Below are 115,343 nucleotides of genomic sequence, written 5' to 3'. Positions count from 1 at the left end.
CTGCTGCCGCGATCACGGCATCACGAATTGCCGGATGATTGTGACCCAGCACCATCGGGCCCCACGATCCCACGTAATCAATGTACGCTTGCTCGTCAGCGTCGTAAAGGTAAGCGCCATCAGCCCGTTCGATGAACAGCGGGGTACCGCCGACGCCGTTAAAAGCACGAACGGGTGAGTTCACTCCGCCGGGAATAAGTTGCTGTGCCGCAGCATACAGGCTTTCAGATTTGTTCATTACGCGGTCCTGACTGGTCTTGATCGTAAAATGTAGGGGTATTCTAATGAACTGACCGCCGTTATGAAATCGCTGTGCGGGTTTTCACTTGAAAACGCGCCGCATCATACCCACTGAGAGTACTGGTTGTGTGGTAGATAATGCGGCGATTATTTCAACAGCAGCTGTCAAATCTTGAACGTTTTCGCATACTGCCGGATAATAAGCGTATGAATATGGGTCTATCACCTGATAAGCCCTGAGTTGGGAGTAAAAATATGAGCGATGATATAGCAGCACTGCCTCTGCAATTTACCGATGCGGCGGCAAGCAAGGTGAAAAACCTGATTGCTGATGAAGAAAACCCAGAGCTGAAACTGCGCGTGTATATCACGGGCGGCGGTTGTAGCGGTTTCCAGTATGGTTTTACCTTTGATGATCAAATCAACGACGGCGATATGACCATTGAGAAACAAGGTGTGGCGCTGGTGGTTGATCCGATGAGCCTGCAATATCTGGTTGGCGGTGCGGTGGACTATACCGAAGGGCTGGAAGGTTCTCGTTTCATCGTGACGAATCCGAATGCGAAATCCACCTGCGGCTGTGGTTCCTCTTTCAGCGTCTGATCCTGCATTGCGGTTATTCACCGACTAAAAAAACAAAAACCGTGTCTTGTTGCTGAGACACGGTTTTTTTATAGCAGACATTTTTTATCGCAGACAATAAGCCAATGATAGGAAGCGTTAAAAAACACGCCCCCTGTTTTTACTGTGACTACCATTCGACCGTAATCAGACGTGTTTCCGTACTCTGTGCGGTTTTTGCCGCAGAAGTCGAAAGTTTTGCCTGATCGACCTGAATACGTGACTCAGTAATCTTAGGTTGTGGTACAGAGGCTACGTTACAATTCATTTGGTATTGACCGGATTGAGGTGTTACGCCGCACGCCGGTAGTATCGTCAGTTGAGCGTTAATTTGCCCACTCTGACTCCCTGCATATGCCGTGCTACAGGCCGCCATGAGTAAGCCCGCGTAAAGCAACGCATTTTTCATATTTAAAGCTACCTGGTGTTAAAGGAACCGATATCGGTTCAAAATTTTCTCATTTCGCCTTGCTTTGGCTTTATCGCCAGATGGTAATCAAAACCATGAGTGCTGTTTATGATTCCACCGTTGCGTTCAGATTATCGGCAACTATTGGCGAAATAAAAGCCTGTTAGTGTTACAACTTGTATACTAATGAAGTTATTGTTAGCGGAATGGTTTCACTCTGTTAATTAACAATCACTTCGCTGACGAAAGCGTGGGTTTTAACTCTGCTAATTGAGAACAAATTTGCTGGGCTGCCAATAGTAAACGAGGGCCGCTGCGGCTAAACCAATCTTCATTGACGGTAATTACCGGAACCGTTAATTGCGGCTGCCAAAACGCCTGCACACTGGAAATCCTCTCTGGCGCACCGCCGACAATAATGGCCTGCGGTTGGCGTCTTAACACCTGTTCACGACTGACCTGCGGCCAGGGCACTGGACTGTCGCTAAAGACATTTTCGGCACCACACAGTGAAGCGATCTGGCTTTGCAGCGTTGCTTTCGATGAGGTAAACAGTGGCTGAGTGCCGAATTGAATGAATACCCGCAATGGCGTGGCGTTATGCCTCTCGTCAGCGTGCTGGAGTTCACCTATTTCCTGCTGAAAATTTGTTGCTGCTCGTTCGGCTTGTTCAGGATGGCGGCTATAGGCCGCCAGCTGTCGCAATGACGGGGGGATATCGTCTAACGTCTTCGCATCCAGATAAACGATGGGAATCGAGAAATTGGCGAGCTGTTCCAGCGGACGCTGCGGGTTACCCTCGCGCCAAGCCAGAATCAGATCGGGCTTGAGGGCGAGGATCCGCTCAAGGTTGATTCCCTGCCAGGAAGCCACCTGTTCCAGCTTTTCCGCTTCTGGTGGGTAATCTGACCAGGCGCTGACCGCAATCAACTGTTCGCCCATGCCTGCCGCATAGGCCATTTCCGTCGCGTGTGGTGCGAGACTGATCACACGCTGCGGAATGGCATAAGCGGCGGTGCAGAGCAGTAGCCCGGTCAGCCAGCAGAAGAACCTGAAAATCACGATTAGCGTGCGGCCAGCTTGGCCAGAATCGCTTCTACCATCCGCGTTGATTGCTGTGCCGCAACGCTCAGGAACTCATCGAAACTCAGGTGTGAGGCTTTATCGGCCACATCAGAAATCGCGCGCACAACTACAAACGGGACGGCGAACTGGTGGCAGACATGGGCGATCGCAATCGCTTCCATTTCTACGGCAATCGCCTTCGGGAACGTGGTGCGGATACGGGCTAACGGCTCTGCGCCGTTAATGAAGGCATCACCGCTGACAACCAGACCGCGCACGGCGTTCAGCTGTAACTCGGCAATCGCCTCCTGCGCCAGCGCGATGAGTTTTTCATCGGCAAGGAAAGCCGCAGGGCAGCCTGCCATCTGGCCGGGTTCATAGCCAAAGGCCGTGACGTCAGCATCGTGGTAGCGCACTTCATCGGAAACCACGATATCACCGACGTTTAATGTGGGCGCCAGTCCGCCAGCAGAACCGGTGTTAATCACCACGTCTGGCTTGCTGTGTTCCAGCAGCAGCGTGGTACCCAGCGCGGCGGAGACTTTACCGATGCCAGATTTCAGCAGCGCGACTTCTACGCCGTTGATTTGTCCGGTGTAGATTTCGCAACCCGCACGCTGGAAGGTCTGACGGTTTTCAATCCGATCGCGCAGCAGCGTTACTTCTTGTTCCATCGCACCGATAATACCGACTTTCATAAGGTTCCCCGCAAATTCTGTTATAAATGGAAGGCGTATACCTAATGCTGGTCACTGAAGTCCCATTTTAGGGGAAACACAGGGGGAGGTTCCCGCAGGGATGCCTCACCCCTGTGGTCGCACCGTGTATCTCGATCGTTAAATGACCAGCATTAGGTGTATATCGCGGACGTTAGTCTATCATGGCTAGCGGGATGAGATGGAGTGTCCATCATTGTGCTGTAGCGGGATGACATGGAGAACCGTATGTCTGGTATCGATTTCGCCAAAAAAATGAGCTTTCAGCGCCATTTCAGTCGGACTAAAACGGCTGAGGATGAATATACGATAGTGCGCCAGTTTGAGAGCGATCGGGGTCGTATTATTAACTCCGCTGCCATCCGCCGCTTACAGCAAAAAACTCAGGTCTTTCCGCTAGAACGTAATGCGGCCGTCCGCTCCCGTCTGACCCATTCGATGGAAGTTCAGCAGGTTGGCCGCTATATCGCCAAAGAGATTTTGCACCGCCTGCAAGTCGACGGGCGGCTGGCATCGCTAGGGCTGAACGACAGAGAAACGCCGTTTGAAAGCCTAGTTGAAATGGCGTGTCTGATGCATGACATCGGCAATCCGCCGTTTGGACATTTTGGCGAATCCGCGATTAATCAATGGTTCAGAAAATTGCTGGATAGCCACTATCTGGACAGTGAATCCTCGGAACGCGTCGATGACTGTAGAGTCCCTACGCTGCGGATGCAGCAAGATGGACTGGACGAATTACGCGGGCAGATCCGGCAGGATCTGAGCCATTTTGAAGGCAACGCACAGGCGATCCGTCTGGTGCATACGTTGCTGAAGCTTAATCTGACCTACGGGCAGGTCGCTTGTATCCTGAAATATACCCGCCCTGCGTATTGGCACGGCGAGCTTCCGGCGGATTACCATTATTTGATGAAGAAGCCGGGCTACTATCTGGCAGAGGAAGCGTTTGTCGCCACACTGCGTGAAGAGCTGGATATGGGCGAATTTCACCGTCATCCGCTGAGCTACATTATGGAAGCGGCCGATGATGTGTCTTACTGCATCGCCGATCTCGAGGATGCTGTCGAGAAAGATATTCTCACGATCGAAGAACTTTACGACCTTTTACGTGAAAATTGGGGTGAAGGAACAGAGAAAGACATTTTCGCTAAAACGATTGAACATGCCTACAAAGGACGTGAACGTTTAAAATGGCGCAGCCACGACGATCAGTTCTTCATGAATCTTCGCGTGAATACCGTGGCGCAGATGGTGCCGCATGCCGCGAAGCGTTTTATCGATAATCTGCCGGAGGTCTATGCTGGATCGTTTAATCAGGCATTGCTTGAGGACGACAGCCCGCAGAACCGCCTGTTAGGCATTTTCAAACGCGTCGCCTTAAAGCACGTTTTTAACCATCATGAAGTTGAACAGTTGGAGCTACAGGGTGACCGCGTGATTCGCGGCTTGCTGGATATTTATAGCCCGCTGCTCGAGATGCCCTATCAGGATTTCAGTCAGCTTGTTAGCGACGATACGCACAAGCGCTATCCGATTGAAACGCGGCTTTACCACAAGCTATCCAGCAAGCACTGTCTGGCCTATTGCGAAGCGGTTACCGAGTTGGAAGGATTACCCGAAACCGAGCGTGTCATCCGTGAATATTATTATCGGGCTCGCCTGATTCAGGATTACATCAGCGGTATGACGGATTTGTACGCCTACGACGAATACCGCAAGCTGATGGCGGCAGATTAGCGATGAACAGGCAGCAACGGAAATCACGACTTTTGTAAAGCCGTTCAATATTTCCTTACGCTTCACGATCTTCCCCTTTGGAACCTTGTTGGTCCATATTTATCTCATACAGCACGACCACTGAGTGTACCCGGTGTCGGGTACACGGGCCGTAAGACTCGCGTGTTGATTACTATGAGATAACGTCCTATGAAAAGAAAATCACTGGTTCTGAGTGCGCTGGCGTTAAGTCTGGCGATGGCGATGGGTTCTACCACGGCGAATGCCGCTGAGTCAGCGGCGTCTGCCGCGTCATCGGGTCAATTACCCAGCCTGGCCCCGATGCTGGAAAACGTCATGCCTTCTGTGGTGAGCATCTACGTGGAAGGGCATACCACCCATGCGGGCAATGAGGGAAAAGAAGGGATCCCACCGCAGCTTCAGCCATTTTTTGGTGAAAACTCGCCTTTCTGTCAGGAGGGATCGCCGTTCCAGTCATCGCCAATGTGTCAGGGAGAAGGTGACGACGACGGTCAGCCACCGCAGCAGGAAAATTTCCAGGCATTGGGCGCGGGCGTCGTGATTAATGCAGAGAAAGGCTATGTGGTGACCAACAGCCATGTGGTGGATAACGCCGACAAGATTCAGGTTCGACTCAGCGATGGCCGCAAGTATGACGGCAAAGTGTTAGGCAAAGACACACGTTCCGATATCGCGCTGGTGCAGTTGAAAGATTTTAAAAATCTGACGGCGATTAAGGTCGCGGATTCCGACCAGCTGCGGGTCGGTGATTATACGGTAGCGATTGGTAATCCGTACGGTCTGGGCGAGACGGCGACATCGGGCATTGTGTCCGCGCTGGGGCGTAGCGGGTTGAATATTGAAAACTACGAGAACTTTATTCAGACCGATGCAGCGATCAACCGGGGGAATTCCGGTGGTGCGCTGGTCAACCTGAACGGAGAGCTGGTTGGGTTGAATACCGCGATTCTTGCTCCAGATGGCGGCAATATCGGGATTGGTTTCGCTATCCCTAGCAATATGGTGAAAAGCGTCGTTGCACAGATTGTCGAATTTGGCGAAGTGAAGCGCGGCGAGCTGGGTATCACCGGGACGGAGCTGAACTCCGAACTGGCACAGGCGATGAAAGTTGATGCGCAGCGCGGTGCGTTTGTAAGCCAGGTGCGGCCGAAGTCGGCGGCAGATGAGGCGGGCATCAAGGCGGGCGATGTGATCGTCACGCTGAATGGTAAGGCGATCAGCAGCTTCTCTGCACTGCGTGCGCAGGTTGGATCGCTGCCGGTGGGCAGTAAAGTGGCACTGGGGCTGCTGCGTGAGGGTAAACCGCTGACGGTTGAAGTAACGCTGCAACAGAGCAATCAGGCTCAAGTGGCTTCCGGTAATCTCTACTCTGGCATTGAAGGTGCCGAGCTCAGCAATACTCAGGTGGACGACAAAAAAGGCGTCAAGGTGGATAACGTTAAACCCGGTTCCGCTGCGGCTAAAATTGGCCTGAAGAAGGGCGACATTATTCTGGGGGTTAACCAACAGACCGTACAAAATATTGGCGAGTTGCGTAAAATTCTGGACAGCAAACCGGCCGTATTGGCCTTGAATGTGCGTCGTGGTGACAGCACGATCTACCTGTTTGCTCAGTAATCGATCTGTTTAGCGCGTAAGTTAATAATTATCTTTTAAGACAGTTTGTTACGTTAGTCTTTTGGCTGGGCACGCGGGTGCCCGGCTACCTCTCGCTTCTCCCTGAAAGTACTTTTGTGAGTTCTTCCACAGATTTAACCTAATTCCCGTTTCTTTGTTAATTTGCACAATGTGTGGCGCACCGTGTGGCGGTATGCTGGTGCAATTGTCAATGTTCCTCTCAGAGGTAAAAATGGCGTCGTATCATCTCAATGCCAAGATGGCGCAGGATATTGTCGCGCGGACCATGCAGATCATTGATAGCAATATCAACGTGATGGATGCTCGCGGTAAGATTATCGGCAGTGGCGATCAGGAACGATTGGGGGAACTGCACGAAGGCGCGCTGCTGGCGCTTTCGCAGGGGCGAGTCGTCGATATTGATGATGCCGTCGCGCGTCACCTGCACGGTGTGCGTCCGGGTATCAATTTACCCCTGCGCATTGATGGCGAAATTGTTGGTGTCATTGGTCTGACGGGGAATCCCAGCCAGCTACGACAATACGGCGAGCTTGTCTGCATGACGGCGGAAATGATGCTGGAGCAGGCGAGGCTGCTGCATATGTTGGCGCAGGATAGCCGCCTGCGTGAAGAGCTGGTTCTGAACCTGATTCGCACCGACGATCTGTCTCCCGCTCTCATGGAGTGGGCGCAGCGCTTAGGCATCGATATGAATAAGCCCCGCGTCGCTGCGGTGATCGAAGTCGACAGCGGGCAGCTCGGTGTCGATTCCGCCATGGCAGAACTACAGCAGTTGCAGACGTTGCTGACCACGCCGGAGCGCGACAACCTGATCGCTATCGTTTCCCTGACGGAAATGGTGGTGCTAAAACCGGCGCTGAACAGCCACGGGCGCTGGGATGCAGAGGAACACCGGCGTCGCGTGGATACACTGATGTCGCGTATGGCGGAAAGCAGTCGGCTGCGGGTACGGCTGGCGCTGGGGAACTATTTTGCGGGCCCAGGCAGCATCGCGCGCTCTTACCGCACGGCACGAACGACCATGAGCGTAGGCAAACAGCGTATGCCCGCTCAGCGCTGTTATTACTATCAGGATTTGATGTTGCCTGTGCTGCTGGACAGCCTGCGCGGTGGCTGGCAGGCGAACGAGCTGGTGCGTCCGCTCTCGAAGCTTAAAGCAATGGACGGCAATGGTCTGCTGCGTCGGACGCTGGGTGCCTGGTTTCGTAACAACGTTCAACCTGGTGCGACGGCAAAAGCGCTGTTTATTCACCGCAATACGCTGGAATATCGCCTTAACCGCATCTCTGAACTGACGGGGTTAGATCTGGGGAATTTCGACGACCGCCTGCTGCTGTACGTGGCTTTGCAACTGGATGAAGAAGAGTAGGGCAGAAAGGTGCTTACCTACTTAAGCCGATACTTCTAAGCCTAGCCTCCACCGTATTCACCTGATGCCGTATGGCATCAGGGTTACCTCATATCCAGTCGTAAAAAGAGTTCCGCTGCAACAAAATTGCTTAGATTGAAAACTATTACATAACCATTAACAATATAACGCGATAGCATAAATTATCGCGAAACAATATTTTTGCCCCCTCCTTATATCCACTATTGTCACTCCCATATTGTCGTTGTCAGTTCGATAACCGCATAAACGGCCTAACCAGCCACATTCATCATTATTTTATCTAAATACTTTCAAGCATTAAGGTTAGGGAGTGATAAGAATGTCAATACGTCGTCTGGGGTTATCTGTTGCTACGGCAGCGCTGTTATTTTCTGGTGTGGCCTCGGCGGCTACCGAATTATTAAACGTGTCTTACGATCCGACGCGTGAACTGTATCAGCAATACAATGCGGCGTTTATCAAGCATTGGAAAGCGACCACGGGTGAAGATATCACCATCAAAAATTCGCACGGCGGTTCTGGAAAGCAGGCGCGTTCTGTAATTGACGGCTTGCAGGCTGACGTGGTGACGTTGGCACTGGCTGGTGATATTGATGCATTAAACCTGAACCAACAGCTGATCGACCCTAAGTGGCAGGCACGTCTGCCTGACAACAGCACACCTTATACTTCCACCATCGTTTTTCTGGTGCGTAAAGGTAATCCAAAGCAAATCAAAGACTGGAACGATTTGGTGAAGCCGGGCGTTGAAGTGATCACGCCAAACCCGAAAACCTCCGGCGGCGCGCGTTGGAACTTCCTGGCTGCATGGGCTTATGCCAAAGCGCAACCGGGTGGTAATGATGAAACCGCACTGAAATTTGTCACTGAATTGTATCGCCATGCGCCAGTACTGGATACCGGTGCACGTGGGGCAACGATTAGTTTTGTACAACGTCAGCTAGGCGATGTGCTGCTGGCATGGGAAAACGAAGCGTACCTGTCTCTGCAAGAGCAGGGCGGCGATCAGCTTGAGATCGTGACACCGTCTCTGTCGATCCTGGCTGAACCGCCGGTTGCCGTTGTGGACAAAGTCGTTGAGCGCAAGGGAACGCAGAAGCAGGCTGAAGCTTATCTGCAATACCTCTACAGCGATGAAGCACAGCGCATCATCGGTAAAAATTTCTACCGTCCGCGCAACGCCAAGATTGCCGAAGAGTTTAAGGATCAGTTTGCACCAGTGAATCTGGTGACAATTGATAAGGATTTCGGTGGCTGGAAAGCGGCACAGGACAAATTCTTTAACGACGGCGGTGTGTTCGACGCCATCTTTAAAGAGATTAATAAGTAAGTTTTTAATGTCTGACGGATTAAGGCCGCTATTACCATAGCGGCTTTTTTCAGGTTAAGAAGGCAGAGGATCTGCCGACTTAACCTTTCTGTCAGGTAGCGCGCGTCGGCAAGCAGTTGTTGGCTGGGTAGTGAGTATGAAAATTAAAGGCACGGTATGTCACAACGTTCTTCCTCAGTGATTCCCGGTTTCGGGCTAACGTTAGGGTTTAGCCTGAGCTATTTAGGATTAATTGTCCTCATTCCGTTGGCGGGGATGTTTTTGTATGCCAGCCAACTAACGTTTGGTCAGTTTTGGGATCTGATCACCAGCCGTCAGGTGCTTTTCTCCCTGCGGCTTTCGTTTGGTACGGCGCTGGCTGCGGCGTTTATTAACGGTATTCTCGGGACGCTGCTGGCCTGGGTACTCGTGCGTTATACCTTTCCCGGCCGTAAAGTGATCGATGCCATGATCGACATGCCCTTTGCGCTGCCAACCGCCGTGGCGGGGATTGCGCTGACGGCGTTGTATGCGCCGAATGGCCTGATCGGTTCTCTATTTCCGTTCAAAATTGCCTATACCAGCATTGGTATCACACTAGCGCTGATCTTCGTTACGCTGCCTTTCGTGGTCAGAACGCTGCAACCGGTATTGGCCGATATTCCCAAAGAAGTGGAAGAGGCCGCTGCCTGCCTTGGCGCGCGCCCGCTTCAGGTTTTCCGTCATGTGCTGCTTCCTGCGCTGTTACCCGCGTGGCTGACGGGCTTTGCGCTAGCCTTTGCCCGTGGCGTCGGGGAATACGGTTCCGTGGTGTTTATCGCGGGAAATATTCCGTTTAAAACCGAAATCCTGCCGCTGCTGATCGTCTCCAAGCTCGATCAGTATGACTACAAAGGCGCAACCGGGATCGGCGTGTTCATGTTGCTGGTTTCTTTCATTATGCTGCTGTTGATTAACGTGTTGCAGCGCCGCATTCAACCGAAACTGTAAGGGCTGGTCGTCATGGAACAGGTTATTTCCGCTCAGGCCAGCGCGGCTAAAAGAAAAAAACAGCCCGCAGCCTATTACATTCTGGTTTCACTAGCGTGGGTCGTCTTTTTCCTGATTCTGGTGCTGCCGCTGATGATGGTGGTGACTCAGGGGCTGGATAAAGGCATCGGCGCATTTTGGGATGCGATTACTGAACCGGATGCGATCTCTGCGCTTAAGCTGACACTACTCGCGACCGTTATTTCTGTGCCGTTAAATGTGGTGTTCGGGCTGGCGACAGCGTGGTGCGTGACGAAATTCGAATTTCGTGGCAAGAGCTTTCTGCTGGCGCTGATCGATTTGCCGTTCTCCGTTTCGCCCGTGGTTGCGGGGCTGGTGTATGTGCTGCTGTTTGGGGCACAAAGCTCGCTCCACCCCTTTCTGCTCGAACACGATCTGCAAATTGTTTACGCCGTGCCGGGCATCGTACTGGCGACAATTTTCGTCACGCTGCCCTATGTTGCGCGTGAGCTGATTCCGCTGATGGAAGAGCAGGGCTCGCAGGAAGAAGAAGCGGCGCGGTTGCTAGGGGCGAACGGCTGGCAAATGTTCTGGCACATTACGCTGCCGAATGTGAAATGGGCGTTGATCTACGGCGTGGTGCTGTGTACCGCGCGTGCGATGGGGGAATTCGGTGCCGTTTCCGTTATTTCCGGCCATATCCGCGGTCTGACTAACACGCTGCCGCTGCATATCGAAATTCTTTATAACGAGTACAACATCGTTGCGGCTTTCAGCGTGGCGATCCTGCTGCTAATTATGTCACTGGTCGTACTGCTGCTGCGCCAGTGGAGTGAGAGCCGATTGACGAAGCAAATAGAGAAACAACAGGAGTTGGCCAAAAATGAGCATTGAGATTCGCAATATTAATAAACAATTTGGTCAGTTCCGGGCGCTGAACGAGATTAATTTGTCGATCCACAGCGGCGAGCTGGTGGCGCTGCTGGGGCCATCGGGCTGCGGTAAGACCACGCTGCTGCGTATTATCGCCGGGCTGGAACAGCCGGATAGCGGCAGCATTATCTTTCACGGCCAGGATGTGTCCGTCCACGATGTGCGCAAGCGCAACGTGGGATTCGTATTCCAGCACTACGCGCTGTTCCGTCACATGACGGTGTTCGACAATGTCGCGTTTGGGCTGCGAATGAAGCCGAAAAATATCCGCCCGTCGAAGAGTGATATTGAAAAGAAAGTACATGAATTGCTGAATTTGGTGCAGTTGGACTGGCTGGGAGATCGCTATCCTGAACAGCTTTCCGGCGGTCAGCGTCAGCGTATTGCGCTGGCGCGTGCGTTGATCGTTGAACCGAGCATTTTGCTGCTGGATGAACCTTTTGGTGCGTTGGATGCCAAGGTGCGTAAAGAGCTGCGTCGCTGGCTGTCTCAGCTACATGAAGATATCGATCTGACGTCGGTATTTGTGACGCACGATCAGGAAGAAGCGATGGAAGTCGCCGACCGCATCGTGTTGATGAACAAAGGCGTGATTGAACAAATCGGCACACCGGCGGAGGTGTATAACAACCCAGCCAGCGAATTTGTTTACCATTTCCTTGGCGACAGTAACCGGTTGAAAGTGGCGCAAACGGAAGAGACGATTCTGTTCCGTCCGCATGAGGTGTCGCTATCCGTTCAGGCTCAGGACGGCTATCAGGCGGTAACGGTGCGAGATATTCGCCCACTCGGTGCCTTAACGCGTCTGTCGCTGAAACTGGGCGAGCAGTCGGAGCTGATTGAAGCAGAAGTCGCAAAAGATGATGCAAGCCTGCAGGGGCTACAGAAAGGTGATGTGATTCAGTTCAAACCTAAGCGTTACAGCCACGATTGGGAAATTTAATCGGCAGATCTCAGGCATGAAAAAACCCGCGAAATTCGCGGGTTTTTGCTTTTGTCGTCAATACCTGCCGGAAGCGGGGATTAGCGATAAGCGGGATTGGAAGCAACAGAGTAGCGACCGCTGCCAACCAGCATGATGATAATGCCTGCAAAGAAATAGAGTGCTTCAACTTCCAGCGCCCATGCACCCACGTTAGTCAGGGTGAAGAATTTACCAGTGCCAACCATCAGCGTGGCAACAACCAGCGTCAGTGCGGCAATCAGGCCAGAAACGCGGGTAAACACGCCCAAAATAATCAGGATTGGGGCAACGATTTCGCCTACATAAACGCCATAAGCGATAAAACCTGGCAGGCCTGCGCCTTGCAGTATCTGTACGATCCAGCCTACGCCGTGCTCAACTTTTGCTACGCCGTGAAACAGCAGCAGAATACCTACGGTTAAACGCAGTAAAAGTTTACCGGCATCAGGATGATCGGTTAAACGCGTGAACCACTGATTCAACTGAGAAATCATAATAGACAACCTCATAAGTGAGCAAAAATGCTGATTGGGAATGCTTGTTTATATAGTGCGGCAGTGTCGTCGATTTAGGGACAGAATAGAAAACCAATAAATTTGATATTTTCTGTCAAAAAATTACGTGAACAGGGCAAACGCAGATAAGCATAACACTGCAATTGCGGCGGTCTAATGATGGATGGGAATAATGCAATAACAAGATGTTATGAAAAAGGGGCTTAGCCTGAATGGATGATGATCAGAGGAATGAATGGCACAAAGGGGATATTGTTAAGAAAGGGGCGGTTTGGAGCCTATCTTGGATGCGATAGGCTCCTTCATTAACATGTTTATGCTTCGCCAAGCAGCGCTTTTTTGGCGGCGATAAGAAAGTCGTCCGACAAAGGATCGCCAGCCGTTGCGCGTGCTAACGTTAACGCGCCGGATAACAGGGCGAATTGCGCCAGAATATGCAGCCTGCGCTGTTCTTTATCTTCTATCGTGGATAGTGACTCCAGCCTGTCCAGCATGGCTCTGACACCGCTGAGATAAACCTCACGCACTGGTTTGTCCTCACTTTCTCTGGCGATGTCACTGGCTAACGCGGTGATCGCACAGCCATTTTTCGCGCCGTCACGATGGGTGGAGGAAAGGTAGTGTTCCACGATCGTTTGCAGGCCATGCTGATCTGGACGCTGGCTTATCTCTTGCCAGCGGGAACCGGAATCCTCAAACGCTTTTCGGCTGGCGATGGCAGCGAGCTCATCTTTAGAAGCAAAATGACCATAAAAGCCACCGTGGGTTAATCCGGCCGCGGCCATCAAGTCGCTCACGCTGACGCCGTTCAGGCCCCGTTCACGAAAGAGCTGTGAAGAAACCTGGATGATTTCCTCTCGGTTACGCTCCATCTGTTGTTTTGATACACGGGCCATGTTGTTCTCCTTTTTCTGTCAGGCATCATCTTAGGGTATGAAAAAACCAGACTCAATAGATGATGCCTTTCATCAATAGCCAGATTAGGCTCGTGGTGGCCACGGCGTAATGATATGAGCGCTGTTACCTCCCTGAGCCCGAGGCAATGTACCTGCGATCTGATCGTGTGGCGTTCCCAGCGAAATAGCACTGACTTCGTCCAGTCGCGCGACCTGATCGTCACTTAGCGTCACACCTAATGCAACCAGCGTATCGTCCAGCTGTGCCAGAGTTCGGGAACCCAGAATGGGGATCAGGCTGGTGCTAGTGCGGGCGGATTTATGTCGCAACCAGGCGATGGCAACCTGTATTGGCATCACGTTCAGGTCGTTTGCAACGCGAAATACTTCATCCAGCAAGGTTGTATCTTGCTCAGTGTGTACTAATCTTCCGCCAAAACCGATCAGACGACCTTCTTTACTTTTACGGTATTTCCCCGTCAGCAGGCCACCACCCAGCGGAGACCAAAGCGTTGCAGCCAGTCCCATTGCTTCTGCCATTGGCAGCAGTTCTCGCTCTGCGGTGCGCTGCACCAGACTGTATTCCACCTGAATACCAGCAATTCTCGACCAGCCGCGCAGTTCCGCTATAGTGTCCGCTCGGGCAATGCGCCAGGCGGGGAAATTAGAGAAACCTGCGTACTGGATTTTTCCTGATCGAATGAGATCGTCGAAAGCGCGAACAATCTCTTCAAGCGGGGTTAATTGGTCATCAAAGTGCGCCCACAGCACATCGATACGATCGGTATTCAGTCTCTTAAGGCTGTTTTCTACCGATGAGATCATATTCTTACGGCTATTGCCGGTTCGAGATATCCCAGCTTCCGGCATCGCGCTTAAGGTGTATTTTGTCGCCACGACGAAATGATCGCGGTCGGCGGCAATAAATTCTCCAACCATCTGCTCAGATTGACCGAATTGGTAAGCATCCGCCGTATCGATGAAGTTGCCGCCCGCGTTGGCATAACGATCAAATACCTGTTTAGCCTGTTCTTTTTCAGAACCATAGCCCCAACCAGTGCCAAAATTTCCTGTTCCGAGGGCCAGCTCGGAAACGCGTAAACCTGTGTTACGTCCAAAAGTGGTGTATTTCATACCGTTCCCCTTTCATTTAAATGTTGATTGACATTTATTATATATGTCATACATCATCTATAAGTGCAAGCAAAGTAGCATTCTCTTTACGAGAGGCAATGCTAACGGGGGTTGCTTAACTGCATGAATTGAGTTTTTAATCAATGTTCAACGCCACTATGGCGTTAAACCTTAAAAGGAAATATCCATGTCTGACGATATTCTGTTTAGTCCCTTCACGGTGAAAGGGTTAACCCTTCCCAATCGCATCGTTATGGCACCCATGACGCGAAGTATGGCGGAAGAGGGGATTCCCGGCCCAGCGAATGCGGAATATTACCGCCGCCGCGCAGAGGGAGGCGTAGGACTGATTCTGACGGAGGGGACGGTGGTCGATCGTCCTGCTTCGCGCAACACGCCAGGGATTCCGTTTTTCCATGGTGAGGCGGCGCTGACAGGTTGGGATGCGGTGGCTAAAGCGGTTCATGCCGCAGGAGGCCGTATTGGCCCACAAATTTGGCACACGGGCTCAACGCGCGGCCGCGGCTGGGAACCGGATGCCCCTGTTGAGAGCCCGTCGGGGTTGGTTGGCCCCGATGAGCCTCGTGGTTTAGTGATGACAGAAGAAGATATCGCCGATACCGTGGCCGCTTTTGCCCGTGCGGCAGCGGATGCCAAACGGTTGGGGTTTGACACGCTAGAGTTGCATGGTGCACATGGCTACCTGATCGATCAGTTTTTCTGGTCGGGTACAAATAAGCGTACAGATGCTTTTGGTGGAGCAACGATCCGTGAGCGTTCCCACTTTGCCGCAGAGATTATCCGCGCTGTCCGGGCCGCTATTGGTGAGGATTTCCCGCTGATCCTACGTGTGAGTCAGTGGAAACAGCAGGATTACAGCGCACGGCTTGCCACCTCCCCACAGGAAATGACGGACTGGCTGGCACCGCTGGTTGAGGCGGGTGTGGATATTCTTCACTGTTCGCAGCGCCGTTTCTGGGAGCCGGAGTTCCCAGAGATTGATGGGGCTGAAGGGCTGAACTTCGCCGGTTGGGCGAAGAAACTGACAGGTGCGGCGACAATCAGCGTTGGCTCAGTGGGGTTGACCTCGGATTTCTTTGCTGCGTTTGGCGGTGAAGGTTCAGGTACGGCAGCGCTGGACAATCTGTATGCGCGGATGGAGCGCGAAGAGTTTGATTTGATTGCTGTCGGTCGGGTACTGCTCTCTGATGCGCAATGGGTGCAAAAAGTGCGTTCTGGACAGACTGATAAATTACGCGGTTTTGACGCAGCAGATTTAGCCGTACTGGCGTGATATTTAGGTGCCGTAGCTGAGTAAGGCTGCGGTACTTTATCGAATATTGGGAAAGCTAATGCGGAAAAATCGAAGAGAATTTTATCTACACGACACGTACAATAGATAATGTTTGGTGAATTTACTTCAGAGAGGAATCACTTTGCGGAAGTGGTGGGTCGTGCAGGATGACTCGGCCTTTGGCCTCGCCCCTTCGGGGTCAACGCTAACGCGTTGCTGTCTCGCTTCGCTCGGCTCGAACCTGAACGCAGGTTCTCATCTACACGACACGTGCAATAGATAATTTTTGGTGGATTTACTTCAGAGAGGAATCACTTTGCGGAAGTGGTGGGTCGTGCAGGATGACTCGGCCTTTGGCCTCGCCCCTTCGGGGTCAACGCTGACGCGTTGCTGTCTCGCTTCGCTCGGCTCGAACCTGAACGCAGGTTCTCACCTACACGACACGTGCAATAGATAATTTTTTGTGGATTTACTTCAGAGAGGAATCACTTTGCGGAAGTGGTGGGTCGTGCAGGATTCGAACCTGCGACCAATTGATTAAAAGTCAACTGCTCTACCGACTGAGCTAACGACCCGCAGAAGTGGTGGGTGATGACGGGATCGAACCGCCGACCCCCTCCTTGTAAGGGAGGTGCTCTCCCAGCTGAGCTAATCACCCACTTCTGAACTACCTTTACTTCAACTTCTAATAAGAAGACCAGCTGGTATGAGATTGGTGGGTGATGACGGGATCGAACCGCCGACCCCCTCCTTGTAAGGGAGGTGCTCTCCCAGCTGAGCTAATCACCCAATCTCAAATCTTCTTACTCTACACAGCGAGACACTTTTACTTAAAATTCGTAAAGAGTGGTGGGTGATGACGGGATCGAACCGCCGACCCCCTCCTTGTAAGGGAGGTGCTCTCCCAGCTGAGCTAATCACCCCCGCTGTGTGGAGTCGCATTATAGGGATCCTTGAATGTGAGTCAACGCTTTTTAAAACTAAAATGATTGTTCGTTGCAAAATTAGTCAAGGCGTCGTATTTATCGCCGTTGGTGCTGCATCCTTGCGCAATTCGGCCTGTTATCTTGCTATCGCTAGCAGAATAAAAGCACGTGCGGCATGTTACGGCGTTGAGGAATCGAAGCAGAGTGATAGAATGTTGCCCACTTTTGTTCTCTGAGCTTATGTCGGTCTATGCCGACAGCCGTTGCGTAATAAGGCTGTAATCCCAAATGAAAATCAAAACCCGTTTCGCCCCTAGTCCTACTGGCTATCTTCACGTCGGCGGCGCTCGCACCGCACTGTACTCTTGGTTGTTTGCCCGTCATCATGACGGCGAGTTCGTGCTGCGTATTGAAGATACCGATCTGGAGCGTTCAACTCAGGACGCGATTGATGCCATTATGGATGGTATGAACTGGCTGAGCCTGAACTGGGATGAAGGCCCGTACTACCAGACTAAACGCTTTGACCGTTACAACGCCGTTATTGACCAGATGCTGGAAAACGGTACGGCATATAAGTGCTACTGTTCTAAAGAGCGTCTGGAAGCACTGCGTGAGCAGCAGATGGAAAAGGGTGATAAGCCACGTTACGACGGCTGTTGCCGTGGTTCTCACGCGCATCATGCTGATAATGAACCGCACGTTGTGCGTTTCCTCAACCCGCAGGAAGGCTCGGTCATCTTCAATGACCGCATTCGCGGGCCGATTGAATTCAGCAATCAGGAACTCGATGATCTGATTATTCGCCGTACTGACGGTTCACCGACCTACAATTTCTGTGTCGTTATCGATGACTGGGATATGGAAATCACGCACGTTATCCGCGGTGAAGACCATATCAACAACACGCCGCGCCAGATCAACATCCTGAAAGCGCTGGGCGCACCCGTGCCAGAATATGCGCATGTGTCGATGATTCTGGGCGATGACGGTAAGAAATTGTCCAAACGTCACGGCGCTGTTGGCGTAATGCAATACCGCGATGACGGCTATTTGCCAGAAGCACTGCTGAACTATCTGGTGCGTTTAGGCTGGTCTTCTGGCGATCAGGAAATCTTCTCTATTGATGAAATGAAATCGTTGTTCTCGCTGGATGCTGTGAACAAATCGGCGAGTGCTTTCAATACCGAGAAGCTGCAATGGTTGAACCATCACTATATTAACCATTTACCCGCAGAATACGTGGCGACACATCTGTCATGGCATATCGAACAGGCAGGGATTGATACCCGTACCGGGCCGCAGTTGAGCGAACTGGTTGGTTTACTGGGCGAGCGTTGCAAGACGCTGAAAGAAATGGCGGATTCTTGCCGTTATTTCTATGAAGATTTTGCTGAGTTTGACGCCGATGCCGCGAAGAAACACCTGCGCCCGGTTGCGCGTCAGCCGCTTGAACTGGTTCGCGAGAAGCTGGCTGCGATTACGAGCTGGACGCCAGAGAACATCCACCACGCCATTCAGGGCACGGCGGATGAGCTGGGTCAGGGCATGGGTAAAGTCGGTATGCCGCTGCGTGTTGCGGTAACGGGCGCGGGTCAGTCTCCAGGTGTTGACGTTACGGTACACGCGATTGGTCAACAGCGTTCGCTGGCGCGTATTGATAAAGCGTTGGCGTTCATTGCTGAGCGTGAAGCGCAGCAGTAATCCCTACTGCATGAATACACAAGAAGCCCCGGTCAAATGCTGGGGCTTCTTATTTTATGACTTAGGGGATTATTGACCGGCGATAGCAACTGCTTTACTGATGGCATCAGGGATCACGTCGCCGTGCCCTTTACCAGGGAACAGAATAAAGTCGGCTTTTGTGCCTTGTTCGTTGAGCTGTGCGACCAGTGCCGTTGCTCTTTCCACCATTTTTCTTTGGCTGAGCCGTTCTGCCCGCTTTTCATCAACGGGTTTACCCGCCTGTGTTTTGGCTGGCTCATCTTCATTTGCCCCTGCCGTGACGGTTATTGACAGCGGTGGTGTAGCGAGCAGCGGCGTTCTTGCCGGAATCACGACGCCATTTCCCCACCAGATAGACGGGCTCGCGGCAACATAACGCTGGAAAGATTCGGTGTGGTTAAACAGCGTATAGAGCGTAAACAGACCGCCGAAAGAGTGCCCGGCCAGCGTTTGTTTTTGCTTATTTACAGCGTAGTTCGTTTCAACCCAGGGCTTTACCGTGGATTGCAGGAATTGATAAAACGCTTCGGCTTCGCCGCCTGCGGCAAAATCTGGATCGGTGAGCGTTGTCGGCGGCGTGTAGTCGCGCGTTCTGGCGGGAACATCGTAAGGTTTATCGATTGGATAACCGATGGCGATAATCAGCGGTGCTGCGCCATTTTTTGCATTGTAGCTGTTTACGGCAACGGGAAACTGAGCGTTGCCATCCAGCATGTACAGAACCGGATAACCGCCTTCAGGTGCGGGTTGGCGGGGACGTGCGATGAAAAGCCGATAGACATGCTGTGCATCGCTTTTCATTTCAACGTGCTTGATCTCAAATTGAGCTTTTGCTTGTTCGGTCATATCAGGAATGGTTGGCTGTGCCCGAACAGGCAACATGCCAGAAGCAGATACCATCAGAGAAAATACAATCATAGGAAAATAGCGCATGTGATGAGGCTTATATAAGAGGCAGAAGCGTAACGTGAAATGATAATAAATCGCGTTATCGTTAGCAGCTTTTTTATTGTGCTTATGATGAGATGACATCGAAATCGCCGCCTGTTTTTTCTCACCTTTGGCGTCTTTTTCAGCGGTTAATCGGATAACCGGATTTAGCCGTTGACACTGCGAATCGGGTTTCATATTATGCGACGCGTTCGCACAGTACTTGCCTTCGCGGTGATGCTGTAAGATACGGGGCTATAGCTCAGCTGGGAGAGCGCTTGCATGGCATGCAAGAGGTCAGCGGTTCGATCCCGCTTAGCTCCACCAAACACTCCCTCTGTTTGGTTGATTATTAAGAACATTCCACACGTTGTGGGGCTATAGCTCAGCTGGGAGAGCGCTTGCATGGCATGCAAGAGGTCAGCGGTTCGATCCCGCTTAGCTCCACCAAATCATCGAATTAACGCTTATTTATCCCTTTCTCAATATATCTGCATTCATCAACGTTTTTTATTTGCTCAATACGTTAGTCGGCGATTTCTTGTAAACGATTCCTTGTAAACAATTCCTTGTAAACAAGAGTTGGCCGCCTTCATTTTTTGAAGACAACCAACCCGTTATCGCTTAAGCCTCTTCTGGAAGCCTTGGCGTCCAGTCTATTGGCGACAGCCCTTGCTGTTCCAAAAGCTGATTAGCCTGAGAAAAATGCTTACAGCCCAAGAAACCACGGTGTGCAGATAGTGGGGAAGGGTGCGGCGATTTCAGAATATGGTGGCGCTGCTGGTCAATGATGTTGCCTTTTTTCTGTGCATGAGAGCCCCACAGCAGAAAGACCAGGCCTTCCCGCTGTTCATTCAATGCCGCGATGACGCGGTCAGTAAACGTTTCCCAGCCCAAATTAGCATGCGAGTGCGCCTGTCCAGCTTCAACGGTTAATACCGTGTTGAGCAGTAAAACGCCTTGCTCTGCCCAGCTTTGCAGAAAACCGTGCCGTGGAATTTCAAATCCAGGGATGTCGCTCGCCAATTCTTTATAAATATTACCCAGAGAAGGTGGAGCGGGTACGCCCGGACGTACAGAAAATGACAGCCCGTGCGCCTGATTCGGGCCGTGATAGGGATCTTGCCCAAGAATGACGACTTTGACCTGATGCAGTTCAGTAAAGCGGAATGCGTTGAAAACATCCTTCTGCGGGGGATAGATAGTTTTACCCGCTGCACGTTCTTTCCCAACGAATTCAAGGGTATTAATGAAGTAAGGCTGCTGCTTTTCTTGTGCCAGCACGTCATGCCAGGTGAGAGAGGTCGCCATCATGCACTCTTTTTTTACAGGTTGAATGGTGTTGTTGGTAGCTTACCGATCTATCGTCCCGAGGTAAAACCGTAACCGCTATTGTCGGGATGAAAGGATTTTTTTTGAAAAAAAATTGAAAATTTACAAAAATATTTGCAATTCATTGTGTTGGTAAAATTGATATAAAACAATATATTGCCATTGGTCTGCCAAGTTGTGGACTTTTAAAATTGATTTAAGTCAAGGATGTCTGGTTATCAGACTGGTATATAAGAGGCAGATACAAACGGTTTTATACGATCGTTACGAAATTTAGCAGTTTTTTGCTGATAGCGATTTTTACTCAGTTAGTTTTTAACTAAGACAATAACACGCCGTTTTACGGAGGCAATTATGGTTACTGGTATTCAAATCACCAAGGCTAACGACAGCACGCTGATCAATTCCTTCTGGTTGCTGGATGAAGAAAAATCACAGGCGCGTTGCGTGTGTGCTAAATCGGGTTATAGCGAAGATCAAATCGTACCGATGAGCGATCTGGGTCAGATCGAGTATCGTGAAATCCCGTTGGAAATCAAACCTGAAGTGCGTGTGGAAGGTGGTCAACACCTGAACGTAAACGTTCTGCGACGTGAGACGCTGGAAGATGCCGTTAAGCATCCGGAAAACTATCCGCAGCTGACCATCCGCGTATCTGGCTACGCTGTGCGTTTCAACTCACTGACGCCAGAACAGCAGCGCGACGTTATCGCTCGTACTTTTACCGCAAGCCTGTGATTCAAGCCTTAGCAAAAAGGGAGCCGAGGCTCCCTTTTTTATATCTCTATTTTATATAAATTTTATTCGGCAGAGGGTTTGTCGGTTTTCTGCGTTGGTTGACGACGCTTACCCACATTTTTAGCATCACGCTGGCGAACCTTTACCTTAACCTTTTCTTTTTCCTTCTCTTTTTTCTCTTGTCGCTTAGCCAGTACTTTTTTCGACGGTTTCCCCGTCGTTTTGGCGCTTGGTGCTTTCGTCTCTGGACGGAGTTCTTCAATGACGCGCGGTTTTAGCGGTTCATTCAGGTAGCGACTGATTTTCCCCAGCAGCAGATGGTCGTGTGCTTCGACGAAAGAGATGGCACAGCCTTTACGACCGGCGCGACCAGTGCGACCGATACGGTGAAGATAGGTGTCCGAGGTGCGCGGCAAATCGAAGTTAAATACGTGGCTGACATCGTTAATATCAATACCGCGTGCCGCGATATCCGTTGCTACCAGCACGTTGACACGCCCGTCACTGAGACGTTTGATCGCCTCATTACGTTTGGCTTGCACCATTTCGCCTTCGAGATAGCAAGAGTTAATGCCCGCTTCACGCAGCCAGGCAACCAGCTCATGCACACGCTCACGCTTGCGTACAAAGACGATAGAACGCGTTACGTCAGGCTGTTTTAACTGGTGGCAGAGCAGCGCCGTTTTGTGTTTGAGATCGTCGGCGCGGTAATACCATTGCAGAATTTTTTTACGTTCCCGACGCGATGGGTCGGATTCGATTTCAACAGGTTCATTGAGCAGGCGCTCGGCGAAATCTTTGATCGCGTCCCCTTCCAGCGTCGCAGAAAACAGCAGCGTTTGCTTGCGCCAGCGGGTTTCTCCGGCGATGTGTTCAATATCCTGGGCGAAGCCCATATCCAGCATTCTGTCCGCTTCATCCAGAATTAGCGTTTCTACCGCGCGGCAATCGAAGTTTTCTTCTTTAATGTATTGCAGCAGACGGCCCGTCGTCGCGACGACGATATCCTGATTTTCACTGAAGACTTCTGCGTGGTTCATGTAGGCCACGCCGCCAGTGATCGTGGCGATATCCAGGTGCGTATGTGCAGCAAACGCTCGCGCCTGATCGGCTACCTGCATGGCGAGTTCACGGGTTGGCGTGAGGATCAGAATACGAGGTGGACCCGATTTTTTACGAGGGAAATCGATAAGATGCTGCAAAACCGGCAGCAGATAGGCGGCGGTTTTACCTGTTCCTGTTGGCGCGGAGCCTAGGACGTCGCGGCCTTCCATCGCCGGAGGGATCGCCTCTGCCTGAATCACGGTCGGGCGCTCGTAGCCCATGTCACGCAGGGCGTCTAACAGGCTTTCATCAAGATCGAGCTCGGAAAAATTGGTTACAGTCATGGTCTACCTCTATTTGGGGCGCCGATTATAGACGGATTGGCCGGTTTCTTCACCTGTTTAAGCAGACATCGGCACTTTTCCTGCATTGATGTTTCACCTATGCTACTGCGGTTTGCGTTTGGAATCTTATTTTCATGAGTCATCAGGCTGATAATAAACTGACATTGCGTCGGGATGGGTTTACCTTCAAGCAATTCTTTGTGGCGCACGATCGCTGTGCCATGAAGGTGGGGACCGATGGCATTTTGCTGGGAGCCTGGACGCCGGTGTCTTCAGCCACGCGGATCCTGGATATCGGTAGCGGTTCTGGTCTTCTCGCGCTGATGCTGGCGCAACGTTCTGAATCGCATGTTCGGATTGATGCCGTCGAACTGGATAGCGCCGCCAGCCAGCAGGCGAAGGAGAACATTGCCGCTTCACCATGGGCTGACAGAATCACGGTGTATGCTGAGGATATCGTCGGTTTTGCTGAGACGCGAGCCGCCGACTATTCGTTGATTATCAGTAACCCGCCTTATTTCCCGCCGGGGATCGCGTGCGGATCGGCTCAGCGCGATCAGGCTCGCTATACCACCTTGTTAACTCATGAAGCGCTGTTGCGCTGTGCTCATCAACTGTTGATGCCTGAAGGGCTTTTCTGCGTGGTGCTGCCGGTTCAGGTTGCTGAGTCTTTTATTCCGCTCGCGCAGCAGAATCATTGGTATGTTCACCAGCAGCTTCGCGTATCAGAGCATGAAGAGAAACCTGCACATCGCGTTTTGCTGGCGCTGTCTCGTCAGGAAAGAGAATGTGTGAATTCCTCACTGATAATTCGTGATGCAGAAAGGTGTTATTCGACGGATTTCCAGCAACTGACAAAAGATTTTTATCTCTTTATGTAGATGGCAGACGCCTTGTTGCTGCGCCTGCCTTTGCTGAGTGAACTATTTTTATGAGTTATTTTTTATGAACTATGGCACCAGAATGGTTGGCGTTGGAGCGTCGAACTGTTCTGGGTAGTCCAGTGTGTAATGTAGCCCACGGCTTTCTTTTCTTTCCAGCGCACAGCGGACGATGAGTTCGGCAACCTGCACCAGATTACGCAGTTCCAGCAAATTGTTGGAAATGCGGAAGTGGGCGTAGTACTCATTGATTTCCTGCTGAAGCAGTTGAATGCGGCGTTGTGCCCGCTCCAGTCGCTTAGTCGTCCGCACGATCCCAACGTAATCCCACATAAACAGACGCAGCTCGTGCCAGTTATGCTGAATCACTACTTGTTCATCTGAGTTATCGACCTGGCTTTCATCCCAATCTGGTAGTTTTTTCACCGCTTTGATTTGCGGTAAGCGCTGCAAAATATCCTCAGCGGCTGACCAGCCGTAAACCAGACACTCGAGTAATGAGTTGGATGCCATGCGGTTTGCGCCATGCAAACCGGTATAGCTGACTTCGCCAATCGCATACAGGCCGTCAAGATCGGTACGGCCATGCTGATCGACCAGCACGCCTCCGCAGGTGTAGTGTGCTGCGGGGACGATCGGTATTGGTTCACGCGTCAGATCGATGCCGAGAGACTGTAGCTTTTCATCGATAGTGGGGAAATGCTGTTTGATGAATGCTTCAGGCTTGTGGCTGATATCCAGATACATGCAGTCTGCGCCAAGCCGTTTCATCTCATGGTCAATCGCACGGGCGACCACGTCACGCGGTGCCAGTTCGCCTCTGGCATCGAAATCGGGCATAAAGCGTGTGCCGTCAGGACGTTTAAGGTACGCGCCTTCACCGCGCAGCGCTTCCGTCAGCAGGAAGTTTCGTGCCTGCGGGTGGAACAGGCAGGTCGGGTGAAACTGATTGAACTCCAGATTTGCCACGCGGCAACCCGCGCGCCAAGCCATGGCGATGCCATCGCCAGAGGAAATATCGGGATTCGTGGTGTATTGATAAACTTTGGATGCGCCGCCGGTCGCTAAAACTACCGTTTTCGCCCGGCAGGATTCTACGCGCTCCCGTTCACGGTTCCATATGTAAGCACCGACAATACGGCGTGTACCGGGTAAACCCAGCTTATTCGAGGTAATCAAATCGACGGCGTTACAGCGTTCCATAATCCGAATATTCGGGTGGGATAACGCTTTCTGCACCAGCGTGTTTTCCACTTCTTTTCCGGTTGCATCCGCCGCATGCAGAATTCGACGATGGCTGTGACCACCTTCGCGCGTGAGATGATAGCGTTCTTCGCCGCTGGTGCTGGTTTCGGTATCGAATAGCACGCCTTGTTCGATAAGCCATTGCACACAGTGTTTGGCATTGCTGGCGATAAACTCAACGGCTTCCCGTTCACACAGGCCATCACCAGCGATCAGGGTATCTTCGATATGGGAGTCAATCGTGTCGGTTTCATCGAAAACGGCGGCGATGCCACCTTGAGCATAAAACGTTGCGCCTTCGTTGAGCGGGCCTTTGCTTAATACCGTCACGTTGGCTTGTGAAGCCAGACGCAGCGCCAGTGAAAGCCCAGCAGCACCGCTGCCAATGATTAAAACATCACAGACGTATTCAGTGGTCGTTTGCATGGTCGTGTCGTGGATGCAAAAAGAAGAGGAAATCCGATGGTAGCACCCAATGGTTGATTGCTGTATTGGTTTTTATCCCCCTCTCTACGCTATAAATAAGCGAAGAGTAGGGCATGCTGAATCGTGCGAAGACCCCAGATTTATCGTATCATCCTCGGAGGAGCGTAGAGCCTCAGATGAAGAGAATGCGTCATAGGTACGCATCGCAAAGACGAGTAACGGCGCTAAGCAAAAGAAAAATGATGACCCGGAACTTTATTGAATGTCTTGGTTCTAATTAGGAGCTTGCTCTAAATATGACTTATATAGCTGGCAGTACTATTTTACGCGTGGAGAACGGTTTGAGTAGAGATTACCTCGGATGAGCGAGCAACTGGCAGATCAGGTTCTGGTCGAGCGAGTCCAAAAAGGCGATCAAAAATCGTTTAACTTGTTGGTCGTTCGTTATCAGCATAAGGTAGCGAGTCTGGTATCACGGTATGTTCCCCAAGGCGACGTGCCGGACGTGGTACAGGAATCGTTTATTAAAGCCTATCGCGCGTTAGAGTCATTCCGCGGCGATAGTGCGTTCTATACATGGTTGTATCGTATCGCAGTGAATACGGCCAAGAATTATCTGGTAGCTCAGGGCCGCCGTCCGCCGTCCAGCGACATTGATGCTAATGACGCGGAAAATTATGAAAATGCGGGCGCACTGAAAGAAATATCGAACCCTGAGAATTTAATGTTGTCAGAGGAATTACGAAGCATCGTTTTCCGAACTATCGAGTCTTTACCGGAGGATTTACGTTTAGCGATTACGCTGCGTGAGTTGGACGGTTTAAGCTACGAAGAGATTGCCGTGATTATGGATTGTCCCGTCGGCACTGTTCGTTCTCGTATTTTCCGGGCTAGGGAAGCGATTGATAATAAAGTACAACCGCTTATTCAGCGCTAGCGAGCGTTTTCAGCTATCCGCATGACTAATGATGGATTTGACAAGGTAAGGGTGTCGGTATGCAGAAAGAGAAACTTTCCGCTTTAATGGATGGCGAAGCAGTAGATTCCGAACTGTTAGGCGCACTGTCACGGGATGATGCGTTGCAGCAAAGTTGGCAAAGTTATCATCTGATTCGTGATGTGGTGCGTGGTGATGTGAGTGAAAACATGATTCACCTGGACATCGCTTCTCGTGTTGCCGCTGCAATCGAAAAAGAACCTGTTCGTCTGGTTCCACAAGTGCATCCTGAATCTCAGCCACAACCTGTTGAGTGGACGAAGATGCCTTTCTGGCACAAGATCCGCCCGTGGGGCAGCCAACTGACGCAAGTCGGTGTCGCAGCCTGCGTATCTTTAGCGGTGATTGTCGGCGTACAAAATTACCAGCAAGGTAATGCTTCTGAACATGTTGTGGAATCCGGCGTGTTCAGCACCTTACCTGCTATGGGCACTGCCTCTCCAGTGAGTCTAGGCGTGCCGTCAGAAAATGTTGCCCCTAACAGTGGTCAACAAAAATCCGATATGCAGCGCAATCGCCTTAACGCTATTTTGCAGGACTACGAATTACAGCGTCGGCTGCATGCCGAGCACGCTCTGCCGCAGGACGATCAGCAAGCGGCAATTCAGGTTCCCGGTACTCAATCATTAGGAACACAGCCCCGGTAATGAAGCGTGTTTGGTTCGCCGCCTGTTTTCTGATTGGCAGTCTGTTTTATTCTACTTTCGCCTCGGCTCAGAATGTTGAGCCGAGCGCGTTGCTGCAACAGATGAATGGCGCTACTCGTTCTCTGAATTACGAAATTTCCTTTATTAACATTACCCTGCAAGGCTTTGAGTCGGTACGGTATCGTCATGCTGTAGTCAACAACCGTGCCTTAGCGCAGTTGTTGTTTATGGACGGACCGCGACGCGAGATCGTGCAGCGTGGTAATGAAGTCAGCTATTTCGATCCTGGTTTTGAGCCGTTTACGCTCACCAGCGATCATATCGTTGATTCTCTCCCTTCGCTGGTCTTTGCTGATTTTCAGAAACTATCGCCCTATTATGATTTTGTTCCTGCTGATGGACGGGTACGCATTGCCGATCGTCTGGCATCAGGCATTCGGGTCATCTCACGCGATGGCACACGCTACAGCTATACGGTGTGGATTGACGCGGATTCGAAACTTCCACTGCGCATTGATTTACAGGACCGCAATGGTGACAAACGGTTGGAGCAATTCTTAACGACATCATTGATTGTTGACGATGATGTCGTGAGCGTGATGCGTCCGCTGGAAGGAATCAAACTTCCTCCTGCACTCCCCACGCCTGCTGCGGAAAAAGGTGATTTTATCTGGGTGCCAGAATGGCTGCCTGCGGGGATGAAAGAACTGTCGCACAACAAAAAAGTATTGCCAGGTTCATCCATTCCGATTGAAACACGTCTGTATAGCGATGGTTTATTCAGCTTTTCGATTAACATCAGCCCGTCTTCTGACGTGAGTGAGGAACAGTCTGTGCTCACGGGACGACGTTCCATCCACACTGTCATGAAAGGCAACCGAGAGATTACCGTTGTCGGCGATATTCCTCCTTCTACGGCTAAACGTGTGGCTGACAGCATTATTTTGAAGGCGCAACCGTGATCAAAGAGTGGGCGACAGTGGTTTCATGGCGGGATGGTATCGTGGAACTGCGGTGCGAGCCGAGCGCGGGCTGTGGCACCTGTAAATCCCGCTCGTCGTGTGGTACGGGTTTATTAAGTCAGCTTGGGCTCTCTGCCGAAAATACGCTGTATGTTCCTTACGATCGGCCTTTAGAAGTGGGACAAAAGGTGGAGTTGGGCATTTCTGAGGGGCGGCTGCTGTTTTCTGCTGCTCTGGTTTATTTCGTTCCGCTGGTTGGGCTACTGCTCGGCGCGGCGATCTGCCAAACGTTATTTGGCACCGATCTGGCCGCGGTTATTGGTGCACTGCTGGGGGGGGCGTGGCGTTTATCGGCGTGAAGCGCTGGGCGAAGCAGTTGGGTAAGAATAAGCGTTATGAGCCTGTTATCCTGCAAATCGCACTGCCGGGCACTCTGTTACAAAATTGACCTGTTCACCCGAGCGTAAACGGCGCGCGCTGCGGAAACATTGCTTACTTGTTTGTTATCTTTCGACACGATGTTTGCCACGTAATGACACTTTACTTCCTGCTTTCCTCTTGTTGTTCTGCTATTCCAAATAAAACCGTCATAATCAAGGGGAATGCACCGGACATGACTAGGTTTTCACGCCTCTCGCATGTAGAATGCTGCGATTCAGGTGGAATAACATCGCTGCTGTTTTCACCTATGCGCATGCCCATCGGCAAGAATTTCAGGAATATCAAGGTAGAAAAATTTTTATAATGAAGCATATACGAAATTTCTCCATTATTGCCCATATCGACCACGGTAAATCGACGTTATCTGACCGTATTATCCAGATTTGCGGCGGTTTAACCGAGCGTGAAATGGCTGCGCAGGTTCTGGATTCCATGGATCTGGAACGTGAACGCGGAATCACAATTAAAGCGCAAAGCGTAACGCTGGATTATAAAGCGCAGGACGGCCAAACCTACCAGTTAAACTTCATCGATACGCCTGGGCACGTTGACTTCTCTTATGAAGTTTCCCGTTCGCTCGCCGCCTGTGAAGGCGCGCTGCTTGTCGTTGACGCTGGGCAGGGTGTCGAAGCTCAAACGCTGGCTAACTGCTATACCGCGCTGGATATGAATCTGGAAGTGGTGCCGGTTCTGAATAAGATCGACCTGCCTGCTGCCGATCCGGATCGTGTTTCTCAGGAAATTGAAGATATTGTCGGCATTGATGCTACTGATGCGGTGCGCTGCTCTGCGAAAACGGGTATTGGTGTGCCGGATGTTCTGGAGCGTTTAGTGCGTGATATCCCGCCGCCGGAAGGCAGCCCAGATGCACCGTTGCAGGCGCTCATTATCGACTCTTGGTTTGATAACTACCTTGGCGTTGTGTCGCTGGTGCGTATCAAAAACGGCACGATGCGCAAAGGCGACAAAATTAAGGTGATGAGTACGGGTCAGGTTTATAACGCCGACCGTCTCGGTATTTTTACACCGAAGCAGATCGACCGCGATGTATTGAACTGCGGCGAGGTAGGCTGGTTAGTGTGCGCCATCAAAGATATTTTGGGGGCGCCAGTCGGGGATACCCTGACGCTGGCGCGTCAGCCAGCTGAAAAAGCGTTGCCGGGCTTTAAGAAAGTCAAACCTCAGGTCTATGCCGGTCTGTTCCCGATCAGTTCCGACGACTACGAAGCATTCCGTGATGCGTTAGGCAAGCTGAGCCTCAATGATGCCTCTTTGTTCTATGAGCCAGAAAGCTCTACCGCGCTGGGCTTTGGTTTCCGCTGTGGTTTCCTGGGTCTGCTACACATGGAGATTATTCAGGAACGTTTGGAGCGTGAGTACGATCTGGAACTGATCACTACGGCACCGACGGTAGTGTATGAAGTAGAAACGACGGCGAAAGAAACCATTTATGTGGATAGCCCGTCTAAACTGCCGCCGCTGAATAATATTCAGGAACTGCGTGAGCCAATTGCCGAATGTCACATGTTGATGCCTCAGGAATATTTGGGCAACGTGATTACGCTTTGTATTGAGAAGCGCGGTGTGCAAACGAACATGGTGTACCACGGTAATCAGGTTGCGTTGACGTATGAAATCCCGATGGCTGAAGTGGTACTCGATTTCTTTGATCGCCTGAAATCAACTTCTCGTGGTTATGCATCGCTGGATTATGGCTTCAAACGTTTCCAGACATCAGACATGGTGCGCGTTGATGTATTAATCAACAACGAGCGTGTCGATGCATTGGCCCTGATTACTCACCGTGATAATTCACAATATCGTGGCCGTGAATTTGTCGAAAAGATGAAAGAACTGATTCCGCGTCAGCAGTTTGATATCGCGATTCAAGCCGCTATTGGTAACCACATTATTGCGCGTTCTACGGTTAAGCAATTGCGTAAAAACGTACTGGCCAAGTGTTATGGTGGCGACGTCAGCCGTAAGAAGAAACTGTTGCAGAAACAGAAAGACGGTAAGAAGCGTATGAAGCAGGTCGGTAACGTCGAACTGCCGCAAGAGGCGTTTCTGGCAATCCTGCACGTCGGCAAAGACAGTAAATAAATTCTGAGGAGTTGGCATGGCCAATATGTTTGCCGTAATTCTGGCATTGGTGACGCTAGTCACAGGGATTGTCTGGTGTTTAGAGCGTTTCGTTTGGGCACCTGCTCGCCGGAAGAAATTTGCCGCCATGAGCGGCGCCGATCTGGCTGATGGCGCGGTTTCATCGAAAGCCATTGAGCAACCAGGCTGGATTGAGACGATAGCATCCGTATTCCCGGTAGTCGCTTTGGTATTGGTTGTGCGCTCCTTCATTTATGAGCCGTTTCAAATTCCATCCGGTTCGATGATGCCGACGCTGTTGATCGGTGATTTTATTCTGGTGGAGAAATTTGCCTACGGCATTAAAGAACCCTTCACGCAAAAAACGCTGATCGAAACCGGTCACCCTAAGCGTGGCGACGTGGTGGTGTTTAAATACCCGTCCGATCCTAAAGTGGACTTCATCAAGCGCGTGGTTGGTGTACCGGGCGATCGCGTCAGCTATAACCCGATAACCAAGCAGGTGACGATTCGTCCATCCTGTCAGGGGCAGCAAGCGTGCGATACGGCACTGGCCGTCACATACAGTAACGTACAGCCTAGCGATTTTGTTCAGACCTTCAACCAGCCAGGACTGGAATCGCGCAGCGGATTTTATGAGGTGCCTGCTAATGACAACAGCGTGGAAGGGACCCGCATGGGCGCACGCAAAGAGTCATTAGGTAATGTAACGCATAATATTCTGTTGGTGCCAGGTCAGCAGGATCAGCTCGGTGGTTATTACCAGCAATCGCAGCAGCAGCTTGCGACATGGGTTGTCCCATCTGGGCACTACTTCATGATGGGTGATAACCGCGACAACAGTCTGGATAGTCGCTATTGGGGCTTTGTACCAGAGAGAAATCTGGTCGGTAAAGCTACCGCTATCTGGATGAGTTTTGAGAAACAGGAAGGTGAATGGCCTACCGGCGTACGTTTGAGTCGCATTGGTGGTATCCATTAACTAAAGTAAGCATTAACCGAAATAAGATACAGGCAGCATTCTGATGCTGTCCGATGTAGAATATTTTCTGTAACGCTCTTTTTGAAAGAACATGCCCTAAATAGTACGAGTTGCAGGACAACACGTTAGCGTTTTAACCACGCTAACGTACAGGCAACGCGAAGTATGACGGGCAAAAAGGCAGGCTCCCTATGGGAGCCAATGCAAACGAAACAGTTTTGACCGAATTGGTAAGCAGGGCTGTTCCGTATGCTGCTGTTTTTGACGCATCGTTGATCTATTGGTAACACATGAATCCCATCCTGATAAATCGTTTACAAAGAAAGCTGGGCTATACTTTTCAGCAGTACGATCTTTTGTTACAGGCGTTGACGCACCGTAGCGCTAGCAGCAAACATAATGAAAGACTCGAGTTCCTGGGTGACTCCATCCTGAGTTTTGTGATCGCCAATGCGCTGTATCACCGTTTCCCCAAAGTTGATGAAGGGGACATGAGTCGGATGCGAGCGACACTGGTGCGCGGAAATACGCTGGCGGAAATCGCACGTGAATTCGAACTGGGAGAGTGCTTACGCCTCGGTCCCGGTGAATTAAAGAGCGGTGGTTTCCGTCGTGAATCGATCCTGGCTGATACGGTCGAAGCGCTGATTGGCGGTATTTTCCTCGACAGCGACATTCAGACCATCGAACGTTTGATCCTGAACTGGTATCAGACGCGTCTGGATGAAATCAGTCCCGGCGATAAGCAAAAAGATCCGAAAACGCGATTGCAGGAATTTCTGCAAGGGCGTCACTTACCTCTGCCGACCTATCTGGTGGTGCAGGTTCGTGGGGAAGCACACGATCAGGAATTTACTATTCACTGTCAGGTGAGCGGCTTTAGTGAGTCGGTCATTGGTACAGGATCGAGCCGTCGTAAAGCCGAACAGGCTGCGGCTGAACAAGCGTTGAAAAAACTGGAGCTTGAATGAGCGAAGTACAGACACACTGCGGTTTTGTCGCGATTGTTGGTCGACCAAACGTCGGTAAATCGACGTTACTGAATCAATTACTGGGGCAGAAGATTTCTATTACGTCACGTAAGCCCCAGACGACGCGGCATCGCATCATGGGTATTCATACTGAAGGGCCTTATCAGGCTATTTATGTGGATACACCGGGATTGCACATTGAAGAAAAACGGGCGATTAACCGCCTGATGAACCGTGCCGCCAGCAGTTCGATTGGTGACGTTGAGCTGATCATTTTCGTTGTTGAAGGGACACACTGGAACGACGACGACGACATGGTATTGAATAAGCTGCGCGATCAGAAGCTTCCTGTGCTGTTGGCGATCAATAAAGTTGATAACGTCACGGATAAAACTAAGCTGCTGCCGCATATCCAGTTCCTCAGCCAACAGATGGACTTCCTTGACGTCGTTCCGATCTCGGCTGAGAAGGGCACGAATGTCGATACGATTGCCAGCATTGTGCGTAAACACTTACCGCAGGCAACGCACCACTTCCCGGAAGATTACATCACCGATCGCTCACAGCGTTTTATGGCATCGGAAATTATCCGTGAAAAACTGATGCGCTTCTTGGGTGAAGAGCTGCCGTATTCTGTAACGGTTGAAATTGAGCGTTTCGTGACGAACGAGCGTGGCGGTTATGACATCAACGGCCTGATTCTGGTTGAGCGTGAAGGTCAGAAAAAAATGGTTATTGGCAACAAAGGTGCCAAAATTAAAACCATTGGTATCGAGTCTCGTCAGGATATGGAAGAGATGTTCGAGGCCAAAGTGCACCTTGAGCTGTGGGTTAAAGTGAAATCCGGTTGGGCAGATGACGAACGTGCCCTGCGCAGCCTGGGTTATAGCGAAGACCGGTAAGGTTCACGCCGATGGAAGGCTGGCAGCGCGCATTTGTCTTGCATGGGCGACCTTATAGCGAAACCAGCTTATTGCTGGATCTGTTTAGTGAAAGCGATGGTCGAGTTCGTGTGCTTGCCAAAGGCGCGCGAGCCCGACGCTCTAGTCTGAAAGGCTGTTTACAGCCTTTCACTCCGCTGCTGGTGCGCTGGAGTGGTCGGGGAGAAGTAAAAACATTACGCAGTGCCGAGCCTGTCTCGCTCGCGCTACCACTCACTGGCTCGATGCTTTATAGCGGTTTATACGTTAACGAACTGCTGTCTCGCGTGCTGGAACATGAAACCAATTACTCCGCTCTTTTCTTCGATTATCTCCACTGTTTACAACATCTTGCTGCACAGGATGCCTCTCCCGAACCCGCATTAAGACGCTTTGAATTAGCGTTACTGGGCTATCTGGGATACGGCGTTGATTTCCTGCATTGTGCTGGTAGCGGCGAACCGGTGGCAGATACCATGACTTATCAGTATCGAGAGGAAAGGGGATTTATTGCCAGCCTGGTTGTCGATAATAAAAGTTTTACCGGGCATGAGTTACGTTCTCTGGCGTCGCGTGAATTTCCTGATGTTGGCACATTGAAGGCAGCAAAGCGTTTCACTCGTATCGCGTTAAAGCCGTATCTGGGGGGAAAACCGCTGAAAAGTCGTGAACTGTTCCGCCAGTTTGTTCCTGCTGCTAATTTGTCCAAACCCGCATCTTCTGATAAATAATCCCACCTCCTCAGTACCCTGACGCCGTGACATCAGTGTAAACTGCCACGTATCGTGCATGACTTTACCGAGGATTTATCATGGCTGAACTGCTGCTTGGCGTTAACATCGATCACATTGCAACGCTGCGTAATGCGCGTGGAACAGCGTATCCCGATCCCGTTCAGGCTGCTTTTATCGCTGAGCAGGCGGGGGCGGATGGCATCACCGTGCATTTGCGTGAAGATCGTCGCCATATCACGGATCGTGATGTGCGGATTCTGAGAGAAACGCTCCAAACCCGCATGAATCTGGAAATGGCTGTCACGGAAGAAATGCTGAACATCGCCTGTGAGGTGAAGCCGCATTTCTGCTGTCTGGTACCGGAAAAACGTCAGGAAGTCACGACCGAAGGCGGGCTGGATGTCGCGGGACAACAGGAAAAAATCGATAGCGCGGTAGCCAGACTTAGCCAGGCTAACATCTTGGTTTCACTCTTCATTGATGCGGATAAGCGGCAAATCGATGCCGCCGTGGCCAGCGGTGCACCCTATATCGAAATCCATACCGGAGCGTATGCCGATGCGCCAGATGATGAAGCGCGCCAGCATGAGTTCGAGCGTATTCGTGATGCGGCGACTTACGCTGCAGCGAAGGGGCTCAAGGTCAATGCTGGCCACGGTCTGACGTACCACAATGTTCAGCCGATTGCCGCCTTGCCAGCAATGCACGAATTGAATATTGGGCATGCGATTATCGGGCGTGCGGTAATGAGCGGTCTGAAGGATGCCGTTGCCGAAATGAAGAACCTGATGCGAGAAGCACGCCGCTGATGGCGATTCTTGGGCTCGGAACCGATATTGTCGAAATCGCCCGTATTGACGCGGTGATTGAACGTTCAGGCGAGCGATTGGCTCGCCGCATTCTGACGGATGCTGAATGGGTGCACTATCAGCAGCATCAGCAGCCTGTCCGTTTCCTCGCCAAGCGCTTTGCCGTGAAAGAGGCGGCTGCAAAAGCCTTCGGTACTGGAATCCGTAACGGGCTCGCGTTCAACCAGTTTGACGTTTTTAATGACGAGCTGGGTAAACCTTGCCTGCGGTTTTTTGCTAAAGCGGCAGAACTGGCTGAACAGATGGGCGTCAGACACGTCCATGTGACGCTGGCTGACGAAAGACGCTATGCCTGTGCGACGGTAATTATCGAAAGCTGAACGTTCGTAAACTGATGCTTAAATCCTGTCGGCATGGTGCATGAGCACGTATTTTTCCCACAACTGCTCATTGCCTTCAATATGGTTTGGATCTTTGACGATCGTATTGTCGATCGGACAGACTTTCTGACACGTAGGTGTGTCGTAGTGGCCAACGCACTCAGTACAGAGGGTGGAGTTAATTTCATAAATGTCCATACCCATGGAAATAGCCTGATTAGGACATTCGGGCTCACACATGTCACAGTTGATGCATTTATGGGTGATGAGTAACGCCATGATGTTCTTCTACCTTACAAACAGGGCGCAGATTATACCCGTTGATGCTCGTTTAAACACGCGTAACTGTCATTGATGGAAAATATACTGGCAAATCGGCTCCCCTGCCTTCACTGTGCCTTTCTTCCTAGGCCGTTTGCTGCGGGTTTCGCGTGTTTTCGGAGGCCCTCAGCATGCAACCTATTGGCAGCATAAATAGTGAGGTTACAGGGTAAAATTACCATCTGTTCGTTAAATTGGTTTTATACCTATCCTTTAAACTGTATGAATCAGCCAGTGCGACTGTGTTTCTTGGGTTTTAATTTATTGATTTACAATTTAAATAAATTTAGTTGTGATATTGAACCACTTATTTTTGTAATATCATGGACATTGATTTAATCGGTATTGCCGATGACGTTTGCATCTGGAGAGTCGATGACGGTGCATGTCCGTATGATATAATTTTATAACTAATAGTGTCAGTTTAATGGCGGAACTCATAGTGCAGCAGGAAGGTCATCTTAATCAGGTTGGGGCAGGATTTTTCCAACAGGGAGACTCGGAGCCATTAGGCGCTGATTACTGGCTTCAATGCCAACGGCGGTATACTTTTCAGCCCATTTACCGAACATCAGGTAAATTAATGGCTATTGAATTACTGACTTCCGTTTTTTCTCCTACCCTGCCACAAAAATTCATCTCTCCTGAAAAATACTTCGCGAATATCGACGTTGAAACCCGCCTGTTAATTATTGTAGAACAACTGCAACTTTTATCTCAGTGGAATTTTCGATTTACTCGCGACGATCTTTTTGCCTCCGTCAACATTGATGGTATGACGCTACTGGCGTTGCAAAATAATCTGGAAGCCAAACGCCTGATCGCAGCAATGCCTTGGATTCGTTTTGAAATGGTCGAAAATCAGGGAGGGCTGCCAAAAGAAATTTTAACCAAGCTCCCAGAAGCGCAAACACTGTGGCTGGATGATTTCGGTTGCGGTATGGCGAATTTTTCATCACTGATGCTGGCACAGTATGACTGCATCAAAGTGGCACGTGAGCTCTTCATTCTCCTGCAACAAAGTGGTGAAGGGAAAACCGTTTTCCCTGCACTGATCGCTTTGCTATCGCGTTTTTGCAATTATGTGGTCATTGAGGGAATAGAAACACAGGAAGAGTGGGCAATTGTTCAGGCATCGCATGCTTATGCAGCCCAAGGATACTACCTCTCGCGCCCTCAGCCGTTTGAGAATTTTGAGACGTTGAAGCTCGAACTCTAGGTGATAATCTGTTGTTTAGGCTATCACTTTGCACAGTAGAGTATTGCTGTATACCCATCCATGTTTTCTTCTTCATAGTAATTCATTATATTTCCTAATATTTCATTTCTGTACAAAATATCGCCTCTCTGGCTGTCTGTCTTTTTTTTCTAATTTTTAATGTATAATGCTGTATTTTGTTTTATTTTTGTTATTTAATTCTTATTTTATTTGTTATGGTGGTGTTTAATTTCAATGAAACAATGGGGAGTAGGACTTCAGATTTTGCATCAAATTATGACATATATAATCAGACGCTTACGTTAATGATTTTATTTTTTTTCTTTTAATTATTTGATTTTTAATGGTAAAAAAATATAATGTTTACTGTTAACGATCAAAAATCACTTTGTGATAGATTTTGTTGATTAAAACAATGATACTTATTGGTATAATTGATTTGCTTACAAAAATTTGATGTTCAGAATATATCGCCATGTACCCTTAGGAATATTCTTTTATTCCATTAGAGAAGCTTATAACCCGAACAATTACTACTATTAAATTAAGATACCCCTTTGAATTTGTTGTTTTTATCTGCGCACAGTCATATGCGAGGGCTTTATGCTTACGTTGCTATGTTTCTAAACACTCCTGCTTCACGGAGCGTTTTTTCTTTCATCCTTTCTGCTCTCTGGAAATGCACCCATCCTGAAAATCTACGGGGGAGGGGCTTGTTACCGGGATTTTTCGTCATCAGCGTTGTGATTTGTACGATCAGGACCACTCGGGCCTGAGGAGAGTGTTATTGTGTATGAAATTATAATAACCCTACTGTTGTTATTGTTATTATTTTCTTCTGTAAAAAATAGAAAAATTAAACAAAAGTTTAAAATTGAGCAGAAAAAACAAGACTTCCTCAACATGACTTTCTTTGCGATGGAATATAGTCCTGCCTCAATTATGATCGCAGATGAAAATTGTGAAATTATTTACGTCAATCGCCAGTTTATTACCATGTCTGGCTATATGCCGGATGAAGTTATTGGGAAAAAAACGAATATATTAAACTCTGGCATGACCAACGCCAGCGTCTATGAAGATCTGTGGGCTACCATAAATAAAGGTAATGTTTGGAGCGGTGAGTTCGTTAACCGGCGTAAAGATGGGCAGCTGTATTGGGAAAAGGCCAATATCGTTAAAATATATAATAAGGCGAGTAACACGACCCAGTATGTCGGCATTAAACTAGATATTACAGAGCGGAAATCGCAGGAACATCATGATAATTCATACAATCGTGCGCTGGAGCTGTTATCAAGCGGTGCGCCGCTGAAGGATATCCTGGATGCGATCATTTTCAGCGTTGAGGAAAAAAATCCTGGTCGTATCGTTTGTTCTGTACTGCTCGTTGATAAAGAAAAGAAATGTTTGACGCTTGGATCGGCACCGAGCCTGCCAGGTTTTTATAAAAATGCCATTCACAACGTGAAAATTGCCGATGGTGTGGCTTCTTTTGGTACTGCGGCCTATACCGGAAAACGCGTGATTGCTGACGATATTTCCGTGCATCCGCATTGGTCTTTATATAAAGGACTCGCATTATATGCCGGGTTGCGTTCCTGCTGGTCTGAACCTATCATTGGTCAGAACAAAGAAATACTAGGTGTTTTAAGTGTTTATCATCGTAAAGTGTATGTGCCGACCGAAGAAGAAATTTTCTCTATCGAGAAGTCGGCACAGCTGATTGCGATCGCCATAGAGCGATATCATGCTATTGATATGCTGCGGCGGAGCGAGGAACACTATCGGCAACTGGCGCACTATGACTCATTAACGTCACTGGCTAACGGTCTGACGTTTGCTGAGCAAATGGAACAGGCGATTCTGTTATCCAAACAAACGGGTAGAAAAATCGCGCTGATGTTCCTGGATCTCGATAAATTTAAACAGATAAACGACTCGTTTGGGCATGCTGTTGGCGATTTGCTATTAAAAGAAGCGGCTGCACGTATGCGTGGTGCGGTTCGGGATTCGGATACGGTATATCGTCGTAGTGGTGATGAATTCATTATTCTGCTTCAGGGTATTAAGGAAATTGATAATACACTCTATGTTGCAGATAAAATCCATAACGCATTGAATAAACCTTTTGAAATCAATGGGAAAAAGCTGGATATATCGTGCAGTATCGGTATTGCACTGTATCCAGAACACGGCTCCGATTCTCTGACGTTGGCAATTAATGCCGATTCTGCCATGTACCAAGCTAAAGCCATGGGGCGCAGTCAAACTCAGATTTATCACAACATGAACGATCATTGATAAATGAAATAAAAAAGGCGCTCTATTGGGCGCCTTTTTTATTATCTTTCTCGTAGTGCTTCTGCTTTCGCCCGAATAATCGGCTTTAACAAATAGCTGAGGATAGTTTTCTTACCCGTGATTATATCAACAGAAGCCACCATGCCTGGAATGATAAGAAGCGGTTTATCGGCTGAGCCTAAATAATTTTTATCAGTCCGTAAGCGAATAATATAAAAGCTGTTCCCTTCTTTATCAGTAACAGTGTCTGGGCTGATTTGTTCCAACTGACCTTTTAGGCCGCCATAGATAGTATAGTCGTAGGCCGTCAATTTTATTATGGCATCCTGACCTGGGTGTAAAAACGCAATATCCTGAGGGCGAATTTTAGCTTCGACCAACAGCTTGTCATCCAGCGGAACAATTTCTACCAGATCGCTACCCGGTTGAATCACTCCTCCGATGGTATTTACCAGAACCTGCTGCACGATACCGCGAACAGGGGAGACGACTAGCGTTCGGTTTACCCGATCTTCGAGCGCTTTACCCGTGGCTGCAATTTTGTTCAGGCTGGTTTGTGCTTCACTAAGTTGAGATAACGCCTCGCTTTTGTAGCGGCTGCGCGTTTCCTCTATTTTATTTTCGCCCTCTTTAATCGCAGACTCCGCCCGCGGAATGGAAAGTTTGATGGAATCAAGCTGACCACGAGTTTCGACTTCAGCACGGCGTAAGCGTAAAACTTCCACTTTAGAAATTGCGCCTTCCGCGATCAGCGGTTCTGACATTTTAATTTCTTGCTGGAGCAGGCCAAGACTGTTGCGGAACTGAATCTCCTTGGCTGAGAAATCCCGCAATTCCTGCTGGCGCTGGATCAACTGCTCTTCCAGACCAGATATCTCATTATGCAGTTGCTGGCGGCGGCTGTTATAAAGCTCTTTTTCTCCTGCCGCGATTTTAGGTGCTTGCGTCGTGATTTCTTCGGAAAGCACGAGCTCTTGACCGTTGACTTCGGCGCTCAGGCGCTCAATTCGCGACAGCAGCGCAAGCCGATCGGCTTCGGTTTCACCGACGTTGGAGGCAAAGCGGGTATCATCAAGGCGCAGCAAAGGATCGCCTGCATTGACGACTTGTCCCTCACGAATGAACACTTCCGTGATAATGCCGCCTTCCAGGTTTTGGATTTTTTGCAGCCGTGAAGACGGGATCGCTTTACCATCGCCGCGAGTAACTTCATCGATATTCGCGAGTCCGGCCCACAGGATGAAAAACAGAAAAAAAGCACCGATAGCCCACAGCGTAAAGCGCATAGAACGTGGGGAATCTTCAGCCATTGCCCGACTCACTTCTGGCATGGTTTGTAGGCTTTCTTCATCTCCGCCGACAAAATACCGTTTGATTCGTTTGATATATTTACCGAGACGCATTGATCTGCCCCTTCTTCAACGCATCCATCACGATTGCTTTCGGCCCATCAGCAATAATTTTACCTCTGTCGACAATCACTAAACGATCGACCAGCGCCAGCATGGAAACCCGATGGGTAACGAGCAAGAGCGTTTTCTCTGCAATCACGGGGGCCAGAGCTTGCTTTAGCCGGTCTTCGCTAGTGTTATCCATCGAACTGGTGGGTTCATCTAGCACCAGAATCGGTGGATCGAGCAGCAGCGCTCTGGCTATCGCGACAGCTTGACGCTGCCCGCCGGAGAGTTGTTGGCCGCGCTCACCAACCTGGAGGTTATAGCCATCGGGGTGCAGGCGAGCAAACTCATTCACCCCTGAAATTTCTGCGGCTCGCAGCATGGCTTCGTCTTCGACATAGCGTGCGCCACTAATCAGGTTATTGCGCAGTGAACCACTAAATAGCTGAATATCCTGAGGAACATAACCTATATTGTGGCGTAAATCGCTGACATCCAACTGACGAGCATCGACGCCGTCGATCAGAATATTGCCCGTATTAGGTTGATAGAGGTTTACGATCAGTTTTTGCAGTGAACTTTTTCCCGAACCGCTACGGCCAATGACGCCCACCTTTTCACCGGGCGCGATGGTCAGGCTGATGCCTTGCAGCGAACTGGTTTTTTGTTCCGGGTAATTAAACGTCACATCGCGAAACTCGATACCACCCCGGATGCTCTCGCGCTTCAGCGGGCGTTCGTTATCGCTACGCTCTTGCGGTAGTTGCATCATTTGTTCAGTGGTTTGCATCGTTAAACGTGCCTGCTGGTAACGGCTGACCAGACCAGACAGTTGGCCCAACGGCATGAGCGCTCTGCCGTTCAGCATGTAACAGGCAATCAGCCCACCCATACTGAGTTTTCCGTTAATCAGCATATAGACGCCGACGACAATCATGGCAACGCCAGCAAATTGCTGGAACCACTGTGTTAGGTTTACCGCCAGTGAAGACAGCGCCTTGGCCCGCATTTCCAGCTTGCTCAGGCTGCCAATGGTCTGTTCCCACAGGTGCTGCCGTTCACTTTCCGCATTATTGACTTTGATCGCGTCCAGACAGCTTAAGGTTTCGATTAGCGTAGCCTGCCGTTCGCTGGCAAGGTGCATCGTTTTTTCAATGGTAGCGGACAGCGGCTTTTGCATCGCCCAGCTCGCCAGCAGGGCGATAGGGTAGGCCAGTATGGAAACCCAGACCAGCGGGCCGCCGATGATGCCGATAACCAGCAGCAGAAGCAGCGTAAAAGGAAAATCGATCAGCGTCGTCAGCGTCAGTGAAGAAAGAAAATCTCTGAGCGATTGAAATTCATGAATATTCTGCGCAAAGCTCCCGACCCGTGGCGGTCGGGCTTTCATCGACATACCGGTAATGCGCTCAAATAACGTGGCGGAAATAATCAGGTCGGTTTTTTTGCCTGCCATATCGAGGCAAATGCCGCGCAGCGTTTTGAGAATCAAATCGAAAACAAAAGCGCCAGTAACGCCGATAGCCAGCACCCATAGTGTTGCCGTTGCCTGATTGGGCACAACACGGTCATAGACATTCATCACGAACAGCGGTGTGGCAAGTGCGATAATGTTCACCAGCAAACTGGCAAGGACGGCATCGAGATAGAGCGAACGCGAAAGCTTAAGCGTATCTTTGAACCAGGATTTGGTTCGGGGGATCAGCGACGGGTTTTGCAGATCGAACTGATGGCGAGGCTGGGCGAACATCACCAGACCGAGGTAATTCTGTTGCAGCGTATTGTGCTCAACGGAAATTTCACCGCCTTCTGTTTCACTGGGCATCAGACGTGCGCTGCCGTCAGCGTTCCAGCCTAACAGAATCGCCGCGCGTCCTTCCCGTAACAGCAACATCGCGGGGAGCGACATCTCGGAAATTTTATTCAGAGAACGTTTGAGTACGCGCCCTTGCAACCCCGCGCGTGCGGCAGCTCTTGGGAGCAATTTTACCGATAACCGCTGATTGGCTAAGGGGAGCCCGGCGGTGAGGGTGGTACGGCTGACGGATTTCCCCTGCAAAGTGCAGAGGATCAGCAAGCAATCCAATAACGGGTCGTCATGACGGCTGCGAGGGTCACTATTTTCATGAACGATGGGCTCATGGGCGATCTGCGATTCATGAACGCTCTGTGGTTCATGAACAATAGGCTCTTGGGCAACTGATTTATCAGAACCATTTGTCTCTTGTACTGAATGCAACTTCATTTAACTAAACGTTCCCTTACGCAACGTAATTCCCTCGCATATAAACCATAATTGATCGCCCTCTGACCAATGAAATATATTAATTAAGGCTCGGCAACTCTGCGTGGGGGGTTACGTTTGTCAAGCTGGTACCCGCATCAGGCGCCGGGATCGCCAAACGGTTTAATAGCTCTCCCATACGGGATGCGATCCGGTATTCGGTGTAGAGGGAGGTGAAGCGAACCTCAACCAGACGGCGCTGTGCGGTGAACAGCTCGTTTTCACTGTCCAGCAGGTCCAGCAGCGTCCTTTCTCCTAGGCCAAATTGCTTCTGATAGGCGGTACGCACTTTCATACTGCGGTCGGCATATTCGGCGGCAATCGGCAGCTGCTGACGCGAGTTATTTAACGCTGACCAGGCTAGTTTTAGCTCTTCGCTCAGCAGGCGCAGGGCATTATTTCGCACATCCTGCGCTTCTTTTACCTGATAGGCTTTTGATTCCATGTTGGCTTTGCTGCTACCGCCTTCATACAGGTTGTAGCGCATCCGCAGCATCGCCTGCCACTCATTATTTTGACCGCGCGTCCCGTCAACATTGTTATCCATCGTGCGAGAGAGTTCAACGTTGAGGCGCGGGTAAAACGTTGATTTTGAAGTCTCGTATTGCTGCTGAGTGGCTTCAATATCTGATTCTGCAGACTTCAGTGCCGGGCTGTTAGCTAGCATGATGCGCTGAGCTTCATCCAATGAGGAAGGAAGCTTTATCGCAGAAGCATCGGGCATCACCAAATTCTCCGGCACCTTGCCCACAACGCTCATGTAGTTGATTTTGGCATCGTCCAGATTGGTTTTTTCCGTCAGCACGTTGTTACGGGCCTGTGCAAGACGTGCTTCAGCTTGATCCAAATCGGCCAATCGCCCAACGCCTTGTTCGCTGCGTAGCCTGATTTGATCGTAAATACGTTCATGGCTTGCAAGGTTGGCTTCTGCCAGACGAACGAATTCCTGGCGTTGCAACACATTCAGATATACCTGAATAGCATCTAACGCCGTTGCTTCACTGGTATTTAATACCTTATAGGCACGTGAATTGACGGTGGCACGCTGTCTGCCCACTTCGCTGGAGGTGGCAAAACCATCAAATACCGTTTGGCTCAGATTGATGCTCGACTCTTGGCGGCTGAGTTCAACGCGTTTATTGATGCTAGCGCGTGTCGAGGGGCTATCTGTTTCTTCGCGGCCAACACCTGCACTCAGTGTGATGGAAGGAAGATATCCCCCTTTTGCCGCTTGTAAATCGTGTTCGGCAGAAAAACGACTATTAATGGATGCACTCACTTCGGGGTGTGTATAGAGCGTGCTTTTTACTGCTTCTTGGATCGTGTCGGCATACGTCGCGGTGGAAAAAACGGTAATAAAAGATAATAAAGTAAAACGGTATTTACACATCATCATCAGCAGTTTTCCTTCACAAAGAACTTTATTTGTGATTATTCCTATTAAAGTGTTGGGGTGTTATATAAATGCCTAACGAATTTGTTTTATTTTATTCCTTTTATATCAATACTTTAATTTATTTTTCTGAAAAAACTAATGCAAGAAAAATAAGAGTGACTCAAAGTAAGTAAAGTTCTGGAAAGAATATTCTGAATTTTTTATTATATCGTTCATTGAGTCAAGCGTTTGCACTCAACAACAGCACTATCGTAACGCTTTTTTTTAAAAAAAAGTCAGGACGACACAGCAAGTCAACCTTATCAGGATGATAGCCAAGATCTATAGCCGCAATATCGCAATATCATAAAAATAATTATAGATATCAAGGAGACAGTATTTTGAATAGTGTAATTGGCGTTATTAAATTCGTTATTGGACAGGTTTTTATCGTTGCGCTTGATGGGAGTCAGAGGCTGCTGATTGCTGGCGATCGGGTTTACCGTGGTGAAGAAGTGGTGACGGGTGCCAACGGTGCGGTTTCAATCACATTACCTGATGGTAAGACGCTTGATCTGGGGCGTGATAGCCGCTGGAGTGATGTAAGCAGCGCGTCTTCCCTGCAAAATACGGATGTCGCCAGTGATGTCGCTGCTATACAGGATGCTATCGCTCAAGGTGCCGACCCAACCCAAGTGTTAGAGGCCACTGCCGCGGGTAATGATGACACCGGAGATGCAGGGGACGGCGGCGGCGGGCATTTCAATCCAACGGTAGTACTGAATTTAACGGCTGATGTCGTGACTGCCCCGATTGGTTACGAGACCGCCGGCATATCGTTTACTGACAGAGCCTCATCGGTTTTGGATGGTGCAGATTCATCCACGTTGCTGGCTGCGGCAACGGATACCACCGATACCACACCGCCTTCTGTCACCATTGTTATTAATCGTGATGGCACAATCAGTTTCGTTTTTACAAAACCGCCTGTTGGTTTTGATCTCAGTGATATCACCGTAGCAAATGGTTCTGTAACCAATCTAGTGCAGGATCCTAACGATCCTACTCGCTGGACGGCGACATTGACGCCAGCCGCCAATTTTGAGGGAGAAGTCCGCGTCAGCATTCCTGACGGCAGCTACACCGATGCTGCGGGCATTCTTGGTACGGGTGGAAGTGAAACGGTAACGGTTGATACCTTGCCCCCTGTTGCCTCAATCTCTATCGATAATGTCACGTCGGACAACGTGATTAATGCTAGCGAATCTGGTCAGACGATCGCCGTGACGGGTAAAGTCGGCAATGAGGTTAAAGCGGGCGATGCGGTTACCGTAAAAGTCGGTACTGAGACCTATCAGACGACAGTCAATACCGACGGTAAGACCTGGAGCGTCAACGTTCCGGGTTCCGTGCTGGCTGCGAACAGCGATGTGAGTGCCACGGTGACCACGCGCGATACCGCAGGTAACGTCACCACCGCCAATACGACTCATGCTTATAGCGTCGATACGGTTGCACCAACGGCGTCGATTGCTATCGATAATGTCACCAGCGACAACGTAATCAATGCCAGTGAATCCGGCCAGACGATTGCGGTGACGGGTAAAGTCGATAATGAAGTCAAAGCGGGTGATGCGGTTACCGTGAAAGTCGGTACTGATACCTACCAGACGACGGTGAATACCGATGGCAAGACCTGGAGCGTGAACGTTCCGGGATCGGTGCTGGCCGCAAACAGCGATGTGAGCGCCACCGTGACCACCCGCGATACCGCAGGCAATGTCACGACTGCGAATACCAATCATGCCTACGGTGTGGATACGGTCGCACCTGTGGCTTCAATTTCAATTGATAACGTCACTTCAGATAACGTGATTAATGCCAGTGAATCCGGCCAGACGATTGCCGTGACGGGTAAAGTCGATAACGACGTTAAAGCGGGCGACGCCGTTACCGTGAAAGTCGGTACCGAAACGTACCAGACCACCGTGAATACCGACGGTAAGACCTGGAGCGTGAATGTTCCGGGTTCTGTTCTTGCCGCCAACGGCGATATCTCGGCAACGGTGACCACCCGCGATACCGCAGGCAATGTCACCACCGCGAACACTAGCCACGCTTACGGTGTCGATACGGTTGCACCAATAGCCTCAATCTCTATCGACAGTGTCACGTCAGACAACGTGATCAATGCCAGTGAGTCCGGCCAGACGATTGCCGTGACGGGTAAAGTCGATAATGACGTGAAAGCGGGTGACGCGGTTACGGTTAAAGTCGGCACCGAGACCTATCAGACGACGGTGAATACCGATGGCAAAACCTGGAGCGTGAACGTTCCGGGCTCCGTGTTAGCGGCCAATGGCGATATCTCAGCAACGGTGACCACCCGCGATACCGCAGGTAACGTCACGACAGCCAATACCTTGCACACTTATGGTGTCGATACGGTTGCACCGACAGCGTCTATCTCTATCGACAATGTCACGTCGGACAACGTGATTAATGCTAGCGAATCTGGTCAGACGATCGCCGTGACGGGTCAGGTCGGCAATGAGGTTAAAGCGGGCGATGCGGTTACCGTTAAAGTCGGTACTGAGACCTATCAGACGACGGTGAATACCGATGGCAAAACCTGGAGCGTCAATGTGCCGGGATCGGTGCTAGCTGCAAACGGCGATGTGAGTGCGACCGTGACCACACGCGATACCGCAGGCAACGTCACTACCGCCAATACGACTCATGCTTACGGTGTAGACACCATTGCACCGATTGCTTCTATCTCTATCGATAATGTCACGTCCGATAACGTGATCAATGCCAGCGAGTCCGGCCAGACGATAGCGGTGACGGGTCAGGTCGATAATGACGTGAAAGCCGGCGACGCGATTACCGTTAAAGTCGGTACCGAAACGTACCAGACGACGGTGAATACCGATGGCAAAACCTGGAGCGTGAATGTTCCGGGATCGGTGCTGGCCGCAAACAGCGATGTGAGCGCCACCGTGACCACCCGCGATACCGCAGGCAATGTCACGACTGCGAATACCAATCATGCCTACGGTGTGGATACGGTCGCACCTGTGGCTTCAATTTCAATTGATAACGTCACTTCAGACAACGTGATTAATGCCAGTGAATCCGGCCAGACGATTGCCGTGACGGGTAAAGTCGATAACGACGTTAAAGCGGGCGACGCCGTTACGGTGAAAGTCGGTACCGAAACGTACCAGACCACCGTGAATACCGACGGTAAGACCTGGAGCGTGAACGTTCTGGGATCGGTGCTGGCCGCCAATGGTGATGTGAGCGCCACCGTGACCACGCGCGATACCGCAGGTAATGTCACCACCGCCAATACGACTCATGCTTACAGCGTCGATACTGTCGCGCCTGTCGCTTCTATCTCTATCGACAATGTCACGTCCGATAACGTGATTAACGCTACCGAATCCGGCCAGACGATAGCGGTCACGGGTCAGGTCGGTAATGAAGTCAAAGCCGGTGACGCGATCACCGTTAAGGTGGGTACCGAAACCTATCAGACGACGGTGAATACCGATGGCAAGACCTGGAGCGTCAATGTTCCGGGTTCTGTTCTTGCCGCCAACGGCGATATCTCGGCAACGGTGACCACGCGTGATACCGCAGGTAACGTCACCACCGCCAATACTTCTCATGCTTACGGTGTGGATACGGTTGCACCGACAGCGTCTATCTCTATCGACAATGTCACGTCAGACAACGTGATTAATGCGGCCGAATCCGGCCAGACGATTGCGGTGACCGGTAAAGTTGGCAATGAGGTTCAGGCTGGCGACGCGATTACCGTAAAAGTCGGTACCGAGACGTACCAGACGACGGTGAATACCGATGGTAAGACCTGGAGCGTGAATGTTCCGGGATCGGTGCTGGCCGCAAACAGCGATGTGAGTGCGACGGTCACGACGCGTGATACCGCAGGTAATGTCACCACGGCAAATACTAGCCACGCTTACAGTGTCGATACGGTTGCACCAGTCGCGTCGATCTCTATCGACAATGTCACCAGCGACAACGTCATCAATGCCAGCGAATCGGGCCAGACGATTGCGGTCACGGGTCAGGTCGGTAATGAAGTCAAAGCCGGTGATGCGATCACCGTAAAAGTCGGCACGGAAACGTACCAGACGACGGTGAATACCGATGGCAAAACCTGGAGCGTGAACGTTCCGGGCTCCGTGTTAGCGGCCAATGACGATATCTCAGCAACGGTGACCACCCGCGATACCGCAGGCAATGTCACGACGGCCAATACCAGTCACGCTTACAGTGTTGATACCGTTGCACCTGTTGCCTCAATTTCTATCGATAATGTCACGTCGGATAACGTCATCAACGCTACCGAGTCCGGTCAGACGATAGCGGTCACGGGTCAGGTCGGTAATGAAGTGAAAGCCGGCGACGCGATTACCGTAAAAGTCGGTACCGAAACCTATCAGACGACGGTGAATACCGACGGCAAGACCTGGAGCGTGAATGTTCCGGGAGCGGTGCTGGCGGCTAACGGTGATATCTCCGCTACAGTGACTACCAGTGATACGGCGGGCAATGTCACGACGGCCAATACCAGTCACGCTTACAGTGTTGATACCGTTGCACCTGTTGCCTCAATTTCTATTGATGATGTCACGTCCGACAACGTGATCAATGCCAGTGAGTCCGGCCAGACGATTGCGGTGACCGGTAAAGTCGGTAACGAGGTTAAAGCGGGCGATAGCGTTACCGTAAAAGTCGGTACCGAGACGTACCAGACTACGGTGAATACCGATGGCAAAACCTGGAGTGTGAATGTTCCCGGCTCTGTGCTGGTTGCGAACAGTGATGTGAGTGCGACGGTCACCACGCGCGATACGGCGGGCAACGTTACCACAGCTAACACCAGTCACACTTACGGCGTGGATACCGTTGCACCAACGGCTTCGATTTCTATCTACAATGTCACGTCCGATAACGTGATCAATGCCGCTGAATCCGGCCAAACCATTGCAGTCACTGGTCAGGTGGGCAATGAAGTGAAAGCCGGCGACGCGATTACCGTAAAAGTCGGTACCGAAACCTATCAGACGACGGTGAATACCGACGGCAAGACCTGGAGCGTGAATGTTCCGGGAGCGGTGCTGGCGGCTAACGGTGATATCTCCGCTACAGTGACTACCAGTGATACGGCGGGCAACGTTACCACAGCTAACACCAGCCACACTTACGGCGTGGATACCGTTGCGCCAACAGCTTCGATCTCTATCGATAATGTCACCAGCGACAACGTGATCAATGCCAGTGAATCCGGCCAGACGATAGCGGTCACGGGTAAAGTCGGCAATGAGGTTAAAGCCGGTGACGCGGTTACCGTGAAAGTCGGTACTGAGACCTATCAGACGACGGTGAATACCGATGGCAAAACCTGGAGCGTGAATGTTCCGGGTTCCGTGCTGGCCGCGAACGGCGATGTGAGTGCGACCGTCACTACCCGCGATACCGCAGGCAATGTCACGACGGCCAATACCAGTCACGCTTACAGTGTGGATACGGTTGCACCGACAGCGTCGATTGCTATCGACAATGTCACGTCAGACAACGTGATCAATGCCAGCGAATCCGGCCAGACGATTGCGGTGACGGGTAAAGTCGATAATGACGTGAAAGCCGGTGACGCGATCACCGTTAAAGTCGGTACCGAGACCTACCAGACCACGGTGAATACCGATGGCAAGACCTGGAGTGTCAATGTTCCGGGATCGGTACTGGCCGCTAATGGCGATGTGAGTGCGACGGTCACGACGCGTGATACGGCGGGTAATGTCAGCACGGCAAATACTAGCCACGCTTACGGCGTGGATACGGTTGCGCCGACAGCGTCGATTGCTATCGACAATGTCACGTCAGACAACGTGATTAATGCCAGTGAATCCAGCCAGACGATAGCGGTGACGGGTCAGGTCGGTAATGAAGTCAAAGCGGGCGACGCGGTTACGGTTAAAGTCGGCACAGAAACGTACCAGACGACAGTGAATACCGATGGCAAGACCTGGAGCGTCAATGTTCCGGGATCGGTGCTGGCGGCTAACGGTGATATCTCGGCAACGGTGACCACGCGCGATACCGCAGGTAACGTCACCACCGCCAATACGACTCATGCTTATAGCGTCGATACCGTTGCACCAACGGCGTCTATCTCTATCGATAATGTCACCAGCGACAACGTAATCAATGCCAGTGAATCCGGCCAGACGATTGCGGTGACGGGTAAAGTCGGTAACGAGGTTAAAGCGGGCGATAGCGTTACCGTAAAAGTCGGTACCGAGACGTACCAGACGACGGTGAATACCGATGGCAAAACCTGGAGCGTGAATGTTCCGGGATCGGTGCTGGCGGCTAACGGTGATATCTCGGCAACGGTGACCACCCGCGATACCGCAGGTAACGTCACCACAGCGAACACCAGTCACACTTACGGCGTGGATACCGTTGCACCAACGGCTTCGATTTCTATCGACAATGTCACGTCCGATAACGTGATCAATGCCGCTGAATCCGGCCAAACCATTGCAGTCACTGGTCAGGTGGGCAATGAAGTGAAAGCGGGTGACGCGGTTACGGTAAAAGTCGGCACGGAAACGTACCAGACGACAGTGAATATCGATGGCAAGACCTGGAGCGTGAATGTTCCAGGTTCTGTTCTTGCCGCCAACGGCGATATCTCGGCGACCGTGACCACGCGCGATATCGCAGGTAACGTCACGACAGCCAATACCTCGCACACTTATGGTGTCGATACGGTTGCACCGACAGCGTCGATTGCTATCGACAATGTCACGTCAGACAACGTGATTAACGCGGCCGAGTCCGGCCAAACCATCGCGGTCACCGGTAAAGTCGATAATGATGTGAAAGCGGGCGACGCGATCACTGTTAAGGTCGGCACGGAAACCTATCAGACGACGGTGAATACCGACGGAAAAACCTGGAGCGTCAACGTTCCGGGGGCGGTGCTGGCGGCTAACGGTGATATCTCCGCTACAGTGACTACCAGTGATACGGCGGGCAACGTTACCACAGCTAACACCAGCCACACTTACGGTGTGGATACGGTTGCACCGACAGCGTCTATCTCTATCGATAATGTCACGTCCGACAACGTGATTAATGCGGCCGAATCCGGCCAGACGATTGCGGTGACGGGTAAAGTCGATAATGACGTGAAAGCCGGTGACGCGGTTACGGTTAAAGTCGGCACCGAGACCTATCAGACGACGGTGAATACCGATGGCAAAACCTGGAGCGTGAACGTTCCGGGCTCCGTGTTAGCGGCCAATGGCGATATCTCAGCAACGGTGACCACCCGCGATACCGCAGGTAACGTCACGACAGCCAATACCTTGCACACTTATGGTGTCGATACGGTTGCACCGACAGCGTCTATCTCTATCGACAATGTCACGTCGGACAACGTGATTAATGCTAGCGAATCTGGTCAGACGATCGCCGTGACGGGTCAGGTCGGCAATGAGGTTAAAGCGGGCGATGCGGTTACCGTTAAAGTCGGTACTGAGACCTATCAGACGACGGTGAATACCGATGGCAAAACCTGGAGCGTCAATGTGCCGGGATCGGTGCTAGCTGCAAACGGCGATGTGAGTGCGACCGTGACCACACGCGATACCGCAGGCAACGTCACTACCGCCAATACGACTCATGCTTACGGTGTAGACACCATTGCACCGATTGCTTCTATCTCTATCGATAATGTCACGTCCGATAACGTGATCAATGCCAGCGAGTCCGGCCAGACGATAGCGGTGACGGGTCAGGTCGATAATGACGTGAAAGCCGGCGACGCGATTACCGTTAAAGTCGGTACCGAAACGTACCAGACGACGGTGAATACCGATGGCAAAACCTGGAGCGTGAACGTTCCGGGATCGGTATTAGCGGCGAATGGCGATGTGAGTGCTACCGTGACCACGCGCGATACGGCAGGCAACGTCACCTCCGCCAATACGACTCATGCTTACGTCGTGGATACGGTTGCACCGACAGCGTCTATCTCTATCGACAATGTCACGTCAGACAACGTGATCAATGCCAGTGAATCCGGCCAGACGATAGCGGTCACGGGTCAGGTCGGTAATGAAGTCAAAGCCGGTGACGCGGTTACGGTGAAAGTCGGTACCGATACCTACCAGACGACGGTGAATACCGATGGCAAAACCTGGAGCGTCAACGTTCCGGGCTCCGTGTTAGCGGCCAATGGCGATATCTCAGCGACGGTGACCACGCGCGATACCGCAGGTAACGTCACCACCGCGAGCACCAGTCACGCTTACAGTGTCGATACGGTTGCGCCAGTTGCGTCGATCTCTATCGACAATGTCACCAGCGATAACGTAATTAACGCCAGCGAGTCCGGTCAGACGATAGCGGTGACGGGTAAAGTCGATAATGACGTGAAAGCCGGTGACGCGATCACCGTTAAGGTGGGTACCGAGACCTATCAGACGACAGTGAATACCGACGGCAAAACCTGGAGCGTCAATGTTCCGGGTTCTGTTCTTGCCGCCAACGGCGATATCTCGGCAACGGTGACCACCCGCGATACCGCAGGCAATGTCACTACCGCGAACACTAGCCACGCTTACGGTGTGGATACGGTTGCGCCGACAGCGTCTATCTCTATCGATAATGTCACGTCGGACAACGTGATTAATGCTAGCGAATCTGGTCAGACGATCGCCGTGACGGGTAAAGTCGGCAATGAGGTTAAAGCCGGTGACGCGGTTACCGTGAAAGTCGGTACTGAAACCTATCAGACGACGGTGAATACCGACGGAAAAACCTGGAGCGTCAACGTTCCAGGGGCGGTGCTGGCGGCTAACGGTGATATCTCCGCTACAGTGACTACCAGTGATACGGCGGGCAACGTTACCACAGCTAACACCAGCCACACTTACGGCGTGGATACCGTTGCGCCAACAGCTTCGATCTCTATCGATAATGTCACCAGCGACAACGTGATCAATGCCAGTGAATCCGGCCAGACGATTGCCGTGACGGGTAAAGTCGATAATGACGTGAAAGCCGGTGACGCGATCACCGTAAAAGTCGGCACCGAGACCTACCAGACGACGGTCAATGCGGATGGCAAGACCTGGAGCGTGAATGTTCCGGGATCGGTGCTGGCGGCTAACGGTGATATCTCGGCAACGGTGACCACCCGCGATACCGCAGGCAATGTCACGACGGCCAATACCAGTCACGCTTACAGTGTTGATACCGTTGCACCTGTTGCCTCAATTTCTATCGATAATGTCACGTCGGATAACGTCATCAACGCTACCGAGTCCGGTCAGACGATAGCGGTCACGGGTCAGGTCGGTAATGAAGTCAAAGCCGGTGACGCGATCACCGTAAAAGTCGGCACGGAAACGTACCAGACGACGGTGAATGCGGATGGCAAGACCTGGAGCGTCAATGTTCCAGGTTCTGTTCTTGCCGCCAACGGTGATATCTCGGCAACGGTGACCACCCGCGATACCGCAGGCAATGTCACGACGGCCAATACCAGTCACGCTTACAGTGTTGATACCGTTGCACCTGTTGCCTCAATTTCTATCGATAATGTCACGTCGGATAACGTCATCAACGCTACCGAGTCCGGTCAGACGATAGCGGTCACGGGTCAGGTCGGTAATGAAGTCAAAGCTGGCGACGCGATTACAGTAAAAGTCGGTACTGATACCTACCAAACGACGGTCAATGCGGATGGCAAAACCTGGAGCGTGAATGTTCCGGGCTCCGTGTTAGCGGGCAATAGCGATATCTCAGCGACGGTGACCACCCGCGATACCGCAGGTAACGTCACCACCGCGAACACCAGTCACGCTTACAGTGTCGATACGGTTGCACCGACAGCGTCTATCTCCATCGACAATGTCACCAGCGATAACGTGATTAACGCGGCCGAATCCGGCCAGACGATTGCGGTGACCGGTAAAGTTGGGAATGAAGTGAAAGCGGGCGACGCGATTACCGTCAAAGTCGGTACGGAAACGTACCAGACGACGGTGAATACCGATGGCAAGACCTGGAGCGTCAATGTTCCGGGATCGGTGCTGGCGGCCAATAGTGACATTAGCGCCAGCGTGACCACGCGTGATAACGCGGGGAACGCCACCACGGCGAATACTCATCATGCCTACAGTGTGGATACGACTGCCCCAGAAATTGATATTACGAATTTCGCGGATAACGATGGGTATGTCAGCCAGAGTGAGTCGAAAAATACCGTAGTCAGCGGCACCAGCAATGAGAAGAAGGTCGATCTGGTCTTTACCGATGTGAATGGTAAGTCGGTTACGCTGCATGACGTGCCCGTGACGAACGGAAAATGGCAGACGAATGTCGATCTGAGCACGCTAGCGGAAGGCAAGATTACCGCAGGGGCGACGGCGACCGATGCGGCAGGCAATCAGGCGCATGATAACAGCCAGGCCATCATGGATATTACGCCGCCAACTGCACACAACAACACGGTGTCGGGTACAGAAGATACACCGCTGCACATTGGCTGGAGCGATCTGGGTGTATCGAGCGATACCACAAGCATCGTGATTTCGTCTCTGCCGCCTGCTGCCGCTGGCACGCTCTATTTTAATGATAACGGGAGTTGGAAAGCGGTCACCGCTGGCCAAACCTTTACCGCTGGCAACACCGATCTACGCTTTACGCCAGCGAGTAATGTCTCTGGTTCATCGCTGGGGGACATTGCTTACCGACCTGTCGATAGCGCAGGGAACACAGGCGATAAAGCCGCGCTGCACATTGGTATTACGCCAGTAGCCGATGTGCCAGTCGTAAGCTTGAGCACCTCCAGCGTTACCACGACGCCAGCCTCTGCGGAAGTCATTAAGGTGAATGGGGGAAGTGGGCAGTCTGGCGGGTTTGATGTGCAAGATGGGAAAATTGTTAAGATCGGCAGTGGTGTGCGCGTTTGGTTGACAGAGGGTGATACTGCGCCTGCTGCTGCTAACCCTTCGGAACAGATTAAGTATTACGGCAAAGATAACGGCAATGGTAATCCTGGGGGATCGACAAGCTATGCTGACATTTTTGTTGTTCATTCCAAAAGCGGTTATTTCTACCGTCAGTCTGATTGGACTGAAGCACAGAAACAGTATAACCAGCTTGATTCTGTCCACGGAAATAGTCAGTCACAGTCGAGTAATCCAGGTAAAGATTATATCTTTGTCCAAAAAGAAGAGGGTTTTACCTATAAGGCTGAAAACTCGACGAATAATAGAAATAATAACTTCAACACACTGGATGGTGTGAAAGTTACCTATTCTGATGGAAAGGGGCATTCGGGATCTTTAATCAAGCAGGTAAGTAACCAGCTTGAAGGCGTGATCTACAGCGATGGTTCGACGTATACCGCCGGAAATAGTGCGACGGTGGACAAAGTCCCCGGTCAGGCGGGAAAACAGACCTATACGCTCGATGTTTCAGCGGCATTGACTGACCGTGACGGTAGCGAAACGCTATCTGGTATTCGGTTGACGGGGATCCCGACGGGAACGGTGCTGACCGACCAAATCAATAACGTGAAGTATACCGTCGGTGCCGATGGCTCGTATCTGATTCAAAATGCTCACAATGCCCAGACGCTGGCCGGGAAAATTACGCTTGAGGTGCCAGCCGATGCGGGTAAATTGAATGTCGTGGCGCAGGCGACCTCGACAGAAATGGGCAACCACGATACGGCAACTGGCTATTCGGCAGAAGGTGCTGAACAGTATGGACTGAGTGTCGGTGCGGTGGGCAATGACACGATGTCTGGCACGTATAATGATGATGTGCTGTTCGGCGATGTTGTCTCGTTCCCTAACATCGACGGTACTGGCATCGCAGCCTTGCAGAACTACATCGGCAAGCAGTTAGGTATGCAAACAGGCGTCCCGACGACGAAGGACATGCATAACTATATTGCCGCGCACAGTTCAGAGTTTGATCTGTCGTCGAAGGGAGGGAATGACATACTCAATGGCGGCGCAGGGGATGATATTCTCTTCGGCCAGGGAGGAAATGACACCCTCTATGGTGGGGCGGGGAATGACCTGCTCTACGGCGGTAGCGGAGACGACATCCTGATTGGTGGGGCGGGGGGCGATACGCTCATTGGCGGAGCTGGCGCGGATACCTTCAAGTGGCAGGCTGGCGATATCGGCAACGATGTGATCAAAGACTTTAACGCCAAAGAGGGTGACCGGATTGATTTAAGCGATCTGGTTGGCGAACTGGAGGAAGGCACCGATATCAGCCGCTATATTCGCATCACCGATAATCATGGTTCACCGACGATTGAAGTGAGCACGGCAGGGAACTTTACGGCGGATAAAGGCGGAACGGTTGCAGTGTCGATTACGTTGGAACACTATAACGGTGCATTACCGTCGCTGGAGAGTCTGGTCAGCAAGCCAGAACCGTCTAGCTGACGAAAAGGGGGAGCCTGCTTGGCTCCTTTCTTTATCAAAAACTTAAAAGGTCTCCGAACATGTTTTATATCCAACGCGACAGTGATGGTCACCTGATGAAGGTAGAAAAGAGTCCTTTTCCTGAAATGAATGGCGAACTGCCTGATGATTCGCGCGAGGCGCAGGCCTGGTTCCGCAGCCATCAGGCAGCGATGTCCAGTCTCCAGCAACTGCGGCAAAGCGATCTGGAAATGGTGCGCGTGCTGGAGGATTTAATTCAGGTTTTGATTCAGAAAGGTGTGGTCAGCATTACTGATTTCCCTCAGGCGGCACAGCTGAAGTTGATCAACCGTGCACAGGCGCGTGAAGCGCTAAATGGCGGATTAAACAAGCTGATTGGCGACGATGAAGAGACGATGTTTTGAAGAAATGATGTTGTAGAGAGATGATATCTTAACGTCGATCCTCGCTTTTCAATACAACCCCGGCTTCTCAATATCGTAGTGAGAAGCCGGGGCCGTTAAACGCCGTTAGCCAAAAATAACGCCGTTAGCCAAAATAATGTCGCATCAGACTCTGACCGCTGGTGCCGGTTCACCCAGCAGCCGTCCCATCGCGCCCTGTAATCCCATCTCCTGAAGCACCTTCAGCTCACCTGCGGTTTCAACACGTTCGGCGATAAGCGGGAGGGCAATACTGTTGGTGGCGCGATACAGCGCTTCGATAAACATTTGCTTATCGTCTTCCTGATCGATATTGCGGATGTAGCTGCCATCGACTTTCAGATAAGCCAGCCCCCATTGGGACAGGTTGCCAATCATATTAAAGCGCCCACCAAAATGCTGTAGCCCCAGTGCACAGCCATGTTCATTCAGCAGTTTGATTAAGGCTTCCAACTGGGCGCTGTCTGGCAATTGGTTCTCATCCAGCTCCAGAATCAGTCGTCTGGCGACGTCAGGCTGATGCTTCAATGGGGCAAGCAGATCGGCGAGCAGATGAAGATTCAGTACCGTGGTGCCGGACAGGCTCAGCGCCAGATTGCCGTCGTGCTGACGGAGATAGTCCAGCACTTCGCGCAGCATAGTCTGATCCAGACGGGTATCCCAGCCAAAGCGTTGAATCCACGGCAGGAAGCGGCCTGCGGCGATGCTGTTTCCTTGCGCATCCTGAATACGAGCCAGTACCTTATGATGTAGCACCTGACTGGGATCGTCACACGCTACGACCGGTTGCAGGAAAAGCTGCAAGCGTTCCTGTTCCAAAATGGGATCGAGCAGGTTAAACCACATATGGCGATCGGTTTCGACCTGTTCGGCACTGACGGACGGCATCGTGTGAGGCGCGGTGGTATCGGTATCGCTTTCGGCCCGCGTGAGCGCCTGATCGCCCTGAATAAACAGAGATTGCGCGGTGTCGCCGGGGCGGAAAGGCACCATGCCGAATTGGGCAACAGGGGAGACATCGGTTTCGCCTGTCAGGTGCAAGGTTTCAATGTTGCGCGTCAGTTCGCCAATCAGTACATAGGCTTCTTTAGCGACCAACCCTGGGCAGAACAGCGCAAACTCCCCGCCACGGATACGTGCAAGAAGGCTCTCTGCATTCGTATGCTGCTTTTGCGTTTTACGCAGGATATGCCCGACAGAGGCTAATAGCGTATCGGTACGCTGACCGCCCAACCGTTGGTTCATCCCCGCCAGATCCTGAACGCGAATCATGATAAGAAAACCGGGGGCGGTTTCTTCATCGGCCAGTTTATCGTTGAACTGCATGTCAAACGCGCGGCGGTTATTCAATCCGGTTTGAGGATCCTGATAGGCTTCCTGACGTAAGCGCTCGCTCCGCTCCGCTTCCTCTTCGAACAGCGTTTTGAGCTTGCTGACCATCAGGTTCATCGCCTGTGCGACGCGGCGAAATTCGGGCGTATTGGGTAAATCTGGCTGGCTAAGGAATTCACGACGGGTAATCGCCAGCGACTGGTCGACAATATAATCGAGCGGACGTAGCTGGCGGCGCAGGAACAGCGCACCAAGGAACACACCCAGCGTGCCACAGCCGAGCAGCCACAGGAAGGTGGCTGTGCTGCTGCGCCACAAACGGGTGACTGCGAACATCGGGTGGCTGACAACTTCCACTTTTGCCGCCTGCTCCCAGCCGCGCATTACGATGGCTTCGCCCGCGCCGGGTTGAAGGTTCACCAACCGGACAAACCAGAGCGGGACGTCAGGGATATCCGGCGATGCGGTACGTTCCAGCGTGACGTTGTCGGTTTTTAAATCCCGCACGCGAATACTGGAAAAATAGCCGCTGTCGAAAATCGAGCTGACCATCAGCTCCACCATCGCCGGATCATCAATATTTGGCGTCAGGGAAAGCCCCAATGCGGTAGCGGCATCCTGCGCGTGAGAGTGAAGCTGGTTATTGTACTGTTCACGCGAATTTTCCAGGCTGACGAAAAAACTCCCGCTGAAAATAATTAGCACAAACAGGCAGATGGCTATCAGTAATTGTTTGTATAGAGACATAGCCTACCCTTACTCCTCAATTGAAAACCCTTCGGCACGCATTTTGGTTAATACATCCTGCCAGCGTGAAAGTCGTTTACTGTCACCGACGCGTTTGTTGCTGCCGCTCGCGCCCGGCAGCCAGAGACCGCCGCCGTTAAAGGCGTACACCGGAACTAAATCGTTGCGCTCTGTCGCAGGTTGGATCTTGTCGGTCAGATTGTCCAACACCAGTGGAATCGAGGTTGGCGTGGGATAATAGGTCACTACCATGTGTGCTTTATTCAGACGCAGGGCTTTAACATAGGTAATGCGTAATTTGTCCGCTGAGACGCCTAAATGGCGCAGCGTAAAATACTTGGCAAGCGCATAATCTTCGCAGTCCCCGGCACCTTTACGCAGCGCTTCAATCGGCGTAGCCCAGTAATCTTCCTGATTCCAGACGACAATATCATCGCGAAACAGCATACGGTCATTGAAAAATTGGTTCACGCTGCTCAGCAGCGCCTTTTCCTCTTTATTGCGGGAATTGACCAACAGCGTCTGCCATTCATCTATTCGGCGGCGAGCATCAGGCGTAGCCGGGCCATAAAGCTGCTCGGTTCGCTGATTAATGGTAATAAAATCCCAGTCCGCACGTAGGGAACCCGCCAGCAGAAACAGCAGACAGCTAATAAAGAAAAGCGTGTAACTGGAAATTCTGAACCCGGGGAGCCGCACTGAGGTTTCTCTGTTTACCTTGCGAGATGCATGTGGAGAGTGAATTCGATGCAGAATAGCGTACTTTCATAGGCCCCAAAAGCATATATACCCTAAATAATTCGAGTTTCAGGTAGGCGGCAAGAGAAGGACAAATTCGTCGGGAACGAATTTGACCAGCCAAAGGCTGGCCTTCGGTGAGAGACAGGATGTCTCTCATTTAATCCCGATGAGCTTACTGAGGTAAGTGATTCGGGTGACTAAACGTAGCCAACGCACATGCAACTTGAAGTATGACGGGTATAGTGGTGAAAATGATTGTTTGTCATAAGCGTGTAGCGCGCTGATATAAAGCATGAGGTAGCTGAATGCGTTCAGATGTGATGGATGGAGAGAATCTTAATTTAGGGAAACTGGTTTCCGAAACGCGTAATCCGGCAACGATGGCGCTGGATCAGCTCTCTACGCTGGAGATGATGCACGCGTTTAATCAGGAAGATCGGAAAGTGCCTGAAGCCATTGCGCTGGTTTTACCCGCGATTGCCGAGGCTGTCGATCTGGCTGCGGCGTCGTTGCAGGAAGGTGGGCGGCTGATCTATTTGGGCGCGGGGACCAGCGGCCGTTTGGGCGTGCTGGATGCCTCAGAGTGCCCGCCGACGTTTGGTGTACCGCATGGGCTGGTTATCGGCCTGATTGCTGGTGGGCCGGGCGCACTGCTGAAGGCGGTTGAAGGGGCGGAAGACGATCCCGCACTCGGTGAGGCGGACTTAAAAACGCTGAATTTAACCGCTGCCGATATGGTTGTCGGCCTTGCGGCATCAGGCCGGACGCCGTATGTGATTGGCGCGTTGCGCTATGCGCATGACGTTGGCTGCCGGACGGCGGCGATCTCCTGCAATCCCCATTCTCCCATCGCACAAGAAGCACAGGTGGCGATTTCTCCGGTAGTTGGCCCGGAAGCGTTAACGGGGTCGACGCGGTTGAAGTCAGGAACGGCGCAAAAATTGGTCCTAAATATGATTTCTACCGGCGCAATGGTTAAGCTGGGGAAGGTGTACCAGAATTTGATGGTGGATGTGAAGGCAACCAACGTGAAGCTGTTAGACCGGGCTTGCCGCATCGTCGTTGAAGCAACGGGCGCCGAGCGGGAGCAAGCGCAGCAGGCGCTGATGCAGGCGGATAATGAGGTTAAGCCTGCAATTCTGATGCTTCTGGCTAATATTGACGTGGCAGCGGCGCGTGAGCGCCTGAAACAGCACAATGGTTATCTGCGTGAGGCGCTAATTGGCGGATAAGATCATCTTGGGGTAAGTCGGGAGAAACGTTTTGAGTGATAAGCGAGAGCAACGCATTGTTTTTTTTGATCTGGATGGCACGTTGCATCAGCAGGACATGTTTGGCAGCTTTTTGCGCTTTTTACTTCGTCGGTTGCCGTTAAATCTCGTTCTGGTTATCCCGCTATTACCGATTATCGGGCTGGGGTTATTGATTCGCGGTCGCGCGGCCCGATGGCCGATGAGTTGGCTGCTGTGGGCGATTACGTTTGGCCGCGATGAAGACGAATTGGTTCAACTGGAAAAGCAGTTTGTCGGCGCGTTTCGTCATGATGTTATTCCGTTTCCGCAGGTTCAGCAGCGGCTGAAAACCTATCTTGAAGACAGCGAGGCGCAGGTCTGGCTGGTGACGGGATCGCCGCAGCGGCTGGTGGAACAGGTTTATCATGATTCGCCTTTTCTGCCCGGCGTGCGCCTGATGGGAAGCCAGATTACACGCCGCTATGGCGGCTGGATATTAACGTTGCGCTGTCTGGGGCATGAAAAAGTGACGCAGATGGAGCAGCGTCTGGGCGCGCCGCTCAAGCTCTACAGCGGTTACAGCGACAGCAAACAAGACAATCCGCTGCTCTATTTCTGCGAACACCGCTGGCGAGTCACCCCCGAAGGTAGCCTGCAACAGCTGGAATGATTTTTTCACCCTTTCATCTGATTTTTTCATCTCTTCATATAGGTATAATGCGCCGCCAAAATATGAATGATAAGAGCCTATTCCAGTAGGCGTTATTGATGCAGCCAGTTTGGACACGGACAGCGCGCAAAAACCGGAGCGTACACGTAGTACGTGAGGATTATTCGCTATGCTCACCCTATGGGCCGCCCTGAGGGCGTTCAAACGCAATTGCGTTTGTTTGAGCACTGCCCAGGTTCAAAATGGCAAGTAAAATAGCCCTAATGGGATAGGTTCTAAGAGAGGAAACGTGGTTAGCTTGCCTAACGATGAATACTGGATGCGCTATGCATTAACGCTGGCTCAGCGTGCTCAGGATGAAGGCGAAGTGCCGGTTGGTGCGGTGCTGGTGCTGGATAATGAAGCGATCGGCGAGGGGTGGAACCGGCCGATCGGGCATCACGATCCTACCGCACATGCTGAGATTATGGCACTGCGGCAGGGAGGTCAGGTGTTGCAGAACTACCGCCTGCTGGAGACAACGCTGTATGTCACGCTGGAGCCGTGCATCATGTGTGCGGGTGCGATGATACACAGCCGTATTGGCCGTTTGGTTTACGGTGCATCAGATGAGAAAACGGGGGCAGCGGGCTCGCTGGTGGACATTCTGCGCCACCCCGGTATGAATCATCAGATCGTGATTGAATCGGGCATTCTGGCTGATGAATGTTCTGCAACGCTTAGCGCGTTCTTCCGTCTGCGCCGTGAACAGCATAAAGCCCGACGTGCCGCCGAGAAAAACGCCGCGCAGGAGTAGCGGCGTTTTATGCAGGTTTATTCCGGCACCTTATTGATAGAAACCGCCGGATAACCTTGTGCGATCTGGGTTTGTTGCTGCGCTTTGGTTTCTTTTTCTATCAGATAACCTTCCAGACTCACCATATAACGCCGAATGTTTTCCACGTAGTTATAGGCTTCATGTCCGCGCGCGTAGCCGTAGGTGGTTTGAGTGTAATAGCGCTTCTGGCTCAGCATCGGCAGGCGCATTTTCACATCGACCCAACTGTCAGGGTTACCCTTCTGTTTTTCGGTCAATTTTCGCGCATCAAGCAGATGGGCGTATCCCATGTTGTAGGACGCCAGCGCAAACCAGATTTTTTCATCTTCCGGGATGGTGTCCGGCATTTTCTGCATCATATGCGACATATATTGCGCGCCGCCGCGAATACTTTGCTCTGGGTCGATCCGATCGGTGACGTTCAGGCTTTCTGCCGTGTTACGCGTCAGCATCATCAGCCCGCGCACGCCAGTAGGGGAAGTCGCCAGCGGGTTCCAGTGTGATTCCTGATAGGAGATAGCGGCCAGCAGCTTCCAGTCGATATCGGTAGCGTATTTTTCAAACAGTGGGCGCAGATCCGGCAGTGTTTCATCAATCGCGCTCAGGAACGTAGTGGTATCGACATAGTCAAATTCGCCAACATGGCCGAGGTACTTCTCCTCCAGGCGGGCGAGTGTCCCGTCTTCGACAATCTGGCTAAAGAAATCCAGCAGCGCGGCGGACAGACTGTCATCGTGTGAACGCCGCATATACCAGATAACAGGCTCTTCATCGCTGAGATCGAAGGCGACGGCGAGCTGTGGATGAATTCGCTGCATTAAGCCAATGGTGACCGAATCACCCAGCGTATAGTCCAGTTTGCCGTCGGCAACCTGCTTCAGTAAGTCCTGTGTGCTCTGATCGGAAGCCGATTCCCAGTTTAGCTGCGGGTATTTTTCTGCTTTTAGATCGCGCAGGGTAGCGGCGTGGGCCGAACCTGACGTCACGACGAGGCGGCCTTGCAGCTTATCCAGCGTTTTTGGGCGAGGTGAACCAAGGCGATACACCATCTGTTGTGAAATGGAATAGTAGGTTGGGCCGGCACGGAAGCGTTCCAGACGCTCGTGGTTGTAGATCAGCCCGGCTGCCAGCAGGTCTGCATCGTCACCGTCCAGATCGTCGAACAGCTCGTCAAGATTCTTGCGTGACGAGACCACCAGCTTGACGCCGAGGTAATCGGCGAACCGTTTTGCCAGTTCATAGTCCAGACCTGTCGGGGATCCGTTGCTCATTGCATAAGTCAGCGGTGAGTTGACCGTGCTGATACGCAACTCACCGCGTGAGAGGATCTGCCTGAGCTGTACATCCTGACTACTGCGCCAGGGAATACTAGGCCATAGCGCTAACGCCAGCAGTAACGTGATAATCCCGATGAAAAAATAATTTAATTTTAACGGCTTCAAATAGTTATCTCTCGGCGGCCGTGTGGCCAGGCTGTCTGTAACGGCAGTTTTTTTATACGTCATTTCCCAGAGTGGGGGCATTTTGCTTAACAAAGCGCCAGTGTGCAACTTTTATTGATTTGGTCACCAATTAATCATTCGTCGGACGCGAAGTGAAATTATCGCCACGCAAACGGTTTCGTCCGAGGGAAGGATTCTCTATAATATGCGCGTTTCCCCCCTGTTGTGCCCCATGGCTGTATCGCAGCCAGTGCATCGAAGACGAGAGAACTTTAGATTATGGAAATACTGCGTGGTTCACCTGCTTTATCGGCTTTTCGTATTAATAAATTGCTGGTCCGCTGCAAAGAGCACGTTTTGCCGGTCAGTGATATCTATGCTGAATACGTACATTTCGCCGATGTCAGCGCCCCGCTGAACAACGATGAACAGGCCAAACTGACACGTTTGCTGAAGTATGGTCCTTCTCTCGCGGAGCACGAGCCGCAAGGCCATCTGTTACTGGTCACGCCGCGTCCCGGCACGATTTCACCGTGGTCTTCCAAAGCAACGGATATCGCCCATAACTGTGGATTAAACAAAGTACTGCGTCTGGAACGCGGTCTGGCTTTCTATATTCATGCGCCGACGCTGAGCGATGAACAGTGGCAGCAACTGGGGGCACTGCTGCATGACCGGATGATGGAAAGCGTATTTAGCGACCTGAAACAGGCCGAAGCGCTGTTCTCTCATCATCAACCTGCACCTTTCAAGCGCATCGAAATTCTGCTGCAAGGGCGTCAGGCACTGGAAGAGGCGAACGTCCGTCTGGGCCTGGCATTGGCAGAAGATGAAATTGATTATCTGCTGGAAGCCTTCACCAAACTGGGCCGTAACCCAACCGATATTGAGCTGTATATGTTCGCACAGGCGAACTCTGAGCACTGCCGGCACAAGATTTTCAACGCGGATTGGGTGATTGACGGCGTCACTCAGCCGAAGTCACTGTTCAAAATGATTAAAAACACCTTTGAACACACGCCCGATCACGTCCTCTCTGCCTATAAAGATAACGCCGCCGTCATGGAAGGCTCCGCCGTCGGCCGTTTCTACACCGATACCAACGGACAATATACTTACCATCAGGAAGACGCTCATATCCTGATGAAGGTTGAAACGCATAACCACCCAACCGCCATTTCACCGTGGCCGGGCGCAGCAACAGGATCCGGCGGTGAAATCCGTGACGAAGGCGCGACAGGTCGGGGTTCCAAACCGAAAGCGGGTCTGGTGGGCTTCTCTGTATCGAACCTGCGCATTCCTGGTTTTGTCCAGCCGTGGGAAGAAGAAGAGTTCGGCAAGCCAGAGCGTATTGTCAGTGCGCTGGATATCATGACCGAAGGTCCATTGGGCGGCGCGGCATTCAACAACGAATTCGGTCGTCCTGCACTGACGGGCTATTTTCGTACTTATGAAGCGCGCGTCGATAGCCACAATGGCACAGAGCTGCGCGGCTACCATAAACCGATCATGCTGGCGGGCGGCATTGGTAACATCCGCGCCGATCACGTCCAAAAAGGCGAAATTATCGTCGGGGCCAAACTGATTGTACTGGGCGGACCGTCCATGAATATTGGTCTGGGCGGCGGTGCTGCCTCTTCTATGGCATCGGGTCAGTCTGATGCGGATCTGGATTTTGCTTCTGTACAGCGCGATAACCCGGAAATGGAGCGCCGCTGTCAGGAAGTGATCGACCGCTGCTGGCAATTGGGTGAAGCCAACCCGATTCTGTTTATCCACGATGTCGGCGCGGGCGGTCTGTCCAACGCCATGCCGGAACTGGTGAGCGACGGTGGTCGCGGTGGGCGCTTTGAACTGCGTGATATTCTGAACGACGAACCGGGCATGAGCCCGCTTGAAGTCTGGTGTAATGAATCGCAGGAGCGCTACGTTCTGGCCGTTGCGCCAGAGCAGTTGGCACAGTTTGATGAAATTTGCCGCCGTGAACGTGCGCCTTATGCGGTGATTGGTGAGGCGACGGAAGAACTGCATCTGACGATGAACGATCGTCACTTCAACAACCAGCCTATCGACTTACCGCTGGATGTGCTGTTGGGCAAAACGCCGAAGATGCTGCGTGACGTTGAGCGCAAGCAGGTTGAAGGCACGCCGCTACAGCGTGATGAAATCTACCTGGCTGAAGCGGTCGAGCGCGTGCTGCATTTGCCTGTTGTCGCCGAAAAAACCTTCCTGATCACCATTGGTGACCGCTCTGTTACCGGTATGGTGGCACGCGATCAGATGGTCGGTCCGTGGCAGGTGCCGGTGGCTGACTGTGCGGTGACCACCGCCAGCCTTGATAGCTATTACGGCGAGGCGATGTCTATTGGTGAACGTGCGCCCGTTGCGCTGCGTAACTTTGCGGCTTCCGCACGTTTGGCTGTGGGTGAGGCGCTGACGAACATTGCGGCCACGCATATCGGCCCGCTGACTCGTGTGAAGCTGTCTGCGAACTGGATGGCAGCAGCAGGGCATCCGGGCGAAGATGCTGGACTGTACGATGCGGTGAAAGCCGTGGGTGAAGAACTGTGCCCGGCGCTGGGTCTGACGATTCCGGTGGGTAAAGACTCCATGTCAATGAAAACTCGCTGGCAGGAAGAGGGCGAAGATCGCGCGGTAACCTCGCCGATGTCGCTGGTGATCTCTGCGTTTGCCCGCGTGGAAGACGTGCGTAACACGGTAACGCCACAGCTGCGTACCGGACAGGATAATGCGCTGCTGCTCATCGATCTGGGTGCTGGTAATAAAGCTCTGGGCGCGACAGCGCTGGCGCAGGTTTATCGTCAGTTGGGTCGTAAGACGGCAGATGTTCATAGCCCAGAGCAACTGGCAGGCTTCTTTAACGCCATACAGCAACTGGTCGCGGACAAAGCGCTTCTGGCCTACCACGACCGCTCAGACGGCGGCCTGCTGGTTACGCTGGCAGAGATGGCGTTTGCTGGTCATTGCGGTGTGACTGTTGATATCGCCTCTCAGGGCGAGGATACGCTGGCGACGCTGTTTAACGAAGAGCTTGGCGCCGTCATTCAGATTCCTGCTGCCCGTCGTGCGGAAGTGGAAGCGGTTCTGGCTCTGCACGGTTTGGCTGGCTGCGTGCATTACCTTGGTCATGCTGAAGAAGGCACGCGTTTCACCATCAATCAGGGTGCAGAAGCCGTCTATCAGGAAAGCCGTTCAACGCTGCGTCGCTGGTGGGCTGAAACCAGCTGGCAGATGCAGCGTCTGCGTGATAACCCGCAGTGTGCCGATCAGGAACACATCGCCAGACAGGATGATAACGATCCTGGCCTGAACGTGTCTCTGACCTTCGAGCCGCAGGAAGATATCGCCGCACCTTATATCGCTAAGAATGTCCGCCCTAAAGTGGCAGTCCTGCGTGAGCAGGGTGTGAACTCTCACGTAGAAATGGCGGCAGCGTTCCACCGTGCAGGCTTTGATGCCATCGACATTCATATGAGTGACCTGCTGGCAAATCGCCGTAATTTGCAGGATTTCCAGGCGCTGGTGGCGTGTGGCGGCTTCTCTTATGGTGACGTGCTGGGCGCGGGTGAGGGCTGGGCTAAATCCATTCTGTTCAACTCTCGCGTACGTGATGAATTTGCTGAATTCTTCCTGCGTCCACAGACGCTGGCGCTAGGCGTCTGTAACGGCTGCCAGATGATGTCTAACCTGCGTGAACTGATTCCGGGTGCCGATCTCTGGCCGCGTTTTGTCCGCAATAAATCCGATCGCTTTGAAGCGCGCTTCAGCTTGGTCGAAGTGGAGAAAAGCCCGTCGCTGTTCATGAATGACATGGCAGGATCGCGCATGCCGATTGCCGTTTCACACGGCGAAGGGCAAGTTGAAGTCCGCGATGGTGCGCATCTGGCGGCGATTGAAGAGCACGGTCTGGTGGCGCTACGTTATATCAACCACTACGGTCAGGTAACCGAGAACTATCCGGCTAACCCGAATGGCTCGCCAAACGGTATTACGGCAGTAACCAGCACCAGCGGTCGGGCAACCGTCATGATGCCGCACCCTGAGCGTGTGTTCCGTACCGTCAGTAACTCCTGGCACCCAGAAGAATGGGGCGAGGATGGTCCGTGGATGCGTATGTTCCGCAACGCACGCAGACAGTTGGGCTAAGTTAAGGTCAGTCAGAGAAAGGGGCTTCGGCCCCTTTTTTGCGTCTGTTTTCTCAGTTTGTCGTTTTTTTGCGACGAACAGGTTTTTTGATGTCTCTAATTAGTGACATTTAACTGTTTGATTTATATGAATGGTGTAATGACGTCATAAAGCTGTCTGTTTTTAGCGACATAAATCGTCTCTTTGGCGTGTATTTTCGTTATTCATACTCTGAACTGTATATTTATTGGTGAGTTTTAAATTAAAAATCATTAATAATCAGTGTTTTGATTTATTTTTTTCAAACTTGGCATACTAAGTGCATTTTAATTAGAGTTGCTCATTCAACTGGTTATGATTGCGTTGCTAACTGGCAAATATTTTCGCTCATAACATCTGGAATGATGCCAAAAGAAAGGGTGCCTATCGTCCACCAAACCGATAATCGGGCGTGAAAACGAACGTTATCAAGCATCGGGCGACACGTTGAGTGAGGCACCGCCTATTCAGTTACGCGGCCAGAGGGAGCGATTCTTCTGGCCGCGTGACGTTTCATACCCGCCACCTCCCCCAGAGAATCCCCCTGATTGATTTTTACGGCGCTACTTTTTACGGCGCTACTTTTTACGACGTTACTTTTTACGTCGTTACATGGGTATTCATGCCGTATTGCGAAGTGTTGCGCATGCCGCAAGGGAAAGCATTGACGTTTTATAAGACTCAGTTAGCATCAGAGCGGATTCGATAGGTAACGAGATGATTTCTTTGAAACGATGGCGTTTATTCCCGCGTTCCCTGCGGCAATTAGTAATTATGGCGTTCTTGTTGGTTTTGCTGCCGCTGTTGGTGCTGGCCTATCAGGCTTATCAAAGCCTGAACATGCTGAGCGAACAGGCCGCGGAGATTAACCGGACAACGCTGACGGATGCCCGCCGCAGTGAGGCGATGACCAGCGTCGCGCTGGCAATGGAGCGTAGCTACCGGCAGTACTGCGTATTGGACGATCAGACGCTGGCAACGCTCTATCAGAACCAACGTAAACAGTATTTGCAAATGCTGGATTCTCACGCGCAGGTACTGCCCGATCCCCGCTATTACCAGACGTTACGTCAACTCCTTACTCAGCTCGGCGAAATTCGCTGCCATAACAGCGGCCCGGAACAAACGGCGTCTAGCCTGCTGGAAGGGTTCTCTCGTGCCAACGGACAAATGGTGCAGGTAACGCGTGACGTCGTTTTCTCCCGCGGGCAACAGCTCCAACAGGCAATTTCCGAACGCGGCCAGTTCTTTGGCTGGCAGGCGCTGCTCTTGTTTCTGGTCAGCGTGCTGTTGGTGGTCCTCTTCACGCGGATGATTATCGGGCCGGTTAATGGCGTCGAGCGGATGATCAACCGCCTTGGAGAAGGCCGTTCGCTGGGTAACACCAGCACCTTCAAAGGGCCGCGTGAGATTCGAACGCTGGCGCAGCGCATTATCTGGCTGAGCGAGCGTCTGTCCTGGCTGGAGTCGCAGCGACATGAGTTTTTACGCCACATTTCCCATGAGCTGAAAACACCGCTGGCTAGCCTGCGAGAAGGCACCGAATTGCTGGCCGATGAGGTGGTCGGTCCGCTGACTGCCGATCAGAAAGAGGTGGTTGCTATTCTTGATAGCAGCAGCCGCCATCTGCTACAGCTGATCGATCAACTGTTGGACTATAATCGCAAGCTGGCGGATACGCCGACCGAGCTGGAGCGGGTTGAAATCGAAGAGATTGTCGAGATTGTCGTGTCGTCCCACAGCTTACCTGCCCGTGCCAAAATGATTCATACCGATGTGACGCTGGCCGTTGAGCACTGTTGGGCGGAGACGACGTTGTTGATGCGAGTGATCGATAATCTCTATTCCAATGCGGTGCACTACGGTAAGGAATCCGGTAACATTTGGATTTATAGCCGTCAGATTGGCAATCGCGTTCAGATTGATGTCGCCAACAATGGTACGCCTATCCCCGATGCAGAGCGGAGCATGATTTTTGAGCCCTTTTATCAGGGAAGCCATCAGCGCCGTGGTGCCGTCAAGGGAAGCGGGTTGGGGCTGAGCATCGCGCGTGATTGCATTCGTCGTATGCGTGGTGAACTTTGCCTAATCACCGTGGACTATGCTGATGTGTGTTTCCGCATCGAGCTGCCCTTATTGTCTGATAACGAATAGTCCGAGAATGAATAAATAATGAATGTAGGGTTTATGAAGGGATGGCTTGCGAATAGCGTATTTTCCCGTCTTTTGACAGCGGCGGTTGTGTCGTCGCCGCTCGTTTTGGCCGCGTGTAATAGCCATGTTAGCAGCGGCACGGCGCTGCTTGAGGCAGAGGCTACACCGCCGAAAGAGCAGGTTGCCGATTTCCGTATCGCGCAATGCGAGCATCTGTGGCAGATAGACGATCGTGAATCCATGAATAACGCGCTTTATTGGCTGCGGGCGATGGACTGCGCAGGGCGTTTGACGCAGTTCCAGGCCCGTGAGGAAGCTGGGCAGGTTGCGGGAGATAGCTGGGACAGCGTGTTTAAGCAGGGCATCCTGCTGGATAACGCTGGCATTACTCAGGCTGAACGCCGTCAGGTGCTGGAACAGATCAATTTATATCGTCTGGCTTTCCCTGCGGCGCTGCGCCCGCTGATGCAAACTTGGCGTGACAGACAAACGCTGTTTCTGGCGCTATCGGATGAGCGACTGCGCTATAAGCGCTTGCAGGAATCCAGCGACAAACAGTTAGACGCCCTGCGTGTGCAGCAAGGTCACCTGCAATATCAGTTAGAAACGACCACGCAGAAACTGGAAAATTTGACGGATATTGAGCGTCAACTGTCATCTCGTAAGCAACTGTCGGGGGAAATGCCGGATAACGACGGCGATCGTCGCGGTAGCTCCGGCGCGAATAGCGGTAGTGCAAATAAAGACGGTTCGCGCAATTCGGCAACGAAATCCCAAAATGAGCCAGTTGATGCGGACGACACCTATACGCCGCCGATGGAATCACATACGGACAACGCGACGACGAAGAAGGAGTCAACAAGACAATGACAGCCCGAAAAACGGCGAGTTTATTGCTCGTGGATGATGACCCCAGCCTGCTGAAACTGTTGGGCATGCGCCTGACCAGCGAAGGATTTAGCGTGATGACGGCGGAGAGCGGCCAAGAGGCGCTGCGGCTGTTAACGCGTGAGACGTTCGATTTGGTGATTAGCGATCTCCGAATGGACGAAATGGATGGCATGGCGCTGTTTTCCGAAATTCAGCGCTATCAGCCGGGGATGCCGGTGATCATTTTAACCGCTCACGGTTCCATTCCCGATGCGGTTGCGGCTACGCAGCAGGGCGTATTTAGCTTTCTGACGAAGCCCGTTGACCGTGATGCGCTCTACAAAGCGATAGACGAAGCGTTGGCATTGTCTGCCCCCGCGGGCGATGAAAGCTGGCGTGAAACCATCGTGACGCGCAGCCCAATTATGCTGCGTCTGCTGGAACAGGCCAGAATGGTCGCGCAGTCGGACGTCAGCGTGCTGATTAATGGTCAGAGCGGAACCGGGAAAGAGGTGCTGGCTCAGGCCATTCATGCGGCAAGCCCGCGAGCAAAGAAAGCCTTTATTGCGATTAACTGCGGCGCGTTGCCCGAGCCATTGCTGGAATCGGAACTGTTCGGCCATGCGAAAGGGGCTTTTACCGGTGCGGTCAGCAGCCGTGAAGGGCTTTTTCAGGCGGCGGAAGGTGGCACGCTGTTTTTAGATGAAATCGGCGATATGCCGCTGTCTTTACAGGTTAAGCTACTGCGCGTTTTGCAGGAGCGAAAAGTCCGCCCGCTGGGTAGCAACCGCGATTTGGACATTGATGTGCGGATTATTTCCGCCACGCACCGTGATTTGCCGAAGGCGATGGAGAAGAACGAATTTCGTGAAGATCTCTATTATCGGCTCAATGTGGTGAATATGAAGCTGCCAGCGCTGCATGAACGTGCTGAAGATATCCCGATGCTGGCAAACCATCTGCTGCGCGAATCCGCCAATCGCCACAAGCCTTTTGTGCGCACCTTCTCAACCGATGCGATGAAGCGCTTGATGACGGCAAGCTGGCCGGGTAACGTGCGTCAACTGGTGAATGTCATCGAACAGTGTGTGGCGCTGACCAGCGCGCCAGTGATCAGCGATGCGTTGGTTGAACAAGCGTTGGAAGGTGAAAACACCGCGCTGCCAACGTTTGTTGAAGCACGTCATCAGTTTGAGCTTAACTATTTGCGAAAACTATTACAGATCGCAAAAGGTAACGTGACGCAGGCCGCGCGAATGGCTGGGCGTAACCGAACGGAGTTTTATAAACTGTTGGGCCGCCACGAGCTGGATGCCAACGATTTTAAAGACTAGCGCAGAGAGAGCGGGTAGCACGCCTGCAGCGTGATGCCGGGTGGATATGGATGGATTGTCCGCCTGAGTTCTGACATGCTGTTCACTTGCTGATGCTCGGCTTTGGCCGCAACATAGATAACACAAAGGTTCCTCCATGAAGAAAATTGATGCGATTATTAAGCCGTTCAAACTGGACGATGTACGTGAAGCGTTAGCTGAAGTGGGCATCACAGGGATGACGGTAACGGAAGTTAAAGGCTTTGGTCGTCAGAAAGGCCACACCGAGCTGTATCGTGGCGCAGAATACATGGTCGATTTTCTGCCAAAAGTAAAAATCGAAATTGTCGTAGCGGATGATATCGTCGATACCTGTGTGGAAACTATCACGCAAACCGCGCAGACGGGTAAAATCGGCGACGGTAAAATCTTTGTCTTTGATGTGGCACGTGTTGTCCGTATCCGTACCGGTGAAGAAGACGAAGAAGCGATTTAATCGTTTCGCCAGTATCGCTCTATACTCTAAATAATTCGAGTTTCAGGACAAAACGTTAACGTTTTGAATAATGCGAAGCGTTAGCCCTTTAGGGCGGTGCTCATTTATGAGCATCGTAACGCGGCAAGAGAGGGAATCCCGATGAGCTTACTCAGGTAAGTGATTCGGGTGAGTGAACGAAGCCAACGCACATGCAACTTGAAATATGACGAGTATAGAAGCCAGCCTGATGAGGGCTGGCTTCTCCACACTTACTTCCCTTTAGGCGCAGTGGGAACCCAACCCGCCAACACCTTGTCTGCCGTATATTCTGCTGCTTCCGCGTTGCTTAGCTGACGGCGCTGATCGTTTTTCTCTGCGCCTGCGCCTTTGGATTTATACTCGAAAAAGCGTGAATCCTGTGGATAGAACCAGATTGTCGCACCTTGTTTATCTTTACCGGACATTTTGTCCCAGCCATAGATATGATCATCCATGCTGGTGTTCAGGAACACTGTTTGCCCGATGGCGTTAGGGTTTGCATAACGTCCATCTGGAAAGGTCGTTGTTGGGTGCCAAGGTCGACCCAGGCCATAACTTTTCGCGGGGACGCCTTTCTCTTTAATCACCCGGCTATTGGTAATGACCAATCCATATTTTTGCTTAATATCCGTGCTGGGTGCAGTGAGATAACCAAGCGGCTGACCTTTCACGTCGGTACGGTTGCGTGAGACGATGTCGCAATTGTCAAATAATGCCGTGCCGTCGCCAAAGATGAAGTCAACGGTGCCGCTGATTCGACATTGTGAGAAGAAGCTGCGTCCGCCTTTCACATATAACGTGTCCTGATACCCGACCAGGCTGACATCATGGAACCACGCACGATCGCTATTTTCGGCAACCAGCAGCGCAACGGCCTGCGAGTCTTTTAGTTTAGTCGGATCGTCGCTGGCTTTAGCCTGATTGGCGGGGTAATCGAAATCATTACGGATGGTCAGCGAACGGGCACTGAAGTCAGGCGCATCGACTTTCACCGTGTTGCTGCCGTAAGTTCCCCATTTGCTGCCATCGGGTTTGAGCGTCCCAGCTGCGGTGGTCGCGGTGATCACGGTGCCGTTACGGCTTTCTCCCTTTAGATGAATGTTGGGGCGCGTAATCGTCAGACGCTCATGGTAGACACCATTTTTCACATAGATAACAAATGGCGAACTGTCTGCTGGGGCGCTGGCAATCGCTTCAGTAATGGTTTTGTAGGCCTTGGCGTCCCCTGAGTTGGCGGAAACCAGCGCATTGTAGTCGGCTGCCTGTGCTAACGACAAAGGGGCGGAAATTAACATGGCTAAGGTCAGCGTCTTGCAGAGGTGTGAGGTGTCTATCATGTCCATAGTCCTTTAATTGGTATAGGGAAGGGTACATAACGCGCGACGCTTAAGTACGCCGCGCGCGATTCGGTCTTATCGTTTTACCTGACTGATGACTACTTGTGCTTGCTGGTCGTTTTTTCCGCCAGCGACGCTAAAGCGGGTTCCTGCCGAATGGCATCAGCAACAATCCCTGCCACGGCGATAGCGCCTTTTTTCTGAAAATGGGTGGTATCCGGCTTGCTCAGGCTACCCGCCTGATCGCGATAAAAAGGGTATTGCTTAGGATCGATCACCAGCCAGTACTGTTTCCAGTGGTCGTTGTTGCCCTGATTCGCCAGCGCGATAGTGGCTGGCTCAACGTCCAGTAAAATCACCTTGTTATCTATTGCTGTATTCTTGATGGTCTGGCTGTAATCGCCGATGAACGCGTAGCCGTTATCTGCATTTTGCTTGGTGAAGTGGCTATGTACCGCTGGCGTGCCATCTTTGCCTTCTGCTGTTTTCACTCGGGTGGTTGGGGTAAGCAGAACCGGTGTGAGTTTGTGCTGGCGGGCAAAAGTGATGTAGCGCTCCAGCGATGTCTGGAACGACATATCGGCTTTCCCCTGTGGGGCCTGTTTTTTCCCTGCCGCATCATTCGGGTAAGTACAGAGGTTAGCGACATCGGCTGGGCCACGTACCGCTTTCGCCCCGTTGCAGTTTTGATCGTTATGCCCCATTTGGATAAACAGGAAATCACCTTCCTTCATCAGTGGCTGCATCTGGCGGAACCAGCCTTCGTAGAAATAGTCGCGTGAGCTACGGCCTGAACGTGCGCCATTGACGACTTTTACGCCGCTATTTTTACTGAACTGTTGTTCAAAAACCTGTCCCCAACCCATACGTGGGAAGCGCCCCTTTTCATAGGTGGCTGCTGTCGAGTCGCCGACGATAAAGATTCGAGTTTGTGCTTTCTTAATTGCATCCAGATTCTGACGTGCAGCGCGATAATCCAGCGGTTCATAGTCGCCTTTGTCGTTCAGGCCAACAATCGGGTGAAATGCGCTGTCAGTCAGCACGGTGTGGCCGGAGTAACCCGTATTGTTGTGATAATTGCGGTTGTGGTTAATGACGCTGACGATTTTGGTGACTGCATCCTGCTGCGTCGCGGGGTAAGTCAGAGGATCGAAACTCTTGGGCGCACTGACGCCTGCCTGCTTTAGCGCGTCATTAAAGCCTGCATGAAAATCAGTGTAGGCTTTTTTCCATGCGGCGGCGTCCAGTTTCGGTGATGCCGTATCATCTGCTAGCTGCTGTGGACCAATGTAGCCTGCTGCTACCGCGATATCTGAAGTAATGCGGTCAGTCAGCGGGTTGATATTGGCAATATTCTCTTTACCGTCATGCAATGATGGAGCGACAGCGGACAGGCAGATTGCACGGGAGATATTATTCAGCAGGCAGTTATTGCCGCCAGATTCGACGGCTAAAAGACGTAATGGCGGTGTGAGGCCAGAGATATCAAGGTGATATTTTCCTTGCTCATCGGTCTGTGTCTGCCGTTTCTGGCCCTGTTGGTCTCTGATAATGATGGTGGCAGGCAGATGAATATCCCGTACCGTGACATGACCGGATAAGCCGGTTTTTTCACCCAGCGTTGAACCTGATAGTAAATTAACACTGTCCGGTGCGGCGGTCTGGTGTGCCGCTGCGGGCGTTTTAGCGTGTACCAGTGTGAAAGGGGCGGAAAGTATCAGGGCTAAAGCTACACTTTCTGAAAAACGTTTTGCCATGGTCAGACATATCCCTTGTTGGTTAGTCGAAAACGGTTAATGAACCCAGGCGTTATCAAAGGAAGGTCGCTGTTTTTTATCGCTCTTGTCACGGCCTTTAGCGAGAACGTCGGGCTTTTATTGTGCACCCAAGCTGATGCCTAAACGAGGCCTCTTTGATGAAATAACTATTCATTAAAAGTGAAATGTTATTTTAATAATGTCTTGTTTTTTGTGACCCACCTCTTTTTTAGCGGAGCACTGCCGTACTGGCATAGAGATTTGTGATCAATAAGGTGTTTTATACCCGTCATACTTCAAGCTGCTTGCGCGTTGGCCGCCCTTACTCACCCCAGTCACTTACCTGTGTAAGCTCCTGGGGACTCGCGCAGTTGCCGCCTTCACGCAACTTGAATTATTTAGGGTATGTTCTGGTGGTTTTCTGAAAGATGAAAAAAAGGCCGCAAAAGCGGCCTTTGGGTTTGATCTGTTATCAATGAGGGTTAGACAACTTTATGCGGACCAAAACATTCGTAATGCAGTTGCTCCATGGGGATGCCCATAGCCAGCAGTTGTTGTGCGACAAACTGCATGAAAACCACAGGGCCGCACAGGTAATAGTGCATATCAGGCGTGGTTAATTCCTCTTTTAACGAGGCCAACTGCATCAGCCCGCTGTGATGATAATCTTCGCCCGGACGATCGGCCTGCTGCGGTTCCCGATACCAGATGTGGTGCTGAAACTGCGGCAGAGACTGTCCCGTTTTTCCGATTTCATCCGCAAATGCATGCGCTGTGCCGTTTTCTGCCGCGTGCAGCCATAGCACCTTCGCCTGATGACTCTGCTGTTTTAGCGTATGCAGCATGCCCAGCATCGGGGTTTGCCCCACGCCACCGGAAATCAGGGCAACCGGCGTGGAAGCAGGGATATCAAGGAAGAAATCGCCATGTGGAGCCGCCAGATGAATGATATCGCCTTCGCGAGCAGTATCATGCAGATAGCCGGAAACGGTGCCTTGTGCTTCGCGTTTAACCGCAATTCGGTAGGATTTTCCGTTCGGCGCATGAGTCAGAGAGTATTGGCGAATCTCCTGATTGGCAAAACTGTCATGCTTGATGTAAACCGCCAGATATTGGCCCGGCTGAAAATCAGCAATAGGCTGGCCGTCGGTGGGTTCCAAAGTGAAGCTGGTAATCACCGAGCTTTGCGGCTGCTTGTTCACAATACGGAAAGGTCGCACGCCGCTCCAGCCGCCGTTTTTTGCTTCGGTGCTGCGGTAGATATCGCCTTCGCGCTGGATGAAGACATTCGCCAGCACGCCATAGGCTTTACCCCAGGCATCCAGCACGTCCTGACCGGGGCTAAACAGTTCATCCAGCGTGGCTAATAAGTGATTACCCACGATCTGATACTGATCGGCCTGAATGTTAAAGCTAGCGTGCTTCTGGGCGATGCGCTCCACCGCAGGCAGCAGCGCGGCCAGGTTTTCAATATTCGTTGCATAAGCACAAATGGCATTGAACAGCGCTTCACGCTGATCGCCATTGCGCTGGTTGCTCATGTTAAAAATATCTTTGAGCTCAGGGTTATGCGTAAACATGCGATCGTAAAAATGCGCGGTCAGTTTCGGGCCGGTTTCCGCCAGCAGAGGAATGGTCGATTTAACGATGGCGATAGTTTGGTTATCCAGCATGGTGACTCCTTATTTATTGGTATGACTTATAAGTTGTATTTTATATGAATCTTATTGAGTTTGTCCGCTGCTGTAAATTACCTTTTTGGTGGTAGGGGTTTTTAGGCGGAGCCAAAGGGAATAACATGAAGAAATAGCAGGTTGAGAATGAAGAAAAATCCGTTTACCACTGCGCAACAGATATTTGCTGAAGCCTTGTGCTGCCTGTAGCTAATCGTTTGCGTAAAAACCTCTGTCAAGACCTATCTTCATTAGGGAAAAACGGTTTACACTATACGCCATTCCCCAAAAGGGTAGCCCAATTCCCAAATGGGCCATTAATTTCCAGTATATTTATGTTAGCTGAGTCAGGAGATCCGGATGTTAAAGCGTGAAATGAACATTGCCGATTATGATGCCGACCTGTGGCAAGCAATGGAGCAAGAAGTGGTGCGTCAGGAAGAGCACATTGAACTGATTGCATCAGAAAACTACACCAGCCCACGCGTTATGCAGGCTCAAGGGTCTCAGCTGACGAACAAGTATGCTGAAGGTTATCCGGGCAAACGTTACTACGGCGGCTGTGAGTATGTTGATATCGTTGAGCAACTGGCGATCGACCGTGCGAAAGCGCTGTTCGGTGCAGATTATGCCAACGTGCAGCCGCACTCCGGCTCTCAGGCGAACTTTGCCGTTTACACCGCGCTGCTGCAGCCGGGCGACACCATTCTGGGTATGAACCTGGCACACGGTGGTCACCTGACGCACGGTTCTCCGGTTAACCTGTCGGGCAAACTGTATAACGTCATTCCTTACGGCATCGACGAAAGCGGCAAGATCGACTACGACGAAATGGCTGAACTGGCGCGTACGCATAAGCCAAAAATGATCGTTGGCGGTTTCTCCGCTTACTCTGGCGTGGTTGACTGGGCGAAGATGCGCGAAATCGCTGACAGCATCGGTGCTTACCTGTTTGTTGATATGGCGCACGTTGCTGGTCTGATTGCCGCCGATGTTTACCCTAACCCGGTTCCTCATGCTCACATCGTGACCACCACCACGCACAAAACGTTGGCTGGCCCACGCGGTGGCCTGATTCTGGCGAAAGGCGGCGACGAAGAGCTGTACAAAAAATTGAACTCTGCTGTTTTCCCTGGCGGTCAGGGCGGCCCGTTGATGCACGTTATCGCGGGTAAAGCGGTTGCGCTGAAAGAAGCAATGGAGCCTGAATTCAAGGTTTATCAGCAGCAGGTCGCGAAAAACGCCAAAGCAATGGTGGAAGTTTTCCTGTCACGTGGTTTTAACGTCGTTTCTGGTGCAACCAGCAACCACCTGTTCCTGCTGGATCTGGTTAGCAAAAACCTGACCGGTAAAGAAGCTGATGCTGCGCTGGGCCGTGCAAACATTACCGTGAACAAAAACAGCGTGCCTAACGATCCGAAGAGCCCGTTTGTGACTTCTGGTATCCGTATCGGTACGCCAGCGGCAACCCGTCGTGGCTTTAAAGAAGCGGAAGTGCGTGAACTGGCTGGCTGGATCTGTGATGTGTTAGACAACATCAACGACGAAGCGACCATTGAACGCGTGAAACAGAAAGTTCTGGATATCTGCGCCCGCTTCCCGGTTTACGCATAATTCGGCATTTTCTCTGACATCACTGTCGGAACACTTCCCAAACGCCAGCCTGAGTGCTGGCGTTTTTTATGGCGGCCATCCCTGGCCGCCACCCTTACGGGCCGTCGCAAGCGACGTTGAAAAACGTTCCCTACGTTTTTTTATGGCGTGCCATCCCTGGCCGCCACCCTGCGGGTCGAGATCTCCGTTCGCGTTTAATGACGAATAACGCATTGCGCCGCCGTGTGCACTCTGACACAGTAACCGGCAAAAAAGTGCCGAAGCTAGGGGAGTTCGTCACTGAAAGGGAGGAATCATGGTTTTGCAATCGACGCGCTGGTTGGCGCTGAGCTATTTCACCTACTTTTTTTGCTATGGTGTTTTCCTGCCGTTTTGGGGCGGATGGCTGAAAGGCGAGGGGCTGTCCGCTGAGTCGATCGGCATGCTGTTGGGTGCTGGGCTGGTGGCGCGCTTCGTCGGCAGTCTGGTCATCACGCCCAGCGTGAAAGATCCGTCCAAATTGATTACGGTACTACGTGGGCTGGCGTTGCTGTCACTGGCGCTGGCCGTCGGTTTCTGGCTCGGGAATGCCTGGCTGTGGCTGATGATAGTGATGATCGGGTTTAACCTGTTTTTCGCACCGCTGGTGCCGCTGACCGATGCATTAGCCGCGACCTGGCAGCGGCAGGTCGTGATGGATTATGGCAAAGTGCGCGTCTGGGGCTCAATAGCGTTTGTTATCGCTTCTGCTGCAACGGGTGAACTGGTCGCTATTTGGGGACATCCGGCGATTCTGGCCATCCTCAGTGCGGGGCTGGTTGTGATGCTATTAGGCATGCTGCTTCGCCCCAGCGTGATGCCGCAAGCGGCAACGTCGACAACTCAGTCGGTCAACGTCACACCGTGGAAAACGTTGCTGACTGAACCGGCGGTATGGCGTTTCCTGCTTTGCGTGTCCCTGCTGCAAGGTGCACACGCGGCTTACTATGGTTTCAGCGTCATTTATTGGCAGGATTCGGGCTATTCCGCCTCGATTATCGGCTATCTCTGGTCGTTAGGCGTGGTTGCGGAGATTGTCATCTTTACTTTCAGCCAGCGCCTGTTCCGACGCTGGAGTGCGAGACAGCTTCTTTTGCTCTCGGCCGTATGCGGCGTGGTGCGCTGGGGCTTGATGGGGGCGACGGTGGCTCTGCCGTGGCTGATTGTGATACAGATATTGCACTGTGGAACCTTCACCGTCTGCCATCTGGCGGCCATGCGTTTTATCGCGGCACGCAGCGATGGGGACGTATTGCGGTTACAGGCGGTGTATTCGGCGCTGGCAATGGGCGGGAGTATCGCGGTGATGACGATGGTGTCCGGTTTCTTGTTTGAACATCTACAGGGCGGCACGTTCTGGGTGATGGCGCTGCTGGCGGTTCCGGCCCTGTTTATTCGGCCTTCTGTCAGCCACCATACTGCTGTCGAAAAGGCGTAAGAAATGGCGTGTACTGTCAAGATAACGTAGTGTGGTAAAAATAATGTTACATTATAACGCTTTGAAACGGTGGTGCGGACGGATAACGTTGCTGATGCTAGGTTTGGCATTCGGCCAGCCCGTTTTCGCTCACCCACACAGTTTTATTGATATGCAGACGACAGTTGAGAGCAAGAACGACAACATCACCGGTTTACGTATGCTGTGGACGATGGATCCCATCACGTCTGCTGACCTGTTGTATGACGCGGGGAAAGCGAAGAAAGACTCTGAAGTCTGGAAAAAGCTGGCGGCGGAAGTCATGGCGAATGTGTTAGGGCAGCACTATTTCACCGATATTTATCGTGATGGTCAGCCCGTGAAATATGCCCCGATGCCAACGGAGTATCATCTTTCCCGCAAAGGCAATCAGGCGGTACTGGAGTTTGTGCTGCCGCTGGCGCATCCACAGCCGCTGGCGGGCAAGCCTTTGCTGATTTCTACTTACGATCCTACCTACTTTGTCGATATGTCCTACCAGAATGACAGGGCCATTACGCTCGCCCCTGCGCTGGCTTCACGTTGTAAAACCTCGCTCGTCACGCCGGAACCTAACGCTGAACTGCAATCCTATGCGCTGTCGCTGGATAAGAACGATGCGCCGGATGAAGACATGGAGCTAGGGAAACAGTTTGCACAGCGGGTGACGTTGCAATGTCAGTGAACCTCGGCTCGCTGCCGCGTCAGCGCCCGTTGTTGAGCCGATTGCGCGATCTGTGGCCGCTGTGGCTGTTTTTGGTACTGCTGGCCTCGGCGTTGCATTACATCGTGGGATACTGGCCGCAAATCGTGCTGCAAAGCGCGATCTGGCAGAAATCGCTGCACCAGCAGATGTCGCACCTGTTGCAGATGGTGGAACAGCAGCCGCATCAGGCGGGGCTGAGCCTGATGATGTTCAGTCTGGTCTATGGCGTGCTTCATGCCGTCGGGCCGGGGCACGGTAAAGTCGTCATCATGACCTATCTGGCGACACACCCGTCGAAGCTGAAAAGCAGCCTGAAGTTGACGCTTGCCGCCTCGTTGGTTCAGGGGCTGATGGCAGTCGCGCTGGTGACCGTGGTATTAGGGATTTTGCAACTGTCGAGTCGAACGTTGCATAGCAGCAGTTTCTGGATGGAAAAGGGGAGCTTCGTGCTCGTTGCGGGGCTGGGGCTACTACTCTGTTTCCGCGCGTTGAAACAGCTGTATATCGCCCTTTTTCGGCAGCCTAAACCCGCGACGATTTTGCGCGTGACGCCTTTGCACGTAGATTCTTTGAATGCAGCCCAGCTCAATGTACCGACCGATACACGTAGGGTGCTTCGTCCGATGCCTGTGCTTTCCTCTTCTCCTCATCAGCACGATGCCGACTGCGGCTGTGGGCACCGCCATCTCCCGAGCAATGAGGAACTTGAGCGCGATAGCAGCTGGCGTACGCGTCTGATGATTGTGCTGGCGATGGGGATGCGCCCGTGCTCTGGCGCTATTCTGGTGCTGCTTTTCTCTAAAGTGATTGGCGTGTATTGGTGGGGCGTGGCCTCTGCGCTGGTGATGGCTGCCGGAACGGCAATTACGATCTCGGCACTGGCTGTGTTGGTTTTTTACTGCCGTCGTGTGGTTGAGCGCTTAGGTGCAAACCGCGCCTCGCCCGTGTGGCAACGTGCGGCTTTTTCTCTTCTGGCTTTTGCTGGCGGGCTGATTTTAGTTGGCTCCGGCGTCCTGCTTTATCTCAGTGCACAGCCCGCGATGATGGGCGGCATTCGGCCATTCTCCGGCTAATTTTACCTTTTATTAACGCTGCGCTAAAAACCCATTGCTTCTGATAATCACGGCAGGATATCATTTCAATAATGATAACTATTATCATTTATAACCATAATCGCAGAAGGGAATAATAATGAAGAAATGGCTGTTTTCAGTCGTTGCTCTGTTGGGGCTGAGTGCTAGCGTTATCGCCAGCGCTAACCCGATTGTTATTGAAGACGTTAGTGGCAGGAAGGTAGAAATCAAATCCGAAGTGAAGCGGATTATCTTAGGGGAAGGTCGACAGATTTATCTGCTGGCTGCCTTTGATACCGAGGCACCGTTCCAGCGTGTAGTTGGCTGGCGTGACGATTTGCCGAAAGCCGATTACGACGGCTATCTGGCTTACGAAAAGCAATATCCGGAAATTAAAAAGCTGCCGACCTTTGGCGGAGCGAAAGACGGCACTTTCAACGTCGAGCAGGCATTGACGCTGAAGCCGGATTTGGTACTGATGAATCTGGAATCAAAAGCGGCGACGGATGAAGGCAAACTGATCGAGAAACTCAGTTCGCTGGGCATTCCGGTGGTGTTCATCGATTTCCGCGAGAAGCCGTTTGAGAACGCAGAAAAAAGCATTCACATCATGGGCCAACTGGTCGGCAAACCACAGCGTGCGGAAGAGATTATTAAGTTCCGTCGTGAGCAGATTGAGCTTGTCACCGATCGGTTGAAGAACTATCAGGGGCCACGCCCGAAAGTGATGATCGACCGTGCAGGCGGCTATGACGAAGAGTGCTGCATGTCATTTGGTGATGAGAACTTTGGCCGTATGGTTGAGGCCGCTGGCGGTGACAACATTGCCAAAAACATCATCCCCGGCACGTTTGGTACGCTGAATCCCGAGCAGATTATCAGCTCTCGCCCGGATGTGGTGGTGGTGACAGGGGCTAACTGGAAAAACTATAACACGGCGAATGGCTGGGTTGGCGTTGGACCAGGAGCCGATCAGAAGGAAGCGCTGCAACGCTTGCAAAAACTGATGGAACGCTCAGCATTCAAAACGTTGCCGGTAGCAACCGATGGCAACGCGCATGCCATCTGGCATCAATTCTATGACAGCCCGTATCAGTTTGTAGCGATTCAGGTATTAGCAAAATGGATGCACCCAGAACTGTTTAAGGATATCGATCCTGATGCAACGTTCCGTACCTTCCATGAGAAGTTCCTGCCGCTGCCCTATCAGCCAGGCTATTGGGTTACGCTGCCAGCGAAGAAATAATTCTGCCAGACAGTAAACCAAATAATGCAGTAAACCAGATATAGAAAAGCACTGAACCTCATCGGTCAGTGCTTTTTTTTGTGCTTTTTTCGCTGATTCTATCGTCTATCAACAGCAGCACTGGCGATGTTTATTTCACCGCATTCTTTGTCCTGCCGGAAAATAAAGCAAACGTTTCCCTTCCTACAATCTGATTACAGGATCGTTAGATGTTTATGACGATCGATTATCTTATTTTGATAGTTTTTGACTATTGTTTATTGATTATTAAGTGATTTTAATGATCGGTACTATCAAGGTGTCCGCTTCTGTGGCGATAATTGAACGTGGTAAAGGTATGTCTGATTTTTATGCAAAACGCCACGTAGGGAGGGAAATACAGGTTATTCGGCATACCGGAATCAGGAAAAAATACGGTATAAAAATTCAAAAAATGGAGCGGTTATGAATATCACGCAACGCCTGCTGTTGACGTTTTCGCTAATGTCGCTGGCGCTTATTTCATTGGTTATTGTCACTTTATCGTTGTTATCAGGGTTCCAGTCTCGTTTTGAATATGTTCAGGATAATGCGATTCCGAGCATTAAAGATTTGAACAACTTAGTAGATAAAAGCAATTCGCTGGTGCTTTTTTTGTATCGTCACCAGACCACGGATGATGACCGTAAATTACCCGCAATTGAGCAAGACATTAGTAAAAATATCGAAGAGATGCAGGCACTCAATGAGTATTACCTGAAAAATAATGCTTCCAGTGAGGAAGATCGCCAACTGACCCATACGGCGATTGACCTGACCAAAAAACTACAGGCATCTCTGCCCGTTTTTCTGAACGCATCAAGAACGAACCAGAATGACCTCGCACTCGGCCTGCTTCAGGGAATGGACGGTCCGGGAAAGGTCGTTCGTGATCTGCTCGCCAATTACCGTAAGCAATTCGATCTGAATGTTAAAATGGGCGACGATCTACGTCAGGTGAATAAACAGATCTATGAACAAACGTGGTTTGGTTTGTTGTCCAGTACGTTACTGATCGTGTTGTTGATCGGCTTTTTCGCGGTGAGAACCATTCTGGGTATTAGAAAAAGTTTGAATAACATGAGTCAAACGATGGAAAGCGTGAGTACCCATCTCGACCTGACGATTCAAGCGGACGATCGACGCAAGGATGAAGTGGGAAATACCGCCCGTGCCTTTAACAGCTTGATGCAGCGGGTATCCTCTGCGCTGGCTTCGGTGAGTGCTTCATCGCAGTCGGTGAGCAGCGCGGCCACGCAAATTGCGGCGGGGAATGAAGATCTGTCATCCCGCACCGAGGAACAGGCTGCTTCGCTGGAGCAAACTGCGGCCAGTATGACGGAAATCAGTGAGACAGTGCGCCAGAATGCGGAGAACACGCAACAGGCGAGTCTGCTGGCAGGTAATGCCAGCAAGATCTCCATCAATAGTGCCGATTCCGTCAATACGATGCTGAATACGATGGAACACATTCGCACCAGCTCTGGCAAAATCACTGAGATCATTGCGCTCATCGAGGGCATCGCGTTTCAGACCAATATCCTTGCCTTGAATGCGGCAGTAGAAGCCGCTCGTGCCGGTGAGCAGGGGCGTGGTTTTGCTGTGGTTGCGGGAGAGGTGCGTACGCTGGCACAGCGGTCGTCTACGGCGGCACGTGAAATCAAGGATTTGATTGATGCCTCAAACTCGCTGGTGTCGGCGGGCGTTGATCAAGCCAGCGATGTAGGGAAAAACATGTCAGCGATGAAGGATGCAATCCAGCAGGTGACGGATTTAGTCAATGAAATCGCGGCGGCGACTGAGGAACAAAGCCAGGGTATCAGCCAGGTGCATCTGGCCGTTAACCAGATGGATGATGTGACTCAGCAAAATGCCTCATTGGTGGAAGAAGCGTCTGCGGCGTCGCAGTCATTGCAGGAACAGGCAAGTACGTTGAGCCAACTGGTGGGGCAGTTCATTGTGGGGCAGGTTACCCCTCTGGCGCTGGCTTCCGTTTCTGCATCCGCATTACCTGGAATATCTGCGTCGCGTCTTGCTCCCGTGAGGAAAAAAAGCGCCGTTGCTCAGGATGAAGCGGACTGGCAGCGTTTCTAACCTATCGTGCCGCGTGCTGTGCAGTGAGGCAGCATGCGGCTATAGGCTCGATTGACCAGTGGCGAAAGCCAAGGGAGATGACAGTATGGAATCGACTGAGCACAGTGCGGAAAATCTGGGGGATTATGCGTCGCTACTGACGGAATTTGAGCATATGACCGCGTTGCTTACTCAGCTAATGAAAAGCGATTACCGCACGCTTGATCTCTATCTCAATAATTGTAGTCACCTTATTTTGCGATTTACTGCAATTTATAAACTGCTCGATAAACCAGAGTTTGAACATTATCTAAAGCATTATGACGCGGCGCTCTACTACAACGTAAACAGCGTGGGTTTGGCATTGCGTTTGTTTGAGAACATGCTGACGAACATGCGCGATATGCTTGCCTCTGAGCGTTTGTGTTGAATAACGGCAATGCTAAGCGCAGTGAGTACGGTGTGAAAAGGGTCCTGGCGTGGTGAATCCGCGTTGTCGCGTTTGGTAAGGTAAGACGGTGAGGGGACTCACCGTCTAGTCGTATAGAGAAAAGCTTAAATGGTCGGTTCGCTGACCAGCCCGTCGATAATCACCTGCGGCACGCCCTGCGAACAGCGCTCGATGCGTCCGCGTACGCCATAGACCGCTGACAGGCTTTCAGGGCTAATCACCTCGGCCGGTGCGCCATTGGCAATCAAATTACCGTTTTGCAGCATTAATACATGGTCGCCATGACGTAGCGCGATATTGATGTCATGCACCACCACGACGGTGATGATGTTGCGCTTGCGCGTTTCCTTGCGTACCAAATCCATCACGTGGAACTGATAGTTCAGATCGAGTGCACTAAGCGGTTCGTCCAGCAGGAGCAGCGAAGGTTGACGGATCAGCGATTGTGCCAAACCAACCAACTGTTTCTGTCCGCCGGAGAGCTGATCGAGATAGCTCAACGCCAGATGTTCAATGCCTAACTGACGCAGCAGGCTCATCACTTCATCCTGCTTTTCGGCGTTGTGCATGCCGCCGGACGCGCGTTGTGCGACGATAATCGATTCCAGCACGTGCAGGTGAACGCCGGCTGGCAAGGATTGCGGCAAATAAACGACTTTTTCCGCCCGCTGAGCAAAAGGCAATGTCATCAGATTGGTGTCATCCAACCACAGTTCGCCTTCGGAAGCATTCAGACCTGCCATTGCACGCAACAGCGTTGATTTACCGCTGCCGTTGGGGCCGAGCAGCACGGTAATTTTCCCGCGCGGCAGCTGCGGGACGGACAGATCGCGAATCACCTGACGCTTGGGGTAACCGGCGCGAAAGTGGGAAAGGCGTAATCCAGAAGAGGTTTGCTGGTTCATACGTTTCCTCTGTGGCGCAGGATGATACTCAGGAAGAAGGGGACGCCAACCAGTGATGTGACGATCCCGACCGGGATAATGACGCCGGGGATGAGGTTTTTCGAGGCAACGGATGCCATCGACAGCACCAGCGCGCCAGTTAACGCACTGGCAGGCAGATAGAAGCGGTGGTCTTCACCGAAAATCATACGTGCGATATGCGGAGCAACCAGACCGATAAAGCCGATGGGGCCAACAAATGCGACCGAAATGGCGGACAAAATACTGATGCGCAGCAGCGTCGCCAGACGCAGGCGGCGGACGTTAATGCCAAAACTAACGGCGCGATCTTCACCCAACCGCAGCGCGGTCAGCTTCCATGAGCTCATCAGTGAAATTGGCATCACGATAGCCAGCACCAGCAGCAGGATGCCCAATTTTTCCCACGAGGCACGGGCCAGACTGCCCATCGTCCAGAACACCAGACCTTGTAGCGTGTCTTCGTTGGCGATGAACTGGAGCATGGATACCAGCGCGTTGAAGGTGAACACCAGCGCGATACCGAACAGCACGACGCCGGAGGTCGCGACCTGCGTCCAGCGCGTAATGCCATCAAGCAGCAACGCGGCCAGCAGCGCAAAGATAAAGGCGTTTGCGGAGATAAACCACTGAGCCGGAATACCGGGGATACCGATACCGAGGACGATAGCCAGCGCGGCGCCGAATGCGGCGGCGGAAGAAACGCCGAGCGTAAACGGACTGGCTAGCGGGTTGTTCAGGATAGTTTGCATTTCTGCACCGGCCAGACCAAGTGACAGTCCGACCACGATAGCCATCAGTGCGTAAGGCAGACGAATATCCCAAACGATCACGCGCGTACCGGCATCGGCGCTGGCCGGATCGGTCAGCGTCTGCCAAAGCACATCAAGCGTCAGCCCTGAAGGCCCCATCGTGAAATCCAGCAACAACGAGCCGATGATGATCAACAGCAGTATCGCCATAACACCCACGCGGCGTCGAATAATGCCGCGATAGTTGTCCATAATGGTGTTGGCATCCGCGGCAGTATTGCGGATACCCGGTTCAGTGGTTGTACTCATGAAAAATTACTCACCTTGTTTCCAGGCAAAGATAAAGTCACTGTCAGGCAGCGAGGTAAAATTCTGAATGATATGGTGATACGTGTCATCAGGATTCAGGCTGGAAAACGCCTGAGGATAAATGTCCTTTGCCAGATACTCCATACCAACAATGTTGTAAGGATGGTTGTAGAAATGGTGGTAAACGCCGTAAACGTGTTTCGCCTGAACGGCCGGAATTTGGCTGATGCCAGTGCGGTTTAGCAGCGTAGTAGCCTGATTACGAACGTCTTCTACGCTGGCGCCATAGCCTAACGGCAGTACTTGGCTGTTACCACGCTTAGAGCCTGTCATAATGTAGACGTCAGGTTTCATGCTGATAATTTTTTCCAGTGAGACAAAGCCTGACGCGCCCGGCAGTAAATCCGAACCAATATTTTTCGCGCCGACCGCTTCAATCAATCCGCCCCAACCATTGTGGCCGTGCGTGAAGCAGCAGGAATCGGAATTGCCGGCGATAGCTTCAATAAAGACGCTGGGTTTCGGGGTGATTGCAGCGGTTTTCTGCTGAATAGCATCGAAGTGTTGACGATAAAAATCGGTATACGCTTTGGCATTAGCTTCACGATTCAGAACTTTACCCAGTAGGTCGATACTGGATGCCGTATCTTTAGCCGGATTTATTTCATAATCGACAAACAGTACAGGAATGTTCAGCGCGCTGAGCTTGTCGACCACGCCGCTTTCCGTCAGCGCTGCTTTGGCACGTAACTGGGCAACCATCAGATCCGGCTGTTTTGACAGCACGCTTTCCAGATCAACGTTGCCTTTGTCACTGAATCCCATATCCAGAATACCGACGGACTGTGGCCACTTTCCTTTCAGCATGTCCCAGGTTGCCGTGTCCTGCTTTTTCGCTAGATTGTTCCAAGCGACCAGACGCTGAAAGGGATTATCGCGGTCAAGCAATGCCATCGTCATAATATCGCGCCCATCTTGCAGAATGATGCGCTGTGGCTCTTGTTTAATGGTTACACTTCTGCCGTCGAAATCGGTGACAGTAAGAGGATATTGGGTGGCGTAGCTGAAAAGGGGGGCGGTGAAGAGTGCAGTTAGAAAGAACGATCTTACTGATTTTCTTAACATGGTGGCAATCCTAGTTCACAATCTATCAGTGTAATGAGTTTGATAGTTATTATCGTATAAGGATAAACAATGCGTATACAGGATTCATATGTAAAGAAAAATAACAACTCCGGCCCTGTTTCATTTTTATGTAAGTGGGCCGGAGTCGGTTGAGATTAGCGTTTCAGCGCGTCGCTCAGTTCTTCACGGATAGTGCCCAAAATGGATTTCACCACACGCGGGTTGCCTGCAACCAGATTGCCGGATGTTAGATAGTTATGGCCGCCAACGAAATCTGTCACGATCCCGCCAGCTTCACGTACCAACAGCTCGCCACCGGCAAAATCCCATGGCTTCAGGCCGATCTCAAAGAAACCGTCAACGCGACCCGCGGCCACATAGGCCAGATCCAGTGCAGCAGAGCCCGTGCGACGGAAATCTGCACAATGAGTGAACAGCGCGCCGATGACGTTGATATAGCTTTTGCTGTGCTGTTTTAATTTGAAGGGGAAGCCTGTTGCCAGTACGGTGCCTTCAAGATCGCGGGCAGTGCTGCTGCGCAGACGGTAGCCGTTCAGCTGTGCGCCTTGGCCACGGGTCGCGGTAAACAGTTCATTACGCATAGGATCGTAAACAACGGCAACTTCGGTACGGCCTTTAATGCGGACCGCGATAGAAACAGCGAAGTGAGGTAAACGTTTGATGAAGTTGGTGGTGCCATCCAGAGGATCGATAACCCATTGTACTGCCGGATCTTCGCCAACCAGCTCGCCACATTCTTCACCAATAATGGTGTGCTGTGGGTAAGACTTACGGATGACTTCAACGATCAGACGTTCTGCATCCCGATCAACGTTGGTCACAAAATCGTTGCTGCCTTTCTGGCTAGCTTCGACGGCGTCTGGCGTTTCATAGTTTTTGGCAATTAAATTACCGGCTTTACGCGCAGCGCGTATAGCGATGTTGAGCATCGGATGCATGGTATCGGTCCACTGGAATGTTAAAGAACGGAAAGCGGCGCAGAGTATAGCAGGAGAAAAGTCAAATAGCGAAGTTTGTGTTAGAGTACGGCGGTTTCCTTTTCGCACGACTTCCTTTCGCACAATAGAGTACATATGTTAGACAATATTCGCATTGTTCTGGTTGAAACGTCGCACACTGGCAATATGGGGTCAGTGGCCAGGGCGATGAAAACCATGGGATTAAGCAAGCTTTATTTGGTCAACCCATTGGTGAAGCCTGATTCGCAGGCAATTGCGTTGGCGGCAGGTGCCAGCGATGTTATCGGCAATGCCACCATTGTGGATTCGTTCGATCAGGCGCTCGAAGGGTGTGGTCTGGTCGTTGGCACCAGCGCACGTTCTCGAACCTTACCTTGGCCGATGCTGGAACCGCGTGAGTGCGGCGTTCGTAGCGCGCAGGAAGCGGAACACGCGCCGGTCGCGCTGGTGTTTGGTCGTGAACGCGTGGGGCTGACGAATGAGGAGCTTCAGAAATGCCATTATCACGTGGCGATTCCTGCGAACCCGGAATACAGCTCGCTCAATCTGGCAATGGCGGTACAGATCATTGCTTATGAAGTGCGCATCGCACATTTGGATCGCTTACAGGCTGGGCAGCCGGAACACGAAGAATCGGCGTACCCGCTGGTCGACGATCTGGAGCGATTTTATCAGCATCTTGAACAGACGCTGCTGCAAACCGGATTTATCCGACCAGCACATCAAGGGCAGGTGATGAACAAACTGCGTCGCCTGTTTACCCGCGCCAGGCCTGAAAGTCAGGAACTGAATATCCTGCGTGGGATACTGAGTTCGGTACAAAAAACACACGACGAATAATACTTGAGTGTTTTACTCGGTTAAATAGTTGACTAAAACACTCAGGAATGTCAGACTCGCGGTATGTTCTGCCAATACATGTTTTCATAATACATGTTTTATCTACAGGTACTACTATCATGAGACTGACATCCAAAGGCCGTTACGCCGTTACCGCCATGCTCGATGTGGCTCTGCACTCCCAGGAAGGACCCGTTCCATTGGCGGATATTTCTGAACGTCAGGGTATTTCACTGTCTTACCTGGAGCAGCTGTTTTCGCGCCTGCGCAAGAACGGACTGGTTGCCAGCGTTCGTGGCCCAGGCGGCGGTTACCTGCTGGGTAAAAGCGCGAATGAAATCGCTGTTGGTATGGTCATTTCGGCTGTCGATGAATCTGTTGATGCAACGCGTTGCCAAGGCCGCGAAGGCTGTCAGGGTGGCGATCGCTGCCTGACGCACACGCTGTGGCGCGATCTGAGCGACCGTATTACCGACTTCCTGAATAACATCACGCTGGATGAGCTGGTGAACAATAAGGAAGTACTGAACGTTGCGGATCGTCAGGATGCTGACACGCGCCGCACTGCCAACGGACGTATCCAGGAAACGATCAACGTTAACCTGCGCGCCTGATACACCTTCAACGTGACGAGCACCCTTACTCGTCACGTTTTGCCTTTCCGATAGCCGCATAATCCTGACCACATTACTCAATGTGGTGTTGGCGTTAGTCCGACTGTCACGGCGTGTTCTGACGATAATGTGTTCCGACGATAAATTGTTCCAACGATAACATCGTCAGATTTTTTGCATTGGCCCGAGAGGTTGCGGGTATAAACAACCTGTCAATAAAACAAAACGCATTGTACGTTTTGAAGTGATGTACGGAGTTTATGAGCAATGAAGTTACCTATCTATCTTGATTATTCAGCTACCACGCCGGTTGACCCGCGCGTCGCTGAGAAAATGATGCAGTGTTTGACGTTGGACGGTACGTTCGGTAACCCGGCTTCCCGTTCCCACCGTTTTGGCTGGCAGGCGGAAGAGGCGGTTGATATCGCCCGTAACCAAATTGCCGAACTGGTCGGTGCCGACCCACGTGAGATCGTCTTCACGTCAGGCGCGACCGAAGCCGATAACCTCGCAATTAAAGGTGTTGCCAACTTCTATCAGAAGAAGGGCAAGCACATCATCACCAGTAAGACCGAACACAAAGCCGTGTTGGATACCTGCCGTCAACTCGAACGCGAAGGCTTTGAGGTGACTTATCTGGCCCCGCAGCGCAACGGGATTATCGATCTGGCTGAACTCGAAGCGGCAATGCGTGAGGACACCATTCTGGTCTCCATCATGCATGTCAACAATGAAATCGGCGTTGTGCAGGATATCGCTGCTATCGGTGACATGTGCCGTAGCCGGGGCATCGTGTTCCATGTTGATGCCACGCAGAGCGTAGGCAAGCTGCCTATCGATCTCAACCAGTTAAAAGTGGATCTGATGTCTTTCTCCGGCCATAAAATCTATGGGCCGAAGGGAATCGGGGCACTGTATGTTCGTCGTAAACCCCGTATTCGTCTCGAAGCGCAGATGCACGGCGGCGGCCATGAGCGCGGTATGCGTTCTGGCACTCTGCCTGTGCACCAAATTGTCGGCATGGGTGAAGCCTACCGCATCGCGAAAGAAGAGATGACCGCAGAAATGGATCGCCTGCGCACGCTGCGCGATCGTCTGTGGAACGGTATTAATGATATTGAAGAAGTCTACCTGAATGGTGATATCGAGCAGGGCGTGCCCACTATCCTGAACGTCAGCTTCAACTATGTTGAAGGTGAATCGCTGATTATGGCGCTCAAGGATCTGGCGGTATCGTCCGGTTCTGCCTGTACGTCGGCCAGTCTGGAGCCCTCCTACGTGTTACGTGCGCTGGGCATGAATGATGAGCTGGCACATAGCTCGATCCGTTTCTCGCTGGGGCGTTTTACCACCGAAGAAGAGATCGACTACACCATCGAGCTGGTACGTAAATCCATCGGTCGTCTGCGCGATCTTTCTCCGTTGTGGGAAATGTTCAAGCAGGGCGTGGATATCAGCAGCATCGAGTGGGCGCATCATTAATTCACTAGAGCGGGGACGACTATCATGGCTTACAGCGAAAAAGTAATTGATCACTATGAAAACCCACGCAATGTGGGTTCGTTTGACAACGCCGATCCGTCTATCGGCAGCGGCATGGTCGGCGCGCCAGCGTGCGGCGATGTGATGAAGTTGCAGATAAAAGTCAACAATGAGGGTATCATCGAAGATGCCCGCTTCAAGACATACGGTTGTGGTTCTGCCATTGCCTCCAGCTCGCTGGTCACCGAGTGGGTAAAAGGCAAATCGCTGAATGAAGCTGAAGCGATTAAGAACACGCAGATTGCCGAAGAGCTTGAGCTACCGCCAGTGAAGATTCACTGCTCCATTCTGGCGGAAGACGCTATCAAAGCAGCGATTGCGGATTACAAAAGTAAACGCGACGCGCAGTAATCTCTGCGGCTGAACTCGTCGGGGCACCGTTTATCTCGGTGCCTGATTCCGTCGAGGTGGCGAACGATCGAGGTAACAGTATGTCGATTTCTCTGAGCGAAAGTGCGGCACAACGCGTGAGTGCTTTCATCGCAAACCGGGGCAAAGGCCTCGGGCTGCGTCTTGGCGTACGGACATCCGGCTGTTCCGGTATGGCGTATGTGCTGGAGTTTGTTGATGATTTGAACGACGGTGATACGGTCTTTGAAGATAAAGGCGTCAAAGTCATCGTGGACGGCAAAAGTCTGGTCTATCTTGACGGAACCGAATTGGATTTCGTCAAAGAAGGGCTGAACGAAGGCTTTAAGTTCAATAATCCGAACATTTCCGGCGAATGTGGTTGCGGCGAAAGTTTCAACGTCTGACCCCTCTTGGGTAGTGAACGTGCGATCGATTAATGGCCTGCGCTGCTACCCAGAACTCCCAGAGTACCACTATGGATTACTTTACGTTATTCGGGCTGCCCATTCGCTATGATGTGGATGGCGGCCTGCTTGCATCCCGTTTTCAGGATTTGCAGCGGCAGTTCCATCCTGACCGTTATGCTGCCAGCCCAGAGCGAGAACGTATGCTGGCGGTGCAGCAGGCGGCGACAATCAATAACGCCTATCAGACGCTCAAGCATCCGCTGAAACGCGCGGAGTATATGCTGTCGCTGCACGGTTTTGATGTGAACAACGAACAGCATACGATGAAGGACACGGCATTCCTGATGGAACAGCTGGAACTGCGCGAAGAGTTGGAGACGATCTCACAGCGACCCGATGCGGATGAGGCGCTAACGGCCTTCGCGGAGCGGTTGCAGGCAACGATCGTTAAGCGTCGTTCGCATATGCGTAATGAACTCGATAATGAGACGTGGACAGACGCTGCGGATACCGTGCGCAAGCTACGCTTTTTAGACAAGCTCCAGCAACAGGTTGAAGAATTCGAAGAACAATTGCTGGACAGATAACTGGTTAATCCGGCGGGAAACCCGATGGTGTGATTACCATACCGGTTTTTTCGCCAGCCAATTGATGGAAGCTCAATATGGCCTTATTACAAATTAGTGAGCCTGGCCTTAGCGCCGCGCCGCACCAGCGCCGTCTGGCTGTCGGTATTGATTTAGGCACGACCCATTCTCTTGTTGCTACCGTACGCAGCGGCGAAGCGCAGACGCTGGCGGATAGCGACGGACGCGACCTGCTGCCGTCTGTTGTCCACTATCGTCACGATGGCCACAGCGTCGGCTGGCACGCGCGCGACAATGCTGCCCACGATCTGGAAAATACCGTCAGTTCAGTCAAACGCCTGATGGGGCGTTCTCTGGACGATATTCAGCAGCGTTACCCGCATTTACCCTATCGCTTTCATGCCAGCGATAACGGTCTGCCGCTGATTCAGACGTCGGCCGGCAACCTCAATCCTGTACAGGTATCGGCGGATATTTTGTCCGCGCTGGCTGCGCGTGCGGAAGCGGCGTTAGGCGGTGTGCCTGATGGCGTGGTGATTACCGTTCCCGCCTATTTTGATGACGCACAGCGTCAGGGCACCAAAGATGCGGCACGTCTGGCTGGGCTGCACGTCTTACGCCTACTGAACGAGCCGACCGCGGCCGCGATTGCCTACGGGCTGGATTCCGGTAAAGAGGGCGTGATCGCCATTTACGATCTGGGCGGCGGTACCTTTGATATTTCCATTCTGCGCTTAAGTCGTGGCGTCTTTGAAGTGCTGGCGACGGGCGGCGATTCTGCATTGGGCGGTGATGATTTCGATCATCTGCTGGCGGAGTGGCTGCGTGAGCAGGCGGATATTGACGATCGTGACGATCGCCAGTTGGATCATGCCTTTCGTGATGCGGCGGTGAAAGCCAAGATTGCGCTAAGCCGCGCCGAGTCAGCCTGTGTAGATGTGGCAGGCTGGCAAGGTGACGTGACCCGCGAGCAGTTTAATTCACTGATCGCGCAATTGGTGAAACGCACGCTGCTGTCCTGCCGTCGTACGCTGAAAGACGCGGGGCTGACGGCAGAAGACGTGCTGGAAGTCGTGATGGTGGGCGGATCGACGCGTGTTCCACTGGTGCGCGAGCAGGTGGGAACGTTTTTTGGCCGCACGCCGCTGACGTCGATCGATCCAGACAAGGTTGTGGCTATCGGCGCGGCGATTCAGGCGGATATTCTGGTGGGCAACAAGCCAGACAGCGACATGCTGCTGCTGGATGTGATCCCCTTATCGCTGGGGCTGGAGACGATGGGTGGGCTGGTGGAAAAAATCATTCCGCGCAATACCACGATCCCGGTTGCCCGCGCACAGGAATTCACCACCTTCAAAGACGGCCAGAGCGGCATGATGATCCACGTCTTGCAAGGCGAACGCGAAATGGTGGCGGATTGCCGCTCGCTTGCACGCTTCTCACTGCGCGGCCTGCCGCCGCTGCCGGCTGGTGGGGCTCACATTCGCGTGACCTTTCAGGTCGATGCGGATGGCTTGCTGAGCGTGACGGCGATGGAGAAATCGACGAGCGTTGAGGCATCCATTCAGGTGAAACCGTCATACGGTTTGAGCGATACGGAAATTGCCACGATGATCACCGACTCGATGCTGAATGCGAAGGAAGATGTCGGCGCGCGTCGGCTGGCAGAGCAAAAAGTGGAGGCGGCACGCGTGCTGGAAAGCTTGCAAAGTGCGCTGATGGCCGACGCAGAATTATTGAACCATGACGAAAAAGGCATCATTGTCGCGGCATCCGAACACCTGCATACGATGATGCAGGGAAGCGATCCCGTGGCGATTGAAGCCGCGATTAAAACAGTCGATCAACAAACCCAGGAATTCGCCGCTCGTCGCATGGATGCCTCTATCCGTCGCGCGCTGGCAGGCCATTCTGTGGATGAGGTGTAACATGCCTAAAATAGTTTTTTTACCGCATCAGGACCTGTGCCCTGAAGGGGCGGTTTTGGAAGCGGAACGCGGTGAAAGCATTTTGGAAGTCGCCCTGCGTAACGGTATTGACGTTGAACACGCCTGCGAGAAATCCTGTGCTTGCACCACTTGCCATTGCATCGTGCGCGAAGGTTTTGACTCGTTGGTGGAAAGTACGGAAGAAGAAGACGACATGCTGGATAAGGCCTGGGGTCTGGAGCCGGAAAGCCGTCTGGGCTGTCAGGCGCGTATCGCCGGGGACGATCTGGTTGTCGAGATCCCGCGCTACACGATCAACCACGCACGCGAGCATTGATCTGAATAAGGAGAAACCGCGATGGGATTAAAATGGACAGACAGCCGGGCTATCGGCGAAGCGCTTTACGACCAGTTTCCCGATCTCGATCCGAAAACCGTGCGTTTCACGGACATGCACCAGTGGATCTGCGAGCTGGATGAATTTGACGATCGACCGGACGCTTCCAATGAAAAAATTCTGGAAGCGATCCTGCTGGTCTGGTTAGATGAAGCAGAATAGAAAGATTACGGGGCTGCCTTGGGTGGCCCGTTTTATTCTCGTGCCAAAATTCGTAACATTTGCATGTCATGATGCACCGTTTATTTATCTGCAAACTGAGTATTTATAAGCGAGAGCGTTTATATACCCTAAATAATTCGAGTTTCAGGAAGGCGGCAAACGAAGGAATCCCGATGAGCTTACTCAGGTAAGTGATTCGGGTGACTGAATGCAGCCAACGCATATGAAACTTGAAGTATGACGGGTATAAACACGCATTGATAAGCAGAATGTCTGCAAATATGAACATCACCTGCAAACATGAAAAGTGGCAGGAATACCTATTATCGGAGAAGCACTATGACGAACAATACCATGCTGATTTCACTCTCCACTCAACCTGCTGACGCGCGCTGGGGAGAAAAAGCGACGCTGAGTGTGAATGAGCAGGGTTTTACCATTCATGCAGGGGCGTCCCTGAATGGCAAAGCTGCACTGGCGGTGATCCAACGTGCTGCCCGCAAAATTGATGGGCAGGGGATTAAACACGTTAAGTTAGCGGGTGAAGGCTGGGATCTGGCAAACAGCTGGGCATTCTGGCTGGGATATCGCGGGCCGAAAGGGCAAAGAACGGTTGAATGGGCGGAACTGAACGACGCCGACAAGCAAGAGCTGAAGGCTCGCCTGAAGATTGTAGACTGGGTGCGTGACACCATTAACCTGCCTGCTGAAGATTTGGGGCCAGAGCAACTGGCGACCCGCGCGGTCGATCTGCTGTGTGACGTAGCCTGTGATGCCGTCAGCTACCGCATCACCAAAGGTGAAGATCTGCGTGAACAGAATTATGCCGGTCTGCACACGGTGGGTCGCGGTTCTGAACGTCAGCCAGTGCTGCTGGCGCTGGACTATAACCCAACGGGCAACCCGGATGCGCCAGTGTTCGCTTGTCTGGTCGGTAAAGGTATTACGTTTGATACCGGCGGCTACAGCTTGAAACCCAGCAGTTCTATGGATTCCATGAAATCGGACATGGGCGGCGCGGCCACCCTGACGGGCGCACTGGCGCTGGCGGCGGCGCGTGGTTTGCAACAGCGCGTGAAGCTGTACCTGTGCTGCGCGGACAACATGGTGAGCGGCAATGCATTCCGACTGGGCGACATCATTCGCTACCGCAACGGTAAAACGGTTGAGGTAATGAACACCGATGCGGAAGGGCGTTTGGTGCTAGCGGATGGCCTGATCGATGCTTCTGAGCAGAATCCACAGTGGATTATCGACTGCGCAACGCTGACGGGCGCAGCAAAAACGGCGCTGGGCAATGACTATCACGCGCTGTTCAGCTTCGATGATGAGCTGGTGGCAGCATTGCAGGAAAGTGCGAAAGAAGAAAACGAACCATTCTGGCGTCTGCCGTTGGAAGAGTTCCATCGCAGTCATCTGCCGTCCAGCTTTGCGGATCTGAATAATATTGCCAGTGGTGCACACACGGCTGGTGCCAGCACGGCAGCGGCTTTCCTGTCGCACTTTGTGAAAAATTACCAGCAGGGCTGGCTGCACATTGACTGTTCCGCGACGTACCGTAAAGGCGCGGTAGAGCAGTGGGCGACGGGCGCAACGGGGCTCGGCGTACGCACGCTGGCTAACCTCCTGCTGAGCAACGCCAAATAGTCGGTTCAGGCCTTAAAGCGTCGGTTTTTAACGTAATCATGTTGAGGAAAGTATGGAGTTTTCGCCACGTAATAAACTGGAAGAAGTGTTGATTCTGGCTGCAACGGAACCCGCGCATCGTCCTGAGTTTTTCAGTGAACTGATGGAAGCCACGGTGTTTGTGCTGGGCACTACCGATGACGGGGATGAATCCGGTGAGGTGGTGTTGCACGCGGGCAGTAATGTGAACATCCAACACTGGGAAAAAGACGATGGCTCATCCGCTATTCCTTTCTTCTCTTCTCTGGAAGCATTACAGAGCGTGATTACGGAAGAAGCGCCTTTTCTGGCGCTACCGACGCGTTCGCTGTTTGAAATGACGCAGGGCGTCACGCTGTTCCTCAATCCTAAGTTGCCGTATGGCAAAGAGTTTTTGCCACAGGAAGTTGAACATATTCTGTCTGGTGAAAGTAACGGCTTTGTTCAGCAACGCGTTGTTGAAGAAGAGATGCAGGTCATACTGAGCCAGCCAGCTGAGATGCCAGCACAGATGATTGATTCCCTGACGCAGCTATTTACCAAACATCGCCATGTAAAACGCGCGTTTTTGGCGCAGATTCAGGAACCGGGTGAAGAGCAACCGCACCTGCTGATTGGTATTGATGCCGATCAGGATGAAGAAACCATCATCCGTGAAGCGGGCAGCGTCGCCAGCGATACGTTGCCAGATGAGCGTCCTGTCGACCTGTGTCTGGTGAAAGAAGGCGAGCCGGGCATCAGCCACTACATGATTAAGCACTCCACGCCGTTCTACGAGCGCAAGTGGGGGAGTTTCCTGAGGGAGTTTAAGGCCACCGGCAACGTCTGATACTGGGTGTCAATTTGATACAGGCAACGGCGGATTACGATTTTTCCGCCGTTGCCTGCAACAGCAGTAAATCGATCAGCATCACCAGATTCGATTCAAATGAGCTAATCTCACCGGCTTCCGCCGCATAGTGAACCGCATCATCGTAGAGCCGGAAGTGTAAATCGGCTAACTCGCCTAACGAATTCAACGACGCGCGGGTAAACGCGATCACCTTCATGCCAATGTTTTTGGCGATACGCGCCTTATCCAATACCTGCTCGGTTTCCCCACTGCGAGAGATGGCGATAAACACCTGATATTTCGGCGCGTTATTGAGAAAAATGCCTCGGCTATCTCCTAACCCAGAGGAGAAGGCATCTTTCCCCAGCACCTGTAGTTTCTTCGCCAAATATTCGGCAAACAGATGGGAAAACCCCGCGCCGTAGAGGAAAAAGTGGCTTTCCTGCCGCAGGATAGCGCTGAAAGCGGCCCTATCCTGATGGCTAATGTAGGCAAACGTACGCTGATAATTGTCGATAAAATGCTGGAAAGCATCAGGAAGCGAAGCGTCATTGGGCGTAACGACAGGCGAGGGGGCAAGACGTGGATTGTCCGTGAGCAGCGTTTTGCAGTGATAAATGAATTCACTGTAGCCGCTAAAGCCGATTTTCTGGCATAGCCGCATGATCGTTGCCGTGGAAACATAGGTTTTCTGCGCCAGCTCCCGCACCGTGATTTTGCCTATCAGTGATGAATGTTCGGCGATAAAAGCTAGCACGCGATATTCCGCGCGCGTCAGCGCCTGACCGTGCTGCATTAAGGATGCCAGCCGATTATCCACCTACTACTCCTGACCAACAGGCGCTAAAACACCGAGCGAGATTAATCACGCGCAATGGGAACATCATCGCGGCTACCCCAATCGCTCCACGAACCATCGTACAGCGTCACATTCGGGACATTTAACTGCGTCAGCGCCAGCACGACGACAGATGCCGTTACGCCGGAGCCACAGCTGGCGACGATAGGACGAGTGAAATCCACACCGTGCTTATGAAGAATGGTTGCCAGTTCGGCATTGGGTTTTAGCGCACCATGGCTCACTAAATCGGTCCACGGCACGTTCAGGCTGTTGGGAATATGGCCGCGATGCAGGCCGGGGCGCGGTTCATCCACTTCAGCATTAAAACGCGGAGCGGGGCGGGCATCGACGATCTGTTCTGATTTATCCCGACAGATGGAAAGCACGTCATCGCGTGAGCGAATGGCGTTTTCATCCAGCGTAGCGTGGAACGTCGTTGGTTTTGGTGTCACATCACCCTGTTCCAGCGGTAGGTTCTGTGCTGTCCAGCCCGCCAGACCACCGCTCAGGATTGAAAGGGATGTCGCGCCGAAGGTGTGCAGCATCCACCACGCACGCGGCGCGGAGAAGAGGTTGCCTTCATCGTAAATCACCAAATGCTGCTGGTTATCGATCCCCAACTCGCCCATTGCGCGTGCGAAGTCTTCGCGCGTTGGCATCATATGTGGCAGGTCGGTGCTGTGATCGGATAGCGCTTCAATATCAAAAAAAACCGCGCCAGGCAGATGACCGGCGCGGTATTCAGCATGAATATCACGGGTGGCGTTGCCAGGAGGCAACATGCGGGCATCGATGAGCGTGATGCTGCTGTCATTCAGGTGGCTGGCAAGCCAGTCTGCGGAGACAAACCGTTCATGAGAAACGGGCAAATCAGAAGACGATGCTGACATAGATCCTCCACGTTGGGGCCGACGAATTCGACCCCGAATCTATCATTGATGTGCAATGATAGATTCATTGTCAGCGATTTTCCCTAATCCGACAAGTAGCGGATTATTGGGCGATGCCGTCTCTATATGCTTGTTTTAATTGCGGCCAGTAATCCTGATTGGCTTCAATCATCTCGTCCAGAATCGCTTTGGCGTGCTGCATCGTTGGCACGGTTCGGTTCAGGGTAAATGCCTGCAACGCCTTCTCGTAGCTGCCTTCCAGCGTGGCTTCAACCAGCAACTGTTCCGATGCCAACTGCTGCTCCAGCAGGGCGCGATGGAACTGCGGAACATTCCCCATCCTCACCGGTTCTGGCCCTTGGGCGGTGATATAAGCCGGGACTTCCACCATCGCATCGTAAGGCAGATTGGCGATAGCGCCTTGGTTTTCGACGATGACCAGATGGCGCTGGCGCAGATCGAACGCTAGCGAGCAGGCGACATCAACGATGAACGAGCCGTGCACGCCAACGTGGAACGCATCCGACAGAATACCGGTTTCCTTGTAGCTGGCCGCCGCCGCAAACAGCTTCTTCTCACGCCCGTCCATCACTTCATTGGCGCGCGTGTAGTCAGGATCCTGATGCTCAACGATCTGGTTCGGCATCAGGTAGTACTGCAAATACGGATTCGGCACGAATTCTGGGAAATGATCCATGATCGGTTTGATGTTGCGCCAGGTTTTCACCCATGACGGATCGGCGTGCTGCGGATCGGTATCAGCGGCATCGGCGGTCAACAGGCCGTAGCGGGCGATATGCTGGCGCAGTTCTGGCATACGATCGACACCGTCGACCAGCACGCGGGTAAACCAGCCAAAGTGATTCAGCCCGAAATAGTCCACCGTGATGTCGTGACGATCGACGCCCAGCACGGCGGCGATATTACGCATCGCGGCAACGGGCATATCGCAAATATTCAGCACGCGGGCGTTAGGACGCAGACGACGAACGCCTTCTGCAACAATCGCGGCAGGGTTGGAGTAATTGACGATCCACGCCTCTTTATGCGCATAGCGCTCAACCAGATCGATCAATTCTGCCATTGGCAAAATAGTACGCAGGCCGTAGGCCAGCCCGCCGGGGCCACAGGTTTCCTGCCCGACGACGCCGTGGCGTAGTGGGATTTTTTCATCCTGTTCGCGCATTTTGTATTGGCCGACGCGCATCTGGGCAAAGACAAAGTGAGCGCCGGTAAATGCGGTTTCTGCGTCGGTTGTGACGGTAAAGACAATGCTGTCACTGTGGTCGCGAATCACCTTTTCCACCACTGGTGCGATGATGTCCTGCCGCGAGCCGTCGATGTCATACAAACGAATCTCTGCCAGCGGGAAATCCGCAAGACGTACCATCAGACTTTTTACAATGCCCGGGGTATAGGTGCTGCCGCCACCGGCAATCGTCAGAATAAATGGGGGTTTCGTCATGGTCAGTCTCCTGTTAAAGCGCGTTTTCAACTGCTTCGCGTATCGTTTTGACGTGAAGTCCGTAAACCACCTGTACGTTGTTACCCTGTCGGATAACGGCTTTCGCACCGGTGTTCTTAAGCTGTTGTTCGTCTACCAACGCGGGGTCGATGAGCGTGACCCGCAGGCGGGTGTAGCAGTTATCCACCACCTCGATATTGGGTTTACCACCCAGCCCGGCGATGATGGTGGCACCAACAAGTTGGGCATCGCCTTTCGCCGCATCCTGCGTTTTTGCCTGATTCTCTGTCTTGAACTGATATTCGGTTTTGGAATAAAGCCGCGTCTCTTCCTCATCGATTTCACGCCCTGGTGTTGGCATGTCGAAGTACAGAATCAGGAAGCGGAAGACGAAAAAGTAAATCACCGACATAGTCAACCCAACCACGATGTACATCGGCCAGTTGGATTTCTCGATGCCCAGCGGCAGGTTATAAAGCAAGAAGTCGATGACGCCGTTGGCACCAATCGCATGCACACCCATGATGGAGAACAGCATCATCCCTATGCCGGTCAGTACGGCGTGGACGGCAAACAGCATGGGCGCGACAAACAGGAAGGAAAACTCCAGCGGTTCGGTGACGCCCAGTAAGAAAGAGGTAAACGCGGCCGGAATCAGAATAGCTTTGGCGGCCAGCCGCTTTTCTGGCTTCGCTGTCACGTACATCGCCAGCGCAGCGGCCGTCAGACCAAACATTTTACTGATGCCGCGCGCATCCCAGACCACGGTAGAACTCAGCTGTTTGACGTCCTGACAGGCCATTTCAGCAAAATAGATGTTGCGTGCGCCCTGATACAGCTTGCCGCACACCTCTGCGGTTCCGCCCAATTCGGTGTACAGGAACGGGGTATAGACCAGATGATGCAGCCCGGTGGGGATCAGCACGCGTTCGAGAAAGCCATATATCGCGATGCCAACAGGGCCCGCGCCTTTGATAGCGAAGGCTAGCCAGGTAATGCCGTGCTGAGCAAACGGCCACAGGGTGCTCATCGCAAAGCCCAGCGCAATCGCCAGCGGAATCACCAGAATGGCGACGAAGCAGTGGCCGGAATAGATCGCCATCACGCCGTTAAACTGTTTACTGGAATAGCGGTTATAAAGATAGCCTGCGAATCCACCGATCAGGATACCGGCGAAAACGCCCATTTCCAGCACCTGAACGCCCAGCACCATGCCTTGCCCGGCAGGGCGCATTTCTGCGGCAGGCACGAGCTTGCCCTGCAATTGCAGCGTGATGTTCATGGCATTAATGAAGATGATAAACATCACCAGACCAATCAGCGCAGCGTAGCCCTTATCGCGCTTTGCTAGTCCGATCGGAATCCCGACGGCGAACACCAGCGCCAAATTAGCCAGAATCGCCACGGCAGATTTGGAAACCAGTTGACCAAAATCCTGAATCAAGGGGTGATTAAGTAAAGGGACATAGCCCGCTAAATTACCGTTACCGAACACATTCCCAAATGCGATGAATAACCCGACAATCGGGAGTATCAGCACCGGCCCATACAGGGACTTGCCGAAATTTTGCAATGCATTGACCGCTCTCTTCATTATCAGCCCTCTTACTGGCCATTATGGTGGGTACAGCAGCAAGGCTAGCAGTGAATGACAAAGAGATTCCAGTTATCTTATTGTTTTAAAAACAAATAACCTATAACGTTACAAGTAACCTTCAGAACTGTGATCGCCGATGATTTGTTACATTCAGGACTGAGCGGTGGGAAGCGAAAAAGCACGAGGCGTAATCGTTAATGAAGAGAGGGTGAGAGGTAATATTTTTTTTAATAAAATGTTATCTCCTTGGTAGGCAACAAAGGCCGCTACCCCTATAATTTGCGCCACTTTCACTGGCTGGGTATACAATTCTTATAATCCGGCTGTAATCTGACAGTTTAGTTAATGAGGTCAATATGACGATAGAACGTACCTTCTCCATCGTAAAACCTAATGCGGTTGCTAAAAATGCCATCGGTGCGATTTACGCACGCTTTGAAAGCGCAGGTTTTACCATTGTTGCGGCTAAAATGCTGCGTCTGAGCCGTGAGCAAGCGGAAGGTTTTTACGCTGAGCATCAAGGCAAGCCGTTCTTTGATGGCCTGGTCGAATTCATGATGTCTGGCCCGATCATGGTGCAGGTGCTGGAAAGTGAAAACGCCGTCCAACGTAACCGTGACATCATGGGTGCCACTAACCCAGCAAACGCATTGGCGGGAACGCTGCGTGCTGATTACGCGGACAGCTTCACGGCGAACGCGGTACACGGTTCTGATTCTATCGAATCTGCTCAGCGTGAAATCGCTTATTTTTTCAGCGATGACGAAATCTGCGCGCGCGCGTAATGTTGCGTGTGATAAACAGGTTAGTGCGTGTGATGTTGCTTCCTTTTCGTTGCGTTAGTGTGCAGTGTCGAAGTAATGACACAGAAAAAAAGCGGTGATGGTAGCTTACCTGTTTTAAACTTTGTACAATGCTGCGCCCCGGATGAGCCTGCACTTATCCGGGGCGTTTCTTTGGTCATAACCATCGAATTCAACCTTCTTTTTAGTGCCATAACGTGTAATAACGAGGCCAGGATTGACAATGTCTAAGCAAATCGCGTCTGAAACCGTCGTGTCTGAAATGACGGCATCTAACACTACCGCATCTAAAACTACCGTATCCGAGCAAACTGTGTCCGAATTCACTCCGGCGTCCGCTGATGCCTCTCAATCCGTCAAAGCCAGTGCGGAAAAAATCAACCTGTTGGATCTTAACCGCCAGCAAATGCGTGACCTCTTCATGTCGATGGGAGAGAAACCGTTCCGCGCCGATCAGGTCATGAAGTGGATTTATCACTACTGCTGTGATGACTTCAACCAGATGACGGATATTAACAAAGTCTTCCGCAGCAAATTGCAGGAGATCGCTGAAATTCGCGCCCCTGAAGTGGTGGACGAACAGCGCTCTTCCGACGGCACCATCAAGTGGGCGATTCTGGTGGGCGGTCAACGGGTTGAAACGGTTTATATTCCAGAAGAAGATCGCGCCACGCTGTGTGTATCGTCTCAGGTAGGCTGTGCGCTGGAGTGCAAATTCTGTTCAACGGCGCAGCAGGGCTTTAACCGTAACCTGCGCGTATCGGAAATCATCGGTCAGGTGTGGCGTGCGGCGAAGATCATCGGTGCGTTTAAAGTCACCGGTCAGCGCCCGATCACCAACGTCGTGATGATGGGCATGGGCGAACCGTTGCTGAACCTGACTAACGTGGTGCCGGCGATGGAAATTATGCTGGATGATTTCGGCTTTGGTTTGTCCAAGCGTCGCGTGACGTTGTCTACGTCAGGCGTAGTGCCTGCGTTGGATAAATTGGGCGATATGATCGATGTCGCGCTGGCGATTTCTCTGCATGCGCCGACCGACGACATCCGCAACGAAATCATGCCGATCAACAAAAAGTACAATATCGAAATGTTCCTGAGTGCGGTACGCCGCTATCTGGAGAAATCCAATGCGAATCAGGGACGTGTTACCGTTGAGTATGTGATGTTGGATCATATCAATGACGGCACCGAGCACGCGCACCAACTGGCTGAATGCCTGAAAGATACGCCGTGCAAGATCAATCTGATTCCGTGGAACCCGTTCCCGGGCGCGCCGTATGGCCGCAGCTCAAACAGTCGCGTTGACCGTTTCTCCAAGGTACTGATGGAGTATGGCTTCACGACGATCGTACGTAAAACCCGTGGGGATGACATTGATGCTGCCTGCGGTCAGTTGGCGGGTGAAGTCGTAGACAGAACCAAACGTACACTGAAGAAGAAAATGGCCGGTGAACCTATCACGGTGAAAGCAGTCTGATAGCAAATGGTCGCGGGTTAACGTGGAAGCGCTAACCCGACGCCGTCCACTGAGCTAATTTGCAGGGGAAAAGTAAGCAAATTGCGAGGCGCGCCGCGTTGTTGTCAGGTCTGACTGCCACCCTGTTCATATTCAGGTAACCTCTTTGGCAAGGACGACAAAGCGAGGGAACAGGGATGGCAAAGCCACTATCACAGGGACTTTCTTTATTACAAGGAATGTCTTTATTGCAGGGAACGTATTGGCTGAGTGGCTTGTTTGTGCTGCTGTTGCTAGTGGGGTGTGTGAAATCGCCTCAGGAGACGACAAATCCCGCGGTCGCCCAAACCCGCTTGCAGTTAGGGTTGACCTATCTGGCGCACAATAATCTGGATTCGGCTCGGCAGAATCTTGAGAAGGCGGTAGCGATTGCTCCGCAGGATTATCGAACACAATTGGGGATGGCGCTTTACGAGCAGCGGATAGGTGAAAATCGTCTGGCCGAACAGCGTTATCAGCATGTGTTGAAGATGGCGCCGGAAAATGGCAGCGTCATGAATAATTACGGTGCGTTTCTGTGTAGTTTAGGGCAGTATGTAGCGGCTCAGCGACAGTTTAGTGCGGCTGCACAACTTCCTGATTACAGTCAGGTTGCTGATGCGTTGGAAAATGCGGGATACTGCTTTTTCAATGCCGGACAGACTGAAGACGCGCGCAATTTATTGAGTCGGGCGCTGAAGTATGACCCGACGAAAGGCAGTGGCTTGCTGGCGGAAGCAAATAAACAGTTTGCTGCCGGGAAAAATGAGCAAGCGCGGCTGCTGATTGATGTTTATCAGCATATTCTTCCGGCCAGTGCCGAAAGCTTATGGTTACAGATTCGTTTCGCCGCGTTAGCGGGCCATGATGGCGATAAAGAACGTTATGGCAACGTGCTGGCGCGAAGTTTTCCACAATCTAAACAGTACCAGCATTTCTTAGCTAATGAATACTGAAGCCACCCAAGATACAACAGAAGCAAAACTACCCGGCGAACGTCTGCGTGAGGCGCGTGAACGCCTTGGGCTGACTCAGCAAACTATTGCTGAGCGTTTGTGCCTTAAAATCACCACCGTTCGCGATATTGAAGACGGTACGACTCCAGCCGATTTAGCGCCGACTTTTCTGCGCGGCTATATCCGTTCTTATGCCAAACTGGTTCATTTACCCGAAGATGAACTGCTTCCTACCGTGGATAAACAGTCCATACCTAAAACGATCTCCGTCTCGCCGATGCAGAGTTTTTCGCTGAAAAAAAGCCGCAAAAAGCGTGATGGCTGGTTGATGACAATCACCTGGCTGGTCGTGTTGGTTGTTCTGGGGCTAACAGGAGCATGGTGGTGGCAAAACCATCAGGCTCAGCAGGCGGAAATCAACAGCATGGTCGATCACGCCAGCTCGATACAGGCACAAACGGAAGGGCAGTCTGTTCCGCTAATGGACAACAGCACCGCGCAGGAAACGGCGACACCGAGTTCTGCTACAGCACCGGCTTCTACACCAGTCGAGCTTTCTGCCACTGGGTCGGAGACACCGTCAACGCCTTCTTCTGCTTCTACACCGTCTGCTGCACCGTCCAGCCAATCACCTTCACACGCGAACGCCGCACAGCCACAAACTGCGGGCAATATTCTGTTGGGGGCTGGGGCTGTCGCACCTGCTGCGGGTACGGTAGCGGAAGCTAATCCCGTCTCTGCGGCTCATGCAGTGGTAATGACTTTCACGGCTGATTGCTGGTTAGAAGTTACGGATGCCAGCGGTAAGAAATTGTTCAGCGGCATGCAGCGCAATGGTGGCACACTGAACCTTGATGGTCAGTCACCCTATAAACTTAAAATTGGTGCGCCTGCTGCGGTACAGATTCAATTTCAAGGTAAGCCAGTCGATTTAAGCCGATTCGTGCGCAGCAGTCAGGTTGCACGCCTGACGCTGACCGCAGAATGACATGTTGTTCAAGTAAGACTGCAATGTTGGAGATGAAGTAATGCATAACGCTGCACCCATAACCCGTCGAAAATCAACACGGATTTACGTCGGCAAGGTGCCTGTTGGTGATGGCGCACCGATTGCAGTGCAATCTATGACCAACACCCGAACCACCGACGTTGAAGCTACCGTCAACCAAATCAGAGCACTGGAACGCGTTGGCGTCGATATCGTCCGCGTCTCCGTGCCAACAATGGACGCGGCCGAAGCCTTTAAGCTTATCAAACAGCAGGTGAATGTCCCGCTCGTCGCCGACATTCATTTTGACTACCGCATTGCGCTGAAAGTCGCAGAATACGGTGTCGACTGTCTACGCATCAACCCCGGCAATATTGGTAACGAAGAGCGCATTCGCTCGGTTGTCGACTGTGCGCGTTACAATAATATCCCGATCCGCATTGGTGTTAACGGTGGTTCGTTGGAAAAAGATTTGCAGGAAAAATACGGTGAGCCAACGCCGGAAGCGCTGCTGGAATCAGCAATGCGCCATGTCGATATTCTCGACCGCCTAAACTTCGATCAGTTTAAAGTCAGCGTCAAAGCCTCGGACGTATTCCTTGCCGTGCAATCCTATCGTCTGCTGGCTGCGCGTATCGATCAGCCGTTGCACCTCGGTATCACCGAAGCGGGTGGTGCACGTAGCGGTGCGGTGAAATCGGCTATCGGTCTCGGTCTGCTGCTGTCTGAAGGTATTGGCGACACGCTGCGCATCTCACTGGCGGCCGATCCGGTTGAAGAAGTGAAAGTTGGCTTCGATATCCTGAAGTCACTGCGCATTCGTGCGCGCGGAATCAACTTCATTGCTTGCCCGACCTGCTCTCGCCAGGAATTTGACGTGATCGGTACGGTGAACGCACTGGAACAACGACTAGAAGATCTTATCACGCCGATGGATGTCTCGATTATCGGCTGCGTGGTGAATGGCCCCGGTGAAGCGCTGGTGTCGACCATTGGTGTCACGGGTGGACATAATAAGAGCGGCTTCTACGAAGACGGTGTGCGGCAGAGAGAGCGCTTCGATAACGAACAGATGATCGATCAGTTAGAAGCCAAGATCCGCGCGAAAGCCTCCATGATGGACGAAAATCAGCGTATTACCGTCAATCTGGTGGATAAGTAACCTTGACGGCGTGGCGGTATGCCTCCACCCGCATAATTCACGATTCCTGAACCCGATGGGGATGCTCCGCATTGAAGATGCGACGACAATCCCTCTATAATCGGGTTTATTTTTTGAAAAACGCATAGAGAACTGACGTGGCAAAAAATATTCAAGCCATCCGTGGCATGAACGATTACCTGCCAGCCGAAACGGCATTGTGGCAGCGTATTGAAAACAGCCTGAAACAGGTGCTCAGCGGCTACGGCTATAATGAAATTCGTTTGCCGATTGTCGAGCAAACGCCGCTGTTTAAGCGTGCTATCGGTGAAGTGACCGATGTCGTAGAAAAAGAGATGTATACCTTTGACGATCGCAATGGCGATAGCCTGACTCTGCGCCCGGAAGGGACGGCAGGCTGCGTCCGCGCCGGTATTGAGCACGGTATTCTCTATAATCAGGAACAGCGGCTGTGGTATGTCGGCCCAATGTTCCGCTACGAGCGTCCGCAGAAAGGGCGCTATCGTCAGTTCCATCAGTTGGGCTGTGAAGTGTTTGGTCTGCAAGGGCCGGATATTGATGCCGAACTGATCCTGATGACGGCCCGCTGGTGGCGTGTGCTGGGCATCGCTGAGCATGTGAAGCTGGAACTGAACTCGATTGGTTCATTAGACGCGCGTGCGCGCTATCGCGAAGCACTGGTTGCATTTCTCGAACAGCATAAAGATCAACTGGATGAAGACTGTCTGCGCCGGATGTATACCAACCCGCTGCGCGTTCTGGATACGAAAAATCCGCAGATTCAGGTGTTGTTGAACGACGCGCCAGTGCTGACGGACTATCTGGATGACGAATCGCGTGCACACTTTGAAGCGCTGGGTGAACTTTTAACGCAGTCCGGCATCCCATATACCGTTAATCCACGTCTGGTTCGCGGTTTGGATTACTATAACCGCACCGTATTTGAGTGGGTGACGACCAGTCTGGGCGCGCAGGGCACGGTCTGTGCCGGTGGGCGTTATGATGGTATGGTGGAACAGCTTGGCGGGCACGCGACGCCAGCGGTGGGTTTTGCAATGGGTCTGGAGCGTCTGGTGCTGCTGGTGCAGTCTGTCAATCCAGATTTCAAAGCACAGCCGAATGTGGATGTTTATCTGATTTCTTCCGGTACAGGAACGCAGGTTGCCGCGATGCAGCTGGCGGAGAAATTACGTGACGCGCTGCCACAGTTGAAACTGATGACCAACTACGGTGGTGGCAACTTTAAGAAGCAATTCGCCCGTGCTGATAAATGGGGCGCACGCGTCGCATTGGTATTAGGCGAAAATGAAGTGGCGGCCGGTCAGGTTGTGGTTAAAAACCTGAGCAATGGCGAGCAGGATACATTGGCACAGGCCGACGTCGCATCGCGGCTGGCAACGTTACTGGATTGAGGAGAGAGACACCGTGGAAGTCTATACCACAGAGAATGAACAGGTTGATGCACTACGTCGTTTCCTCGCGGAGAACGGAAAGGCGTTAGTTGTCGGTGTTGTGCTGGGCGTTGGTGCGCTGGTTGGCTGGCGTTTCTGGCAAAGCCACCAAAATGACAGCGTGATGGCGGCATCTTCATCTTATCAGCAGGTGACGGAGCAATTGGCCGAAGGCAAAGCCGACGCGATTACGGCAACCGAGAAATTTACGGCTGAGAATAAGAATACCTATGGTGCGCTGGCTTCTCTGGAACTGGCTCGTCATTACGTTGATCAGAAAGATTTTGCTAAAGCAGCACAGCAACTGGTGCAGGCGCAGTCGCAGACTAAAGATGCTGACCTGCTGGCGGTAGTGAATCTGCGTCTGGCACGGGTTCAGCTACAGGAAAACAAAGCGGATGACGCGCTAAAAACATTGGATGCCATCAAACTGGAAGGTTGGGCGTCACAGGCTGCGGAAGTGCGTGGTGATATCCTGGTAAGCAAAGGGGATAATCAGGCTGCGCGCGATGCCTACAACAAAGGGTTGTCTTCCAATCCATCGCAGGCACAGCAAGCGTTACTGCGTATGAAACTGAATAACCTGTCCAGCTAAGAGGAATTCCATGCAATTGCGTAAAACACTTTTGGTAGGACTGGTTTCTGTTGCCCTGCTGAGCGGATGCTCGCTGTTTAACAGCGAAGAAGATGTTGTCACTATGTCTCCACTGCCGCAGGTGGAAAACCAGTTCACGCCAACCAAGGTGTGGAACAGCTCGGTTGGGAGTGGTATTGGCGAGTTTTATTCTAATCTTCACCCCGCATGGCAGGATAACCGCGTTTTTGCTGCCGATCGTCGCGGTACCGTAAAAGCGATGGATCTGAGTGACGGCAAAGAGATTTGGCGCGCGGATCTGTCAGAGAAGACCAATTTCTTCTCCCGTAATAATCCAGCGCTGCTGTCCGGCGGTGTAACGGTTTCTGGTAACCATGTCTACGTCGGCAGCGAAAGGGCGCAGGTCTATGCGCTGAATGCGGAAGATGGTACGCCGGTATGGCAGACTAAAGTGGCTGGTGAAGCATTGTCTCGCCCTGTCGTCAGCGACGGTGTGGTGCTGATTCACACCAGCAACGGCATGTTGCAGGCATTGAATGAAGCAGATGGCGCAATCAAGTGGAGCGTCAATCTGGATATGCCGACGCTGTCTCTGCGCGGCGAATCTGCCCCGACAACCGCATTTGGTGCGGCGATTGTGGGTGGTGATAACGGTCGTGTGAACGCCGTGATTATCAATCAGGGTCAGCTTATCTGGCAACAGCGTATTTCACAGCCGAGTGGTGCCACCGAAATCGATCGTCTGAACGATGTCGACACAACACCGGTTGTCTCGGGCGAAGTGGTTTACGCGTTGGGTTACAATGGTAACATGACCGCGCTGGATCTGCGTTCTGGTCAGGTTCTGTGGAAGCGTGAATTGGGTTCAGTGCATGATTTCATCATTGACGGCGACCGCATCTATCTGGTCGATCAAGACGATCGCGTTATTGCGTTGAATACCAACGGCGGCGTGAGCCTGTGGCGTCAAAGCGATCTGTTGCACCGCAACTTAACGGCTCCGGCACTGTATAATGGGTATTTGGTTGTCGGCGATACCGAAGGATATCTGCACTGGCTGAATACGGCGGATGGTCGTTTCGTGGCGCAGCAAAAAGTGGATAGCTCAGGTTTCCTGAGCAAGCCTGTGGTTGCCAGCGACAAACTGCTGATTCAGGCGAAAAACGGTGATGTCTACGCGTTCACTCGTTAAGTAACCGTATTGATTTGGAGCACAGCATTTTGGGGTGTGCTCGTATAACGGCTCCTGACACTATCAGGGGCCGTTTCGTCTTTTTATTGTCAGCGAGTATTTCGCTGTAACGTATTGAAATATAAGTAATGAGGTTGTAACAATGATACCTGTCGTCGCGCTGGTCGGGCGCCCGAATGTGGGGAAATCCACGCTATTTAACCGCTTAACGCGCACTCGTGATGCATTAGTGGCGGATTTCCCTGGGCTGACTCGTGACCGCAAGTATGGTCGTGCAGAAGTGGAAGGGCATGAATTTATTATCGTCGATACCGGTGGGATCGACGGCACAGAAGACGGTGTGGAAACGCGCATGGCGGGCCAATCGCTGGTAGCGATTGAAGAAGCGGATATCGTGCTGTTCATGGTGGATGCACGTGCGGGGCTGATGCCTGCGGATGAAGGCATTGCCAAGCATTTGCGTAGCCGCGAAAAGACGACAGTGCTGGTCGCTAACAAAACCGATGGCCTTGACCCGGATATGGTCACGGCGGATTTTTACTCGCTCGGAATGGGCGAAGTGTACGCGATCGCAGCGTCTCATGGCCGTGGTGTAACGTCGCTGCTGGAAACGGTTCTGCTGCCGTTTGTGCAGGATGAAATAGAAGAACCGGTCGAGCTAACAGAAGAAGAAGAGAACGCGGCTTATTGGGCAGCGTTAGAAGCGAAAGAGCAGGCTAGCGAAGAAGAGGCTGAAGACGATTTCAATCCTGAAGATTTGCCGATTAAACTGGCGATTGTTGGGCGTCCGAATGTGGGTAAATCTACGCTGACTAACCGTATTCTGGGTGAAGAGCGCGTGGTGGTGTTCGACATGCCCGGTACGACGCGTGACAGTATCTACATCCCGATGGTGCGTGACGAACGTGAATACGTTCTGATTGATACCGCTGGGGTACGTAAACGCGGCAAAGTGACGGAAACGGTAGAAAAATTCTCTGTCATCAAGACATTGCAGGCGATAGAAGATGCCAACGTAGTGCTGCTGGTTATTGATGCGCGCGAAGGCATTTCCGATCAAGATCTCTCTCTGTTGGGCTTTATCCTCAATAGTGGGCGCTCACTGGTAATTGTGGTGAACAAGTGGGATGGCATGTCGCAGGAAGCGCGTGAGCAGGTGAAAGAGACGCTGGATATGCGCCTCGGCTTTATCGATTTTGCCCGCATTCACTTTATTTCTGCGCTACACGGTAGCGGCGTGGGTAACCTATTTGAGTCGGTAACCGAAGCCTATTCGTGCGCGACTCGTCGCGTTAGTACGGCGATGTTGACCCGCATCATGCAAATGGCATCAGACGATCACCAGCCGCCGCTGGTGCGTGGTCGCCGCGTGAAGCTGAAATATGCGCACGCCGGTGGTTATAACCCGCCGATTGTGGTGATCCACGGGAATCAGGTGAAAGACCTGCCGGATTCTTACAAGCGCTACCTGATGAACTACTATCGTCGTTCGCTGGAAGTGATGGGCACGCCAATTCGTATTCAGTTTAAAGAAGGGGAAAACCCCTTTGCGGACAAGCGCAACACGCTGACGCCAAACCAGCTACGCAAGCGTAAGCGGCTGATGTCGCATCTTAAAAAAAGTAAGTGATGTATTAACGGGGCGAATAGCGATATTCGCCCCGTTTTGTCTCTGACAAAGCGAACCGTAGTTAACAAAACAAATAATCATCAAGGAATGTCATGTCCTGGGAAACTTGGAGTTTTGCGTTTAACGTTACGATGCCTAATGTACTGATGTTGTTGCTT

The 115,343-nt window shown here is 51.9% G+C and carries 92 protein-coding genes, 6 tRNA genes, 2 other RNA genes and 1 pseudogene (2 of these 101 cut by a window edge); 65 read left to right on the top strand and 36 right to left on the bottom strand.

The window, feature by feature from the left end:
• Positions 1 to 238, bottom strand: the 5' portion of a protein-coding gene (gene hemL / locus EO763_RS16315) for a glutamate-1-semialdehyde 2,1-aminomutase (protein ID WP_161529583.1). The gene continues 1,043 nt to the left of window position 1, outside the view; the window shows 238 of its 1,281 coding nt (coding positions 1-238); the start codon lies at positions 236 to 238; its stop codon lies beyond the left edge, outside the window.
• A gap of 257 nt (positions 239 to 495) precedes the next feature.
• On the opposite strand from hemL, the gene erpA reads away from it, so the two are divergent.
• Positions 496 to 843, top strand: coding sequence for an iron-sulfur cluster insertion protein ErpA (erpA, locus tag EO763_RS16310; RefSeq protein WP_005969047.1), 348 nt, complete (start codon positions 496 to 498; stop codon positions 841 to 843).
• Between the two features lie 148 nt (positions 844 to 991).
• Here the strand turns inward: erpA and EO763_RS16305 are convergent, their stop codons facing one another.
• The 3 genes from EO763_RS16305 to mtnN form a co-directional block, all read right to left on the bottom strand.
• Complete coding sequence (locus EO763_RS16305; RefSeq protein ID WP_161529582.1) at positions 992 to 1,270, bottom strand: hypothetical protein; 279 nt, start codon at positions 1,268 to 1,270, stop codon at positions 992 to 994.
• Positions 1,271 to 1,501: 231 nt separating this feature from the next.
• Entirely contained in the window at positions 1,502 to 2,332 is an 831-nt protein-coding gene (btuF, locus tag EO763_RS16300; RefSeq protein ID WP_161529581.1) for a vitamin B12 ABC transporter substrate-binding protein BtuF, read from the bottom strand.
• A 2-nt stretch (positions 2,333 to 2,334) separates the two neighbouring features.
• Complete coding sequence (gene mtnN / locus EO763_RS16295) at positions 2,335 to 3,033, bottom strand: 5'-methylthioadenosine/S-adenosylhomocysteine nucleosidase (RefSeq protein ID WP_161529580.1); 699 nt, start codon at positions 3,031 to 3,033, stop codon at positions 2,335 to 2,337.
• Between the two features lie 246 nt (positions 3,034 to 3,279).
• Here mtnN and dgt point away from each other — a divergent pair, with 246 nt between their 5' ends.
• From dgt to EO763_RS16260, 7 genes are all read left to right on the top strand, one after another.
• Positions 3,280 to 4,791: a dGTPase gene (gene dgt, locus EO763_RS16290; RefSeq protein WP_161529579.1), complete on the top strand. Its 1,512-nt coding sequence runs from the start codon at positions 3,280 to 3,282 to the stop codon at positions 4,789 to 4,791.
• A gap of 189 nt (positions 4,792 to 4,980) precedes the next feature.
• On the top strand, positions 4,981 to 6,429 hold the full coding sequence (degP, locus tag EO763_RS16285) for a serine endoprotease DegP (protein ID WP_161529578.1): 1,449 nt from the start codon (positions 4,981 to 4,983) through the stop codon (positions 6,427 to 6,429).
• 232 nt (positions 6,430 to 6,661) lie between these two features.
• Positions 6,662 to 7,819: a CdaR family transcriptional regulator gene (locus EO763_RS16280; protein ID WP_039538963.1), complete on the top strand. Its 1,158-nt coding sequence runs from the start codon at positions 6,662 to 6,664 to the stop codon at positions 7,817 to 7,819.
• A 346-nt stretch (positions 7,820 to 8,165) separates the two neighbouring features.
• Positions 8,166 to 9,170, top strand: coding sequence for a sulfate ABC transporter substrate-binding protein (locus EO763_RS16275; protein ID WP_369987577.1), 1,005 nt, complete (start codon positions 8,166 to 8,168; stop codon positions 9,168 to 9,170).
• A gap of 156 nt (positions 9,171 to 9,326) precedes the next feature.
• Positions 9,327 to 10,139, top strand: coding sequence for a sulfate ABC transporter permease subunit CysT (gene cysT, locus EO763_RS16270; protein WP_039486599.1), 813 nt, complete (start codon positions 9,327 to 9,329; stop codon positions 10,137 to 10,139).
• Between the two features lie 12 nt (positions 10,140 to 10,151).
• Positions 10,152 to 11,033 (top strand): sulfate ABC transporter permease subunit CysW, encoded by an 882-nt coding sequence (cysW, locus tag EO763_RS16265; protein ID WP_039493359.1) that lies wholly within the window; start codon positions 10,152 to 10,154, stop codon positions 11,031 to 11,033.
• Entirely contained in the window at positions 11,023 to 12,015 is a 993-nt protein-coding gene (locus tag EO763_RS16260) for a sulfate/molybdate ABC transporter ATP-binding protein (protein ID WP_161529577.1), read from the top strand. The genes cysW and EO763_RS16260 overlap by 11 nt, the downstream gene beginning before the upstream one ends.
• An 80-nt stretch (positions 12,016 to 12,095) precedes the next feature.
• Here the strand turns inward: EO763_RS16260 and EO763_RS16255 are convergent, their stop codons facing one another.
• The 3 genes from EO763_RS16255 to EO763_RS16245 all read right to left on the bottom strand — a co-directional run bounded on the left by EO763_RS16255 (position 12,096) and on the right by EO763_RS16245 (position 14,581).
• Positions 12,096 to 12,530: a DoxX family protein gene (locus tag EO763_RS16255; RefSeq protein ID WP_039493355.1), complete on the bottom strand. Its 435-nt coding sequence runs from the start codon at positions 12,528 to 12,530 to the stop codon at positions 12,096 to 12,098.
• Positions 12,531 to 12,865: 335 nt separating this feature from the next.
• Positions 12,866 to 13,447: a TetR/AcrR family transcriptional regulator gene (locus tag EO763_RS16250; RefSeq protein ID WP_044206872.1), complete on the bottom strand. Its 582-nt coding sequence runs from the start codon at positions 13,445 to 13,447 to the stop codon at positions 12,866 to 12,868.
• Between the two features lie 84 nt (positions 13,448 to 13,531).
• Entirely contained in the window at positions 13,532 to 14,581 is a 1,050-nt protein-coding gene (locus EO763_RS16245) for an aldo/keto reductase (protein WP_161529576.1), read from the bottom strand.
• 187 nt (positions 14,582 to 14,768) lie between these two features.
• Between EO763_RS16245 and EO763_RS16240 the strand changes: the two genes are divergently transcribed.
• The gene (locus tag EO763_RS16240) at positions 14,769 to 15,875 is read left to right on the top strand and encodes an NADH:flavin oxidoreductase (RefSeq protein WP_039493349.1); all 1,107 of its coding nucleotides are present in this window, start codon (positions 14,769 to 14,771) and stop codon (positions 15,873 to 15,875) included.
• A gap of 151 nt (positions 15,876 to 16,026) precedes the next feature.
• On the opposite strand, the gene EO763_RS16235 is transcribed toward EO763_RS16240, so the two are convergent.
• The 6 genes from EO763_RS16235 to EO763_RS16210 all read right to left on the bottom strand — a co-directional run bounded on the left by EO763_RS16235 (position 16,027) and on the right by EO763_RS16210 (position 16,798).
• A non-coding RNA gene (locus tag EO763_RS16235) (RtT sRNA) lies at positions 16,027 to 16,154 on the bottom strand.
• Positions 16,155 to 16,200: 46 nt separating this feature from the next.
• Positions 16,201 to 16,328, bottom strand: a non-coding RNA gene (locus tag EO763_RS16230) — RtT sRNA.
• 46 nt (positions 16,329 to 16,374) lie between these two features.
• Positions 16,375 to 16,450, bottom strand: a tRNA-Lys gene (locus EO763_RS16225).
• A 7-nt stretch (positions 16,451 to 16,457) separates the two neighbouring features.
• A tRNA-Val gene (locus EO763_RS16220) sits at positions 16,458 to 16,533 on the bottom strand.
• 55 nt (positions 16,534 to 16,588) lie between these two features.
• Positions 16,589 to 16,664: transfer RNA gene (locus EO763_RS16215), tRNA-Val, on the bottom strand.
• Between the two features lie 58 nt (positions 16,665 to 16,722).
• Positions 16,723 to 16,798 (bottom strand) — tRNA-Val (locus EO763_RS16210).
• 291 nt (positions 16,799 to 17,089) lie between these two features.
• Here EO763_RS16210 and gltX point away from each other — a divergent pair.
• Entirely contained in the window at positions 17,090 to 18,505 is a 1,416-nt protein-coding gene (gene gltX / locus EO763_RS16205; RefSeq protein ID WP_161529575.1) for a glutamate--tRNA ligase, read from the top strand.
• A 69-nt stretch (positions 18,506 to 18,574) separates the two neighbouring features.
• Here the strand turns inward: gltX and EO763_RS16200 are convergent, their stop codons facing one another.
• On the bottom strand, positions 18,575 to 19,444 hold the full coding sequence (locus EO763_RS16200; RefSeq protein WP_244322005.1) for an alpha/beta hydrolase: 870 nt from the start codon (positions 19,442 to 19,444) through the stop codon (positions 18,575 to 18,577).
• 263 nt (positions 19,445 to 19,707) lie between these two features.
• On the opposite strand from EO763_RS16200, the gene EO763_RS16195 reads away from it, so the two are divergent.
• Together EO763_RS16195 and EO763_RS16190 are read left to right on the top strand one after the other, a co-directional pair.
• Positions 19,708 to 19,783: transfer RNA gene (locus EO763_RS16195), tRNA-Ala, on the top strand.
• Between the two features lie 47 nt (positions 19,784 to 19,830).
• Positions 19,831 to 19,906: transfer RNA gene (locus EO763_RS16190), tRNA-Ala, on the top strand.
• Positions 19,907 to 20,080: 174 nt separating this feature from the next.
• Here EO763_RS16190 and ung read toward each other — a convergent pair.
• On the bottom strand, positions 20,081 to 20,767 hold the full coding sequence (ung, locus tag EO763_RS16185) for a uracil-DNA glycosylase (RefSeq protein WP_012822888.1): 687 nt from the start codon (positions 20,765 to 20,767) through the stop codon (positions 20,081 to 20,083).
• A 375-nt stretch (positions 20,768 to 21,142) separates the two neighbouring features.
• On the opposite strand from ung, the gene grcA reads away from it, so the two are divergent.
• Positions 21,143 to 21,526, top strand: a complete 384-nt coding sequence (gene grcA, locus EO763_RS16180; protein ID WP_129710162.1) for an autonomous glycyl radical cofactor GrcA — start codon at positions 21,143 to 21,145, stop codon at positions 21,524 to 21,526.
• Between the two features lie 62 nt (positions 21,527 to 21,588).
• Here grcA and srmB read toward each other — a convergent pair whose 3' ends face one another.
• Positions 21,589 to 22,914, bottom strand: a complete 1,326-nt coding sequence (gene srmB / locus EO763_RS16175; RefSeq protein WP_039493344.1) for an ATP-dependent RNA helicase SrmB — start codon at positions 22,912 to 22,914, stop codon at positions 21,589 to 21,591.
• Positions 22,915 to 23,048: 134 nt separating this feature from the next.
• On the opposite strand from srmB, the gene trmN reads away from it, so the two are divergent.
• A complete protein-coding gene (gene trmN / locus EO763_RS16170) occupies positions 23,049 to 23,795 on the top strand; it encodes a tRNA(1)(Val) (adenine(37)-N(6))-methyltransferase TrmN (protein WP_161529573.1) in 747 nt (248 codons plus the stop codon).
• A 69-nt stretch (positions 23,796 to 23,864) separates the two neighbouring features.
• Here the strand turns inward: trmN and nadB are convergent, their stop codons facing one another.
• Positions 23,865 to 25,466 carry an L-aspartate oxidase gene (gene nadB, locus EO763_RS16165; protein WP_039360787.1) on the bottom strand — a complete coding sequence of 534 codons (1,602 nt, stop codon included), beginning with the start codon at positions 25,464 to 25,466 and terminating at the stop codon, positions 23,865 to 23,867.
• A 361-nt stretch (positions 25,467 to 25,827) separates the two neighbouring features.
• Between nadB and rpoE the strand changes: the two genes are divergently transcribed.
• The 4 genes and pseudogenes from rpoE to rseC all read left to right on the top strand — a co-directional run bounded on the left by rpoE (position 25,828) and on the right by rseC (position 28,520).
• Positions 25,828 to 26,403, top strand: a complete 576-nt coding sequence (gene rpoE, locus EO763_RS16160; RefSeq protein WP_005973561.1) for an RNA polymerase sigma factor RpoE — start codon at positions 25,828 to 25,830, stop codon at positions 26,401 to 26,403.
• A gap of 59 nt (positions 26,404 to 26,462) precedes the next feature.
• Entirely contained in the window at positions 26,463 to 27,110 is a 648-nt protein-coding gene (gene rseA / locus EO763_RS16155) for an anti-sigma-E factor RseA (RefSeq protein ID WP_044206879.1), read from the top strand.
• Positions 27,110 to 28,072, top strand: a complete 963-nt coding sequence (gene rseB / locus EO763_RS16150) for a sigma-E factor regulatory protein RseB (RefSeq protein WP_161529572.1) — start codon at positions 27,110 to 27,112, stop codon at positions 28,070 to 28,072. The genes rseA and rseB overlap by 1 nt, the downstream gene beginning before the upstream one ends.
• Positions 28,069 to 28,520 (top strand): annotated as a pseudogene (rseC, locus tag EO763_RS16145) (SoxR-reducing system protein RseC). The gene rseB and the pseudogene rseC overlap by 4 nt, the downstream one beginning before the upstream one ends.
• 92 nt (positions 28,521 to 28,612) lie before the next feature.
• Here rseC and EO763_RS16140 read toward each other — a convergent pair.
• Positions 28,613 to 28,825: a hypothetical protein gene (locus EO763_RS16140; RefSeq protein ID WP_039284410.1), complete on the bottom strand. Its 213-nt coding sequence runs from the start codon at positions 28,823 to 28,825 to the stop codon at positions 28,613 to 28,615.
• Here EO763_RS16140 and lepA point away from each other — a divergent pair.
• The 7 genes from lepA to acpS all read left to right on the top strand — a co-directional run bounded on the left by lepA (position 28,817) and on the right by acpS (position 35,412).
• Complete coding sequence (lepA, locus tag EO763_RS16135) at positions 28,817 to 30,616, top strand: translation elongation factor 4 (protein ID WP_039493335.1); 1,800 nt, start codon at positions 28,817 to 28,819, stop codon at positions 30,614 to 30,616. The genes EO763_RS16140 and lepA overlap by 9 nt on opposite strands.
• Positions 30,617 to 30,632: 16 nt before the next feature.
• Complete coding sequence (lepB, locus tag EO763_RS16130; RefSeq protein ID WP_161529571.1) at positions 30,633 to 31,598, top strand: signal peptidase I; 966 nt, start codon at positions 30,633 to 30,635, stop codon at positions 31,596 to 31,598.
• 290 nt (positions 31,599 to 31,888) lie between these two features.
• Positions 31,889 to 32,569, top strand: coding sequence for a ribonuclease III (gene rnc / locus EO763_RS16125; RefSeq protein ID WP_010302498.1), 681 nt, complete (start codon positions 31,889 to 31,891; stop codon positions 32,567 to 32,569).
• Positions 32,566 to 33,471: a GTPase Era gene (era, locus tag EO763_RS16120; RefSeq protein WP_161529570.1), complete on the top strand. Its 906-nt coding sequence runs from the start codon at positions 32,566 to 32,568 to the stop codon at positions 33,469 to 33,471. Before rnc ends, era begins: the two co-directional genes overlap by 4 nt.
• Before the next feature lie 11 nt (positions 33,472 to 33,482).
• Positions 33,483 to 34,220 (top strand): DNA repair protein RecO, encoded by a 738-nt coding sequence (gene recO / locus EO763_RS16115; RefSeq protein WP_010280459.1) that lies wholly within the window; start codon positions 33,483 to 33,485, stop codon positions 34,218 to 34,220.
• An 80-nt stretch (positions 34,221 to 34,300) separates the two neighbouring features.
• Complete coding sequence (pdxJ, locus tag EO763_RS16110) at positions 34,301 to 35,032, top strand: pyridoxine 5'-phosphate synthase (protein WP_039493331.1); 732 nt, start codon at positions 34,301 to 34,303, stop codon at positions 35,030 to 35,032.
• Complete coding sequence (gene acpS, locus EO763_RS16105; RefSeq protein ID WP_039493330.1) at positions 35,032 to 35,412, top strand: holo-ACP synthase; 381 nt, start codon at positions 35,032 to 35,034, stop codon at positions 35,410 to 35,412. The genes pdxJ and acpS overlap by 1 nt, the downstream gene beginning before the upstream one ends.
• A gap of 18 nt (positions 35,413 to 35,430) precedes the next feature.
• Here acpS and EO763_RS16100 read toward each other — a convergent pair whose 3' ends face one another.
• Positions 35,431 to 35,691, bottom strand: coding sequence for a YfhL family 4Fe-4S dicluster ferredoxin (locus EO763_RS16100; protein ID WP_161529569.1), 261 nt, complete (start codon positions 35,689 to 35,691; stop codon positions 35,431 to 35,433).
• A 469-nt stretch (positions 35,692 to 36,160) separates the two neighbouring features.
• Here EO763_RS16100 and pdeH point away from each other — a divergent pair, with 469 nt between their 5' ends.
• Positions 36,161 to 36,952, top strand: coding sequence for a cyclic-guanylate-specific phosphodiesterase (gene pdeH / locus EO763_RS16095; protein WP_161529568.1), 792 nt, complete (start codon positions 36,161 to 36,163; stop codon positions 36,950 to 36,952).
• Between the two features lie 789 nt (positions 36,953 to 37,741).
• The gene (locus EO763_RS16090) at positions 37,742 to 39,256 is read left to right on the top strand and encodes a sensor domain-containing protein (protein WP_039493324.1); all 1,515 of its coding nucleotides are present in this window, start codon (positions 37,742 to 37,744) and stop codon (positions 39,254 to 39,256) included.
• Between the two features lie 41 nt (positions 39,257 to 39,297).
• Here the strand turns inward: EO763_RS16090 and EO763_RS16085 are convergent, their stop codons facing one another.
• The 3 genes from EO763_RS16085 to EO763_RS16075 form a co-directional block, all read right to left on the bottom strand.
• Positions 39,298 to 40,659, bottom strand: a complete 1,362-nt coding sequence (locus tag EO763_RS16085) for an HlyD family type I secretion periplasmic adaptor subunit (protein ID WP_161529567.1) — start codon at positions 40,657 to 40,659, stop codon at positions 39,298 to 39,300.
• Entirely contained in the window at positions 40,646 to 42,898 is a 2,253-nt protein-coding gene (locus EO763_RS16080; protein ID WP_161529566.1) for a type I secretion system permease/ATPase, read from the bottom strand. Before EO763_RS16080 ends, EO763_RS16085 begins: the two co-directional genes overlap by 14 nt.
• Positions 42,899 to 42,977: 79 nt before the next feature.
• Positions 42,978 to 44,330 (bottom strand): TolC family outer membrane protein, encoded by a 1,353-nt coding sequence (locus EO763_RS16075; protein WP_039493416.1) that lies wholly within the window; start codon positions 44,328 to 44,330, stop codon positions 42,978 to 42,980.
• 383 nt (positions 44,331 to 44,713) lie between these two features.
• Between EO763_RS16075 and EO763_RS16070 the strand changes: the two genes are divergently transcribed.
• Both EO763_RS16070 and EO763_RS16065 read left to right on the top strand, forming a co-directional pair.
• On the top strand, positions 44,714 to 56,839 hold the full coding sequence (locus EO763_RS16070) for an Ig-like domain-containing protein (RefSeq protein ID WP_161529565.1): 12,126 nt from the start codon (positions 44,714 to 44,716) through the stop codon (positions 56,837 to 56,839).
• Between the two features lie 59 nt (positions 56,840 to 56,898).
• Complete coding sequence (locus tag EO763_RS16065; RefSeq protein ID WP_010301178.1) at positions 56,899 to 57,243, top strand: hypothetical protein; 345 nt, start codon at positions 56,899 to 56,901, stop codon at positions 57,241 to 57,243.
• A 144-nt stretch (positions 57,244 to 57,387) separates the two neighbouring features.
• Here EO763_RS16065 and lapD read toward each other — a convergent pair whose 3' ends face one another.
• Both lapD and lapG read right to left on the bottom strand, forming a co-directional pair.
• Positions 57,388 to 59,340 (bottom strand): cyclic di-GMP receptor LapD, encoded by a 1,953-nt coding sequence (gene lapD / locus EO763_RS16060; RefSeq protein ID WP_161529564.1) that lies wholly within the window; start codon positions 59,338 to 59,340, stop codon positions 57,388 to 57,390.
• 9 nt (positions 59,341 to 59,349) lie between these two features.
• Complete coding sequence (lapG, locus tag EO763_RS16055; protein WP_039475153.1) at positions 59,350 to 60,039, bottom strand: cysteine protease LapG; 690 nt, start codon at positions 60,037 to 60,039, stop codon at positions 59,350 to 59,352.
• Positions 60,040 to 60,386: 347 nt separating this feature from the next.
• On the opposite strand from lapG, the gene murQ reads away from it, so the two are divergent.
• The 3 genes from murQ (at position 60,387) to tadA (ending at position 62,779) form a co-directional block, all read left to right on the top strand.
• Positions 60,387 to 61,313, top strand: coding sequence for an N-acetylmuramic acid 6-phosphate etherase (gene murQ / locus EO763_RS16050; RefSeq protein ID WP_161529563.1), 927 nt, complete (start codon positions 60,387 to 60,389; stop codon positions 61,311 to 61,313).
• A 31-nt stretch (positions 61,314 to 61,344) separates the two neighbouring features.
• Entirely contained in the window at positions 61,345 to 61,983 is a 639-nt protein-coding gene (yfhb, locus tag EO763_RS16045; protein ID WP_039495020.1) for a phosphatidylglycerophosphatase C, read from the top strand.
• Positions 61,984 to 62,302: 319 nt separating this feature from the next.
• Entirely contained in the window at positions 62,303 to 62,779 is a 477-nt protein-coding gene (tadA, locus tag EO763_RS16040) for a tRNA adenosine(34) deaminase TadA (RefSeq protein ID WP_208852016.1), read from the top strand.
• Positions 62,780 to 62,796: 17 nt separating this feature from the next.
• Here the strand turns inward: tadA and mltF are convergent, their stop codons facing one another.
• On the bottom strand, positions 62,797 to 64,305 hold the full coding sequence (gene mltF / locus EO763_RS16035) for a membrane-bound lytic murein transglycosylase MltF (RefSeq protein WP_161529561.1): 1,509 nt from the start codon (positions 64,303 to 64,305) through the stop codon (positions 62,797 to 62,799).
• A gap of 216 nt (positions 64,306 to 64,521) precedes the next feature.
• On the opposite strand from mltF, the gene purL reads away from it, so the two are divergent.
• The 5 genes from purL to glnB all read left to right on the top strand — a co-directional run bounded on the left by purL (position 64,522) and on the right by glnB (position 73,260).
• Entirely contained in the window at positions 64,522 to 68,409 is a 3,888-nt protein-coding gene (gene purL, locus EO763_RS16030) for a phosphoribosylformylglycinamidine synthase (RefSeq protein WP_161529560.1), read from the top strand.
• A 735-nt stretch (positions 68,410 to 69,144) separates the two neighbouring features.
• Positions 69,145 to 70,581, top strand: coding sequence for a sensor histidine kinase (locus EO763_RS16025; protein ID WP_161529559.1), 1,437 nt, complete (start codon positions 69,145 to 69,147; stop codon positions 70,579 to 70,581).
• 18 nt (positions 70,582 to 70,599) lie between these two features.
• The gene (gene qseG / locus EO763_RS16020; protein ID WP_161529558.1) at positions 70,600 to 71,451 is read left to right on the top strand and encodes a two-component system QseEF-associated lipoprotein QseG; all 852 of its coding nucleotides are present in this window, start codon (positions 70,600 to 70,602) and stop codon (positions 71,449 to 71,451) included.
• Positions 71,448 to 72,785, top strand: coding sequence for a two-component system response regulator GlrR (gene glrR / locus EO763_RS16015; RefSeq protein ID WP_039360727.1), 1,338 nt, complete (start codon positions 71,448 to 71,450; stop codon positions 72,783 to 72,785). The genes qseG and glrR overlap by 4 nt, the downstream gene beginning before the upstream one ends.
• A gap of 136 nt (positions 72,786 to 72,921) precedes the next feature.
• Positions 72,922 to 73,260 (top strand): nitrogen regulatory protein P-II, encoded by a 339-nt coding sequence (gene glnB, locus EO763_RS16010; protein WP_015841221.1) that lies wholly within the window; start codon positions 72,922 to 72,924, stop codon positions 73,258 to 73,260.
• Positions 73,261 to 73,511: 251 nt separating this feature from the next.
• Here glnB and pemA read toward each other — a convergent pair whose 3' ends face one another.
• The 3 genes from pemA to hmpA all read right to left on the bottom strand — a co-directional run bounded on the left by pemA (position 73,512) and on the right by hmpA (position 78,048).
• Positions 73,512 to 74,618, bottom strand: coding sequence for a pectinesterase PemA (gene pemA, locus EO763_RS16005; RefSeq protein WP_161529557.1), 1,107 nt, complete (start codon positions 74,616 to 74,618; stop codon positions 73,512 to 73,514).
• A gap of 98 nt (positions 74,619 to 74,716) precedes the next feature.
• Positions 74,717 to 76,375, bottom strand: a complete 1,659-nt coding sequence (paeY, locus tag EO763_RS16000) for a pectin acetylesterase PaeY (RefSeq protein WP_161529556.1) — start codon at positions 76,373 to 76,375, stop codon at positions 74,717 to 74,719.
• A 482-nt stretch (positions 76,376 to 76,857) separates the two neighbouring features.
• Entirely contained in the window at positions 76,858 to 78,048 is a 1,191-nt protein-coding gene (gene hmpA / locus EO763_RS15995) for an NO-inducible flavohemoprotein (RefSeq protein ID WP_161529555.1), read from the bottom strand.
• Positions 78,049 to 78,408: 360 nt separating this feature from the next.
• Between hmpA and glyA the strand changes: the two genes are divergently transcribed.
• The 7 genes from glyA (at position 78,409) to EO763_RS15960 (ending at position 86,682) form a co-directional block, all read left to right on the top strand.
• Positions 78,409 to 79,662, top strand: coding sequence for a serine hydroxymethyltransferase (glyA, locus tag EO763_RS15990; RefSeq protein WP_010301142.1), 1,254 nt, complete (start codon positions 78,409 to 78,411; stop codon positions 79,660 to 79,662).
• A 295-nt stretch (positions 79,663 to 79,957) separates the two neighbouring features.
• On the top strand, positions 79,958 to 81,118 hold the full coding sequence (locus EO763_RS15985; protein ID WP_103198790.1) for a 3-phenylpropionate MFS transporter: 1,161 nt from the start codon (positions 79,958 to 79,960) through the stop codon (positions 81,116 to 81,118).
• Positions 81,119 to 81,161: 43 nt separating this feature from the next.
• Positions 81,162 to 81,821 carry a DUF1007 family protein gene (locus EO763_RS15980; RefSeq protein ID WP_161529554.1) on the top strand — a complete coding sequence of 220 codons (660 nt, stop codon included), beginning with the start codon at positions 81,162 to 81,164 and terminating at the stop codon, positions 81,819 to 81,821.
• Positions 81,812 to 82,915, top strand: a complete 1,104-nt coding sequence (locus tag EO763_RS15975; protein WP_161529553.1) for a nickel/cobalt transporter — start codon at positions 81,812 to 81,814, stop codon at positions 82,913 to 82,915. Before EO763_RS15980 ends, EO763_RS15975 begins: the two co-directional genes overlap by 10 nt.
• Before the next feature lie 118 nt (positions 82,916 to 83,033).
• The gene (locus EO763_RS15970; protein ID WP_039493546.1) at positions 83,034 to 84,161 is read left to right on the top strand and encodes an ABC transporter substrate-binding protein; all 1,128 of its coding nucleotides are present in this window, start codon (positions 83,034 to 83,036) and stop codon (positions 84,159 to 84,161) included.
• Between the two features lie 444 nt (positions 84,162 to 84,605).
• Complete coding sequence (locus tag EO763_RS15965; protein ID WP_161529552.1) at positions 84,606 to 86,273, top strand: methyl-accepting chemotaxis protein; 1,668 nt, start codon at positions 84,606 to 84,608, stop codon at positions 86,271 to 86,273.
• An 85-nt stretch (positions 86,274 to 86,358) separates the two neighbouring features.
• Positions 86,359 to 86,682, top strand: a complete 324-nt coding sequence (locus EO763_RS15960; RefSeq protein ID WP_010301123.1) for a hypothetical protein — start codon at positions 86,359 to 86,361, stop codon at positions 86,680 to 86,682.
• A gap of 125 nt (positions 86,683 to 86,807) precedes the next feature.
• Here EO763_RS15960 and EO763_RS15955 read toward each other — a convergent pair whose 3' ends face one another.
• The 4 genes from EO763_RS15955 to suhB form a co-directional block, all read right to left on the bottom strand.
• Positions 86,808 to 87,608, bottom strand: coding sequence for an ABC transporter ATP-binding protein (locus EO763_RS15955; RefSeq protein ID WP_010301120.1), 801 nt, complete (start codon positions 87,606 to 87,608; stop codon positions 86,808 to 86,810).
• On the bottom strand, positions 87,605 to 88,588 hold the full coding sequence (locus tag EO763_RS15950) for a FecCD family ABC transporter permease (RefSeq protein WP_370529541.1): 984 nt from the start codon (positions 88,586 to 88,588) through the stop codon (positions 87,605 to 87,607). The genes EO763_RS15955 and EO763_RS15950 overlap by 4 nt, the downstream gene beginning before the upstream one ends.
• Before the next feature lie 105 nt (positions 88,589 to 88,693).
• Positions 88,694 to 89,812, bottom strand: coding sequence for an ABC transporter substrate-binding protein (locus EO763_RS15945; protein ID WP_161529551.1), 1,119 nt, complete (start codon positions 89,810 to 89,812; stop codon positions 88,694 to 88,696).
• Positions 89,813 to 89,967: 155 nt separating this feature from the next.
• The gene (suhB, locus tag EO763_RS15940) at positions 89,968 to 90,771 is read right to left on the bottom strand and encodes an inositol-1-monophosphatase (protein WP_039360703.1); all 804 of its coding nucleotides are present in this window, start codon (positions 90,769 to 90,771) and stop codon (positions 89,968 to 89,970) included.
• 135 nt (positions 90,772 to 90,906) lie between these two features.
• Between suhB and trmJ the strand changes: the two genes are divergently transcribed.
• From trmJ to sseB, 11 genes are all read left to right on the top strand, one after another.
• A complete protein-coding gene (gene trmJ, locus EO763_RS15935; protein ID WP_161529550.1) occupies positions 90,907 to 91,632 on the top strand; it encodes a tRNA (cytosine(32)/uridine(32)-2'-O)-methyltransferase TrmJ in 726 nt (241 codons plus the stop codon).
• A gap of 119 nt (positions 91,633 to 91,751) precedes the next feature.
• Entirely contained in the window at positions 91,752 to 92,246 is a 495-nt protein-coding gene (gene iscR / locus EO763_RS15930; protein WP_161529549.1) for a Fe-S cluster assembly transcriptional regulator IscR, read from the top strand.
• 267 nt (positions 92,247 to 92,513) lie between these two features.
• Complete coding sequence (locus EO763_RS15925) at positions 92,514 to 93,728, top strand: IscS subfamily cysteine desulfurase (protein WP_161529548.1); 1,215 nt, start codon at positions 92,514 to 92,516, stop codon at positions 93,726 to 93,728.
• A gap of 24 nt (positions 93,729 to 93,752) precedes the next feature.
• Positions 93,753 to 94,139 (top strand): Fe-S cluster assembly scaffold IscU, encoded by a 387-nt coding sequence (gene iscU / locus EO763_RS15920; protein WP_005970177.1) that lies wholly within the window; start codon positions 93,753 to 93,755, stop codon positions 94,137 to 94,139.
• Positions 94,140 to 94,219: 80 nt separating this feature from the next.
• Positions 94,220 to 94,543 (top strand): iron-sulfur cluster assembly protein IscA, encoded by a 324-nt coding sequence (gene iscA / locus EO763_RS15915; RefSeq protein ID WP_010307854.1) that lies wholly within the window; start codon positions 94,220 to 94,222, stop codon positions 94,541 to 94,543.
• Between the two features lie 71 nt (positions 94,544 to 94,614).
• Positions 94,615 to 95,133 (top strand): co-chaperone HscB, encoded by a 519-nt coding sequence (gene hscB / locus EO763_RS15910; protein WP_161529547.1) that lies wholly within the window; start codon positions 94,615 to 94,617, stop codon positions 95,131 to 95,133.
• A 77-nt stretch (positions 95,134 to 95,210) separates the two neighbouring features.
• Positions 95,211 to 97,061: a Fe-S protein assembly chaperone HscA gene (hscA, locus tag EO763_RS15905; RefSeq protein WP_161529546.1), complete on the top strand. Its 1,851-nt coding sequence runs from the start codon at positions 95,211 to 95,213 to the stop codon at positions 97,059 to 97,061.
• Position 97,062: 1 nt separating this feature from the next.
• Positions 97,063 to 97,398 carry an ISC system 2Fe-2S type ferredoxin gene (gene fdx / locus EO763_RS15900; RefSeq protein WP_039475101.1) on the top strand — a complete coding sequence of 112 codons (336 nt, stop codon included), beginning with the start codon at positions 97,063 to 97,065 and terminating at the stop codon, positions 97,396 to 97,398.
• A 21-nt stretch (positions 97,399 to 97,419) separates the two neighbouring features.
• Positions 97,420 to 97,620 carry a Fe-S cluster assembly protein IscX gene (gene iscX / locus EO763_RS15895; RefSeq protein ID WP_010280073.1) on the top strand — a complete coding sequence of 67 codons (201 nt, stop codon included), beginning with the start codon at positions 97,420 to 97,422 and terminating at the stop codon, positions 97,618 to 97,620.
• Between the two features lie 339 nt (positions 97,621 to 97,959).
• Entirely contained in the window at positions 97,960 to 99,267 is a 1,308-nt protein-coding gene (gene pepB, locus EO763_RS15890) for an aminopeptidase PepB (protein ID WP_161529545.1), read from the top strand.
• A 52-nt stretch (positions 99,268 to 99,319) separates the two neighbouring features.
• Complete coding sequence (gene sseB, locus EO763_RS15885) at positions 99,320 to 100,114, top strand: enhanced serine sensitivity protein SseB (protein WP_161529544.1); 795 nt, start codon at positions 99,320 to 99,322, stop codon at positions 100,112 to 100,114.
• Positions 100,115 to 100,148: 34 nt separating this feature from the next.
• Here sseB and EO763_RS15880 read toward each other — a convergent pair whose 3' ends face one another.
• The 4 genes from EO763_RS15880 to EO763_RS15865 form a co-directional block, all read right to left on the bottom strand.
• Positions 100,149 to 100,937 (bottom strand): MurR/RpiR family transcriptional regulator, encoded by a 789-nt coding sequence (locus EO763_RS15880; protein ID WP_039486092.1) that lies wholly within the window; start codon positions 100,935 to 100,937, stop codon positions 100,149 to 100,151.
• A 41-nt stretch (positions 100,938 to 100,978) separates the two neighbouring features.
• Positions 100,979 to 101,848, bottom strand: coding sequence for a 3-mercaptopyruvate sulfurtransferase (sseA, locus tag EO763_RS15875; protein ID WP_039532586.1), 870 nt, complete (start codon positions 101,846 to 101,848; stop codon positions 100,979 to 100,981).
• Positions 101,849 to 101,951: 103 nt separating this feature from the next.
• Positions 101,952 to 103,313: a 6-phospho-alpha-glucosidase gene (locus EO763_RS15870; RefSeq protein ID WP_161529543.1), complete on the bottom strand. Its 1,362-nt coding sequence runs from the start codon at positions 103,311 to 103,313 to the stop codon at positions 101,952 to 101,954.
• A 13-nt stretch (positions 103,314 to 103,326) separates the two neighbouring features.
• Positions 103,327 to 104,907 (bottom strand): PTS transporter subunit EIIC, encoded by a 1,581-nt coding sequence (locus EO763_RS15865; RefSeq protein WP_161529542.1) that lies wholly within the window; start codon positions 104,905 to 104,907, stop codon positions 103,327 to 103,329.
• A 359-nt stretch (positions 104,908 to 105,266) separates the two neighbouring features.
• Here EO763_RS15865 and ndk point away from each other — a divergent pair, with 359 nt between their 5' ends.
• The 10 genes from ndk to EO763_RS15815 form a co-directional block, all read left to right on the top strand.
• Positions 105,267 to 105,695: a nucleoside-diphosphate kinase gene (ndk, locus tag EO763_RS15860; RefSeq protein WP_039493568.1), complete on the top strand. Its 429-nt coding sequence runs from the start codon at positions 105,267 to 105,269 to the stop codon at positions 105,693 to 105,695.
• Between the two features lie 280 nt (positions 105,696 to 105,975).
• Positions 105,976 to 107,193 (top strand): dual-specificity RNA methyltransferase RlmN, encoded by a 1,218-nt coding sequence (gene rlmN, locus EO763_RS15855; RefSeq protein WP_161530421.1) that lies wholly within the window; start codon positions 105,976 to 105,978, stop codon positions 107,191 to 107,193.
• A 218-nt stretch (positions 107,194 to 107,411) separates the two neighbouring features.
• Entirely contained in the window at positions 107,412 to 108,167 is a 756-nt protein-coding gene (gene pilW, locus EO763_RS15850; RefSeq protein WP_161530420.1) for a type IV pilus biogenesis/stability protein PilW, read from the top strand.
• The gene (rodZ, locus tag EO763_RS15845; protein WP_161529541.1) at positions 108,157 to 109,155 is read left to right on the top strand and encodes a cytoskeleton protein RodZ; all 999 of its coding nucleotides are present in this window, start codon (positions 108,157 to 108,159) and stop codon (positions 109,153 to 109,155) included. The genes pilW and rodZ overlap by 11 nt, the downstream gene beginning before the upstream one ends.
• Positions 109,156 to 109,195: 40 nt before the next feature.
• Positions 109,196 to 110,317 carry a flavodoxin-dependent (E)-4-hydroxy-3-methylbut-2-enyl-diphosphate synthase gene (gene ispG, locus EO763_RS15840; RefSeq protein ID WP_039274788.1) on the top strand — a complete coding sequence of 374 codons (1,122 nt, stop codon included), beginning with the start codon at positions 109,196 to 109,198 and terminating at the stop codon, positions 110,315 to 110,317.
• 137 nt (positions 110,318 to 110,454) lie between these two features.
• Positions 110,455 to 111,729, top strand: a complete 1,275-nt coding sequence (gene hisS / locus EO763_RS15835) for a histidine--tRNA ligase (RefSeq protein ID WP_044206620.1) — start codon at positions 110,455 to 110,457, stop codon at positions 111,727 to 111,729.
• Positions 111,730 to 111,742: 13 nt separating this feature from the next.
• On the top strand, positions 111,743 to 112,363 hold the full coding sequence (locus EO763_RS15830; RefSeq protein WP_010280046.1) for a YfgM family protein: 621 nt from the start codon (positions 111,743 to 111,745) through the stop codon (positions 112,361 to 112,363).
• 10 nt (positions 112,364 to 112,373) lie between these two features.
• Positions 112,374 to 113,555 (top strand): outer membrane protein assembly factor BamB, encoded by a 1,182-nt coding sequence (gene bamB, locus EO763_RS15825; protein ID WP_161529540.1) that lies wholly within the window; start codon positions 112,374 to 112,376, stop codon positions 113,553 to 113,555.
• 142 nt (positions 113,556 to 113,697) lie between these two features.
• A complete protein-coding gene (gene der, locus EO763_RS15820; protein WP_161529539.1) occupies positions 113,698 to 115,185 on the top strand; it encodes a ribosome biogenesis GTPase Der in 1,488 nt (495 codons plus the stop codon).
• A 92-nt stretch (positions 115,186 to 115,277) separates the two neighbouring features.
• Positions 115,278 to 115,343, top strand: partial view of an AEC family transporter gene (locus EO763_RS15815; RefSeq protein ID WP_161529538.1) — the start only. Its footprint extends 894 nt past the window's final position; only the first 66 of its 960 coding nucleotides appear in the window; the start codon lies at positions 115,278 to 115,280; its stop codon lies beyond the right edge, outside the window.

The sequence above is a fragment of the Pectobacterium odoriferum genome, from assembly GCF_009931295.1.
In the GTDB taxonomy this organism is placed as follows: domain Bacteria; phylum Pseudomonadota; class Gammaproteobacteria; order Enterobacterales; family Enterobacteriaceae; genus Pectobacterium; species Pectobacterium odoriferum.
Note: the sequence above shows the minus strand (reverse complement) of the source record. Positions and strands in the feature narration are given on the sequence as shown.

Coding starts and splice junctions, on each gene's coding strand:
- nadB (WP_039360787.1), bottom strand. CDS start 25,466: ATGCAAACGACCACTGAATACGTCTGTGATGTTTTAATCATTGGCAGC.
- ispG (WP_039274788.1), top strand. CDS start 109,196: ATGCATAACGCTGCACCCATAACCCGTCGAAAATCAACACGGATTTAC.
- fdx (WP_039475101.1), top strand. CDS start 97,063: ATGCCTAAAATAGTTTTTTTACCGCATCAGGACCTGTGCCCTGAAGGG.
- hscB (WP_161529547.1), top strand. CDS start 94,615: ATGGATTACTTTACGTTATTCGGGCTGCCCATTCGCTATGATGTGGAT.
- EO763_RS16240 (WP_039493349.1), top strand. CDS start 14,769: ATGTCTGACGATATTCTGTTTAGTCCCTTCACGGTGAAAGGGTTAACC.
- acpS (WP_039493330.1), top strand. CDS start 35,032: ATGGCGATTCTTGGGCTCGGAACCGATATTGTCGAAATCGCCCGTATT.
- EO763_RS15955 (WP_010301120.1), bottom strand. CDS start 87,608: ATGAACCAGCAAACCTCTTCTGGATTACGCCTTTCCCACTTTCGCGCC.
- tadA (WP_208852016.1), top strand. CDS start 62,303: ATGCGCTATGCATTAACGCTGGCTCAGCGTGCTCAGGATGAAGGCGAA.
- srmB (WP_039493344.1), bottom strand. CDS start 22,914: ATGACTGTAACCAATTTTTCCGAGCTCGATCTTGATGAAAGCCTGTTA.
- EO763_RS16140 (WP_039284410.1), bottom strand. CDS start 28,825: ATGCTTCATTATAAAAATTTTTCTACCTTGATATTCCTGAAATTCTTG.
- EO763_RS15965 (WP_161529552.1), top strand. CDS start 84,606: ATGAATATCACGCAACGCCTGCTGTTGACGTTTTCGCTAATGTCGCTG.
- EO763_RS16065 (WP_010301178.1), top strand. CDS start 56,899: ATGTTTTATATCCAACGCGACAGTGATGGTCACCTGATGAAGGTAGAA.
- EO763_RS15970 (WP_039493546.1), top strand. CDS start 83,034: ATGAAGAAATGGCTGTTTTCAGTCGTTGCTCTGTTGGGGCTGAGTGCT.
- EO763_RS15980 (WP_161529554.1), top strand. CDS start 81,162: ATGTTACATTATAACGCTTTGAAACGGTGGTGCGGACGGATAACGTTG.
- rpoE (WP_005973561.1), top strand. CDS start 25,828: ATGAGCGAGCAACTGGCAGATCAGGTTCTGGTCGAGCGAGTCCAAAAA.
- hmpA (WP_161529555.1), bottom strand. CDS start 78,048: ATGCTGGATAACCAAACTATCGCCATCGTTAAATCGACCATTCCTCTG.
- EO763_RS15950 (WP_370529541.1), bottom strand. CDS start 88,588: ATGGCGATACTGCTGTTGATCATCATCGGCTCGTTGTTGCTGGATTTC.
- glrR (WP_039360727.1), top strand. CDS start 71,448: ATGACAGCCCGAAAAACGGCGAGTTTATTGCTCGTGGATGATGACCCC.
- EO763_RS16025 (WP_161529559.1), top strand. CDS start 69,145: ATGATTTCTTTGAAACGATGGCGTTTATTCCCGCGTTCCCTGCGGCAA.
- EO763_RS16075 (WP_039493416.1), bottom strand. CDS start 44,330: ATGATGTGTAAATACCGTTTTACTTTATTATCTTTTATTACCGTTTTT.
- EO763_RS16280 (WP_039538963.1), top strand. CDS start 6,662: ATGGCGTCGTATCATCTCAATGCCAAGATGGCGCAGGATATTGTCGCG.
- recO (WP_010280459.1), top strand. CDS start 33,483: ATGGAAGGCTGGCAGCGCGCATTTGTCTTGCATGGGCGACCTTATAGC.
- era (WP_161529570.1), top strand. CDS start 32,566: ATGAGCGAAGTACAGACACACTGCGGTTTTGTCGCGATTGTTGGTCGA.
- pdeH (WP_161529568.1), top strand. CDS start 36,161: ATGGCGGAACTCATAGTGCAGCAGGAAGGTCATCTTAATCAGGTTGGG.
- EO763_RS15960 (WP_010301123.1), top strand. CDS start 86,359: ATGGAATCGACTGAGCACAGTGCGGAAAATCTGGGGGATTATGCGTCG.
- dgt (WP_161529579.1), top strand. CDS start 3,280: ATGTCTGGTATCGATTTCGCCAAAAAAATGAGCTTTCAGCGCCATTTC.
- qseG (WP_161529558.1), top strand. CDS start 70,600: ATGAATGTAGGGTTTATGAAGGGATGGCTTGCGAATAGCGTATTTTCC.
- murQ (WP_161529563.1), top strand. CDS start 60,387: ATGCGTTCAGATGTGATGGATGGAGAGAATCTTAATTTAGGGAAACTG.
- pemA (WP_161529557.1), bottom strand. CDS start 74,618: ATGATAGACACCTCACACCTCTGCAAGACGCTGACCTTAGCCATGTTA.
- EO763_RS15925 (WP_161529548.1), top strand. CDS start 92,514: ATGAAGTTACCTATCTATCTTGATTATTCAGCTACCACGCCGGTTGAC.
- iscU (WP_005970177.1), top strand. CDS start 93,753: ATGGCTTACAGCGAAAAAGTAATTGATCACTATGAAAACCCACGCAAT.
- EO763_RS15865 (WP_161529542.1), bottom strand. CDS start 104,907: ATGAAGAGAGCGGTCAATGCATTGCAAAATTTCGGCAAGTCCCTGTAT.
- rseA (WP_044206879.1), top strand. CDS start 26,463: ATGCAGAAAGAGAAACTTTCCGCTTTAATGGATGGCGAAGCAGTAGAT.
- pilW (WP_161530420.1), top strand. CDS start 107,412: ATGTCTTTATTGCAGGGAACGTATTGGCTGAGTGGCTTGTTTGTGCTG.
- erpA (WP_005969047.1), top strand. CDS start 496: ATGAGCGATGATATAGCAGCACTGCCTCTGCAATTTACCGATGCGGCG.
- ndk (WP_039493568.1), top strand. CDS start 105,267: ATGACGATAGAACGTACCTTCTCCATCGTAAAACCTAATGCGGTTGCT.
- EO763_RS16085 (WP_161529567.1), bottom strand. CDS start 40,659: ATGCGTCTCGGTAAATATATCAAACGAATCAAACGGTATTTTGTCGGC.
- rlmN (WP_161530421.1), top strand. CDS start 105,976: ATGACGGCATCTAACACTACCGCATCTAAAACTACCGTATCCGAGCAA.
- ung (WP_012822888.1), bottom strand. CDS start 20,767: ATGGCGACCTCTCTCACCTGGCATGACGTGCTGGCACAAGAAAAGCAG.
- mtnN (WP_161529580.1), bottom strand. CDS start 3,033: ATGAAAGTCGGTATTATCGGTGCGATGGAACAAGAAGTAACGCTGCTG.
- glnB (WP_015841221.1), top strand. CDS start 72,922: ATGAAGAAAATTGATGCGATTATTAAGCCGTTCAAACTGGACGATGTA.
- paeY (WP_161529556.1), bottom strand. CDS start 76,375: ATGGCAAAACGTTTTTCAGAAAGTGTAGCTTTAGCCCTGATACTTTCC.
- EO763_RS15870 (WP_161529543.1), bottom strand. CDS start 103,313: ATGACGAAACCCCCATTTATTCTGACGATTGCCGGTGGCGGCAGCACC.
- degP (WP_161529578.1), top strand. CDS start 4,981: ATGAAAAGAAAATCACTGGTTCTGAGTGCGCTGGCGTTAAGTCTGGCG.
- trmN (WP_161529573.1), top strand. CDS start 23,049: ATGAGTCATCAGGCTGATAATAAACTGACATTGCGTCGGGATGGGTTT.
- EO763_RS16080 (WP_161529566.1), bottom strand. CDS start 42,898: ATGAAGTTGCATTCAGTACAAGAGACAAATGGTTCTGATAAATCAGTT.
- EO763_RS16100 (WP_161529569.1), bottom strand. CDS start 35,691: ATGGCGTTACTCATCACCCATAAATGCATCAACTGTGACATGTGTGAG.
- EO763_RS16260 (WP_161529577.1), top strand. CDS start 11,023: ATGAGCATTGAGATTCGCAATATTAATAAACAATTTGGTCAGTTCCGG.
- hscA (WP_161529546.1), top strand. CDS start 95,211: ATGGCCTTATTACAAATTAGTGAGCCTGGCCTTAGCGCCGCGCCGCAC.
- rodZ (WP_161529541.1), top strand. CDS start 108,157: ATGAATACTGAAGCCACCCAAGATACAACAGAAGCAAAACTACCCGGC.
- lepA (WP_039493335.1), top strand. CDS start 28,817: ATGAAGCATATACGAAATTTCTCCATTATTGCCCATATCGACCACGGT.
- bamB (WP_161529540.1), top strand. CDS start 112,374: ATGCAATTGCGTAAAACACTTTTGGTAGGACTGGTTTCTGTTGCCCTG.
- EO763_RS15975 (WP_161529553.1), top strand. CDS start 81,812: ATGTCAGTGAACCTCGGCTCGCTGCCGCGTCAGCGCCCGTTGTTGAGC.
- pdxJ (WP_039493331.1), top strand. CDS start 34,301: ATGGCTGAACTGCTGCTTGGCGTTAACATCGATCACATTGCAACGCTG.
- cysT (WP_039486599.1), top strand. CDS start 9,327: ATGTCACAACGTTCTTCCTCAGTGATTCCCGGTTTCGGGCTAACGTTA.
- EO763_RS16305 (WP_161529582.1), bottom strand. CDS start 1,270: ATGAAAAATGCGTTGCTTTACGCGGGCTTACTCATGGCGGCCTGTAGC.
- suhB (WP_039360703.1), bottom strand. CDS start 90,771: ATGCATCCGATGCTCAACATCGCTATACGCGCTGCGCGTAAAGCCGGT.
- gltX (WP_161529575.1), top strand. CDS start 17,090: ATGAAAATCAAAACCCGTTTCGCCCCTAGTCCTACTGGCTATCTTCAC.
- cysW (WP_039493359.1), top strand. CDS start 10,152: ATGGAACAGGTTATTTCCGCTCAGGCCAGCGCGGCTAAAAGAAAAAAA.
- grcA (WP_129710162.1), top strand. CDS start 21,143: ATGGTTACTGGTATTCAAATCACCAAGGCTAACGACAGCACGCTGATC.
- iscR (WP_161529549.1), top strand. CDS start 91,752: ATGAGACTGACATCCAAAGGCCGTTACGCCGTTACCGCCATGCTCGAT.
- der (WP_161529539.1), top strand. CDS start 113,698: ATGATACCTGTCGTCGCGCTGGTCGGGCGCCCGAATGTGGGGAAATCC.
- iscX (WP_010280073.1), top strand. CDS start 97,420: ATGGGATTAAAATGGACAGACAGCCGGGCTATCGGCGAAGCGCTTTAC.
- pepB (WP_161529545.1), top strand. CDS start 97,960: ATGACGAACAATACCATGCTGATTTCACTCTCCACTCAACCTGCTGAC.
- sseB (WP_161529544.1), top strand. CDS start 99,320: ATGGAGTTTTCGCCACGTAATAAACTGGAAGAAGTGTTGATTCTGGCT.
- lepB (WP_161529571.1), top strand. CDS start 30,633: ATGGCCAATATGTTTGCCGTAATTCTGGCATTGGTGACGCTAGTCACA.
- glyA (WP_010301142.1), top strand. CDS start 78,409: ATGTTAAAGCGTGAAATGAACATTGCCGATTATGATGCCGACCTGTGG.
- rnc (WP_010302498.1), top strand. CDS start 31,889: ATGAATCCCATCCTGATAAATCGTTTACAAAGAAAGCTGGGCTATACT.
- EO763_RS16200 (WP_244322005.1), bottom strand. CDS start 19,444: ATGATTGTATTTTCTCTGATGGTATCTGCTTCTGGCATGTTGCCTGTT.
- mltF (WP_161529561.1), bottom strand. CDS start 64,305: ATGACGTATAAAAAAACTGCCGTTACAGACAGCCTGGCCACACGGCCG.
- EO763_RS16245 (WP_161529576.1), bottom strand. CDS start 14,581: ATGAAATACACCACTTTTGGACGTAACACAGGTTTACGCGTTTCCGAG.
- lapD (WP_161529564.1), bottom strand. CDS start 59,340: ATGTCTCTATACAAACAATTACTGATAGCCATCTGCCTGTTTGTGCTA.
- rseB (WP_161529572.1), top strand. CDS start 27,110: ATGAAGCGTGTTTGGTTCGCCGCCTGTTTTCTGATTGGCAGTCTGTTT.
- sseA (WP_039532586.1), bottom strand. CDS start 101,848: ATGTCAGCATCGTCTTCTGATTTGCCCGTTTCTCATGAACGGTTTGTC.
- EO763_RS16250 (WP_044206872.1), bottom strand. CDS start 13,447: ATGGCCCGTGTATCAAAACAACAGATGGAGCGTAACCGAGAGGAAATC.
- EO763_RS15945 (WP_161529551.1), bottom strand. CDS start 89,812: ATGTTAAGAAAATCAGTAAGATCGTTCTTTCTAACTGCACTCTTCACC.
- EO763_RS15985 (WP_103198790.1), top strand. CDS start 79,958: ATGGTTTTGCAATCGACGCGCTGGTTGGCGCTGAGCTATTTCACCTAC.
- EO763_RS16255 (WP_039493355.1), bottom strand. CDS start 12,530: ATGATTTCTCAGTTGAATCAGTGGTTCACGCGTTTAACCGATCATCCT.
- purL (WP_161529560.1), top strand. CDS start 64,522: ATGGAAATACTGCGTGGTTCACCTGCTTTATCGGCTTTTCGTATTAAT.
- iscA (WP_010307854.1), top strand. CDS start 94,220: ATGTCGATTTCTCTGAGCGAAAGTGCGGCACAACGCGTGAGTGCTTTC.
- trmJ (WP_161529550.1), top strand. CDS start 90,907: ATGTTAGACAATATTCGCATTGTTCTGGTTGAAACGTCGCACACTGGC.